99 protein-coding genes and 2 tRNA genes (1 of these 101 running past the window's edge) are annotated in these 115,343 nt (G+C 64.4%); 33 read left to right on the forward strand and 68 right to left on the reverse strand.

Translation table 11 applies throughout. The features are described 5' to 3' along the window. The first annotated feature begins 4 nt into the window (after positions 1–4). A complete protein-coding gene (locus O0880_RS23980; RefSeq protein WP_258001197.1) occupies positions 5–142 on the forward strand; it encodes a carbohydrate porin in 138 nt (45 codons plus the stop codon). Between the two features lie 80 nt (positions 143–222). Here the strand turns inward: O0880_RS23980 and O0880_RS23985 are convergent, their stop codons facing one another. From O0880_RS23985 to xsc (O0880_RS24035), 11 genes are all read right to left on the reverse strand, one after another. Beyond that, positions 223–2,571, reverse strand: a complete 2,349-nt coding sequence (locus tag O0880_RS23985; protein WP_289889140.1) for a glycosyl hydrolase family 18 protein — start codon at positions 2,569–2,571, stop codon at positions 223–225. A gap of 103 nt (positions 2,572–2,674) precedes the next feature. Beyond that, positions 2,675–4,120, reverse strand: coding sequence for a glycoside hydrolase family 19 protein (locus O0880_RS23990; protein ID WP_289889141.1), 1,446 nt, complete (start codon positions 4,118–4,120; stop codon positions 2,675–2,677). A 346-nt stretch (positions 4,121–4,466) separates the two neighbouring features. Next, on the reverse strand, positions 4,467–5,090 hold the full coding sequence (locus O0880_RS23995; RefSeq protein WP_289889142.1) for a c-type cytochrome: 624 nt from the start codon (positions 5,088–5,090) through the stop codon (positions 4,467–4,469). A 10-nt stretch (positions 5,091–5,100) separates the two neighbouring features. After that, on the reverse strand, positions 5,101–6,321 hold the full coding sequence (locus O0880_RS24000; RefSeq protein WP_289889143.1) for a molybdopterin-dependent oxidoreductase: 1,221 nt from the start codon (positions 6,319–6,321) through the stop codon (positions 5,101–5,103). Next, complete coding sequence (locus tag O0880_RS24005) at positions 6,314–7,747, reverse strand: amino acid permease (RefSeq protein WP_289889144.1); 1,434 nt, start codon at positions 7,745–7,747, stop codon at positions 6,314–6,316. Before O0880_RS24005 ends, O0880_RS24000 begins: the two co-directional genes overlap by 8 nt. A gap of 324 nt (positions 7,748–8,071) precedes the next feature. Continuing rightward, complete coding sequence (locus tag O0880_RS24010; RefSeq protein ID WP_051959683.1) at positions 8,072–8,866, reverse strand: ABC transporter permease subunit; 795 nt, start codon at positions 8,864–8,866, stop codon at positions 8,072–8,074. A 79-nt stretch (positions 8,867–8,945) separates the two neighbouring features. After that, positions 8,946–9,761, reverse strand: coding sequence for a taurine ABC transporter ATP-binding protein (locus O0880_RS24015; protein ID WP_071324509.1), 816 nt, complete (start codon positions 9,759–9,761; stop codon positions 8,946–8,948). Positions 9,762–9,845: 84 nt separating this feature from the next. After that, positions 9,846–10,895 carry a taurine ABC transporter substrate-binding protein gene (tauA, locus tag O0880_RS24020; RefSeq protein ID WP_071324510.1) on the reverse strand — a complete coding sequence of 350 codons (1,050 nt, stop codon included), beginning with the start codon at positions 10,893–10,895 and terminating at the stop codon, positions 9,846–9,848. Between the two features lie 115 nt (positions 10,896–11,010). Further along, on the reverse strand, positions 11,011–12,450 hold the full coding sequence (locus tag O0880_RS24025) for an FAD-binding oxidoreductase (protein ID WP_071324511.1): 1,440 nt from the start codon (positions 12,448–12,450) through the stop codon (positions 11,011–11,013). A 25-nt stretch (positions 12,451–12,475) separates the two neighbouring features. Further along, positions 12,476–12,892: a nuclear transport factor 2 family protein gene (locus O0880_RS24030; protein ID WP_232250933.1), complete on the reverse strand. Its 417-nt coding sequence runs from the start codon at positions 12,890–12,892 to the stop codon at positions 12,476–12,478. A 287-nt stretch (positions 12,893–13,179) separates the two neighbouring features. Continuing rightward, a complete protein-coding gene (xsc, locus tag O0880_RS24035; protein ID WP_289889354.1) occupies positions 13,180–14,988 on the reverse strand; it encodes a sulfoacetaldehyde acetyltransferase in 1,809 nt (602 codons plus the stop codon). A gap of 207 nt (positions 14,989–15,195) precedes the next feature. On the opposite strand from xsc (O0880_RS24035), the gene O0880_RS24040 reads away from it, so the two are divergent. The 3 genes from O0880_RS24040 (at position 15,196) to O0880_RS24050 (ending at position 18,790) form a co-directional block, all read left to right on the forward strand. Beyond that, the gene (locus O0880_RS24040) at positions 15,196–16,038 is read left to right on the forward strand and encodes an IclR family transcriptional regulator (protein ID WP_071324513.1); all 843 of its coding nucleotides are present in this window, start codon (positions 15,196–15,198) and stop codon (positions 16,036–16,038) included. 92 nt (positions 16,039–16,130) lie between these two features. After that, positions 16,131–17,060 carry an AAA family ATPase gene (locus O0880_RS24045; RefSeq protein ID WP_289889355.1) on the forward strand — a complete coding sequence of 310 codons (930 nt, stop codon included), beginning with the start codon at positions 16,131–16,133 and terminating at the stop codon, positions 17,058–17,060. After that, a complete protein-coding gene (locus O0880_RS24050) occupies positions 17,057–18,790 on the forward strand; it encodes a cobalt chelatase (RefSeq protein ID WP_289889145.1) in 1,734 nt (577 codons plus the stop codon). The genes O0880_RS24045 and O0880_RS24050 overlap by 4 nt, the downstream gene beginning before the upstream one ends. Here O0880_RS24050 and O0880_RS24055 read toward each other — a convergent pair whose 3' ends face one another. The 6 genes from O0880_RS24055 to O0880_RS24080 all read right to left on the reverse strand — a co-directional run bounded on the left by O0880_RS24055 (position 18,791) and on the right by O0880_RS24080 (position 29,640). Further along, complete coding sequence (locus tag O0880_RS24055) at positions 18,791–19,483, reverse strand: choice-of-anchor E domain-containing protein (protein ID WP_289889146.1); 693 nt, start codon at positions 19,481–19,483, stop codon at positions 18,791–18,793. A 233-nt stretch (positions 19,484–19,716) separates the two neighbouring features. Beyond that, positions 19,717–20,856, reverse strand: coding sequence for an AAA family ATPase (locus O0880_RS24060; protein WP_289889147.1), 1,140 nt, complete (start codon positions 20,854–20,856; stop codon positions 19,717–19,719). Next, a complete protein-coding gene (locus tag O0880_RS24065; RefSeq protein WP_289889148.1) occupies positions 20,853–21,740 on the reverse strand; it encodes an RNA ligase family protein in 888 nt (295 codons plus the stop codon). The genes O0880_RS24060 and O0880_RS24065 overlap by 4 nt, the downstream gene beginning before the upstream one ends. 318 nt (positions 21,741–22,058) lie before the next feature. Further along, positions 22,059–23,717, reverse strand: a complete 1,659-nt coding sequence (locus tag O0880_RS24070) for a ShlB/FhaC/HecB family hemolysin secretion/activation protein (RefSeq protein WP_289889149.1) — start codon at positions 23,715–23,717, stop codon at positions 22,059–22,061. Between the two features lie 38 nt (positions 23,718–23,755). After that, a complete protein-coding gene (locus O0880_RS24075) occupies positions 23,756–27,367 on the reverse strand; it encodes an MBG domain-containing protein (RefSeq protein WP_289889150.1) in 3,612 nt (1,203 codons plus the stop codon). A 272-nt stretch (positions 27,368–27,639) separates the two neighbouring features. Next, complete coding sequence (locus tag O0880_RS24080; protein WP_289889151.1) at positions 27,640–29,640, reverse strand: sensor histidine kinase; 2,001 nt, start codon at positions 29,638–29,640, stop codon at positions 27,640–27,642. Between the two features lie 81 nt (positions 29,641–29,721). On the opposite strand from O0880_RS24080, the gene O0880_RS24085 reads away from it, so the two are divergent. Beyond that, positions 29,722–30,405: a response regulator transcription factor gene (locus tag O0880_RS24085; RefSeq protein WP_289889152.1), complete on the forward strand. Its 684-nt coding sequence runs from the start codon at positions 29,722–29,724 to the stop codon at positions 30,403–30,405. A gap of 2 nt (positions 30,406–30,407) precedes the next feature. Here the strand turns inward: O0880_RS24085 and O0880_RS24090 are convergent, their stop codons facing one another. From O0880_RS24090 to O0880_RS24125, 8 genes are all read right to left on the reverse strand, one after another. Beyond that, positions 30,408–31,184 (reverse strand): sulfite exporter TauE/SafE family protein, encoded by a 777-nt coding sequence (locus tag O0880_RS24090; protein ID WP_071324523.1) that lies wholly within the window; start codon positions 31,182–31,184, stop codon positions 30,408–30,410. After that, entirely contained in the window at positions 31,174–32,175 is a 1,002-nt protein-coding gene (gene pta / locus O0880_RS24095) for a phosphate acetyltransferase (RefSeq protein WP_289889153.1), read from the reverse strand. The genes O0880_RS24090 and pta overlap by 11 nt, the downstream gene beginning before the upstream one ends. A 110-nt stretch (positions 32,176–32,285) precedes the next feature. After that, on the reverse strand, positions 32,286–34,100 hold the full coding sequence (gene xsc / locus O0880_RS24100; protein WP_289889154.1) for a sulfoacetaldehyde acetyltransferase: 1,815 nt from the start codon (positions 34,098–34,100) through the stop codon (positions 32,286–32,288). Positions 34,101–34,326: 226 nt separating this feature from the next. Continuing rightward, entirely contained in the window at positions 34,327–35,337 is a 1,011-nt protein-coding gene (locus tag O0880_RS24105; RefSeq protein WP_071324526.1) for a porin, read from the reverse strand. An 82-nt stretch (positions 35,338–35,419) separates the two neighbouring features. Then, entirely contained in the window at positions 35,420–36,235 is an 816-nt protein-coding gene (locus O0880_RS24110) for a thiazole synthase (RefSeq protein WP_289889155.1), read from the reverse strand. Continuing rightward, positions 36,232–37,536 carry a D-amino acid dehydrogenase gene (locus O0880_RS24115; protein WP_289889156.1) on the reverse strand — a complete coding sequence of 435 codons (1,305 nt, stop codon included), beginning with the start codon at positions 37,534–37,536 and terminating at the stop codon, positions 36,232–36,234. Before O0880_RS24115 ends, O0880_RS24110 begins: the two co-directional genes overlap by 4 nt. A 16-nt stretch (positions 37,537–37,552) precedes the next feature. Further along, positions 37,553–38,617 carry a YeiH family protein gene (locus tag O0880_RS24120; protein WP_289889157.1) on the reverse strand — a complete coding sequence of 355 codons (1,065 nt, stop codon included), beginning with the start codon at positions 38,615–38,617 and terminating at the stop codon, positions 37,553–37,555. A 205-nt stretch (positions 38,618–38,822) separates the two neighbouring features. Further along, complete coding sequence (locus O0880_RS24125) at positions 38,823–39,692, reverse strand: NAD(P)-dependent oxidoreductase (RefSeq protein WP_289889158.1); 870 nt, start codon at positions 39,690–39,692, stop codon at positions 38,823–38,825. Between the two features lie 263 nt (positions 39,693–39,955). On the opposite strand from O0880_RS24125, the gene O0880_RS24130 reads away from it, so the two are divergent. Continuing rightward, complete coding sequence (locus tag O0880_RS24130; RefSeq protein WP_289889159.1) at positions 39,956–40,609, forward strand: FxDxF family PEP-CTERM protein; 654 nt, start codon at positions 39,956–39,958, stop codon at positions 40,607–40,609. A gap of 45 nt (positions 40,610–40,654) precedes the next feature. Here O0880_RS24130 and hisC read toward each other — a convergent pair whose 3' ends face one another. From hisC to O0880_RS24160, 6 genes are all read right to left on the reverse strand, one after another. Next, entirely contained in the window at positions 40,655–41,713 is a 1,059-nt protein-coding gene (gene hisC, locus O0880_RS24135; RefSeq protein ID WP_289889160.1) for a histidinol-phosphate transaminase, read from the reverse strand. Between the two features lie 232 nt (positions 41,714–41,945). Then, positions 41,946–42,035: transfer RNA gene (locus tag O0880_RS24140), tRNA-Ser, on the reverse strand. A gap of 269 nt (positions 42,036–42,304) precedes the next feature. Then, positions 42,305–42,394, reverse strand: a tRNA-Ser gene (locus O0880_RS24145). A 111-nt stretch (positions 42,395–42,505) separates the two neighbouring features. Further along, complete coding sequence (gene serS / locus O0880_RS24150; protein WP_289889161.1) at positions 42,506–43,795, reverse strand: serine--tRNA ligase; 1,290 nt, start codon at positions 43,793–43,795, stop codon at positions 42,506–42,508. A gap of 147 nt (positions 43,796–43,942) precedes the next feature. Then, positions 43,943–44,146 (reverse strand): hypothetical protein, encoded by a 204-nt coding sequence (locus O0880_RS24155; protein WP_289889162.1) that lies wholly within the window; start codon positions 44,144–44,146, stop codon positions 43,943–43,945. Between the two features lie 149 nt (positions 44,147–44,295). After that, complete coding sequence (locus O0880_RS24160) at positions 44,296–45,717, reverse strand: PLP-dependent aminotransferase family protein (protein WP_071326593.1); 1,422 nt, start codon at positions 45,715–45,717, stop codon at positions 44,296–44,298. 180 nt (positions 45,718–45,897) lie between these two features. Between O0880_RS24160 and O0880_RS24165 the strand changes: the two genes are divergently transcribed. Both O0880_RS24165 and O0880_RS24170 read left to right on the forward strand, forming a co-directional pair. Beyond that, complete coding sequence (locus tag O0880_RS24165) at positions 45,898–46,188, forward strand: DUF2917 domain-containing protein (protein WP_289889163.1); 291 nt, start codon at positions 45,898–45,900, stop codon at positions 46,186–46,188. Then, a complete protein-coding gene (locus O0880_RS24170; RefSeq protein WP_289889164.1) occupies positions 46,185–46,925 on the forward strand; it encodes an NAD(P)-dependent oxidoreductase in 741 nt (246 codons plus the stop codon). The genes O0880_RS24165 and O0880_RS24170 overlap by 4 nt, the downstream gene beginning before the upstream one ends. 1 nt (position 46,926) lies before the next feature. Here the strand turns inward: O0880_RS24170 and O0880_RS24175 are convergent, their stop codons facing one another. From O0880_RS24175 to O0880_RS24185, 3 genes are all read right to left on the reverse strand, one after another. After that, the gene (locus tag O0880_RS24175; RefSeq protein ID WP_289889165.1) at positions 46,927–48,246 is read right to left on the reverse strand and encodes a replication-associated recombination protein A; all 1,320 of its coding nucleotides are present in this window, start codon (positions 48,244–48,246) and stop codon (positions 46,927–46,929) included. Between the two features lie 69 nt (positions 48,247–48,315). Beyond that, on the reverse strand, positions 48,316–48,972 hold the full coding sequence (gene lolA / locus O0880_RS24180; protein ID WP_289889166.1) for an outer membrane lipoprotein chaperone LolA: 657 nt from the start codon (positions 48,970–48,972) through the stop codon (positions 48,316–48,318). A gap of 24 nt (positions 48,973–48,996) precedes the next feature. Next, positions 48,997–51,351, reverse strand: coding sequence for a DNA translocase FtsK (locus O0880_RS24185; RefSeq protein WP_071324537.1), 2,355 nt, complete (start codon positions 51,349–51,351; stop codon positions 48,997–48,999). 214 nt (positions 51,352–51,565) lie between these two features. On the opposite strand from O0880_RS24185, the gene trxB reads away from it, so the two are divergent. The 3 genes from trxB to O0880_RS24200 all read left to right on the forward strand — a co-directional run bounded on the left by trxB (position 51,566) and on the right by O0880_RS24200 (position 53,954). Further along, on the forward strand, positions 51,566–52,519 hold the full coding sequence (gene trxB, locus O0880_RS24190; RefSeq protein WP_034786153.1) for a thioredoxin-disulfide reductase: 954 nt from the start codon (positions 51,566–51,568) through the stop codon (positions 52,517–52,519). 7 nt (positions 52,520–52,526) lie between these two features. Then, a complete protein-coding gene (locus tag O0880_RS24195; RefSeq protein ID WP_071324538.1) occupies positions 52,527–53,201 on the forward strand; it encodes a Smr/MutS family protein in 675 nt (224 codons plus the stop codon). Between the two features lie 123 nt (positions 53,202–53,324). Next, a complete protein-coding gene (locus O0880_RS24200; protein WP_071324539.1) occupies positions 53,325–53,954 on the forward strand; it encodes a trimeric intracellular cation channel family protein in 630 nt (209 codons plus the stop codon). Between the two features lie 169 nt (positions 53,955–54,123). On the opposite strand, the gene O0880_RS24205 is transcribed toward O0880_RS24200, so the two are convergent. Both O0880_RS24205 and O0880_RS24210 read right to left on the reverse strand, forming a co-directional pair. Beyond that, positions 54,124–54,462: a P-II family nitrogen regulator gene (locus tag O0880_RS24205; RefSeq protein ID WP_034758685.1), complete on the reverse strand. Its 339-nt coding sequence runs from the start codon at positions 54,460–54,462 to the stop codon at positions 54,124–54,126. Positions 54,463–54,635: 173 nt separating this feature from the next. Beyond that, the gene (locus O0880_RS24210) at positions 54,636–56,252 is read right to left on the reverse strand and encodes an NAD+ synthase (RefSeq protein ID WP_071324540.1); all 1,617 of its coding nucleotides are present in this window, start codon (positions 56,250–56,252) and stop codon (positions 54,636–54,638) included. Positions 56,253–56,338: 86 nt separating this feature from the next. On the opposite strand from O0880_RS24210, the gene O0880_RS24215 reads away from it, so the two are divergent. Further along, complete coding sequence (locus tag O0880_RS24215; protein WP_289889356.1) at positions 56,339–57,484, forward strand: GNAT family N-acetyltransferase; 1,146 nt, start codon at positions 56,339–56,341, stop codon at positions 57,482–57,484. 62 nt (positions 57,485–57,546) lie between these two features. Here the strand turns inward: O0880_RS24215 and O0880_RS24220 are convergent, their stop codons facing one another. Both O0880_RS24220 and ppa read right to left on the reverse strand, forming a co-directional pair. Next, positions 57,547–58,128 carry an HdeD family acid-resistance protein gene (locus tag O0880_RS24220; RefSeq protein ID WP_289889167.1) on the reverse strand — a complete coding sequence of 194 codons (582 nt, stop codon included), beginning with the start codon at positions 58,126–58,128 and terminating at the stop codon, positions 57,547–57,549. Between the two features lie 191 nt (positions 58,129–58,319). Then, complete coding sequence (gene ppa, locus O0880_RS24225; RefSeq protein WP_289889168.1) at positions 58,320–58,868, reverse strand: inorganic diphosphatase; 549 nt, start codon at positions 58,866–58,868, stop codon at positions 58,320–58,322. Between the two features lie 670 nt (positions 58,869–59,538). On the opposite strand from ppa, the gene O0880_RS24230 reads away from it, so the two are divergent. Continuing rightward, a complete protein-coding gene (locus tag O0880_RS24230) occupies positions 59,539–61,983 on the forward strand; it encodes a membrane-bound PQQ-dependent dehydrogenase, glucose/quinate/shikimate family (protein ID WP_289889169.1) in 2,445 nt (814 codons plus the stop codon). A gap of 86 nt (positions 61,984–62,069) precedes the next feature. Here the strand turns inward: O0880_RS24230 and O0880_RS24235 are convergent, their stop codons facing one another. Genes O0880_RS24235 through hemC form a run of 4 tightly spaced genes read right to left on the reverse strand, consistent with a single transcriptional unit; the run spans position 62,070 to position 66,171 of the window. Continuing rightward, a complete protein-coding gene (locus tag O0880_RS24235) occupies positions 62,070–63,266 on the reverse strand; it encodes a heme biosynthesis protein HemY (protein ID WP_083411930.1) in 1,197 nt (398 codons plus the stop codon). Positions 63,267–63,270: 4 nt separating this feature from the next. Continuing rightward, entirely contained in the window at positions 63,271–64,419 is a 1,149-nt protein-coding gene (locus O0880_RS24240; RefSeq protein WP_071324546.1) for a uroporphyrinogen-III C-methyltransferase, read from the reverse strand. Further along, positions 64,416–65,198 carry a uroporphyrinogen-III synthase gene (locus O0880_RS24245; protein ID WP_289889170.1) on the reverse strand — a complete coding sequence of 261 codons (783 nt, stop codon included), beginning with the start codon at positions 65,196–65,198 and terminating at the stop codon, positions 64,416–64,418. The genes O0880_RS24240 and O0880_RS24245 overlap by 4 nt, the downstream gene beginning before the upstream one ends. Further along, the gene (hemC, locus tag O0880_RS24250) at positions 65,191–66,171 is read right to left on the reverse strand and encodes a hydroxymethylbilane synthase (RefSeq protein WP_289889357.1); all 981 of its coding nucleotides are present in this window, start codon (positions 66,169–66,171) and stop codon (positions 65,191–65,193) included. The genes O0880_RS24245 and hemC overlap by 8 nt, the downstream gene beginning before the upstream one ends. A gap of 279 nt (positions 66,172–66,450) precedes the next feature. On the opposite strand from hemC, the gene ppc reads away from it, so the two are divergent. From ppc to O0880_RS24265, 3 genes are all read left to right on the forward strand, one after another. Then, a complete protein-coding gene (ppc, locus tag O0880_RS24255) occupies positions 66,451–69,291 on the forward strand; it encodes a phosphoenolpyruvate carboxylase (protein ID WP_289889171.1) in 2,841 nt (946 codons plus the stop codon). A 173-nt stretch (positions 69,292–69,464) separates the two neighbouring features. Next, positions 69,465–71,225 carry a PAS domain S-box protein gene (locus O0880_RS24260; protein ID WP_198043749.1) on the forward strand — a complete coding sequence of 587 codons (1,761 nt, stop codon included), beginning with the start codon at positions 69,465–69,467 and terminating at the stop codon, positions 71,223–71,225. A gap of 93 nt (positions 71,226–71,318) precedes the next feature. Further along, the gene (locus tag O0880_RS24265; protein ID WP_289889172.1) at positions 71,319–72,458 is read left to right on the forward strand and encodes an HAF repeat-containing protein; all 1,140 of its coding nucleotides are present in this window, start codon (positions 71,319–71,321) and stop codon (positions 72,456–72,458) included. A 55-nt stretch (positions 72,459–72,513) separates the two neighbouring features. On the opposite strand, the gene rpoD is transcribed toward O0880_RS24265, so the two are convergent. Further along, positions 72,514–75,072: an RNA polymerase sigma factor RpoD gene (gene rpoD / locus O0880_RS24270; protein ID WP_289889173.1), complete on the reverse strand. Its 2,559-nt coding sequence runs from the start codon at positions 75,070–75,072 to the stop codon at positions 72,514–72,516. Positions 75,073–75,647: 575 nt separating this feature from the next. Between rpoD and O0880_RS24275 the strand changes: the two genes are divergently transcribed. Genes O0880_RS24275 through O0880_RS24285 form a run of 3 tightly spaced genes read left to right on the forward strand, consistent with a single transcriptional unit; the run spans position 75,648 to position 77,269 of the window. Beyond that, positions 75,648–76,148, forward strand: a complete 501-nt coding sequence (locus tag O0880_RS24275) for a ProQ/FINO family protein (RefSeq protein WP_071326597.1) — start codon at positions 75,648–75,650, stop codon at positions 76,146–76,148. Between the two features lie 9 nt (positions 76,149–76,157). Further along, positions 76,158–76,805 carry a 3'-5' exonuclease gene (locus O0880_RS24280; protein WP_071324550.1) on the forward strand — a complete coding sequence of 216 codons (648 nt, stop codon included), beginning with the start codon at positions 76,158–76,160 and terminating at the stop codon, positions 76,803–76,805. Positions 76,806–76,840: 35 nt separating this feature from the next. Further along, the gene (locus tag O0880_RS24285; protein WP_289889174.1) at positions 76,841–77,269 is read left to right on the forward strand and encodes an SMI1/KNR4 family protein; all 429 of its coding nucleotides are present in this window, start codon (positions 76,841–76,843) and stop codon (positions 77,267–77,269) included. 22 nt (positions 77,270–77,291) lie between these two features. Here O0880_RS24285 and O0880_RS24290 read toward each other — a convergent pair whose 3' ends face one another. Beyond that, on the reverse strand, positions 77,292–77,639 hold the full coding sequence (locus O0880_RS24290) for a DUF4870 domain-containing protein (RefSeq protein WP_071324552.1): 348 nt from the start codon (positions 77,637–77,639) through the stop codon (positions 77,292–77,294). An 87-nt stretch (positions 77,640–77,726) separates the two neighbouring features. After that, positions 77,727–79,148, reverse strand: coding sequence for a PLP-dependent aminotransferase family protein (locus O0880_RS24295; RefSeq protein WP_071324553.1), 1,422 nt, complete (start codon positions 79,146–79,148; stop codon positions 77,727–77,729). A 153-nt stretch (positions 79,149–79,301) separates the two neighbouring features. On the opposite strand from O0880_RS24295, the gene O0880_RS24300 reads away from it, so the two are divergent. Together O0880_RS24300 and O0880_RS24305 are read left to right on the forward strand one after the other, a co-directional pair. Further along, the gene (locus O0880_RS24300) at positions 79,302–80,036 is read left to right on the forward strand and encodes a c-type cytochrome (RefSeq protein ID WP_289889175.1); all 735 of its coding nucleotides are present in this window, start codon (positions 79,302–79,304) and stop codon (positions 80,034–80,036) included. Next, positions 80,033–81,307, forward strand: coding sequence for a cytochrome c (locus tag O0880_RS24305; protein ID WP_289889176.1), 1,275 nt, complete (start codon positions 80,033–80,035; stop codon positions 81,305–81,307). Before O0880_RS24300 ends, O0880_RS24305 begins: the two co-directional genes overlap by 4 nt. Before the next feature lie 50 nt (positions 81,308–81,357). Here the strand turns inward: O0880_RS24305 and O0880_RS24310 are convergent, their stop codons facing one another. Further along, positions 81,358–81,993 (reverse strand): SAM-dependent methyltransferase, encoded by a 636-nt coding sequence (locus O0880_RS24310; protein WP_071324556.1) that lies wholly within the window; start codon positions 81,991–81,993, stop codon positions 81,358–81,360. 188 nt (positions 81,994–82,181) lie between these two features. Between O0880_RS24310 and O0880_RS24315 the strand changes: the two genes are divergently transcribed. Further along, positions 82,182–82,967, forward strand: a complete 786-nt coding sequence (locus tag O0880_RS24315) for a head GIN domain-containing protein (RefSeq protein ID WP_289889177.1) — start codon at positions 82,182–82,184, stop codon at positions 82,965–82,967. Positions 82,968–83,027: 60 nt separating this feature from the next. On the opposite strand, the gene O0880_RS24320 is transcribed toward O0880_RS24315, so the two are convergent. Next, positions 83,028–83,570 carry a YaeQ family protein gene (locus O0880_RS24320; RefSeq protein WP_071324558.1) on the reverse strand — a complete coding sequence of 181 codons (543 nt, stop codon included), beginning with the start codon at positions 83,568–83,570 and terminating at the stop codon, positions 83,028–83,030. Between the two features lie 50 nt (positions 83,571–83,620). Then, the gene (purU, locus tag O0880_RS24325) at positions 83,621–84,502 is read right to left on the reverse strand and encodes a formyltetrahydrofolate deformylase (protein WP_071324559.1); all 882 of its coding nucleotides are present in this window, start codon (positions 84,500–84,502) and stop codon (positions 83,621–83,623) included. 346 nt (positions 84,503–84,848) lie between these two features. On the opposite strand from purU, the gene O0880_RS24330 reads away from it, so the two are divergent. The 3 genes from O0880_RS24330 (at position 84,849) to O0880_RS24340 (ending at position 86,807) form a co-directional block, all read left to right on the forward strand. Then, the gene (locus tag O0880_RS24330) at positions 84,849–85,358 is read left to right on the forward strand and encodes a phasin family protein (protein WP_071324560.1); all 510 of its coding nucleotides are present in this window, start codon (positions 84,849–84,851) and stop codon (positions 85,356–85,358) included. 35 nt (positions 85,359–85,393) lie between these two features. Next, positions 85,394–85,789, forward strand: coding sequence for a KGG domain-containing protein (locus O0880_RS24335; RefSeq protein WP_289889178.1), 396 nt, complete (start codon positions 85,394–85,396; stop codon positions 85,787–85,789). A gap of 505 nt (positions 85,790–86,294) precedes the next feature. Further along, a complete protein-coding gene (locus O0880_RS24340; RefSeq protein WP_071324562.1) occupies positions 86,295–86,807 on the forward strand; it encodes a YgjP-like metallopeptidase domain-containing protein in 513 nt (170 codons plus the stop codon). Positions 86,808–86,898: 91 nt separating this feature from the next. Here O0880_RS24340 and O0880_RS24345 read toward each other — a convergent pair whose 3' ends face one another. From O0880_RS24345 to O0880_RS24400, 12 genes are all read right to left on the reverse strand, one after another. Then, entirely contained in the window at positions 86,899–87,495 is a 597-nt protein-coding gene (locus O0880_RS24345; protein WP_071324563.1) for a PEP-CTERM sorting domain-containing protein, read from the reverse strand. Positions 87,496–87,863: 368 nt separating this feature from the next. Then, positions 87,864–88,409 carry a TIGR00730 family Rossman fold protein gene (locus O0880_RS24350; RefSeq protein ID WP_289889358.1) on the reverse strand — a complete coding sequence of 182 codons (546 nt, stop codon included), beginning with the start codon at positions 88,407–88,409 and terminating at the stop codon, positions 87,864–87,866. A 12-nt stretch (positions 88,410–88,421) separates the two neighbouring features. Then, a complete protein-coding gene (locus O0880_RS24355; protein WP_071324564.1) occupies positions 88,422–89,195 on the reverse strand; it encodes a hypothetical protein in 774 nt (257 codons plus the stop codon). Positions 89,196–89,261: 66 nt separating this feature from the next. Then, positions 89,262–89,933, reverse strand: coding sequence for a TetR/AcrR family transcriptional regulator (locus tag O0880_RS24360; protein WP_071324565.1), 672 nt, complete (start codon positions 89,931–89,933; stop codon positions 89,262–89,264). 141 nt (positions 89,934–90,074) lie between these two features. Beyond that, positions 90,075–90,752, reverse strand: coding sequence for a phasin family protein (locus O0880_RS24365; protein ID WP_289889179.1), 678 nt, complete (start codon positions 90,750–90,752; stop codon positions 90,075–90,077). A gap of 133 nt (positions 90,753–90,885) precedes the next feature. Further along, positions 90,886–94,527, reverse strand: coding sequence for an EAL domain-containing protein (locus O0880_RS24370; RefSeq protein ID WP_289889180.1), 3,642 nt, complete (start codon positions 94,525–94,527; stop codon positions 90,886–90,888). 302 nt (positions 94,528–94,829) lie between these two features. After that, positions 94,830–95,789, reverse strand: a complete 960-nt coding sequence (locus O0880_RS24375; protein WP_289889181.1) for an alpha/beta fold hydrolase — start codon at positions 95,787–95,789, stop codon at positions 94,830–94,832. Next, entirely contained in the window at positions 95,786–97,426 is a 1,641-nt protein-coding gene (locus O0880_RS24380; protein WP_289889182.1) for a GMC family oxidoreductase, read from the reverse strand. The genes O0880_RS24375 and O0880_RS24380 overlap by 4 nt, the downstream gene beginning before the upstream one ends. 10 nt (positions 97,427–97,436) lie before the next feature. After that, positions 97,437–97,961, reverse strand: coding sequence for a hypothetical protein (locus tag O0880_RS24385; protein WP_289889183.1), 525 nt, complete (start codon positions 97,959–97,961; stop codon positions 97,437–97,439). 72 nt (positions 97,962–98,033) lie between these two features. Next, a complete protein-coding gene (locus O0880_RS24390) occupies positions 98,034–99,239 on the reverse strand; it encodes an MFS transporter (protein ID WP_289889184.1) in 1,206 nt (401 codons plus the stop codon). Positions 99,240–99,329: 90 nt separating this feature from the next. Beyond that, complete coding sequence (locus O0880_RS24395) at positions 99,330–100,232, reverse strand: LysR substrate-binding domain-containing protein (RefSeq protein ID WP_289889185.1); 903 nt, start codon at positions 100,230–100,232, stop codon at positions 99,330–99,332. Next, entirely contained in the window at positions 100,229–101,002 is a 774-nt protein-coding gene (locus tag O0880_RS24400) for an RNA methyltransferase (RefSeq protein WP_071324573.1), read from the reverse strand. Before O0880_RS24400 ends, O0880_RS24395 begins: the two co-directional genes overlap by 4 nt. Before the next feature lie 195 nt (positions 101,003–101,197). Between O0880_RS24400 and O0880_RS24405 the strand changes: the two genes are divergently transcribed. Then, on the forward strand, positions 101,198–101,980 hold the full coding sequence (locus tag O0880_RS24405; RefSeq protein ID WP_071324574.1) for an inositol monophosphatase family protein: 783 nt from the start codon (positions 101,198–101,200) through the stop codon (positions 101,978–101,980). A 177-nt stretch (positions 101,981–102,157) separates the two neighbouring features. Here O0880_RS24405 and O0880_RS24410 read toward each other — a convergent pair whose 3' ends face one another. The 4 genes from O0880_RS24410 to O0880_RS24425 form a co-directional block, all read right to left on the reverse strand. Continuing rightward, positions 102,158–102,316, reverse strand: coding sequence for a XapX domain-containing protein (locus O0880_RS24410; protein WP_289889186.1), 159 nt, complete (start codon positions 102,314–102,316; stop codon positions 102,158–102,160). Further along, a complete protein-coding gene (locus O0880_RS24415; RefSeq protein ID WP_289889187.1) occupies positions 102,313–102,519 on the reverse strand; it encodes a DUF1427 family protein in 207 nt (68 codons plus the stop codon). The genes O0880_RS24410 and O0880_RS24415 overlap by 4 nt, the downstream gene beginning before the upstream one ends. Before the next feature lie 9 nt (positions 102,520–102,528). Further along, positions 102,529–104,379 carry an amidohydrolase gene (locus tag O0880_RS24420; protein WP_289889188.1) on the reverse strand — a complete coding sequence of 617 codons (1,851 nt, stop codon included), beginning with the start codon at positions 104,377–104,379 and terminating at the stop codon, positions 102,529–102,531. Between the two features lie 71 nt (positions 104,380–104,450). Continuing rightward, a complete protein-coding gene (locus O0880_RS24425) occupies positions 104,451–105,104 on the reverse strand; it encodes a hydrolase (protein ID WP_289889189.1) in 654 nt (217 codons plus the stop codon). A 217-nt stretch (positions 105,105–105,321) separates the two neighbouring features. Here O0880_RS24425 and O0880_RS24430 point away from each other — a divergent pair, with 217 nt between their 5' ends. Continuing rightward, entirely contained in the window at positions 105,322–105,615 is a 294-nt protein-coding gene (locus O0880_RS24430; protein ID WP_289889190.1) for a hypothetical protein, read from the forward strand. Positions 105,616–105,617: 2 nt separating this feature from the next. Here the strand turns inward: O0880_RS24430 and O0880_RS24435 are convergent, their stop codons facing one another. The 3 genes from O0880_RS24435 to O0880_RS24445 all read right to left on the reverse strand — a co-directional run bounded on the left by O0880_RS24435 (position 105,618) and on the right by O0880_RS24445 (position 109,656). Continuing rightward, complete coding sequence (locus O0880_RS24435) at positions 105,618–107,765, reverse strand: TonB-dependent receptor (RefSeq protein ID WP_289889191.1); 2,148 nt, start codon at positions 107,763–107,765, stop codon at positions 105,618–105,620. An 82-nt stretch (positions 107,766–107,847) separates the two neighbouring features. Continuing rightward, positions 107,848–109,275, reverse strand: coding sequence for a M23/M56 family metallopeptidase (locus O0880_RS24440; protein ID WP_289889192.1), 1,428 nt, complete (start codon positions 109,273–109,275; stop codon positions 107,848–107,850). Positions 109,276–109,278: 3 nt separating this feature from the next. After that, positions 109,279–109,656 carry a BlaI/MecI/CopY family transcriptional regulator gene (locus O0880_RS24445; RefSeq protein ID WP_289889193.1) on the reverse strand — a complete coding sequence of 126 codons (378 nt, stop codon included), beginning with the start codon at positions 109,654–109,656 and terminating at the stop codon, positions 109,279–109,281. 272 nt (positions 109,657–109,928) lie between these two features. Between O0880_RS24445 and O0880_RS24450 the strand changes: the two genes are divergently transcribed. The 6 genes from O0880_RS24450 to O0880_RS24475 all read left to right on the forward strand — a co-directional run bounded on the left by O0880_RS24450 (position 109,929) and on the right by O0880_RS24475 (position 114,564). Next, complete coding sequence (locus O0880_RS24450; RefSeq protein WP_289889194.1) at positions 109,929–111,299, forward strand: DEAD/DEAH box helicase; 1,371 nt, start codon at positions 109,929–109,931, stop codon at positions 111,297–111,299. Positions 111,300–111,461: 162 nt separating this feature from the next. Then, positions 111,462–112,244 (forward strand): 2-oxo-tetronate isomerase, encoded by a 783-nt coding sequence (gene otnI / locus O0880_RS24455; RefSeq protein ID WP_289889195.1) that lies wholly within the window; start codon positions 111,462–111,464, stop codon positions 112,242–112,244. An 88-nt stretch (positions 112,245–112,332) separates the two neighbouring features. After that, entirely contained in the window at positions 112,333–113,136 is an 804-nt protein-coding gene (locus O0880_RS24460; RefSeq protein ID WP_289889196.1) for a hypothetical protein, read from the forward strand. Then, positions 113,121–113,582 carry a hypothetical protein gene (locus O0880_RS24465; protein WP_289889197.1) on the forward strand — a complete coding sequence of 154 codons (462 nt, stop codon included), beginning with the start codon at positions 113,121–113,123 and terminating at the stop codon, positions 113,580–113,582. Before O0880_RS24460 ends, O0880_RS24465 begins: the two co-directional genes overlap by 16 nt. Before the next feature lie 80 nt (positions 113,583–113,662). After that, on the forward strand, positions 113,663–114,082 hold the full coding sequence (locus O0880_RS24470; RefSeq protein WP_071324585.1) for a VOC family protein: 420 nt from the start codon (positions 113,663–113,665) through the stop codon (positions 114,080–114,082). A 68-nt stretch (positions 114,083–114,150) separates the two neighbouring features. After that, positions 114,151–114,564, forward strand: a complete 414-nt coding sequence (locus O0880_RS24475) for a TraR/DksA family transcriptional regulator (RefSeq protein WP_289889198.1) — start codon at positions 114,151–114,153, stop codon at positions 114,562–114,564. 273 nt (positions 114,565–114,837) lie between these two features. On the opposite strand, the gene phbB is transcribed toward O0880_RS24475, so the two are convergent. Beyond that, a protein-coding gene (gene phbB / locus O0880_RS24480; protein WP_289889199.1) for an acetoacetyl-CoA reductase crosses the window boundary here: on the reverse strand, positions 114,838–115,343 show its 3' portion. Its footprint extends 241 nt past the window's final position; the window shows 506 of its 747 coding nt (coding positions 242–747); its start codon lies beyond the right edge, outside the window; it ends in the stop codon at positions 114,838–114,840.

Genomic DNA, 115,343 nt, shown 5'->3' on the forward strand with positions numbered 1-115,343 from the left:
CGAGCTGCGCGCCTTCGTGACCTACGGCAAATGGAACGATGCGGCCACCGCTTCGGTCAATGCGTCGAACAACGGCGGCCCGATCTACAACAACAATACCAGCGGCACCTCGTACGGTTTCCAGGTCGAGACGTGGTTTTAAGCCAGCTTAACTAACGCCAGAAACCAAAAAGGGCGGAACCGCGGTTCCGCCCTTGTCTGTTTACACTACCGTATCGCCCCTTACGGCAGCGCCACCGGCAGTTCCGGATACTCCTGCGTCAGCGCATACTTGGTGCCGCCCACGGTGACCGTGTAATTGGCCGGTCCCGAGATCGGCAACCGGTAGTTCAGGGTCAGCGCCACGGAGCCGCCCGGCGCCAGCGATTGCCAGGCGGGAATCGCGAAGCGGGCCCGGTTGTAGTTCTTCGTGAAGCCGCCGATATTGTTCGGCCCCGTGTAGCCGGCATTGATCACCGTCAAGCCGAAGCCGGACTGGTCGCTCATGTCCGACGGCGCCGACACGGGATAGTCGAACTCCACCACGGTGCCGCCCGGCAGGGTCGTGGCCGTATTGTTCTTCACCGTCATGACCGGATTGATGGGGAAGTTGCTGTCGCCCAGCTTCCAGCTGCCCAGGGTGATGCTGACGTTGGCCGCCGTGCCCGGCATGGCGATCTCGGCGCGCTTGTTGCCATATACGCCAGCCGTGCGGAAGGCCTGGTACAGCACGTCCGTCAGCGTGGTGCCCATGAAGTACTCGCCCTTGCCGCCGTTGCGCGTGGCATCCCAGGCATAGTCGCCCGCCATTTCCCAGATCATCACGCCGCCGATATTGTTGTTGACGATGTACTGGGCCTTGGCCGCGATCGACTGCGTGGTTTCCGTGGAAATGAACACTTTCTTGGTCGCATTCCACAGCCACGGCGCCACCATGGTGCTGCTGTAGTACGGCACATAGCTGCCCACCAGCGCCTTGTCGGTGACCTTATAGGCATCGAGGTAGCTCGGGACTATGCCGTTCTGCAAGTTCAGCGCGTGCCAGATGGGGTTGCCGCCGCCGGGCGTTGGCTTGCCCTGCGAGTCGAGGTCGAACCAGACGTTGTCGATGCCGGTGGCGCCCGTGCCGCACGTCTTGGTGCCGGCGCAGGTGACGGTGGAACTGATCAGCGGCGTCGTGCCCCACAGGCCGTTGGTGCCGCCCGTGACATCCTTCCAGCCCCGCGTGTAGAACGGCACGCCGATATTGATGCGTCCGGCCTGCATGGCGCCCCGGTAGTAGCGGTAGGCCCAGTCCGTGTTCAGGTAGCCGATGTTCTGGAACTGGTAGGCGTTACCGGCACGCAATTCGCCATCGTTGCCGTCGTCAAACAGCGCCGCGTTCGGCCCCACGTACTGGTTCCACGCGCCGTGCAAGTCATACGACATCAGGCTCGCGTAATCAAGGTATTTCAACCCCGACATGTTTTCCTCGCCGCGCAAGACCCAGCCCGAGGCGGAACCGGCGATGGTGAGCAGGTAATACTTGTTGTCCTGCACGGCCGCTTCATCGAGTTTCTGGCGCAGCACTTTCAACAGCACGTTGTAGCTCGTCATCAGGCCGGCCAGGCGCGGCTTCGAGACGGCAAAGTCGTTCGGATTGCCCGCTTCATTGTTGGTGGTCGGATGTTCGTAATCGACATCGACGCCATCGAAGAAGTTGTACTGGCGCACGAACGCCACCATGGAATCGGCCAGGGTGTTGATGCCGGCCGTGTTCACGCTGCCGTCCGCATTCGTCGTCGCCGTGTAGAAGCCGCCGCTGCCGGCCCAGCCGCCCACGGAAATCATCAATTTCACGCCCGGATACTTCTTCTTGTATTGCGACAGCAAGTTGAAGTGGCCCTTGTACGGCAGCGAGGGGTCCATGGCCGCCGCCGGCACGTTCGGCCAGGACAGGCCCGTATCCGGGTTGGCCGCGCCGCTGCCGATGGCGATCTTCGACGTGGCCGGATCGACGGTGGCAAACGCATAGTTCAAGTGGGTGATCTTGTCCCACGGCAGGTTATTCACCAGGTACGTGGGGCTGCCATCGACGCCCGTGCGCCAGCTGGCGAAATAGCCGACGATGCGCCGGTTCAAGCCATTGCTCAGTACTTCGCGGCCATTCGCGTCGTACACCTTGCAATACGGCACATTCGGCACGGGCGAGATCAGGCCGTCCGGACGGCAAGCCGTGGGCGTTGGCGTTGGCGTTGGCGTCGGTGTCGGCGTTGGCGTCGGCGTCGGTGTCGGTGTCGGTGTCGGGGTCGGCGTTGGCGTCGGCGTCGGCGTCGGGGTCGGCGTCGGGGTCGGCGTATCGATCACTGCCCACGGGCCCCACTGGTCGGCGGCGCTGGGGACATTACCCTGCGTCCACCACTTGGCCTTGTAGTTGACACCCTGGTAAACCACGCACTGGCCGCCCGTGTAGACGGTGGCGGCATCCCAGACGGCGCACGCCTCGACGGCGGCCAGCAGGGTGTTCGGCGTGGCAGTCGTGCCTTCCTGGCCGCCGCCGCAAGCGACGAGCACGCCGCTGAGCAAGGCCATCAATAATGCATTCGATTTCATGTGGTATCGGTCTCCGTTATGGTTGTACATCGAGAGCTGTTGCAGGCCCCTCGAGGGGCTCTTGTCAACTGTTATCCCTGGCCGGCTTGTGCTGCACTTGCTGTTACTGCAACTTCACATTCCAGTTGGCTTCCACGCATTTCACGTAGTTCCCTGCCAGCAAGGCGCTGTACGGGGTTTGATAGCTGACCAGCTGGCATTGGTTGTCGCCACCGGCGCTCCAGTTCTTTTCCCAATAGATGTTGTAGGAAGCGGAACTGGCCGGGGTGAAGCGTTGCATGTTGGCGCACGACAGCTGCTCGCCGGAATAATCCCAACCCATGTCGGCGGCAAACTGCTTGTAGTAATCGATGCGGTTTTGCGCGGCCTGCTTTTCCGTGCCCTGCCCGCATTCGGCGTTGATGATCATGATGGTGGTGGCAAAATTGTTGCCCGCGCCGGCCGTCGTATCGGCCGCGTTCGGCACCCACGTGCCGTCGAGCACATGCAGCATCGACGGTTTCGGCGGTTGCGGATAGACAAAGAAGAACGTGGCCGACGCCAGGTTCAGCCAGGTCGAGGCGACGAGATCCGGGTTTTTCAGCAGGACGGATTGATCGCCGTCATGCATCGCTTGCGAAAACGGCCCATAGTTGTAGTTGTACGACAGCTGCTTGGCGCCGCGGCCGAAATACTTCTTGAAGCTGCCGTCGGCATTCTTGCCGCATGTCCAGACCTTGTTGAAGACGGGGTCGGCGCACTCGACGTTGTAGCCGCAGCCGGCGCCCGTCTCGTCGCAGCCCAGTTCGCGCAAATACTTCAAGCCCTGGCGCCATTGCGGCAGCGGACTGCTGGCGTTATGGTCGCCTGTTTCCTGCACGAAATGCGCGAACATGGTGGCCAGGCTGTGACGGCAGATGGCATCCGCATTGCGCCCGTCGCTGTAGTCATCGCACACGGCGGGGAACTTGGCCACGGCTTGCAGGAAACGCTGGTAGGTGTAGCTGACGTCGCGCGCGGCAAAATAGTAATCCCACTTCGCTGCCGGCAGCAGGCGTTCGACGCGCTTGACGTTGAGCGGATTGCTGGCCAGGCCAGGCTGCACGGCTTCGACGGCCGTATTGCCCAGGGTGCGGATCGACGCCTTGACCTTGCGGAAGAAATCGTTGTTCGTCAGCGCCGCCTCGTTGGCCTCGGCCTGGGCCTTGGTGGGGATGCCGGGCGTGGGCGTCGGGGTTGGCGTTGGCGTTGGCGTTGGCGTGGGCGTCGGTGTCGGGGTTGGGGTTGGCGTGGTAGTATCGAGGCTCCATGGTCCCCACTGGTCGTTATTCGGCGCCGTGCCCTGCACCCACCACTTGGCGCGGTAGACCTTGCCGTCGTAGACGGCGCACTGGCCCGCCGTGTAGACGGCAGCGGCGCTCCAGGCCGTGCAATTATCGCTGGCGGCCGTGGCGGCCAGCAGGGTCGATGGGGGTTCGGTGGTGGAATTGCCGCCGCATGCGAGCAGCGCGCTGCCCAGCAGGCCAGCCATCAAAGGCGAGGCCAGCCGGCTTATTTGCCGTGTCTTCACAATGTCTCCTGAACGTTATACGAAAACTATCGAAGTAGCTTTTTATGTTGTACGTAAAGAAAGCACAGCGAAGCGTCGGCTTTCTGCACAGAGAATGCGACGCCCGAAATTGGTAGTCAAGTGGTTTTGTACAACGGTGTTTTTTACAATACCAGTGGTATTGAGCACGGCGCCGGTGCGCGATGCGGCGGCGAATGGAAGATGTGAAAAAGAGGCTTGCGCAAGGTGATGGAAAGCAATACCGCCAGGCAGCGCCGGCGCAAGTGGTATTACGGGCTTGCCGCGCCAACGGCCAGGGTTGGCGCGGCAAGCCTGGCCGACGAGCGCCGCCTTGCCGCGGCTGGACTTACCTGGACAGCACGTATTTGGCCAGCACGGCCGCGTCCGCTTCGCTGAGCTGGCTGAACGGCGGCATGGGCACGGCGCCCCATTTGCCGGAACCGCCCTGGCGGATATGCGCCGCCACGGCAGCGCCGCCATCCTTGCCCTTGTACCTGGCCGCCACCTCGGCAAAACCGGGACCGATCACGCGCTGGGCAAGGGCGTGGCAAGCCATGCAGCCATTCTCCGCCAGCAAGGTCTTCGCATCCTTGCCGTTCGTGGACGGCGCGGCGACGGCGGCGGCAGGCTTGACCGCAGCCGCGACCGTGGCGGCGGCGCCCCGCTCCGCGCCATAGGTTTTCACCAGGTAATCGACCATGGCCGGCACGTCCGCGTCGGCAAACTGCGCGCCGAACGGCTTTTTCATCTTCTTGACGGTCGCCTCCCAGTAGGCGCGCGGCGAAGCAGACGGCTGGCTCGATGCATACTGGGCCGCATGGCAGGTCATGCAGTTGCGCTGCACCAGCTGGTAGCCGGGCAATTCGCTGGGTTTGTACGCGGCCGTTTCCGGCGGCAGCTGGATGTCCAGCGCACACGCGCTGCCCGCCGCCGCCAGTGCCAGCGCGGCAATCAATATGTTCATTCGCATGTGAATCTCCTCAGACTGCCTGGATACGCGTGGTTTCCACCACGTTGCGCATATAACCCATGGGATTCCACAGGGCTTTCATCGGCTGGCTCTGGCCGATGCGGTTGACGGCCCGCACCATCAGCACGTGCCTGCCCTTGCGCGGCGCCTTCACGAGCATCGTCCACTCGCGAAACGAGAAGCGCCCCAGGTCCTTGCCCAGTGCCGCTTCCTGCCAGGTCTGGCCGCCGTCGGACGACACGGTCACCTCGCTGATGCCGTGGCCGCTGTCGAAGGCGATGCCGCGCAAGGCCAGGTCGCGCCCCGCTTTCACTTGCGCGCCGTCCTGCACGCTGGTGATGAAGGAACGCACGTTGAGGCGGCTGATCGGCGTCGTCTTGCCCACGGGCGCGCCCGGCTCGATGAAGCCGGAACCATTGTCGGGAATGCGGTAGCCGGTGCTCATCCAGAAGCCGTCGAACGGCTTGTCGAGCACGGTGATGTCGCTCAGGTGCTTGACCCAGTAGGTGCCATAGAACCCTGGCACGATCAGGCGCAGCGGATAGCCGTTGAGGAAGGGGATATCTTCGCCATTCATGGCCCAGGCCAGCATGACGTCGCCAGCCATGATGTGCTCGACGGACAGCGCCTTTTGAAAGTCGGGGCCGTCGCCCACGGGCGGCGTTTCCAGGCCGTTGAAGGCCACCTGCACGGCACTGGACGCGATGCCCGCCTTTTCCAGCACGGTTTTCAAGGGGATGCCTGTCCAGCGGGCATTGCCCATGGCGCCATTGCCCAGCTGGCCGCCATTCGCGCGCGGGGCGAAGAAGCCGCGGCTATTGCCCGAACATTGGGTCACGGCCACCACGTCGACGGGTTCGGCCAGCTGCTTCAGGTCCGCCAGCGACAATTCCAAGGGCGTCGTCACCAGGCCGCCTATGCGCAGCCGGTAGCTGCCGCCATCGATGCTGGTGGGCAAGCCGCTCCAGTGGTAGCGCACGAAGAACGCGTCGTTGGGCGTGATCGCCCCTTCATTAAAGACGCTGAACGGCGTTTCCAGCTGCGGCGGGCGGCTGGTCAGCAGGATCAGCGGGCGCTTTTGCGGGAAGGCCACGAGTTCGCGCTCGCCGTTTTCAAACGGCAGGGTGACGGAAGCGGCCAGGGCCGGCCCCGCCACGGCGGCCGCGCCCAGGGCGGCCGTGGTGCGCAGGAAGCGGCGCCGGCCAGCGGGCAGCAAGGTGGCGTCAGACATGTTTGAGCTCCACTTTGGCATCGGCGGCATCGCCGCCCGCGCGGTCGTCGTTGACGAGTTTCTTGATGTAGTACATGACGCTCATGATGACCACGCTCAACAGGCCGAACCAGAACGACACGCGCTGCTCCGTATCGGACGACACGCTCATGGCGCCGAGGATCACCAGCATGGCGATGATGGTGAAATACGTCAGGTAGGGGAACAGCCACATGCGCACCTTGATGCGTTCCGGGCATTCGCGTTCGAGGCGGCGGCGCAAACGCAATTGAGATATCGCAATCAGCAGGTAGACGAACAGGATCAGAATGCCGTAGGAATTGACGATGAACGGGAAGACGAGGTCGGCCGACACATACGAGACGGCAATGGCAAAGTAGGCGAACAAGGTGCTGAACAGGATGGCGCGAATGGGCACGCCGTTCTTGCTCAGTTTCACCAGGCCGGTCGGCGCATCGCCGCGGCGCGTCAGCGCGAAGATCATGCGCGACGACGCGTACAGGCTGGAATTGAGGGCCGACAAGACGGCCGTCAGGATGATGGCGTTCATGATGTGGGCCGCGTACGGAATGTTCATCACCTTCAAGGCGCTGACGAAGGGCGTGGCGATGGCCGGCGAATCCCAGGGCACGATGCAGACGACGACAAACATGGAACCGACATAGAACATCAGCACGCGCGTGATGACGGAATTGGTGGCGCGGGCGATGGCCTTGGCCGGGTCCGACGTCTCGGCGGCGGCGATGGTGACGATCTCGGCGCCCGAATAAAAGGCCGTGGCGGCGACGGCCCCGCTCAGGACCGGGCCCCAGCCGTGCGGCATGAAGCCGCCGTTGCTGGTCAAGAAACCCAGGGTCGGGATGCTGTTGGGCAAGCTGCCCGTGATGAACAGGGCGCCGACAAACAGGAAGACGATGATGGCGACCACCTTGATCGAGGCGAACCAGAACTCGAATTCGCCGAACGCTTTCACCGAGAACAGGTTGAGCACGGTCATGGAAACGAGCAGCACCAGGCTGATCGACCACGAGGGCACGTCGGGCAGCCAGAAGTTGACGAGCTTGGCGCCGGCGATGGCTTCCAGCGCCACGACGACGACCCAGAAGTACCAGTACATCCAGCCGCTCATGAAGCCGAGGAATTTCGACACTTTCGGCTTGTCGTCGAAAGCCAGGCGCGCATATTCGTAAAAGGAGCCGACCACGGGCAGGGACGAGGCCAGCTCGCCCAGCATGCGCATGATCAAAACGACCAGGCCGCCCGTGAGCAAGAAGGAAAGGATGGCGGCCGGGCCGGCGGCCTTGGCGATGACGCCGCTGCCGACAAAGAGGCCGGCGCCGATCACGCCGCCGATGGCGATCATGCTCATGTGGCGTTGCTTCAGCGAGTGCTGCAAGCCCGTGTTGTTATGGTTGTCGCTAATCATGTGTGTCTCCTAGTAATATCTGAAGCTCAGTGCGCCCTCGCCTGCTGCGGCCGATTCCTGCCGCGCGGCTTTATTTTTTATGGGCAACACTGTCAAGCAGCATCGATACATCATCAAATCAGTCTGGTTGGCTGCATGCCATAAGTCAATCTGGAAATGCAGCGGCCCGGCGCGGTCGCCTAAGGGCGAAACACGTTGGGAGAAAAGTAAGGGGCGTTGCCGGGCGTTACGTTGAGCCGGCCTCGACATCGGCACGGCAAAGGTTAAAAAGATAGGGAGCGGCGCGCAACACTTGTGGCGTGCGCGCCACTCCCCGTGAACGTCTTACACCTTGCCCTTCCATGGCACGAGGGTACGTTCGAGGTAACGCATCATCAAATCAAACAGGAAAGCGAAGAAGCCGATCACGATGATGCCCATGATCACCACATCGCTGGCCAGGAACTCGGACGCGCTGAGCACCATGTAGCCGAGGCCGCGCGTGGCCGCCACCATCTCGCCAGCCACCAGGGTGGTCCAGCCCACGCCGATGCCGATGCGCATGCCGGTGAGGATTTCCGGTATCGCGGCGCGCAGGATCACGTGCACGATCACCTGGAAGCGCGTGGCGCCCATCGAGTAGGCCGCGTGGATTTGCTCCAGCGACACGGAGCTGACGCCGGCACGGGCCGCGATCGCCATCGGTGCAAAGATGGCCAGGAAGATCAGATAGACCTTCGAAAATTCGCCGATGCCGAACCAGATGATGACCAGTGGCAAGTATGCGAGCGGCGGCAGCGGACGGTAGAACTCGATCAAGGGATCGAAGATGCCGCGCGCCACGCGATTGACGCCCATCATCACGCCGATGGGAATGGCGAACAGGCACGCCAGGCCGAATGCGCCAAACACACGCACCAGGCTGGCCACCGTGTGCTCCCACAGGGTGGCGCCGCCGAAGCCCGTGGTGGCCGCCATGATGAATTTCTCGTACACGGCTTGCGGCGACGGCAGGAACAGCGGTTTGACCATGCCGCTGGCCGTCACGCCAAACCACAGCAGGAGCACGGCGATGACGGTGACGGTAGCGATGCGGCTGGAATTGCCCTGCCCCGGCGCGCCGAACGCTTCGCCGGGCATGGCGCACCGGGGCGCGAACAGGCGCGACAAAAAGCCGGCGCGCTTGGCGGTGGTGGGAGGAAATCCCACGACGGATGGGCTATGCATGGGACACCTCCAGCTCTTTATTGACGGCGCGCTCGTCGCCATAAATGATGTTGAGCACCGTTTCGCGCATCTTGATGAAGTCCGGGCTCGATTTCACGGCGCGCGCATCGCGGCATTCGAGGAAGCGCTTGTTGAAATCGAGTTCATACGTATGCGTGATGCGGCCCGGACGGGGCGACATGACGATCAGGCGGTTCGCCAGGAACAGCGCCTCGTCGACGCTGTGGGTAATGAAGAAGAACATGGTGCTGGACTTGGCCCAGATATCGAGCAGCAACTCCTGGATGGTTTCGCGCGTCAGCGCGTCGAGCGCCGCCATCGGTTCATCCATCAGCAGCATGGCCGGATTGCTGGTCAGGGCGCGGGCAATGCCGACCCTTTGCTGCATGCCGCCCGACAACTGATAGATCATATTGTCGTGAAAGTCCTTCAAGCCCACGAGCGCCAGGTTCTTGGCCGCCTGTTCGCGCCGCACGGCTTTCGGCACGCCTTGCAGTTTCAAGCCGAATTCCACGTTTTCCATCACGTTCAGCCATGGCAGCAAGGCATGTTTCTGGAACACGACGCCACGGTCGGCGCCCGGCCCTTCCACCTTGTTGCTTCCCAGCATGATTTCACCCTTGGACGGGGCGATAAAGCCCGCCATCAGGCTCAGCAAAGTGGTCTTGCCGCAGCCCGATGCGCCCAGGGCGACGACGAAGTCGCCGCTATTGATGGTCAGGTTGATATTATTTAAGGCATGCACGCGTTCACCGGCCGTCTTGCCCGGATAAATCACGCTGACATCCTTGACGTAGAGATTTTCCATCGTGTGCCCCGCATAGGTGTAGTCACTTCAGTTCAACGCATTCTGTTCAGTCAGCGCGCCCGCAGGCGCGCCATCGCACAACGTTTACTTCAGCAGGCCAGCGGCCTGTGCATACCTGGGTGTCACATATTTGGCGTAGTCAGGAGCCAGGGTGTCGATCTTGCCTTCGCCCTTCAGGAATTGCGCCGTGGCCAGCAAGGCTTGCGCCACGCCGCCCTTCGCGCCGCCGCCAAGCCAGGCGGGCGACGCCTGTTCCTGCAGCGAGGGATAGGCGTACAGGGCCACGGAAGCGGCCACGTCCTTGGCGGCCGCGCCCGAATGCTTGACGTTGGCCTTCACCTGCGGCGAATCGATCGTCCAGGCTTTCGGATTGGCGCGGTAGTCGGCGTCGGCGGCCGCCATCACCTTGACGAACTTGGCCATGAAGTCGGCATTCGCCTCGCCCCAGGCGCGTTCGACGGCCATGCCGTCAAACGTGGCCTTGCCCTTCTTGCTCAGTTCGCCGGAGGTCACCAGCACCTTGCCGTTTTGCTTGAGTTTGCTCAAGGCCGGGTCCCACACGAAGGCGGCGTCGATGTCGCCCCGTTCCCAGGCGGCGGCGATCTGGTTCGGCTGCATGTTCAGCAGTTTCACTTCCGTCGGCTTGATGCCCCACGTTTCCAGCGCGAACATGGTGTGGAAGTGCGTGGTGGACACGAACGGCACGGCGATCTTCTTGCCGCGCAAGTCGGCGGGCTTGGTGATGCCGGCGCCGTTGCGGGCCACCATCGCTTCGGCTTCGTTGATGTCGTCGATGATCCAGAACAGCTGCAAGTCGACGCCGCGGCTGACGGCGGCCGTCAGGGGGCTCGACCCGATGACGCCGATCTGCACGTCGCCCGACGCCATGCCGGTCGCCACCTTGGCGCCGGAATCGAACTTGCGCCAGTTGATTTTATAGCCCGTGGTTTTTTCCACTTCGCCGCTGGCAATCGCCACCAGGAAGGGACCGTTGATTTCCTGGTAGGCAATCGTCACTTCCTTGCCTTGCGCGAAGACAGCGCCGCTGGACGCGAGCGCCACGCCCAGCACCACGGTGCCGAGGACGGCGCGGCGCATCGATGAAAAACCTGTTTTGCTCGTATTCGTGTTCATGTCTCACTCCAAGTTTATTGTTATGTGAACGCTGCGGGCAATCTCATCCCTTGCGGGAGGCGCCGCTGGCTGATCTTTGTCAACGCATGCGGCGGCTTGAACTACAGTGCTGCTGTTAGAAAACTTCATCCTTCAAGTGATACCAGCGGTACAGGAAGCGCTGGCCCAGGCGGCGGAACGGGGCGAATGCCTGCGACTCGACCAGTTCCATCATGTTGGGATACGGCAATTTCGAGTTGAAGATGGGCAAGCCTGTGTCGCTGGCCTTGCCGGCGATGCGCTCGGCCATGCGCCGCCCTGCCTGCGCCGAATACATGACGCCGTTGCCGCCGTAGCCGAGCGAGTAAAAGATCGACTGCTTCGGATCGGGCTGCACGATGCGCGGCATCATGTCGTGGCTGACGTCGACCCAGCCCCACCATGAATAGTCGATGCCGATGCCGGCCAGCGCGGGGAACTTGCGGTGCAGATCGTTGACCAGGAACTGCTCGTACTTGCCGTCCGGTGCATCGGCGCCCGTGATGGCGCTGCGGCTGCCGATCTGCACGCGGTTGTCCGGCATCAAACGGTAGTAATGACGCAGGATGCGCGTATCCGTGATCACCTGGTGGGTACGGAAGTTGCACGCCTCGATTTCCGAATTGGTCAACGGCCGCGTGACGATGGAATTCGACAGGATAGGCAGCAAGCGGTTCTTCACTTGCGGATGCAGATGGGGCGAGGTGTAGCCGCCCGTGGCCACGGCCACGGCGCGGGCGCGCACCACGCCGCCCGGCGTTTGCAGGTAATGCACGCCGTTGCGCGTTTCCCAGCCCATCACGGGACTCGCCGGGTGCACCTTGGCGCCCAGCGCGCGCGCCTTGCGCAGGTAGCCGAAGGCCAGCTTGCCGGCGTGGATGCCGATGCCTTCCGGCTCGTGCAGCGCGCCGGCCGCTTCCTTGTCGTCCACGTACTCGCGCTTGACGGTGTCGGCGTCGAGGATGCGCGCGTCGTACTTGAAGATCTCGCGCATCACCTTGGCTTCTTTTTCCAGCGCCGGCATGGCTTTCGCCTTGTGGGCGATGTACAGGTGGCCGCCCGGCTGCGGGTCGCAATCGATGTCGGCCGTGATCTTCTTGAACGTTGCCATCGCGTCGCACACTTCCGTGTGCAATTTCAGGGCCGTGTCCATGCCGTAGCGGTCTATCCACTGCGAGCGCTTCAGGCGGCCCGTCGTGCATTGCGCCTGGCCGCCGTTGCGCGTGCTGCAGCCCCAACTGACGCGGTTCGCTTCCAGCACGGTGGCCTTGATGCCGTGTTCCTGGGCCAGGAAGATGGCGCAGGTCAGGCCCGTGAAACCGGAACCGATGATGGCCACGTCGACATCGATGTCATGCGTGATGGGGCCATCGTCGGCCGGCGGCTCGCCCGCCGTGCCGATCCAGTAGGTGGGCGCGTAGGCATTGCCGTGGCCGGGGCGCTGCGCCACCAGCGGATCGTAGCCGGGATCGTAAGGCGTGCGGGCCGCGGTGCTGCTACCCAGTACGCCAGGTGGAGTATCGACAGGTTTGTTCATGGTCATTCCTGGTGAACGTGCTGGCTCAGGCTTGGGTGGTGGCGCTGACGACCGGTGGACGGTCCTTGCGGAAAGCGTTCTTCACGGCGATCTTGCCATCGCGGAAAGTGAAGATATCGACCATGCGCGCTTCGATGCGCGTGCCGTCGGCCTTGGTGCCGGCAAAGGTCGATTCCGTCACGCCGCGCTCGCCGCTGACGAAATGCACGGGATTGAGCCAGGCCGCGTCGGGGAAGGTTTGCCAGGCCAGTTCGAAGCCGGCGCGCACGGCGTCGCGGCCGATGAAGCTCTTGCCCAGCAAGTCAGGACCGGCCACGGCGTGGAATTCGCAGTCGTCGGCCATGGCGGCCATCAGGGCCTCGATATCGTGGCGGTTCCAGGCATCGCCGAACGCTTGCAGGAAGTCGGTGGTGACGGCATCGGTCATTACGCGTGTGTTCATTTTTGTCTCCGTGAGTCGAATTTGGTACTTTTCGTTCCGTTTTTTAGTATTTTTATTGAATTTAAGCTGAATGCGGGTGCTTGTCAAATCAAATAATCCAAATACCGGGACGCTTTGTATTCTTTATTGAAATTACGATGCTGAAGTGACAATGTGTGAGAATTTCGTCACAACGCTGCGTCGGATTACGCCGGGCATACGCCCGGCTACTCCAACCTACGCCCGCGCCATACGCGGATACGCAGGTTGGATCAGCCCAGAGGGCGTCATCCAACAACCCGGGCGCATCAGACGTAGTCTTTGTACTTGTCCAGGTGACGGATCGGCTTGCTCAGCGCATCGCGGCGGAACGGGTCGCCCAGCTCGCGCGTGCACATGATTTCGATGATGGTCGTCTTGCCTTCATTCATTTGCATGTCGATCGCCTTCTTCAGCGCCGGCCCCACGTCTTCCAGCTTGTCGACCGTGATGCCTTCGGCGCCCATGGCGCGCGCAATCTCGGCAAAGCTCTGGTTGTCGAGCTCGCCGGCGACGAAGCGGCGGTTGTAGAAATCCACCTGGTTTTTCTTTTCCGCGCCCCACTGGCGGTTGTGGAACACCACGGCCGTCACGGGAATGTTGTGGCGCACGCAGGTCATCGTTTCCATCAGGCTCATGCCCCAGGCGCCGTCGCCCGCATACGATACGGCCGGACGGTGCGGCGCGGCCACTTTCGCGCCGATGATGGTCGGGAAGGCATAGCCGCAGTTGCCAAAGCTCATCGCCGCAAAGAAGCTGCGCGGCTTTTCGAAGCGCAGATAGCTGTTCGCCACCGAGTTGATGTTGCCGATGTCGGTCGACACCATCACGTCTTCGGGCATGGCTTTTTCCAGCTCGCGCAAGACCTGACGCGGGTGCAGATAGTTGCCCGGCTCTTTCTTCTGCTCTTCGATCATGTCCAGGCTGTACGCATCCTTTTCATGCGTCCAGTTCGTCAATTCCTCTTCCCACGCCGCCTTCTCGGCCTGCACGGTGGCATAGCGTTCTTCGCGCGTGGCGTCGCAGTCGAGCGTCTTGCCGTCCAGGCGGGCCAGGATGGCCTTGGCGGCCGCCTTGGCGTCGCCGCAGATGCCCACCGAAATTTTCTTGACCAGGCCCAGCATCTTGTTGTCCGCATCGATCTGGATGATCTTGGCGTTCTTCGGCCAGTAATCCATGCCGTGCTGCGGCAGGGTGCCGAACGGGCCCAGGCGCGAACCGAGGGCCACGACGACGTCGGCCTGGGCGATCAGTTTCATCGCCGCCTTGGAACCCTGGTAGCCGAGCGGGCCGCACCACAGCGGATGGCTGGCGGGGAACGAGTCGTTATGCAGGTAGCTGTTGACCACCGGCGCGCCGAGGCGCTCGGCCAGGGCCTTGCACTCCTCGATGGCGTCGCCCATGACGACGCCGCCGCCCGAGATGATCACGGGGAACTTGGCTTGCGCCAGCAGTTCGGCCGCATCGTTCAGGCTTTGCTCGCCGCCGGCGCCGCGATCGAGGCGGTTCGGTTTCGGGATCTCGGCCTTGATTTCGCCATAGAAATAGTCGCGCGGGATATTCAGTTGCGTCGGCCCCATTTCCGACATGGCGCGGTCGAAGCAGCGCCCCGTGAATTCGGCCATGCGGGCCGGATTGGTCACGTGGCCCTGGTATTTGGTGAATTCCTCGAACATCGGCAGCTGGTTCGCTTCCTGGAAGCCGCCCAGGCCCATGCTCATCGTGCCGGTCTCCGGCGTAATGATCACGACCGGCGTGTGCGCCCAGTAGGCGGCGGCGATGGCCGTGACGCAATTGCTGATGCCGGGGCCGTTCTGGCCGATGACCACGCCATGGCGGCCCGAGACGCGGGCATAGCCGTCGGCCATGTGGCCGGCGCCCTGCTCGTGCACGACGGGGATCAGGCGGATGCCGGCCGGGGCGAAGATATCCATCGGGTCCATGAAGGCCGAACCCATGATGCCGAACATGTCGGTCACGCCATTGGCGGCCAGGGTTTCCACGAACGCTTCGGACGGCGTCATCTTTTGCGGGCCGGTGGGGGTGGCCGCTGCGGCGGCGGCTTTTTGCTCGGTCATGTCATTCATGGGTGTCTCCTGGTCTGTGGTGATTGAGGCTGTTGAAGTGATCAACTTATTTATCAAAAATCGGTATATTTTGTTCCGAAATTTGATATACAATTCAATTTAAGCGTTCAGCAATCAAAAGTCAAACAGAATTTCGAGGAAACGGTACAATTTGAGTTCGAAAATGAAATAACACACAGATACCCAACCGAGGCCACCATGGACATGATTTCATCCCCAAAACTTGAGCCAGAAAAACTGGAAGGCGACACGCCCACGATGCGTTTGTTTGCCTTGCTGGAAGTGATTGCCGAGAAAGACCAGCTGCTGTCGCTGCAAGCGCTGGTGGAAGAAACGGGCCTGCCGAAGCCCACCTTGCACCGCATGCTGCAACAGCTGGAAAGCGTGGGCGTGCTGCAGCGCGAAAGCGATGGCCGCCACTACAGCACGGGCGTGCGCCTGCGCCGGCTGGCGTCGAACCTGCTGATTAACAATACTTTCCACGGCGCCCGCCGCATGGTCTTGCGCCAGCTGGTCGAGGAAGTGGGCGAAAGCTGCAACCTGACGGCCTTCAGCGGCAGCGAAGTGGTGTACCTGGACCGCGTGGAAACGGCGGCACCGCTGCGCTTCTATCTGCATCCCGGCTCGCGCGTGCCGGCCCACTGCTCGTCGAGCGGCAAGCTGTTCCTGGCGCAAATGACGCCCGTGCAACGGCGCCGCCTGCTGGGCCACATGGAATTGACGCGCTTTACGGACAAGACGGAGACGGACCCCGTCAAGCTCGAACGCGAACTGGAAGTGGTGCGTCGCAATGGCTATGCGCTGGACGACGAGGAATTCCTGCCCGGCCTGCTGTGCGTGGCCGTGCTGGTGCCGAACCCGAATGGCCGCTCGAACCTGGCCGTGGCGATCCAGGCGCCCATCATCCGTTTGACGCACGACAAGGCTTTACATTTCTTGCCAGCATTGCAGCGCGCCGCGCAGGCATTGGCCGCCATCGAATCGGAAACCATGCCGACGACCGGTGGCGACAGCGAAGCATTGCAAGCCGGTAATTCATAAACGCCGCGGCGCCCACGCTGCGGTTTGACCAGGAGAACAAGGTGCCAGATTCACGCCAACATCCCCCCGCAGCGGCGCAAGCCCCGCACAGCATGCAATCGGTGCGCAGCCTGTTTCATATCGACAGTGACCTGCTCGTGCCCGTCTTCACGGAGCGCGACCCGCACGTGCCCGACATCGACCCCGCCTACCGCTTCAACAAGGATGTGACCCTGGCGATACTGGCCGGTTTCACGCACAACCGCCGCGTGATGGTGCAAGGCTTGCACGGCACGGGCAAGTCCACGCATATCGAGCAGGTGGCGGCGCGCCTGAACTGGCCCTGCGTGCGGGTCAACCTCGATGGCCACATCAGCCGCCTGGACCTGGTCGGCAAGGACGCCATCGTGCTGCGCGAGCAGCAGCAGGTGACGGAATTCCAGGAAGGCATCGTGCCCTGGTCCTTGCAGCGCCCCGTGGCCCTGATCTTCGACGAGTACGACGCGGGCCGCCCCGACGTGATGTTCGTCATCCAGCGCATCCTCGAACGCGACGGCAAATTCACCCTGCTCGACCAGAACCGCGTCATCACGCCGCACCCGCACTTCCGCCTGTTCTCCACCTCGAATACGGTAGGCCTGGGCAATTTGAACGGCATGTACCACGGCACGCAGGTGCTCAACCACGCGCAGATCGACCGCTGGAATATCGTTGCCACCTTGAACTATCTGCCGCAGGCCGAGGAAACGGACATCGTGCTGGCCAGGGTTCCCGCCATGAATGACGAGGCGGGCCGCCAGCTGGCGGCCAGCATGGTGGCCGTGGCCGACCTCACGCGCAAGGGCTATGCGGCGGGCGACCTGTCCTGCCTGATGTCGCCGCGCACGGTGATTACGTGGGCCGAGAATTGCCAGATCTTCCGCGACCCGGCCCTGGCCTTCCGCCTGTCCTTCCTCAACAAATGCGACGAGGCCGAGCGGCCCATGGTGGCCGAGTACTACCAGCGCTGTTTCAATGAGGAATTGCTGGCGACGGCGCCATGAGCGTGCCCGAGTCCCAGCCGGCAGCCTACACGCGCGAGCAGCAGGCAACCGATGAACTGTGCGCGGGCGCCATCCGCGCCGTCAGCGGCATGTCCTCCATCCGCTACCGGGGCCGGCGCCTGCACGACGGCCACCGCCCCCTGCCCATCCACGCGGCCCATTTGCAGGCCGATGCCGCGCTGCAAGACTTGCCGTCCTTGCGCGGCGCGGCCGACAGCGTGGCCCTGCGCCTGCTGCATACGGATACGGCCCTGCACAAGTCGCTGTGTCCGCCAGCACCCGTGGCGCGCCTCGTCTTCGAGCTGCTGGAACAGTTACGGGTGGAAACGCTGGCGCCAGAGCAGCACGCGGGCGTGATCGAGAACCTGCGCCACCGCTTCACGGCCTGGTCGCACGCGTTTTACGATTCCGGCCTGGCCGAAGGTACCGCGGGCTTGCTCCTGTACACGGTGTTCCAGATGTGCTGGTCGCGCCTGACGGCGCGGGCCGTGCTGGAAAAGACGGAAGATTTCATCGAAGCGACGCGCTGGTCCATCTCGTCGCAGCTGAGCGGCGACCTGGCCGGCCTGCGCCGCCACCGCGCGCACCAGGCCACCTATGCGCGCCACGCGCTGGCCATCGCCCACGCCGTCGACGCCATGCTGCAGGATGCGCAGGCGGCGCGCGATGGCCAGCAGGACGAGGCGGGCGACGCCAGGGCGCAGGCGGCCTTCAAGCTGCTGCTCGATTTCGACAGCGACAACGATCATCTCCCTGACGCCGCCCCGCTGGGCGAGAGCCGCGCCTTCAGCGACGGCGATGGCGCTTACCGGGCTTACTCGACGGCGTACGACCTCGAGGAAAACGCGGGCGAACTGGTGCGCCGCGCCCTGCTGCTCGAATACCGCGAACGCATGGATGCGCGCATCGCCAGCCTGGGCATCAACACTGCCCGCCTGGCGCGGCGCTTTACCCAGCTGCTGGCCCTGCCGCAGCGCGCAGGCTGGTCCTTCGGCGAGGAAGAGGGTTATATCGATGGCCGCCGCCTGGCACAACTGATCAGCTCGCCGTCGGAGCGCCGCTTGTTCCGCAAGGAACAATTCCTGCCGCAAGCCGATTGCCTGGTGACCTTTCTCGTCGACTGCTCCGGCTCCATGAAGACGCATGCGGAATCCGTGGCCGTGCTGCTCGACATGCTGCTGCGCGCGCTGGACCAGGCCGGCGTCACGACGGAATTGCTGGGTTTTACGACGGGCGCGTGGAACGGCGGGCGGGTGAAACGCGACTGGATGCGCGCCCGCTCGCCCGCCAATCCGGGCCGCCTGAATGAACTCGTGCACATGGTCTTCAAGGGGGGCGACACCAGCTGGCGCCGCGCGCGGCCCGATATCGCGGCCCTGCTGAAAGCGGACTTGTACCGCGAAGGCGTCGATGGCGAAGCCGTGGAGTGGGCATGCACGCGCATGCTGGCGCGCCCGGAACGGCGGCGCATCCTGCTCGTCGTGTCCGACGGTTGTCCGATGGATACGGCCACGAATCTGGCCAACGACGAGTTTTACCTGGCCCAGCACTTGAAACAGGTGGTGGCGCGCCGCGAGGCGCAGGGCGCCATCGAGATTTGCGGGCTGGGCCTGGGACTGGACCTGGGCGCCTACTACAGCCGCAGCCTGGCCACCACCCTGCCCGCCTCGCTGAACAATGAACTGTTCAGCGAGATCGCCCAGCTGATCGCCGGGCGGGCACGGCGCTGATCACACTGTGGATTTGCGACGGCGCGCCATCACGCCGGCCAGCGCCAGCCCCGTCAGCAGCATCACGTAGGTTTCCGGTTCCGGCACGGCGCTGACGTATTCATACGTCACTGCCACGCGGCCCGAGGCGGCCGTCTGGAACTGCGTCAGCAAATTGCCGGAGCCGCTGCCCGTCGAGGAACCGATGGCGTTCAGGCCCAGCTGGATCAAGCCGCCGCCCGCCGAGGAAAACAGGGCGAAATCGCTGGCGCTGGCGCTCGTATAGCCGTTCGAACCCGTGCTGGACCGGGGGCCCGTATTGGCGCCCGACGTGCCGGCAAAGTCGATGCTGCCATCGAAGGCGCTCAGGGCGAACGTCTGCGTGAACAGCGGGTTGGCCACCAGCAAGGTGGAATTGTCGGGACGATACAAGGTCAGCAGCGACGCCAGGCTCAGCGTCACGTCGGAGGCGCTGGCGTCCAGGCTTTCCGCCTTGCCGCTGCCCTGCACGGCGCCTTCCAGGTGGAACTTGATCGAGGTCAAGGTCCCCAGATTGCTGTCGAACTTGCCCAAGCCCAAGGTGTCGGCCCAGTTGGTGGCACCCAGCGCGCGCTCGGCGGTAAAGGTGATGGTCTCGGTAGCCGCCTGGGCGGAAGACATGGCGCCCAGGCCAAGCATGGCCGCCGCGGCCAGTGCGATCAGGGATTTTTGCATTGAGGACTCCAATTCATTCAAAGAGGAAGAGTGGATCACCCGGTGATTCACTCAGGAAACGCGAGGGAAACCCCCGCGCCACAGCCCGGCCGTTCAGCGCTCCAGGCAATCCATTGTAATAAATGAAAGAATCGCAATATACTCAGTTTGTTGCATTTTTAAAAATTAATATTATTATTTTGATTGCTTATATCCTTATGAAAAACCGGGGAACACACCGTTTCCACCGCGCCTCAAGCGACGCAGTAACGCACGGCATGCGCCTCCATCGGCAAGGGGATTTCCCAGTTCCACAGCATCGACTGCAGCTTCTTGTTGCTGAGCGAGGTGTCGCGCTGGCCGTTGCGCCTGAGTAATTCCTTGCGCGGCTGCTCCAGGTATACGAGCTCCACCTGCGCATGGTATTTGTAGAGCAGGTTGAGCGTCTTTTCGCGCATCAAACGGGACAAATGCGTGGCGTTCCACACGAACGGCTCGCCACGGCGCAGCAGTTCGCGCGCCCGCTCTTCCGCATAGTCGCCCACCTGCCCCTCGTTCTTGCCGTGCTTCAAGCCCAAGGCCGTCCGCGCATCGTCGAAGGAGACGACGGGCAGGCGCGGATGGTGCTGCTCCACCCAGGTATTCTTGCCCGAGGCGGGCAAGCCCGACATGACGATCACGTGCGAACCCGGCTCCTGGAACAGCGGGTAATCGGGATGCGCCTCGGCGCCGCGAAAATACTTCACGCGCGTGTGATCATCGACGAAGGCGCGCCGCTGGCCATAGCAGCCTTCTTCGCGCGCCAGTTCGCGGAACAGCTCGATGGCGTCGAGTATGCGCTGCGGATCGGGGCAGATGCGCCCGCGGATATCGGCCTCGGCCAGCATGGCCAGCAACCGGATATCGACTTGCCACGACAGTTCGCGCACGGTGAACTCGGGCGTGACGCCACGCCGCGACGGCTCCAGCGCAAAAAAAGGAACCTGATGCACATTGATCAGGCGGCAGATTTCCTCGCGCACGGCAAACGGCACGTCGCCATCCCACAGGGCGATGCGCGCATCGAGGGCGCCCTTGCGCGAGTGGCCGGGCTGGCCGATGGCGCCCGTTGCCGGGTCGATCACGGTGGTGCTGCACTTGGCCACGTCGTGCAGCAGGGCGGCCAGGAAGACGATTTCCTGTTCCGCCCGCGTGGCGGCCTGGTAATCGGGCATGGCCAGCAGCGATTCCACCACCATCACCGTATGCGTCCACACATCGCCTTCCGCGTGGTAGACGGGATTTTGCGGCGTCGTCTTCGCCAGCTCCAGCTGCGGGAAGGCGGCCAGGCAGGCGGCAAAGTCGGGCGACTGGCCCGCCATGGGCACCAGCTGTTGTAACTGTTTCCAGTTCATTTTGTACTCCTTGAAAATACTGCCAGCTCATCGAGCGAACGGCAGGTGTGCAGGCCCAGGCCCTCCCAGGTGACGAGCGGCTGCGGCGCGTACAGGTCGACGCCGTCGGCCAGCTGGTTCGCGATCAGGGGCCGCGTGCTGTGGTGCGAGCCGCTGTCGAGGATGGTTTGCGTAAAGTCATGGCGCACCAGCTTGTAGCGGGCCAGCACTTGCGTGTCGTCTTCCACTTTCAGGTACAGGCCTTCCGCGTGGTCGGACTTGTCCGTCTGCTTCCAGCACAGGTCCGGCGGCAGGCGCTCGCGCGCCACCACGTGGTCAAACGCCTCGCGCCACAGCCGGGACTTGGCCAGCGAATGGCGCAGCAGCTGACACAGCTGTTTCGGCGCCGCGGGCATCGTTCCCGCATACAGCACGGGGACGGACAGCACGGGCGAGCCGGCCAGCATGGCGTGGCGGCGCGCCGTCGACAGGAAGGTCTGGGTGCGGCGGCAATACACGTCGAACTCGTTGAAGTAATGGGGCAGGCGGTCGTAAAACACGGAATGCTTGCTGTAAGCCCATTCGCCAAACAGCACATACTGATCTTCCAGCAGATGCAGCAAGGCGTGTTCGTGCGCATGCGCCCACGGTTTCAACAGGTTGAACTGGCGTTCGCTGCCGCCGCCCACCAGGTAGTGGCCGCGCGACTGCAGCAGCACGTCGCCCGCGTCGCTGAACGACACGGCCGCGTTGGCGCCATCGATTTTTTCCTCGATGACGACGTACTGGCCAGCCAGCTTTTTCAGGGGCATCTGGTCGGAAGCGTCATCGCCGTCCTGCAGGCGCGAGCCTTCCAGGTGCGGCGTGCGCGGGTATTTGAATAAGGGCAGAGATTGTAAAAACATAGCGTCCCACGCCGCGTTCACCGGGGCGTGTCCATACAGGGTCAGGGATGCTGACGACGTGTTCGGGCGTGGACGATCAGGACGGTGGTCCTGGATACGTGTGCGGATGGAGCAAAAACAGTGCCGCAGCAATCGGGGGCGTCAACGCGCCGAACGATGCTGCAGAGAGCATTTCGTCAGCGTTAGCAGGTGATGGCGAAGAAGCGAGGCACTTTTGGCTCCAATAAGGAAGGGGTTCGAGAAAGAACGGGGAATATAACGGCTGTTTGATTATTTTGCAAGGCGCACGTTTCAATCGTGCGCCTTGCAGTGCGCCGTCTAGAAGCGGTACTCGAGGTTCAGCCACACGCGCGGCCTGGGATCGCTGTTCGCCTCCGATTGCGGTCGCCCCCCCACCGTGTGCCAGGCCAGGGCCGCATCCGCGCTCCACGCCTGGTGCTGGTAGCGCAAGCCCAGGCCGCCGCCGCGCAGGCTGCGCCGGTTGTCGCCGGCCACCACGGGCTTGGCGTTGAGCGTGATGCGCCCCGCATCCATGAACGCATACGGCGTGAAGGCGCCGGCGCCGTAGCGCAGTTCCAGCTGCGCCAGGCCGCCCTCGTCGCCCGTGGCTTCGCCCGATGGATAGGCGCGCACGCCGCTGGCGCCGCCCAGGCTCAGCTTTTCCGACGAGTCCAGGTTACCGTCCGCTTGCTGCCAGCCCACGTGGGCCATCAGGCTGAAGCCGGCAGGCAAGGATTGCAGGCGCACGACATCGAGGTTGAACTTATGAAAGCTGCCCCTGGTGCCGTAGGCATCGACGGCGGCCAGGCCCGCATCGAGCTTCAGCTTGCCCGGCGTCCAGCTCACGCTGCCATACGTCACGCCGTCCCAGGCGTCGCGGTAATCGAACTGCAGGGCCACGGGCAGCGACTTGCTCGACTTGCTTTCATAGGTGGCCGTGCTGTCGCGGTTATCCTGCAAGTGCTTCGACTGGTAGGTGGCGATCAGGGTCAGGTTCGCCTGTTGCGAGCGCAGGATGGGATAGCTGAGGCCGGCGCTTGCCACCTTGGCCGTGCCATTCGCATGCAGGCTGGCAAATTCCTTCGCCAGCACATAGCTGGTGTGCGAATACGCCACATTGCCGCGCAAGCCCGAAACACCCAGGGGCAGGCTGTAGCCAAGCGAACCGAGCCATAACTCTTCCTCGCTGAGCAGGGCCCGCACGCTGATCTGGTCGCCCAGCAGGAAGGGACTGTTGATATCGACATTCGCCCGCAGCCGGTTTTTCCCCGTGTAGCGGCTGCCGGCGTTGTCCAGGCCAATGTCGCCGCTGACGCGCCGCTCGCGCGCCACCTGGACGATCAGGTCGCCCGTGCCCGCCTGCTCGCCCGGACGCATCGTGGCGCTGGCCACGATACCAGGCAAGTCATCGAGCAGCAAGGCGGCACGTTCGAGCGGGGCGCTGGCGATCACGCTGCCTGATTGCAAGTTGCCAAGGAAGGCTGTCGCCTGGCGCGCCAGCGCGGCATCTTCACCTTCCGCCCGAACCACGCCGTAGCGTCCCTCGATGATGTCGATGCGCAGCTCACCGTGCTCGAGGCCTTGCGGCGGCACGATGGCGCGGGCAAACGGGTAACCGCCGGCATGGTAAAACGCGCTGAGGCGCCCGGCCAGGCCGCGCAGGCCGGCCAGGTCAAACGTCGTGCCCGTCACCTCGCCCAGCGCCGCGCGCAGCACCTCCTGGCTGAACACGGAATTGCCCGCCAGTGTGACGGAACGCAGCGTCACGGCCGGCCCGCCGGGCGCCACCGGTGCCGCGTCGAGCGGCGCCTGTATCGTCAATGGCTGGCTGTCGCGCGGCGGCGCCAGCGGCGCCTGCAGCTGCCGCAGGGTTTGCCCCGCATCGGGGGGAACTTGCGCGTGCGCGGCAAACGGCAGGAAGGCCAGGCCCAGCGCCAGGGCAAGGCGCGTCGCCTGTGGATGTGGATGTTTTTTCATGGATGCTTTTATTTGTTTTATTTGTTGAGTCAGTGCCTTCATTGCGCGGCGCTTGCCGCCGCCGGGACTGCCGGAGCCTGGCGTATGCCGCCGTTGACGACGAGGATGCGCGTATAGCCCGCACTATCGGTGCCGCCCGCGGCGGCCAGCAGCGTGCCAGCGGCCGCCGGCGCAGGCTGCGCCGCGTCGGCCACGGGGACGAGCAGCAAGCCGCCGGTGCTGGTGGCGCCACCAGCGGGAGCCGCGCCGGCAGCACCCTGCCCTGCCACGCCAGGCACGGCCGGCCCCGCCGCGTAAGCCGTCGTTCCTGCCGCCACGTCGTTGGTGCCCGTGGTGACCTGGCGCTGCGCCAGGCGGATCGCATTGTCCAGCGATGGATCCTTCTCAATGCTCAGACTGCCATTGCGCGCCGTGATCACATAGTTGCCGTTGGCCAAGCCAGAAGCGTCGATGGCATAGCTGCCCACCTGTTCGCCAGCCACGCGGCGCAGCACGCCAGCCAGGCTGTCGCCGGCCAGCAGGCTGCCATCCGTCACCCGGTACGTCAGGCCGGGATCCGCCGCGCCATACACCTTGCGTTGCGTATCGGCCGTCACCGTGATGGCACGGGCGGCGATGTGCAGGCTGCCCTCATGCGCCGTGATCACGTAATTGCCGTTGGTCAGGCCGGAGGCATCGATGGTGTAGCTGCCCACGTTTTCGCCGGCGGCGCGGCGCAGCACGCCAGCCAGGCTGTCGCCTGCCACCAGGCTGCCGCCCGTGACCTGGTACGTCAGGCTGGGGTCGGCATTGCCATAGGCCTTGCTTTTCGCATCGGCCGTCACGGCGATGGGGCGCGCGGCGATGCTGGCGCTGGCACTGTCCGTGTTCAGCACATAGTTGTTGTTCGACAAACTCAAGGTGCTGGCGTCAAAACCGCTGTAGCGCCCGGCGTTGCTGCCGCTGACGCGGGCCGTGCCGCTGACGGCGGGCGCGCTGTCGCCATTGACCAGTCCCGACAGGACGAAGCCGGCATTGAAGGTGGCGCTGCCGTCATACGTCTTGCTGACGGCGACGTCCAGCGCGCGCGGCGTCACCGTCCAGTACACGGGGCCGCCCGGCGTCAGCGTATAACCCGTCTTGCCCAGGACCAGGCCCGTGTCATAGGTGATCGTGTAGACGCCGGCCGACGAGGTGGCGCTAGGCGCCCCCAGCCAGGAAATGCTGCCGCTGGCGCTGGCGTCGGTGACCAGCAGGCCGCCGCTCAGGGCGTCGTACAGCGCATAGTGAAAGACGGGCACGTCGCCATACACGCTGCTGCCCGGGGCCAGGCGGATGTAGACGGGTTTGGACGCATTGCCGGCCGCATTGTCGACCGAGGTAATGGCATCCTTCAGCTGGGCCACGGGCGCCGCCGCATAGTAGACGGACATGCCGCCGCTCTGCCCCGGGACCAGGTCGGCCGCGCGCAGGAACATGGCGTAGCTGCCGTCCGTCCGGCCCGAGGCCACGGCGGTGGTACGGGGATCCTGGTTGATGGCATTCGCGAAGACGCAGCACCGGCTGTGCACGGTATCGACGCCCGCCGTCGTGGAATAGAACAGGATGGCCGAGCCGCTCGTCGTGCTGTCCGTTTCCGTCACCATGATGGCATTCGACGCATTCTTGCCATCGCTCAATGGCGCAAATGCGCCCGAGACGATATTGCCCTTGGTCTTGTAATTGGCGTCGGAAGCGCCGATATAGTCATCGCCCGTGCCCAGCCACATGCGCACATTGGTCAAGGGCGTATCGCTCAGGTTGGTGAGCCGGCTATCCATGTTGACGAAGGAATCGCCCGCCTTCAAGGCATAGGTATGCGTGACGCGGGCCGACTGGTTCAGGGTGCGGAAAGTCAGCGTGCCCGACGTCACCACCGTGCCCTGCCCCTCCTGGTAGCCGGCGATATTCAGGGAACGGCTGCTCAGCGCCGCCCCATAGTCGCCGCCGCCCATGCCGGGCATGCCGCCCATGCCGCTGCCCATGCCATTGGCGATCAGCAGCTCGCCATTCGCATTCCACGACGTGCCGCCATTGCCGCCTGCCGCCACGGCAAACTCGAAAGGCCGGCGCAGGGTCAGCTGGAACCAGCCATTGCGGCCAGGACTGGTATTGTCAAAATAAAACGGGGTTTTCAGGAGGCCGTCGGCCGTAAAGGAATCCTGGCTGCCATCGCCGAAGCGCACCTTGCCATTGTCCAGCACCAGGTTGTTCACCTTGCCGGCGCTGCCTTTTTGCCAGGTGAAGGCGCCGGACGCCGGGATATTCACGGCCACGCCGGCCGCCACCTTGTAGCCGCTGCCCGCGCCATCGGCCGTGCCCTGGCCATACTGGTAAGCCAGCGAGCCGCTGCCCGTCGCGTTCAGGTTCGCATTGATGTTGATGTTGCGCTCGGCAATCAGGCTGAGCTTGTTGGCCGACCACGTGATGGCGTCGTTCACGTGGATATCGCCATTGCCGCCCGTCGTGCCCATGCTGCTGGTCATGATGGCGAAATTGTTACTGGCCAGGGCATTCGACACCTCGGCCCCCGTCATGTTGCCGCCGCTGGCGGCCACCGTGAAGTCGTTCGGATCGATCAGCCAGGTGCCGGTCGCTCCGCGCGGCGCGGCCGTGCTGACCCGCGCGGCGTCGATCGCGACCCGGTTTGCACTGGTTTCGATGAAACCGCCGTCGCCGCCCTGCGGCGCGCTGGCGTCGAGCACGCCTGCCACCCTGACGCTGCCCTTGTCCATGTCGCCCAGCAGCACGATCTGGCCCCGCTCGCCCGTGGCCAGCGTGCGCGCCTCGATCACGCCCGTATTGTTGATGACGCTTGACGCCAGCTCGCCTGCCGCCTTGGCCGTCAGGAACACCCGGCCGCCGTCGGCCTGGATCGCGCCGCCATTTTCGATCAGCGTGTCGAGCGCGCCCTGCGTCACTTGCAGCTTGACGGGGCCGCCCACGTCCAGCGTGACCTGGCTGCCGGCGCCCACCAGCACGCTGCCGGCGCGCGCGGCGAGCGTGCCGCTGTTGACGATGCGGGCGGCAATCAAGGCCACGTAGCCGCCGTCCGCCGCGCGTATCGTGCCTTCATTGACGATGCTGCCGCCGCCCTTGCCGTTGAAGACATGCTTGTTGCTGCGCAAACTCGCGCTGTCCACATCCAGGGTCGACGCCACCAGGCCGCCCACGTTGACCTGGGCCGTGCGGCCAAACAGGATGCCGTTCGGGTTGATCAGGTACACCTGGCCATTCGCGTTCAGGCGGCCGAGGATCTGCGAGCCATTGCTGTCGAGGATGCGGTTGACGGCCAGCGCGCTGGACGAAGGCTGGACGAAGTTCACGCTTTCCTTGCTGCCGACATTGAAGCTGGACCAGTTCAGCGTGGCCTGCTGGCTCGCCTGCTGCACCGTCGTGGTGGTGCCGGACTGGCTGATGGTGGCCGTGCCCGCCACCACCTGGCCGCCCGTGGGACCGGCACAGGCGGGTCCGCCCAGCGCCAGCGCGCCGATGGCGGCCACGGCGGCGGCCAGCTTGCGGCGCGCGCCCTTGCCGCGTCCGCGCGACGTCTCGGCGACGGCAACCCAGGCATTCAGGACGTGGCTCCAGACGAGCCGGTAAATATGATTCAGTGAAGCGTGACGGTGCATGCTGTGTATCCTTGTCATTGTGGATGGGGGCGCGGCCGCGCGCGCGCCCTCCCTCACCCGGGAGGGGCAGCGCCGGCGGGCGAGAAAGCGGCTGGACACGCGCGATGCGGCAGCCCTCTGTCCCCGGCGCCATTTCTGTTGCATTTCGCTACACAGTCGTAGCTAAAAGCTACAGAAATTTCTTGGGGGAAATATAACAAGAATTGCAGATTTATAAGTGAGCAAACCTGAGCAATTCCCGAGCGATTCAGTCGGGAATATGCGCGCCGAGGCTAGGCTGGCAGGCGCATGGAAAAGCTGACGATGCCGTCGCTGCCCGTGCGCTCCAGCGTCACCTGGCCGCCGTGCAGTTCGGCGATGCGTCGCACCAGGTACAGGCCCAGCCCGGCGCCCGGCTTGTGCTGGGCGATGCGGCCACGGAAGTATTTCTGGAACAGGCGTGGGATTTCATCGACGGGCAGCGCGTCGCCATCATTGCTGACGGTAAACTGGATGCCGCCATCGGCGGGCATGGCCGCGTCGAAGCGTATGGCTTGCGCCTGCGGCGCGTGCCGGTCAGCATTGCTGAGCAGGTTGCGCAGCGCCACGCGCAGCAGGCCGGGATCGCATTGCAGGCGCGCCGGCAAGTCCCGCATGCTGGCCTCCACCCTGCCGGCCGGCCATTCGGCCAGCACGGTCTCGAGCAGCACGCGTGGATCGCAGTGCTGGGGACGGAAAGTGGCCGCGCTCGTTTCCATGCGGTCGGCGCTCAGGTATTCATCGACGAGGGCGGCCATGCGGCCGCTGGCCTCGCGCAGGTTCTGGCAGCGCTGCAGGGTCTTGTCCCACACGGCGCCAGGATTGCGGGCAATTTGCTGGGCCGTCGTATTGATGATGGCCAAAGGCGTGTGGAATTCATGCGATACCATGGCCACGAAATCCTGCTGCTCTTCGCGGGTGCGCGTTTCCACCTCTAGCGCCGCGCGCAACTCGCCTTCGAGCGCGGCGCGCCGGCCGATTTCCTGCCGCAGGGCGGCCGTGCGCAGCGCCACCTGTTCTTCCAGCCGCTCGTTGAGCGCCCGCACGGCCCGCACGGCCTGTGCCTGCGCCAGGTCCTTGGCGCGGCGCAGTTCCGCGTAGCGCCGGTTCAAGCGCAAGCTCATCAGCATCATGTGCACGAACGCCCCCAGGGTAGCGGCGTGGTTGGTCCAGAAATTGGGCGGCAGCACGCCCATATTGCGCAGGAAGCTGACCAGCACGCCCGCGTAAAAAATGCCGAATATCAGCAGGAAGGCGCGCGCCGGGCGGTGGCCGCGCAAGGCCAGCCAGGTGGCCAGCGCGATGAAGACAGCGATCAGCGGCAGCGCCGCGCCCTGCACCACCAGCACGCCGGCGGCGTAGCGGCCGCACAGCACCAGCAGCGCTCCGGTCAGGGCGGCGGCGGCCGTGGCGCCCATCACGCCGCGGCTGAAGCGCGGATACAGGGCGGACAATTCCAGCTGCAAGATGGAGAAACGGGTACCGACGGCGATGGACGCCGCCATCGACACGCCCAGCATGGGATCGGAAAGCCAGTTCGGCATGCTGAAGATCTGCTGCGGAATGGCGATCGTCAGCGCTTCCGTGGTGGCATTGCTCAGCACATACAGCAAATACCAGCCACTGTGGGCTTCCCGCGTCATGCGCCAGAAGAAGATGTGAAACAGGATCAGCAACAGATAGCTGCCGAACTGCAAGCCGTAATACAGGTATTCGCGGCGCGACGATTCATCGAAGGCCGCGCGCGGCCACAGGGTCAGCTCCGTCGACATGGCTTTCTTGCTGTGCAGGCGCACCAGCCATTGTTCGTCCGCGCCCGCCTGCAGGCGCAAGGGAAACACGACCTGGCGCGCATCGACGGGCCAGGCGGCGCGCGGCACGTCCGCGCCCGCCGTTTGCAGCGTCCAGCGCCCCGCGCCGTCGAGCCGGTACAGGCGCACATCGTCGAGCACGGCGTTGCTAAAACGCAACACCCATTCATCGGGCGATGCCGCCGCGCGCACCACGTCCAGGCGCAGCCAGATGGCGTCGTCCGTGTAGCCGGCGCTGACGGCGGCAGGCAAGGCCCGCCAGCCAGCCGCATGCAGGGCCGCATCGGGATCCAGCTTGCCGCCGGGGTCAGCCAGCATGCGCAGGTGGCCGCTGGCCGTCACCTTTTGTGCACCGGCCGGCAGCATCAGAGGCGCAGGCGCGGCCCATCCGGCAAGGGGGTGGAGGGCGGCGAAAAACAGGAAGATGGCGAGCAGGATTTGCATGGCGGCGCAGCTTACCACAGGCAGATCAGGCGACCATCAAGCCGCCTTCACGCCGCCGGGGCGATCGGTTATCCTTGCGCCATGTTGAACCTTATTCTGCTTGAAGACGAAGCCGTGCTGCGCCAGGAACTGGCCGAGTTTCTCGGCGACTGCGGCTACCGCGTGAGCGCCGTCGCCGACCTGGCCGGCTTTCATGCCTGCTACCAGCCCGCGCGGCACCACATCGCCGTCATCGACCTGGGCCTGCCCGATGGCGATGGCATGGAACTGGTCGGAACCCTGCGCGCGCAAGACCCGCAGCTTGGCATCCTCGTGTTTACGGCGCGCGGCACCACGCCGGACAAGATCAAGGGATTGAGCGGCGGCGCCGATTACTACCTGCCCAAGAGCACGGACCTCGACGAACTGGCCGCCACCCTGCTCGCCTTGCAGCGGCGCCTGGGCGAGCCGTCGGCGCCGGCCACCTGGATACTCGAACTGGGGCCGCGCCGGCTGTTGCCGCCAGGTTGCAGCGCCATTGCGCTATCACAACAAGATGCCACCGTGCTGCGGGTGCTGATGGCCGAGCCGGAACGCATCGTCAGCCGCCAGCAAATCGTGCAGTCGCTGGGCGAGGATTACCTCGATTACGACCAGCGCCGCCTCGATACGCAAATCCGCCGCCTGCGCCGCAAGACGGAGCAAGCCACGGGACTGCCCTTGCCCATCAACACGGCGCGCAATGCGGGCTACCGCTTCTTCGCCGACGCGGCGGTCCGGCCCTGAGCCTAGGCCAGCAGCTGTGGCACGGCCGCCGCCATCAGTGAAATGCCGATCAAGGTCAGCACGGCAAACGCGATGCGGCGCATGCCGCGCTGGGCGATCGGCGGCGGGTAGCGCTTGCCGGCCATCGTGGCCAGCACGCCCACGGGCAGGGCCAGCATGCACAGCAGCAAGACCTTCGCGTCGAGCTGGCCCTGGCTGCCCGCCATCAGCGAGCGCCCGCCCGCGCTGATGGCGAACAGGAAGATCAGGCTGTAGCGGATGGTGGTCAGGCTCATTTCCTGGCGATAGAACTGATACACGAGCGGCGGCCCCGCCAGCGAAAACAGGCCCGAGAACAGGCCGCCGCACACGCCGCTGATGAAGAAACTGCGCCTGTCGGCCGCACCGGGTCCCGGCGGCGCCTGCAGCAAGATGCTGACGCCGCCATACACGATGGCCGCGCCCAGCAGCAGCTTCAGCAAGGGCGCATACGCCTGGTCCAGATAGCCCAGTAGCAGGACGCCGGCCGCCATGGCCGGCAGCAAGCCGATGCTGGCCGCGCGGATGGCGCGCCAGTCCAGGTGGTGCAAGGCGCCCGGCAAGGCCACCAGGCAATTGGCCAGCGACAGCAGGCTGACGAGGGCCGCCAGCGCGGGCACGGGCGCCAGGCCCAGTCCGCTGGCCACGCCCATGACGATCATGCCCAGTCCGAACCCCGTCACGGTCTGGAAATACGTGCCCGCCGCCACCACGCCCAGCAGCGCCAGCACGGGCAAGCTGAACAGAAAGTCAGCGTCCACCCTGGGCCTGCACGGCCGTCACCGCAATGACGTTGTAGACATCGTCGGCGCTGCAGCCGCGCGACAGGTCGTTGGCCGGCTTGTTCAAGCCTTGCAGCAGGGGCCCGATGGCGACGGCGCCGCCCATGCGCTCGGCCAGCTTGTAGCCGATATTGCCCGCGTCCAGGTTCGGGAACACCAGCACGTTGGCGCGGCCATTGACGACGGAATCCTTGACCTTGCGCTGCGAAATCTCGGCCACGATTGCCGCGTCGAGCTGCACGTCGCCATCGATGGCCAGCAGCGGACGCTGGGCCTTGACCCGGTCCGTGGCCGCATGCACCTTGTCGACGGCCGCATGGTGGGCGCTGCCGCTGGTGGAAAACGACAGCATGGCCACCCGCGGCTCTTCCATCAGCAACGCTTGCGCGCTGTCGGCGGCGGCCATGGCGATGTCGGCCAGCTCTTCCGCTTTCGGATCGACGACGAGGGCGCAGTCGGAAAAGATGAAGCCGCCCTTCAGGCTGTGGAACGGTTCGCACAGCATCATGAGGAAAAAGCTGGAGACCAGCTTGAAGGCCGGGTCGACGCCGATGATCTGGATGGCGCTGCGCACCACGTCGGCCGTCGTGTGCACGGCACCCGCCACGCAGCCGTCGGCGTCGCCCAGGCGCACCATCAGGTTGGCGTAGCACAAGGGGTCCTGCACGGCGATGCGCGCCTGCGCCACCGTCATGCCCTTGGCTTGACGCAGCACAAACAATTGCTGGGCATAGTGCTCCGCCTCGCTCGAGGCGGCCGGATCGACCAGGCGCACGGCGTCCAGGTCCAGTCCGTGTTCGCGCGCCAGCGCCAGGATGGTGGCCGGCTTGCCGACGATGGTGATGTGCGCCAGGCCTTCGGCAGCGGCGCGCGCGGCCGCCTGCAGCACGCGCACATCATCGCCCTCGCACAAGACGATGTTTTTCGGCACGGCGCGGGCCTGGGCGATGATGCGGTGCAGGGCTTTCATGGAAACTCCAATTCGGTAAAAAAATGCCGGAACCACGGAAGCAGGAAGATGGCTCCGGCATACAAAACCCGGCGCGATTGCCGGGGTCATACAAGGAAGGGGCCGACGGATTACACGTAGTCTTTGTACTTGTCCAGGTGACGGATCGGTTTGCTCAGCGCATCGCGGCGGAACGGGTCGCCCAGCTCGCGCGTGCACATGATTTCGATGATGGTCGTCTTGCCTTCATTCATCTGCATGTCGATCGCCTTCTTCAGCGCCGGACCCACGTCTTCCAGCTTGTCGACCGTGATGCCTTCGGCGCCCATGGCGCGCGCAATCTCGGCAAAGCTCTGGTTGTCGAGCTCGCCGGCGACGAAGCGGCGGTTGTAGAAATCCACCTGGTTTTTCTTTTCCGCGCCCCACTGGCGGTTGTGGAACACCACGGCCGTCACGGGAATGTTGTGGCGCACGCAGGTCATCGTTTCCATCAGGCTCATGCCCCAGGCGCCGTCGCCCGCATACGACACGGCCGGACGGTGCGGCGCGGCCACCTTGGCGCCGATGATGGTCGGGAAGGCATAGCCGCAGTTGCCAAAGCTCATCGCCGCAAAGAAGCTGCGCGGCTTTTCGAAGCGCAGATAGCTGTTCGCCACCGAGTTGATGTTGCCGATGTCGGTCGACACCATCACGTCTTCCGGCATGGCTTTTTCCAGCTCGCGCAAGACCTGACGCGGGTGCAGATAGTTGCCCGGCTCTTTCTTCTGCTCTTCGATCATGTCCAGGCTGTACGCATCCTTTTCATGCGTCCAGTTCGTCAATTCCTCTTCCCACGCCGCCTTCTCGGCCTGCACGGTGGCATAGCGCGCGTCGCGCGTGGCGTCGCAATCGAGGGTCTTGCCGTCCAGGCGGGCCAGGATGGCCTTGGCGGCCGCCTTGGCGTCGCCGCAGATGCCCACCGAAATCTTCTTGACCAGGCCCAGCATCTTGTTGTCGGCGTCGATCTGGATGATCTTGGCGTTCTTCGGCCAGTAATCCATGCCGTGCTGCGGCAGGGTGCCGAACGGGCCCAGGCGCGAACCCAAGGCCACGACGACGTCGGCCTGGGCGATCAGTTTCATCGCCGCCTTGGAACCCTGGTAGCCGAGCGGGCCGCACCACAGCGGATGGCTGGCAGGGAACGAGTCGTTATGCAGGTAACTGTTGACCACCGGCGCGCCGAGGCGCTCGGCCAGGGCCTTGCACTCCTCGATGGCGTCGCCCATGACGACGCCGCCGCCCGAGATGATCACCGGGAACTTGGCTTGCGCCAGCAGTTCGGCCGCATCGTTCAGGCTTTGCTCGCCGCCGGCGCCGCGGTCGAGGCGGTTCGGTTTCGGGATCTCGGCCTTGATTTCGCCATAGAAATAGTCGCGCGGGATGTTCAGTTGCGTCGGGCCCATTTCCGACATGGCGCGGTCGAAGCAGCGCCCCGTAAATTCCGCCATGCGGGCCGGATTGGTCACGTGGCCCTGGTATTTGGTGAATTCCTCGAACATGGGCAGCTGGTTCGCTTCCTGGAAGCCGCCCAGGCCCATGCTCATCGTGCCCGTTTCCGGCGTAATGATCACGACCGGCGTGTGCGCCCAGTAGGCGGCGGCGATGGCCGTGACGCAATTGCTGATGCCAGGGCCGTTCTGGCCGATGACCACGCCATGGCGGCCCGAGACGCGGGCATAGCCGTCGGCCATGTGACCGGCGCCCTGCTCGTGCACGACGGGGATCAGGCGGATGCCGGCCGGGGCGAAGATATCCATCGGGTCCATGAAGGCCGAGCCCATGATGCCGAACATGTCGGTCACGCCATTGGCGGCCAGGGTTTCCACGAACGCTTCGGACGGCGTCATCTTTTGCGGGCCCACTGGAATGGCAGCGGCGGCGGCTTTTTGGTCGGACAAATCGGTCATGGCTCAGTCTCCTTACAGTTTTATGAAAAATCGGTATATTTTGTTCCGATATTTGAAATGCGTGTTCAATTTAACGGTTGCGAAATGCGCTGTCAATGAAAATTCATGAAAAATCGGACTGTTTCATTCCTGAATCCGGAATCCGTAACAAAGTCCCATTCCTGAAACAACAATGGCGGCTTATCCGCAACAGATAAGCCGCCACCGGTGCCGCCAGCCGTGCGCCTTAGAACTTCAGGCGCATGCCGGCCGTGAAGGCGCTCGAGTTATGCCCAGGCAAGGGCACGCTGCCGCCGCTGGAAGCGTCGCCGACAAAGTTGGTGCCGGCGCCATCGTTGTTGATGCGGCCGTACGAGGTGTACAGATTCGTGCGCTTGGACAAGGCATAGGTGTAGCCGATGGCCAGCTGGCGCCCGCCGCGGCGCGCGTTCGTGCGGTCATCCTTGCGGATGTAGGACGCCATCACGCTGCCCGCCGCGCCCACGGGCGCCGACGCGCCCAGCATGTAGTTGCGGAAATCCGTGCCCGCATCGTCCTTGTCCGTCTCATACGCGGCGTGCAGCTTGGCGGCCCCGAAATCGTAGGTGCCGCCCAGCAAGGTGACTTTTGCCGTGTTCAGCGGCGTGTCCTTGCGGTTGTCGTGCGCCAGCGTCAGCACCAGCGGGCCGTTGGCATAATCGATGGAAAAGTCGATGGTGCGGCCCAGCGTATTGCTGTCCGGCTTTTCGCCGAGGCCGTACATGATGGCGGCCGACAGGCCGTTCACCTTCGGCGTCTCGTACATGATGGCGTTTTTCGTGCGCAGGGTGGCCACGCTCATCAGGTTGATCGAGGCGCCCGTCATGCCCGTCTCGAACGGGTCGATATTGTCCAGGGCGGTGAACAGCGGATTGTGCTGCAAGCCGATATTCACGGCGCCGAAATCGCCCGACAGGCCCACGTAGGCCTTGCGCCCGAACAAGGCGCCCTGGCGGTAGGCACCCGTGTCGAGATCGAGACCGTTTTCCAGCAAGAAGTTGGCTTTCAAATTGTTGCCCAGGTCTTCCGTGCCCTTGAAGCCGATGCGGCTGCCCGACTGCACGCCGGTGGCCAGCTTGGTGACGGAGCCTTCCGCGCCGCCATGCTCGGAGGTCAGGCCCGCGTCGAGCAAGCCGTACACGGTGACCGACGATTGCGCGCTGGCGCCGCCGGCGAAGAGTGTGGCCAGGACGGCCGCCGCTACGAATGTGTGTTTCATGTCATCTCCAGATATTGTGGTTTTTATGGGTGCTTCCAACAAGAATCAACAACGTGCTACAAATTGCGGCAAATGCGGCGGCTCAGGCGATCAGCCCGGCCATCGGCGACGAAGGCGAGGCGCTCATGGCGCCGGCCCTCCGCGGCATGCGCCCGGCCAGGTAGGCCTCGCGTCCGCCCTGCACTGCCAGTTTCATGGCGCGCGCCATGCGTATCGGTTCGCGCGCCGCCGCGATGGCGGTATTCATCAGGATGCCGTCGCAGCCGAGTTCCATGGCGATGGCCGCGTCCGACGCCGTGCCGACGCCGGCGTCGACCAGCACGGGCACCGTGGCTTGCTCGATGATCAGCGACAGATTCCACGGATTCAGAATGCCCATGCCCGAGCCGATCAATGACGCCAGCGGCATGACGGCGATGCAGCCGATCTCTTCCAGCATGCGCGCCTGGATGGGGTCGTCGCTGCAATACACCATCACCTGGAAGCCATCCTTGACCAGCTGCTCGGCCGCCTTCAAGGTTTCCGGCATGTTCGGGAACAGGGTCTTGTCGTCGCCGAGCACTTCCAGCTTGCACAGCGGGTGGCCGCCCAGCAGCTCGCGCGCCAGCTGCAGCGTGTACACGGCGTCGCGCGCGTTGTAGCAGCCGCCCGTGTTGGGCAAAATCGTGTATTTCGACGGCGGAATAAAATCAAGCAGGTTGGGCTCGCCCTTTTCCTGGCCGATATTCACGCGGCGTATCGTCACCGTGACGATCTCGGCGCCGCTCTCTTCGATGGCCAGGCGCGTTTCCTCGAAATCCCTGTACTTGCCCGTGCCGACCAGCAGGCGCGACTGGTAGGTGGTGCCGGCCAGGGTCAGGCCGCCCGGTGCTTGGCCGGGAATCGCGTCGTCTCTCATCGTGCTGCTCTCCTAAGTTGAATGAACGCGGCCCCCTGCGCGAGGGGTACGCCGCAAAACGCAAAATCGACGTCGGGCCGCCGTCCCGACACGAGGTCCGCCAGCGCCCTGCCCGCGCCGCAGCCCATGGTCCAGCCCAGGGTGCCGTGCCCCGTGTTGAGGAACAGCTGGCGGTAACGCGTGGCGCCGATGTACGGCACGTTCGAGGGCGTGAGCGGGCGCAGGCCGGCCCAATAGACGGGGTCGCTGTAATCGCAGGCATGGGGAAACAGGGCCTGCACGCGGCGCGTGATGGCGGCGCAGCGCACGGGATTGAGGTCGCGCGTGTAGCCGTTCAGCTCGCATGTGCCCGCCACGCGCAGGCGTGCGCCCAGGCGCGAAAACACCAGCTTGTGGCCATCGTCCGTCAGCGACACGGTGGGCGCCGCGGCGGGATCCAGTATCGGATACGTGGCCGAATAGCCCTTGCCCGGATACAGCATCAGGCGGATGCCCAGCGGCTGCAGCAGGGGCACGGAAAAACTGCCCATGGCCACCACCACGGCGTCCGCGTGTTCCAGGCCGTGGCGCCCGTGCGCATCGATGCATTCCACGCCCGCGATGCGCTCGCCATCCGCCAGCAGACGCGTCACCGTCGTGCCGTACCGGAAATCCACGCCGGCGGCCGCCGCGCGCGCGGCCAGCGCCGTGGTAAACAAATGCACGTCGCCGGACTCGTCGCTGGCCGTGAAGTCGCCGCCCACGATCTGGCCGCGCGCGTGGGCCAGGGCCGGCTCGATGCGGACCACGTCATCGGCGCTGAGCGTATTGCGCGGGCAGCCCAGTTCGCGCAGCAGCGCGGCGCCCGCTTGCGATTTGTCAAACTCCTGTTCATCCGTATAGAAATGCAGGATGCCGCGCTCGAGGTGGTCGTAGGCGATGCCCGTCTCGTGGCGCAAGGCTTGCAGGCTCTGGCGGCTGTACTCGGCCATGGCGACGATCTGGCGCATGTTGCGCGACACGCGCGATGGCAGGCATTCGCGCAGGTAGTGCAGCGCCCACTGCCATTGCAGTGCATCAAGACGTGGACGGAACAGCAGCGGCGCGTCGTCCTTGCCCAGCCAGCGCACGACCTTGCGCAGGGTGGCGGGATTGGCCCACGGTTCCGCATGCGAGACGGAAATCTGCCCGCCGTTGCCGAAGCTGGTTTCCTGCGCGGCGCCCGCCTGGCGCTCGAGCACGCACACATCGTGGCCCGCCTGGCGCAAGTACCAGGCCGTGGCCGTGCCGATCACGCCGGCGCCGAGGACTAGGATCTTCATGGCGGGCCCGGTTCGCTCAGCGCGTCAGCAGCACGGCGATGGCGACGAAGGCGGCGATCCACACCGTTTCCATCACCAGCATGATGACGGGGCGCCAGCCCAGCGAGGCCAGCGACTGGAACGAGGTTTTCACGCCCAGCGCGGCGATGGCGATGACGAGACAGGCGCGCGAGGCATTGTTGATCCAGCCATTCACTTCCTGCGGAATCAGGCCCAGGCTGTTGGTAATGACGAGCCAGACAAAGCCGATCAGGAAGAACGGCACCAGCGGCGGCGCGTCGACTTCGCTCTTGCCATCCTTGCGCTTGAACATGATCGACAGGCCCAGCACGACGGGCACGAGGCAGGCCACGCGCGTCAGCTTGACGAAGGTGGCGACGTCGCCCGTGTGGTTGCTGACCAGATAGCCGGCGCCCACCACTTGCGCCACGTCATGGATCGTGCCGCCGATAAACACGCCCGCCTCGGTCGGGTCAAAACCCAGCAGCTTGACCAGCAGCGGATAAACGATCATGGCCAGCGTCGACAGGGTCGTCACGCCGACCACCGTCAGCAGGGTGAACTTTTCGTTTTCCTTGGTTTGCGGCAGTACGGCCGAGATGGCCAGCGCAGCCGAGGCGCCGCAGATGGCGACGGAACCGCCCGACAGAATGCCTTCCGTGAGGGGGCGCTTCAGCCATTTGGCCAGCAGGTAGCCGAAACCCAGCGTCGCCACCAGGCCGCCGACGACGATCAGCAAGGGCGTCACGCCCACGGAAGCGATCTGGTTGAAGGTGATGCGCGCGCCCAGCAGGGCCACGCCCGTGCGCAGCAGCACCTTGCTGCAGAACTCGATGCCGGGCTTGCAGGTGGGGTCCGATGCCAGGAAGTGGAAGGCCAGGCCGAAGAACAGCGCATACAGCAGCTGCGGGCCGCCGTAATTACTGGAAATGAAGGTGGCCGACAGCGCGATCACGAGCGCGATCGCCACGCCGGGCCAGCTGCGCAGCACGGCGCGGGGACGCCAGATGGCGACGGCGGATGACAGGTAGGGAATGTTCTTGTCGACAACGCGTGTTATCGCTGAGGAGTTGGTTTTCATGCGGGTCCGCTCATAATGTTTTAAAAATTGGGACATTTCATCTCGTTTTTTAATAATACACGATGAGCTAGCGAAGTCCATGCTTTTCCATGAAAATCGAAACCAGATGTTCCGGAAACTGACGTTTTAATGATGCCGGTGCCGTAAACGACAAGCGGCGCGCCCCCCGTACAGGGACGCGCCGCCGTGGCTGGCGTGCGAAAGATTACTTTTTGTTCAGGCGGGTAATCAGGCTGGACGTGTCGTAGCGGTTACCGCCCGCCTGCTGTACTTCGCCATAGAACTGGTCCGTCAAGGTCGTCACGGGCAGGTCGCTGCCGTTGCGCCTAGCTTCGGCGAGGCAGATGCCCAGGTCCTTGCGCATCAGGTCGACGGCGAAACCGAAGTCGAACTTGCGCTCGATCATGGTCTTGCCGCGGTTTTCCAGCTGCCACGACTGCGCCGCGCCCTTGGAAATGACGTCGACGACGAGGGCCGCATCGAGGCCCGCGTTTTCCGCAAAGGCGATGCCTTCGCTCAAGGCTTGCACGAGGCCGGCGATGCAGATCTGATTCACCATCTTCGTCAGCTGGCCCGAGCCGGAGGCGCCCATGTAGGTGACGGCGCGCGCGAACAGGGAGATGACAGGCTCGGCCCTTGCGTACGCTTGCGCATCGCCGCCCACCATCACCGTCAGCTTGCCATTTTCCGCGCCGGCCTGGCCGCCGGACACGGGCGCGTCGAGGAAGAATACGCCCTTCTCTTTGGCTGCCGCATGGATGGTGCGCGCCGCCTCGGCCGAGGCCGTCGTATGGTCGATCAGGATGCTGCCCGGCGCCATGGCGGACAGCAAGCCGCCCTCTTCCAGGATGACCTGGTACAGGTCATTGTCGTTGCCGATGCAGGTGAAGACAAACTCGGCGCCCGCGGCGGCGGCGGCCGGCGTGGCGGCGCTGCTGCCCTTGTATTGCGCGAGCCAGGCGGCAGCGCGTGCCGGGTTGCGGTTGTACACGGTGACGTCGTGCCCGCCCGCCGCCAGGTGGCCTGCCATGGGGAAACCCATGACGCCCAAACCGATGAATGCCACTTTTGCCATATTGTCCGTCCTGTCGATGAATGAATCCGATTATTGTTGCACAAATGGCCTGTGCCGACAGCATGGCGCGGCCAGACGGCCGCCATGGCCGCACCGGCAGTGGCGCCGGGGAGACATCCGCATTTCAGCTATACAAGACGAAAATTATCATAAAGAAACTTTATGTTGCATTTTTTTCTAGCAAATACTATATTGAATTGGCATCAGGAAATCTCGGTTCACGGTGCCCCATCCTTTTCCCAACCCCTGTCAAGGAGTCGATCTTGCAAACTACATTTTCCCGCCTGAAAATCATGAGCGCCGCCGCCCTGCTGCTCGCCGCCAACGCCGCGCAGGCAGACATCACGGTCTTTACCAGCCAGTCTGCCTATCTGGCAGCGGTCGGCAATACCGGCGTCGATACCTTTGATGATTTGCCCATCGATGCGCTCGACGGCCCGCTGAGCCGCAGCGCGGGCAGCTACGCCTACACGGTGAGCAGCGTGGGCACCTCGCCCATCCTGTATGGCGCAGGCACGGGCAGCGACCACTGGCTGAGCACGAACGACCGCAACGACAGCGTGTTGTTCTCCAACTTTTCCGGTGCCGTACGCGGCGTGGGAGGATACTTCTTCGGCTCGAACTTTTCCGGCGAATATGCCGCCGGCCAGAACATCACCCTGACGGCCCGCAATGCGCTGGGCGAGCTGCTCAGCTACGAGCTGGCCTTGCCGACGCAAGCCTCGTTTATCGGCTTCGTGTCGTCGGGCGCCTTCTCCGACCTGGCCGTCAGCACGGCCGGACAGATCGGTATCTGGCCAACCATCAATAACCTGACGGTGTCGGCCGTACCGGAGCCTGCCACTTACGGCATGCTGCTGGGCGGCCTGGGCTTGCTGGGCTTCATGGCGCGCCGCCGCCGGACCAGCCAGCAATAAACTCGCGCCTGGTACGGCTGCCGGCAGCCGTGCCAGGCCTTGCCCTCACGCCAGCAATGCGCGCAAGGCCGCCATCAGGGCCGCGCATTCGCCCACGTTGCCGATGCTGATGCGCAAATACTGGCTGATGCGCGGCGCGTTGAAATGGCGCACGATCACGGAGCGGGCGCGCAAGCCGGCCGCCAGTTGCGCCGCGTCATGCCGCGGATGGCGGGCGAAGATAAAATTGGCCACGGAAGGCAGCACCTCGAAACCCAGCGCCGCCAGGTCCGCCGTCAGCTGTTCGCGGCTGGCGATCACGGCCTGGCGCGTCTGCTGGAAATACGCTTCATCGTGCAGCGAGGCGACGGCGCCGGCCAGCGCCAGCCGGTCCAGCGGATAGGAATTGAAACTGTTCTTCACGCGCTCGAGCGCCTCGATCAGGTCCGGGTGTCCCAGCGCGCAACCCACGCGCAAGCCGGCCAGCGAACGCGACTTCGAGAACGTCTGCACCACCAGCAGGTTCGGATAGCGCTCGACCAGGGCCACGGCGCTCTCGCCGCCGAAATCCACATACGCTTCATCGACCACCACCACGGCGTCGGGATGCGCGCGCAGCAGGGTTTCCACGCCGGCCAGCGGCAAGTCCACGCCTGTCGGTGCGTTGGGATTCGGGAAGATGATGGCGCCGCACGGCCCCTGATAGTCTTCCGGACGGATGCGCATGGCGTCGTCGAGCGGCACGGTGCGGTAATCGATGCCGTACAGCTTGCAATACACGGGATAGAAGCTGTAGCTGATGTCCGGGAACAGCAGCGGCGCATCGTGCTTGAGCAAGGCCATGAAGGCCAGCGCCAGCACCTCGTCGGAACCGTTGCCGACGAAGACTTGATCGCTGCGCAGGCCGTGGTAAGCGGCCAGGGTTTGCTTCAGTTCGCTGGCGGAAGGGTCCGGGTACAGGCGCAGGCTGTCGTTGCTGGCGTCGCGCAGCGCGGCCAGCACCTGCGGTGACGGGCCGTACGGGTTTTCATTGGTGTTGAGTTTGACCAGGTCGGGCAGTTTCGGCTGCTCGCCCGGAACGTAGGGGGTCAGCTCGCTGACGATGTTGCTCCAGAATCGGCTCATTGCATGTGGGGTCGGGGATGGGGATCGGGTAGATTACCATGGACTGATGGGGGTGTTCGGGCGGGTGTCGTTTGCGTCGGCGGAGGCGCTGGGCGTTAAAGCTTGAATGGAGGAAAAGACGCCTTGCGCTGCGCGCTTTGGGCGCTTTTTCTGCCTGGATTGGTGCGCTGGTGGCTCGCCTATATTGCGGGCATAAAAAAAGCTCCCTTGCGGGAGCTTCTCTTATGTATTCTGGCGGAGAGGGTGGGATTCGAACCCACGGTACGATTTAACGTACGCTTGATTTCGAGTCAAGTACATTCGACCACTCTGCCACCTCTCCGTTTACTGCGGTCTATTCATTCAAACTGGCGTGCCTGTTTGAACGAGGCGCTATTTTAGCATGGGCATTGTTCAGTTGGGTAGGGGTTTTATTGGTGATTTGCAACTGAAAGCGGGGAATTCACATCAACACCTGTCTGGACGATTCGGAGAGCCTCGCGCGAGTACGCGCTCGTCTTCGAATCCCACGCGTACGCCCCGCAGGGGCATACTCCTCTTCGCCGCCACAAATAAAAAAAGCTCCCTTGCGGGAGCTTTCTCTATTTGTTCTGGCGGAGAGGGTGGGATTCGAACCCACGGTACGATTTAACGTACGCTTGATTTCGAGTCAAGTACATTCGACCACTCTGCCACCTCTCCATTTGCTGCGGTCTTTTCCCGCATTGCTGCGAGAAGGCAAGATTATAGCAGCCGCTTGAAAAAATGGAAGGACTATTTTAAGCCTTCCATTCATGGGGCCGCCTGAAGCTTTTATGCCTTCAGATGCGTCAGGCCGCCCATGTACGGACGCAGCACTGACGGGATTTCGACGCTGCCGTCCGCTTGCTGGTAATTCTCCAGCACGGCGACCAAAGTACGGCCCACTGCCAGGCCGGAGCCGTTCAGGGTGTGCGCCAGTTCCGGCTTGCCGGCGGCGTTGCGGAAACGCGCCTGCATGCGGCGGGCCTGGAACGCTTCCGTGTTCGACAGCGAGGAAATTTCGCGATAGGTGTTTTGCGCCGGCAGCCACACTTCCAGGTCGAAGGTCTTGGTGGCGGTGAAGCCCATGTCGCCCGTGCACAGCGACATCACGCGGTATGGCAGGCCCAGGCGCTGCAAAATCGTTTCCGCATGGCCGACCATTTCTTCCAGCACCTGGTACGACGTGTCCGGATGCACCACCTGCACCATTTCCACCTTGTCGAACTGGTGCTGGCGGATCATGCCGCGCGTGTCGCGGCCATAGCTGCCCGCTTCCGAGCGGAAGCATGGCGTGTGGGCCGTCATTTTCAGCGGCAATTGGTCGAGCGCGAGGATTTCATCGCGGGCGATGTTGGTCAGCGACACTTCCGAGGTGGGGATCAGGTAGAAGGTCTCGCCCTCGCCTTCCACGCCGCCTTTTTTCACCGAGAACAAATCGGCTTCGAATTTCGGCAGCTGGCCCGTGCCGCGCAAGGAATCGGCGTTGACCATGTAGGGGGTATAGCATTCCGTGTAGCCGTGCTCGTCCACGTGCGTGTTGAGCATGAATTGCGCCAGCGCGCGGTGCAGGCGGGCGATGCCGCCCATCATGACGGAGAAGCGCGAGCCGGTCAGCTTGGTGGCCACTTCGAAATCGAGGCCCAGCGGGGCGCCCACGTCGACGTGATCCTTGACGTCGAAATCGAAGGTGCGTGGCGTGCCGACCTTGCGCACTTCCACGTTGCCCGACTCGTCCGTGCCCACCGGTGCCGATTCGTGCGGCAGGTTGGGTACGGCCATGATGAATTCGCTCAGCTTGGCTTGCACGAGGGTCAGGGCCGCTTCGTCGGCTTTCAATTCATCGCCCAGGCCGGCCACTTGCGCCATCACGGCCGAGGTGTCTTCCCCCTTGCCTTTCAACATGCCGATTTGCTTGGACAGCGCGTTGCGCTTGCCCTGCAGTTCCTCGGTGCGCGTCTGGATCGCCTTGCGTTCGGCTTCGAGGGCGTTGAAACCTGCCACGTCGAGCTGGAATTTGCGCGTTGCCAGGCGGGCGGCGACGGTGGCGATGTCTTTACGGAGAAGTTGGATATCTATCATGGGTGGATGGCGGTGCCGATGTATCGAAAGCATCCATTGTACCAAGACCCGTTCAGTTCTTTATGAGTTTTGCACACGGCTGGCCATCGTCATGGCAGCATGGCCGGGCACTCGCGCCCGCTTTACGGCTGGTGCTCAGGCTGGTACTTAAATAAAGGCGGCTTTTTCGGCGGCGGTCAGGCGGCGGGCGCTGACGGTGACGACGGGCATCTTGCTGTCGGCGGCCTTGGCGACCAGGGTCGAGGTGGCGCTCACTGCCACCGTATTCGCGCCGGCGGTGGCGAAGCTGCTGCCGATGGCCAGGACGGCGGCGGCGATAAAGGCGATTTCCATGTTTTTCAGTGCGTTCATGATGTGACTCCTGGTTGGTTTGTTCGTTTAACTGCGCTTGGTATGGTGGTACTTTAGCCAACGGGAACGAACAAGGCCACCGGCTTGCGACCGGCGGCGAAAAACAGGGAGCGAACGGTGAAAAACGGGGACTGAAGCGAAAAGCGGCGCTACAGGGATTGCTTGACCAGCCGGCCCAGTCGGCCGATCGCCTGCTCGATGCGCGGCGTCCACGCATTGCCGCAATTGAGGCGCAGATAATTGCCGAACTTGCCCGAGGCCGAGAACAGCTGGCCCGGCATGAAAGCCACGCCGTCGGCGATGGCCTGCCCGTGCAGGGCCAGCGCATCGACTTGCGGCGGCATCTGCACCCACAGCACGAAACCGCCCTGCGGCTCGGACAGCATGCAGTCGGCCGGAAAGTGCGCCGCGACGGCGTCGGACATGCGGGCGATGCGCTGCACCAGGGTACGCCGCATCTTGCGCAGCTGCTGGTCGTAGCTGCTACCCTCCAGAAAGTCGGCCAGCACGGCCTGGAAGAAATGGCTGGTGGCGCCGCTCGACACGGTTTTGAGCAGGGCCACTTCCTGCGCGAAGCGCCCGGCCAGCACATAGCCGACGCGCGAGGCGGGCGTGATGGCCTTGGAAAACGAGGAACACAATAAAACATTGCCGCTCGTATCATAGGCCTTCACGGGCCACGGCCGCTGCGGGGCAAAGCACAGGTCGCCATACACGTCGTCTTCCACCAGCGGAATATTGAATTCCGACAGCAGGCCCGCCAGCCGCTTCTTGTTTGCTTCCGGCATGACGCTGCCCAGGGGATTGTTCGCGTTCGGCACGAACAGGCACGCTTGCACGAGTCCCGCGCGCAGGGCCAGCTCGAGCGCGTCGAGCGACGGTCCCGTCTTCGGGTCGGTGGGAATTTCCAGCGCCTTCATGCCCAGGCTTTCTATCATCTGCAGCAGCACGAAATACGTGGCCGACTCGATGGCGATGGTGTCGCCCGGCCTGGCGACGGCGCGCAGGCACAGGCTGATCGCTTCCGTGCAGGAATTCGTCACGACGATCTCTTGCGGGTCGAGCTTGCCCCAGTCCAGCGCGCGGCGCGTGACCTGGCGCAGGAAGTTGCCTTCGCTGATGTCGTAGCAGCTGACCTTGCTCAACAAGGCGGGCTCGCGCCGGGCCACGGCGCTGATGGTGCGCTGCATGCGCTTGATGGGCAGGATTTCATCGGGTGGCCAGGCCGTGCCCAGCTGCACCACGTCGCGCGTCTCGTTGTCCTTCAAGACGCGCATCAACAGATTGTTGATGCCGACAAAGGCCGGCTCCTTCAGGTGCTGGGCATCGGCGCTGCAGGGCCGGCGCGGCGCGCGGTGGCGCACGAAATAGCCGGACTGGGGCCGCGCATCGACCTGGCCCCGGTCCTCCATCAGGCGCAAGGCTTGCATCACCGTGCTGATGGAAATGCGCTTTTGCTGCGCCAGGTGGCGGATCGACGGCAGGCGGTCGCCGGGCGCGAATACGCGCGAATCGATCAGCGCACCCAGCTCGTTGGCCAGGTGCTCGTACAGGTTCAGGTCGGCGCTCATGTTCATCCCTTCAGTATGCGGCTGCCGCGCGGGGCCGGCACAGATACAGTTGCCGAGTTTTTTGATAAGCACAGTGTACGGCAAAGGGCACTGTGATCATTACAATTTCGTTTTCCTGCATCTGTCATGGTTCGCCGCAAGGGCCTAAGCTGTTCCTGTCTGCACAACAGGAGCGATGCCATGCACACCGACTACGAACTCGCCAGCGCGCGGCCCCTGCGCCTGGAAAAAGCGCATGCCAAGGTGATCGAATGCGTGACGGGCACGGCGTGGATCACGGCCTATGCCCAGTTCGAGGATTGCGTGCTGCGCGGCGGCGAGCGCTACACGATACCGAATGACGGCCTGGTGCTGGTCGAAGCCGTGGGCAGCGGCCGCATCCGCGTGCATGGGACTGCCGCACCCCGCCCCGCCCTGCTGCGCTGGCTGAACCTGGCACTGCCACACACACTGACCACAAGGAATACATGACTCAAGCACCACCATTGCGCGTCCTCGTCACGGGCGCCGCCGGTGTCATCGGCACCGTTTTCTGGAAGAGCCGGCACGGGGAATTCTCCCTGCGCCTGGCCGACCTGCACACTGACGGGCTGGCGCCAGCACCCTGCCCGTCCATCCAGCTCGACGTGGGCGACTACGCCGCCTGCCTGGCCGCCTGCGCCAACACCGACGTGGTGCTGCACCTGGCCGGCGTGCCGCACGCCGGCGCCGATTTCGATGCGCAGCTGCTGCAGCCCAACATCATCGGCACGCACAACATCTTCCGCGCGGCGCAGGCACAGGGCGTGAAACGGATGGTGTTTGCCAGCAGCGCGCAAGCCATCGAAGGCTATCCGCTCGACGTGCAGGTGCACGAGCACATGCCGGCGCGGCCGGCCAATATGTATGGGGCCAGCAAGGCCTTTGGCGAAGGCGTGGCCTCCGCGTTCGCCCACCAGCATGGCATGACGGCGATTGCCGTGCGCATCGCCAACGTGGCGCAGTTTGCACCAGGTCAACAGCACAGCGCGCGCGACATTGCCGCCTTCATCAGCGAGCGCGACGTGGTGCAGCTGCTGGCGCGCTGCATCGCCGCCGACGTGCCGGCCGGCTACCACGTCGTGCATGGCGTGTCGGACAACCGCTATAAACGGCTCTCCATCGCCGCGACGCGCCAGCTCGTCGGCTACGCGCCGCAGGACGACGGCTTTACACTACTGGGACTGTAATTCAGCCCTTGCCGGCGGGTTTACCTGCTTTTCTGTCCAGCTCGCGCAGCCAGGCCAGCTTGTCGGCGATCTTGCTTTCCAGCCCGCGCGGCACGGGCTGGTACCAGCCCGGTTCCGCCATGCCGTCCGGAAAGTAGGTTTCACCGGCCGCATACGCATCGGGCTCGTCGTGCGCGTAGCGGTAGGCGTGGCCGTAACCGAGTTCCTTCATCAGTTTCGTCGGCGCATTGCGCAAGTGCACGGGTACTTCCTTGGATTTATCTTTCTTGACGAACGCCATGGCCGTGTTGAAGGCGTTGTAGCCGGCATTGCTTTTCGCGGCGATGGCCAGGTAAATCACGGCCTGGCCCAGGGCCAGCTCGCCTTCGGGCGAACCGAGGCGTTCATATGTTTCGGCTGCGTCATTGGCCATGGTCAGGGCGCGCGGGTCGGCCAGGCCGATATCTTCCCAGGCCATGCGCACGATGCGCCGCGACAGGTAGCGCGGGTCGGCGCCGCCGTCGATCATGCGGCAAAACCAGTACAGGGCCGCGTCGGGATTCGAGCCGCGCACGGACTTGTGCAGGGCGGAAATCTGGTCATAGAAATTGTCGCCGCCCTTGTCGAAGCGGCGCGAATTCAATGTGAGTGCATTGTCGACGAAGGCCGCGTCTATCTTTGTCGTGCCCGTCGAGCTGGCGGCCGTCTCGGCCTGCTCCAGCAAGTTCAAAAAGCGCCGCGCATCGCCATCCGCATAGCCGATCAGGGTGTCGGCGGCCGCCTCGTCAAAGCTCAGGTGCGTCAAGGCCGTGGACTGCGCCTTGGCCAGCAGCTGCTTCATCTCGTCTTCGTTGAGCGACTTCAACACATACACTTGCGCGCGCGACAGCAGCGCCGAATTGACTTCGAAACTCGGATTTTCCGTCGTCGCGCCGATGAAGGTCACGAGGCCCGATTCGACGAACGGCAGCAAGGCATCCTGTTGCGATTTGTTAAACCGGTGGATTTCGTCGACGAACAATAAGGTGTGCTTGCCGAACTGGTCCAGGCTATGGCGGGCCTGGTCCATGGCTGCGCGGATATCTTTCACGCCGGCAAACACGGCAGACAGGGCGATGAATTCGCTGTCGAAGGCGTTCGCCATCAGGCGCGCCAGGGTCGTCTTGCCGACGCCGGGCGGGCCCCACAAGATCATCGAATGGGCCTTGCCCGCCTCGAACGCGAGGCGCAGCGGCTTGCCGGCGCCCAGCAGATGCGTCTGGCCAATGACTTCGTTCAGGGTAGCCGGCCGCAGGGCTTCGGCCAGCGGCTGGCGCGGTGCGGTGGAAAAGAGATCCGCCATAATATTTACCGGGTAAGAATGCAAAGGCCCCGCACGATGCGAGGCCGGTCAAAAAACAGCATGAAAAACTTAGTTGTTGATCACATCCGCGCCCTTGGGCATCACGAATTTGAAATGGTTGGCGGACAGCGTCGGGTTTTTCTGGAAGTTCTTGAACGCCAACACCGACGTCTGGCCGAACGAGTCGCGCAATTCCATCGCTTCGGGCACGCCATTGCGCAAGCCGATGCTGATTTCATCAAAGGTCGTGTCCTTGGCCTTCGGCGTCGCTTTCAGCCATTCCAGGCCATCGCGCGTGCCCGCTTCGGCCAGGGTGAAGTTCTTTTCCAGGTCATTGCTGCCAAACAGGATGGCGGCCGGCGAGGAACCGAGGGCGTCGCCCAGTTTCTTCACCGTCACCTGGCTCAAGTCCTTGTCATAGATATAGAGCTGTTCGCCATCGGCTTGCAGCAGCTGCTCGTACGGCTTCAGATACGTCCAGATGAACTTGCCCGGGCGGGCGAATTCGAAGGTGCCGCTGGCGGGCGTCGAGACTTTCGCCTTGCCGCCGGCGTCCGCCTTCTTGACCTGGCGCTGCACGAACTCGCCCTTGGCCGACTTGGTGCCGGCGGCAAAGCTCTTGAATTGCTCGAGCGCGCTGGCCGAGGCGCTGGCCGCGAACAGCAGGCCGCAGGCAACACTGGCCGCGCCGATCATCATTTTTGCTGCGAAAGTCGTGCTCTTCATTCTTCGTATCCTTCGTATTGACTCTTATTCCGCACTTGCCGCCGGCACCAGGATTTCCCGGTTGCCATTGGATTGCATGGTTGACACTACCCCGCTCTGCTCCATCTGCTCGAGCAGACGGGCGGCGCGGTTGTAGCCGATGCGCAAATGGCGCTGCACCAGCGAAATCGAAGCGCGGCGGTTTTTCAGCACCACCGCCACGGCCTGGTCGTACAGGGCATCGGCCTCGCCGCCGCCCTCGCCCGCGGCACCGCCTTCGGCGCCGTCGCCTTCCAGGGTGCCGCCTTCGAGGATGCCCTCGATGTAATTCGGTTCGCCCTGCAGCTTCAAATGGCTGACGACGCGATGCACTTCCTCATCGGACACAAACGCGCCGTGCACGCGCATCGGCAAGCCCGTGCCGGGCGGCATGTACAGCATGTCGCCCATGCCCAGCAAGGTTTCCGCGCCCATCTGGTCCAGAATCGTGCGCGAATCGATCTTCGACGATACCTGGAAGGCGATACGCGTTGGAATGTTGGCCTTGATCAGCCCCGTGATCACGTCTACAGATGGGCGCTGCGTGGCCAGAATCAAGTGCAAACCGGCGGCGCGCGCCTTTTGCGCGATACGCGCGATCAACTCCTCGACTTTTTTGCCCACCACCATCATCAGGTCGGCCAGCTCGTCGATGATGATGACGATGGTCGGCAGTTTTTCCAGCGGTTCCGGCGAGTCCGGCGTCAGGCTGAACGGATTCGGGATGTGCTCTTCGCGCTTTTTCGCGTCGGCAATCTTCGCGTTGTAGCCGGCCAGGTTGCGCACGCCCATCTTGCTCATCAGCTTGTAGCGGCGCTCCATCTCGTTCACGGCCCAGTTCAGCGCGTGGCCCGCCTGGCGCATGTCGGTGACGACGGGCGCCAGCAAATGCGGAATGCCTTCGTAGACGGACATCTCCAGCATCTTCGGATCGATCAAAATCAGGCGCACGTCGAGCGGGTCGGATTTGTACAGCAGCGACAGTATCGTCGCATTGATGCCGACCGACTTGCCGGAACCGGTGGTGCCGGCCACCAGCAAGTGGGGCATCTTGGCCAGGTCGGCGACGACGGGCTTGCCGGCGATATCCTTGCCCAGCGCAATCGTCAGGCTGGACACGCCATCGTTGTAGACCTTGGAGCCGAGGATTTCCGTCAGGCGCACGATCTGGCGCTTGCTGTTCGGCAGCTCCAGCGCCATGTAATTCTTGCCGGGTATGGTTTCCACGACGCGGATCGACGTCAAGGACAGCGAACGGGCCAGGTCGCGCGCCAGGCCCACGATCTGGCTGCCCTTGACGCCCGTGGCCGGCTCGATTTCATAGCGCGTGACGACGGGCCCGGGGTAAGCGGCCACTACCTTGGCATCCACGCCAAAGTCGGACAATTTCTTTTCGATCAGGCGGCTCGTGAATTCCAGGGTTTCCACGGACACCGTTTCCACCACGGGCGGCGCTTCATCGAGCAAGGACAGCGGCGGCAGCTTGCCATCGCCGAGTCCCTCGAACAGATGCGCCTGGCGCTCCTTTTCCACGCGCTCCGACTTCACGACGGTAACCACCTGCGGCTCGATCTTCATCGGTGGCGCGGCCACGTGCTTTTCCACGTGCTTGGCCCGTTCGATGACCACCACCTCGTCGCGGCGCACGGCGGCCACTTCGCCCTGGCGGCGGTCTTCGCGGTCCTGGTAGCGCAGCACGAACCAGTTGAACGCATCTTCGATGGCGCCGCCGATGCGCTCGGCCACTTGCAGCCAGGACACATGGAAGAACAGGGAAAAGCCCAGGCCGAACAGCAGCAACAGCAGCAAGGTGGCGCCCGTGAAGCCGAAGGCCACATGGGCCGAGTGGCCGATCAGCTGGCCCAGCACGCCGCCCGGATCGCGCGGCAGCTGCACGTGCAGGCTCTTCGCCATGCGCAGGTATTCGAGGCCCATGCTGCCGATCAGCATGATGGAGAAGCCGACGATGCGGATCAGCATCTCGACATGGTGCTCGCGCTCCACCTCTTCCTCTTCCAGCAGGAAGCGCTTACTCAGGCGGCGGTAGCCATTCCACACGGTGCGCAGCAGCCACACGCACCACCACCAGGCGGAAAAACCGAAGATATACAGCAACAAATCGGAAAAGGTCGCCCCCAGCTTGCCGCCCAGGTTGGCCACCTTGTCGACGTTGGTGGCGTGCGACCAGCCCGGGTCGAGCTTGTTGAAGCTGGCCAGTATCAGCACGAAATACAGGGCAAACGCGGCCAGCGCGAACCAGCGCGCCTCGGACAGCAGCCGCACCAGCCGGTTCGGCAGGGGCCGGCGTTCGACCGGTTTACGGGTGTAACTATTCTGGGTGGCCTGGGCTGGTTTAGTCATTCTGGGAAGCGCTGCAAGGTGATAAATGTTTCTGAAAGGGAATTTCCCATAATAAGGATGTATTCTAAGCCATATATGCCGACCACGGCCCCACGATTCGTCGCCACAGGCGGCTTGGTCTATAATCCGGGATTGCTTGCGCAAGCGCAATACGCCCTTGTTCTTCGCGCGTATGCCCCCAATTCGGATAGACCACACTCATAGAGAAGCTCCCATGACTACTACCAAACACGCCCGCGTCTTGATTCTTGGTTCCGGCCCCGCCGGCTACAGCGCCGCCGTCTACGCCGCGCGCGCCAATCTGAACCCGATGCTGGTGACCGGCGTGGAACAAGGCGGCCAGCTGATGACCACCACCGACGTGGAAAACTGGCCAGGCGACCCGATGGGCGTGCAAGGCCCGGACCTGATGCAGCGCCTGTTGCAGCACGCCGAGCGCTTCAATACCGAGATCGTGTTTGACCATATCCACACCACCTTCCTGAATGAAAAACCGATCCGCCTGAAGGGCGACAGCCACGAATACACGTGCGATACCCTGATCATCGCCACGGGCGCGTCCGCGCAATACCTGGGCCTGCCGTCGGAAGCGGAATTCATGGGCAAGGGCGTGTCCGCCTGCGCCACCTGCGACGGTTTCTTCTACCGCAACCAGGAAGTGGCCGTCGTCGGCGGCGGCAACACGGCCGTCGAGGAAGCGCTGTACCTGTCGAATATCGCCAATAAGGTCACCCTGATCCACCGCCGCGACAAGTTCCGCGCCGAAGCGATCCTGATCGACCGCCTGAACGCCAAGGTTGCCGAAGGCAAGATCGTGTTGAAATATAACCACACTCTGGATGAAGTGACGGGCAACGAAGGCGGCGTGACGGGCCTGAACATCAAGTCGACCATCGACGGCAAGGTCGAGGCGCTGTCCGTGCACGGCGTCTTCATCGCCATCGGTCACAAGCCGAACACGGGCATCTTCGAAGGCCAGCTGGAGATGCACAACGGCTACATCAAGACGAAAACGGGCCTGGAAGGCATGGCCACGGCCACCAGCGCGCCGGGCGTGTTCGCCGCCGGCGACGTGCAAGACCATATCTACCGCCAGGCCATCACCAGCGCCGGCACGGGTTGCATGGCAGCACTGGACGCCCAGCGCTACCTGGAAGGCCAGGAGTAAGCGTCGCATGGCGTCGATGAAAGACTTTGCCGACCTGAAAGCGGTCAGCAAGCAGCTCAAGGAACAGGCGGACGCGCGCGCCCAGGCCGAAGCCGAGCGCATCAAGCAGGTCAAGGTGCAGGCCGTGGAGAGCAATCTGTTCAAGGCCAGCATCGGCGGCGTCAAGCGCCTGCCCGAATCGGACCGCTACGTGCCCAGCCTGCCCAAGGCGGGCGCGACAAGCGCCCAGCAGCCGGCGCGCAAGCTGACGCCGGAAGAGGATGATGCGGCCGTGCTGCGCGAGTCGCTGTCGGACTTGTTCGAAGTCGACCATTACCTGGAAAACGATCCGGCCCTGAACTACGCCCGCCCCGGCGTGGGGCCGGACGTGGTGAAGAAGATGCGCAAGGGCCACTGGCCCATCCAGGACGAGCTGGACTTGCACGGCTTGCGCCGCGACGAGGCGCGCGACGGCATCGGCGCCTTCCTGAACCAGGCAACGCGGCGCAAGCTGCGCTGCGTGCGCGTGATCCACGGCAAGGGTTTCGGCTCGAAAGGCCAGGAACCCGTGCTCAAGTCCATGGTGCACAGCTGGCTCGTGCAAAAGGATGAAGTCATCGCCTTTTGCCAGGCGCGCCGCTCCGAGGGGGGCGATGGGGCGCTCGTCGTGCTGCTCTCCGCAGCCTTGCAGCCCGTCCGCTAGGCTTGTCAGCAAGCAATTTCCATTCAGTCACCCGTTCCACACCGCACACGGCCCCGTTTGTCACCATTCGGGGCCGTGTCATGTTAACCTGTGACAATTATTTCCTGCCCTCGCGCTCCGCCCATGATGCCACCCCAATTGCCGCCTGGCTCGCTGATCAAGATCATCGAGGTCATCGCCATCCTGGTGGGCGCGTTTTCCGGTTTCATCGAAGCGCGCCGCAAGCGCATGGACCTGGTCGGCGTCTTCGTCGTGGCCTTCATCACGGCGTTCGGCGGCGGCACGCTGCGCGACATCCTGCTCGACAAGCGCCCCCTGTTCTGGGTCTCGCACCAGGAATACGCGATTCTGATCTTCGTGCTGGCCCTGACGGCCGCGCCCCTGATCCAGCACCTGCGCCAGATCGTCTCGGAACGCCTGATCGTCGTGGCCGACGCCATCGGCCTGGGCATGTTCGCCATCGCCGGGGTCGCTGAAGCGATGCGCGCCGGCATGCCGATCTTTATCGCCTCGATGATGGGTGTGATTACGGGAATCTTTGGCGGCGTGATGCGCGACATCGTGTGCAACGAAGTGCCGATGGTGTTCCGCGACGGCAAACCCTACGCCATCTGCGCGTTTTTCGGCTGCTGGGCCTATTTGCTGCAGATGCATTTCGGCGCCGAGCACGACTTCGCGCTGTGGACCAGCGCCAGCGGCATCACCATCTTGCGCCTGATCTGCTGGAAATTCGATATGCGGCTGGGGCGCTGAACGGCGCTGATGCGTAATCCAGCAATCTTACTGGCAACTCATGTCGGATTACGCGCACGCGCTAATCCGACCTACGGCCTGCAAGGATGCGCGATGAATCGCGTAGGTCGGATCAGGCTCAAAGAGCCGTCATCCGACAACATTGTTGGCGTTGCCCCAGCAAGAAAACTTAAACTGCGTCCGGCCCAGTTTCGCCCGTGCGGATACGGATGACCTGCTCCACGTCGCGCACGAAGATCTTGCCATCGCCAATCTTGCCCGTGCGGGCTGCCTTGATGATGGCGTCGACCACCAGTTCCGACACGCTGTCATCGACCACCACTTCCACTTTGACTTTCGGCAGGAAATCGACCACGTACTCGGCGCCACGGTACAGCTCGGTATGACCCTTCTGGCGGCCAAAGCCCTTCACTTCCGTCACGGTCAAGCCCGTCACGTTCACATCGGCCAGCGCTTCGCGTACTTCGTCGAGCTTGAATGGTTTGATGATGGCTGTAATCTGCTTCATGGCTTTCTCCTTATTGATAATCGTCAATTCTTAACTAGCTGGCTTAACGGGATCCCGCAAAACCGTAGCGAGCAAGTGCAATACCGGGTGGCGTAGCGGAGCCGCACTGGAGTACGGCGAGCAACGGCTACCCGGCAGTGAGTTGCGCAGCAGCTTGGGCGGGACTCCCCACGTTATTCGTAAAACTTCGACGTAATGGGGTAGCGCCAGTCGCGGCCAAAGCCACGGTGCGTGACGCGGATGCCCACCGGCGACTGACGCCGCTTGTATTCATTGATCTTGATCAAGCGCGTGACGCGGGCCACATCGGCCGGCGGGTAGCCAGCCTCGATAATTTCGGCGATCGGCCGATTTTCTTCCATATACAGCTGCATGATGCCGTCGAGTACGTCATATGGCGGCAGCGAATCCTGGTCCAGCTGGTCGGCGCGCAATTCGGCCGACGGTCCGCGCGTCAATATGCGCTCGGGTATCACGTCCGAGACGCTGTTACGGTAGGCGCACAGACGGTACACGAGGGTCTTGGCGATATCCTTGATGACGGCAAAGCCGCCCGCCATGTCGCCGTACAGGGTGCAATAACCGACGGCCATCTCGCTCTTGTTGCCGGTCGTCAGCACGATACTGCCATGCTTGTTCGACAGGGCCATCAGCAAGGTGCCGCGGATGCGCGCCTGGATGTTCTCTTCCGTCGCATCTTCCGCCAGTCCCGCGAACTCGCCGGCCAGGGTGGCGCGGAAGGCGTCGAAAGTTTGCTTGATCGGAATTTCATCGTAGCGCACATCGAGGCGTTTTACCATGTCGCGCGAATCGATCCACGAGATATCGGCCGTGAATTGCGACGGCATCATGACGGCGCGCACCTTGTCGGCGCCCAGCGCATCGACGGCGATGGCCAGGGTCAGCGCCGAATCGACACCGCCCGACATGCCGATCAGCACGCCTGGGAAGCCGTTCTTGCCTATATAGTCGCGCACGCCCAGCACCAGCGCCTGGTACACCTGCGCTTCCGTGCTCAACGGTGCAGCCAGTTGCTGCGGAACGGGCGTGGCGCCGTCGAATTCGACGAGCTGCAAGTCTTCCTCGAAATGGCGCAGCTGGGCGCAGATCGTGCCGGCCGCATCCATGACGAACGAGTCGCCATCGAAGATCAGTTCATCCTGGCCGCCGACCAGGTTGGCGTACACGAGGGCCATGCCTTGCGCGCTGACGTTCTTGCGCATGGTTTCATAGCGCAGATGCTGCTTGTTCATATGGTATGGCGAGCCGTTCGGCACCAGCAGCACTTGCGCGCCGGCCGCGCGGGCGCGCATGGGCGCGTGCTCGAACCACGTGTCTTCGCAGATATTGATACCGAAACGCACGCCTTTCACGCCAAACACGAAAGCCTGGTCGGACGAGGTGAAGTAGCGCTTTTCATCGAATACGGTGGTGTTCGGCAAGTCGTGCTTGCGGTAGGTGCCCAGCACTTCGCCGTTCAGCAGCACGGAGGCGGCGTTGTGGCGCACGCCCTTCTCGTCCTGCAGCGGCAAGCCCACCACCACGTGCAAATCCTTGAACTGGGCCAGGTCGGCAGCCAGCTCGGCAAACGCCTGCTGCGTTTTTGCGTAGAATGCATTGCGCAGCAACAGGTCCTCGGGCGGATAGCCGACCAGCGACAGTTCCGGCGTGAGCACGATATCGGCTCCCGCCTCGAACGCGCGGCGGGAAAGGTCGAAGATCTTGGCACGGTTGCCGGCCAGATCGCCGACCGTACTATTCATTTGAGCAATTGCGACTTTGACTGTCATGATGATGGATATTTCGCTTATTAAACAAGACGGTGGCGCACAGGCCGATGGTGGCGCCCCGAGAGTGATGAATGCACACTACAACAATGAATTATCGCACGGCTATCGTCTCTACCCTGGCTGAAATTGGCGAAGCGGCCTGGTCCGAACTGCTGGCGTGCCAGCTGGACGCCAATCCCTTCCTCTCCTACGCCTTTTTGCACGCGCTGCACGAGTCCGGCTGCGCCAGCGCCGACACGGGCTGGCAGCCGAATTACCTCGTGCTGTGGCAGGGCGAGACCCTGGCCGCCGCCCTGCCCCTGTACCTGAAGTCGCACTCGTATGGCGAATATGTGTTCGACTGGGCCTGGGCCGATGCGTATCAGCAACATGGCCTCGAATATTACCCGAAACTGCTGTCGGCGATTCCGTTTACGCCCGTCAGCGGCACGCGCCTGCTGGCCCGCGACGGCCAGGCGCGCGCCGCCCTGCTGGCCTTCCTGCAGGCGCAGCAGCAAGCCAGCGACGTCTCGTCCTGCCACATCCTGTTCCCGCCGGAAAGCGAGGCGCGCCAGCTGGCGCAGGCCGGTTACCTGATGCGTAGCGGCGTGCAGTTTCACTGGCTCAATCCCGGCTATACGGATTTCGAACAATTCCTCGCCACCCTGGAACACAGGAAACGCAAGAATATCCGCGCCGAGCGGCGCAAGGTGAGCGAGGCCGGCGTCACCCTGCGCCAGGTGCGGGGCGTGGACGCCACGGATGCCGACTGGAAACTGTTCCACTGCTGCTACAGCAATACCTATGCGGAACACCGCTCCTCGCCCTATTTGTCGCTCGATTTCTTCCTGCGCATAGGTTTCAGCATGCCGCAGAACATTTTACTGGTGATCGCCGAGCGCGAAGACCGGGCCATTGCCGCCTCGCTGCTGATCCACACGGCCGACACCCTGTACGGCCGCTACTGGGGCGCGCTCGAACACGTGCCCTGCCTGCATTTCGAGACGGCGTATTACCAGCCGCTGGAGTTTTGCATCGCCAACGGCATCGCCACCTTCGAAGGCGGCGCGCAGGGCGAGCACAAGATGGCGCGCGGTTTCCTGCCGCAAAAGACGTGGTCCGCCCACTGGCTGGCGCACCCCGCGTTTGCCGACGCCGTGCAGCGCTTCCTCGAGCGCGAACGGGGCGGCATCGATGCCTACCTCGATGAATTGAACGAGCACAGCCCGTTTCGCGCGGCAGCGGCACCCTGAAAGCAAAAGCGCTCCCGGCCGGCTGGCGGGGAGCGCTCGTCATCACGCGTACGCAGGCGGAATCAGGCGGCCGAGCGCCCCGAACTGCCGCCGAAGGCGCCATCCTTCTTCAGCTTGTAGGCGCGCCATGCCAAGGTCAGCAGCAAGATGCCCGTCAGCAAGGCATACACGCCGATCATCCACACGAGGGCGAAGGTGCCGGCGGCCGGAAACATGAGGATCAGGATGCCGAAGGCGATGGAAATGAGGGCATTGAGCACCAGCAGCCATTCGCCCTGGAGGACCTTGCGCAGGCGGATCGCCAGCACGATATCGAACACACCCGAGACCAGCGCATTGACGCCGATCATGACGATCAAGGCAAACGTCGTCAGCAGCGGGTTCATGATGGTCAAAATACCCACGGCCAGGCCGCAGATGCCCAGCAGCAGCAAGGCCCACCAGTCGCCGCCATGCTTGCGGTTGCTGAAGGCGCCGACGACGGAAACGCCGCCACCGAGCAGCGCATACACGGCAAACACGGTCAGCAACGACAATACCGTCACGCCGGGCCAGGCCAGGGTAATCGCGCCAAAGGCGATCGCCGCCGCGCCGCGCAGGGCCAACACCCACCATGAGCGCATCAATAAATGCTCAGAATACATACCACCTCCCGGTTATCACTACAAATTAACTTTTCGATAATATTTTAGGCGTGAAAAAGCCATCATCCCATCGGAAAGAGTTATGTTGTGGCAATAAAAAAGCGCACCCGGCCATCATAGCAGGGTGCGCTTTTTACTCGCACACGACAGAAAACCGGCGGCAAGCCGCGGTTGTCCGCGCAGCGTTTTAATTAGGAAGCAGCTTTTTCAGCATCGGCCTTGTAAGCGACAACGCCGCCGAGGATTTCTTCCTTGGCCACTTCAGGACCATACCAGCCGTCGATCTTGACCCATTTGCCTTTTTCCAGGTCTTTGTAGTGCTCGAAGAAGTGCTGGATCTGGCGCAGGCGCAGTTCGTTCAGATCTTCCGGCTTTTGCCAGTGGCTGTAGATCGACAGCACTTTATCGACTGGCACGGCCAGCACTTTCGCGTCTTCGCCCGACTCGTCGGTCATTTTCAGCACGCCGATAGGACGGCAGCGCACGACCACGCCCGGGATCAGCGGGAATGGGGTGATGACCAGCACGTCGACCGGGTCGCCGTCCGGCGACAGGGTGTTCGGCACGTAGCCGTAGTTGCACGGGTAGTGCATGGCGGTACCCATGAAGCGATCGACGAAGATCGCGCCGCTTTCCTTGTCGACTTCGTACTTGATCGGATCGGCGTTCATCGGGATTTCGATGACGACGTTGAAATCGTTCGGCAGGTCGCGGCCGGAAGAGACGTTATTCAAACTCATGGATTTTCCTTATAGCGGATTGTGTTTTAACCGCGTAATTATAGCGAAGTACAGGCAGCTTGTGCGATGCAGCAGCGGCCCATCAGCGTTTTGCGCCTCCCGCAAGCAACAGCCGCGGGAGGCGCCCGCCGGTGCGCGCGGCCTGTCCCGTTCTTGCCATTCCTGTCCGCCGCAGCTGTTCAGCCAGGGAATAAACGGACTGCGGGAAATAATAAGTAAAAACACTTAAGTAATACTACCGCCGCCGATAATTAATACCAGAACCACTTTTTAAATTTTCATTTCAATATCACCATGCCGAAACAATGGTTATTATCATCGGCATTGCATTTCTTGCAGCCACTTATAACAACAGTTTCACCATCATCAGTCCCGCAATGCCTCCGCATTATTACGCCGATGCTGCAATATCCCTTTAACTCCGCGGCCAGCCCGTCTTCCTGCCCAGCGCAGCCCCTCTTCCAGCATAATATTTGTTCTTATTTGAAGAGTTTATTTGATTCAAATGATGACCCCGTCAAAAAATAGCGCCAGCAAAAGAAAATCATCAGTTCTGATAAACTGTCACATTCTGGTGATTCCAAACTTTGTATATTCTGCAATCGACGCCTTCCCTGAATCCACTATGGCGCCATCAGCGCGCCACCGATAAATCCTTGCAAAAAGGAATATGATGATTCCCTCTTCCCGGCCCGGGCCTTTATTAAAGGTCACCGGCGTTATTTTCATTCTGTCTGGCCTCGCCCTGCTGGGCGGCGGCATCTGGCTGGCCAGTCTCGGCGGCTCCTGGTACTACCTGCTGGCCGGCATCGGCATGCTGGTCGCGGGCGTGCTCGTCTTCAAGGGCAAGCGCAGCGCGCAGCCCTTCCTCGCATTCTTGCTGACCGCCACCCTGATCTGGTCCCTGATTGAAGTGAAGTTCGACTGGTGGCAATTGCTGCCGCGCCTGGACATCTGGTTTGCCGCCGCCGTCTGGCTGCTGCTGCCCTTCGTCAGCCGCCGCCTGCATCCGCCCGCCGAGGGCGCGGCACAACAGGGCCATGCCGGCAAGACCGCGCTCAGCGCCGCCGTGGCGCTGACCGTCATCGCCGGCGTCATCGCCCTGTTCCAGGATTACCACGACCTGCATGGCGAAGTGCCGGCCGACAGCATGGCAGCCAGCGCCGCCGGCGATTTCGCCCCCGGCGTCGCGCACAATGACTGGTCCGCGTATGGCCGTTCCGGCTATGGCGACCGCTACGCGCCGGCGGCACAGATCACGCCCGCCAATATTTCTGGCCTGAAAGAAGCCTGGACCTATCACACGGGCGACTTCAAGGGGCCGAACGACCCGGGCGAGATCGCCAACGAAGTGACGCCGCTGAAGGTCAATGACATGCTGTACCTGTGCACGCCGCACAACATCGTCATCGCCCTGAACCCGGACACGGGCAAGGAGCTCTGGCGCCACGATCCGAAGATCAACCGCGATGCGGCCAGCTACCAGCACATGATCTGCCGCGGCGTCGCCTACTGGGACGTGAACGCAGGCCGCGCCAAAGACAATCCGGCGCCGCAGGCTTCCACCATGGAATGCCCGCGCCGCATCCTGGCGCCGACCATGGACGGCACCATGATCGCCGTGAATGCCGATACGGGCGAGTCGTGCAAGAGCTTTGGCGACAATGGCGTCGTCAACCTGTACAAGAACATGGCCATGATCAAGCGGGGCTTCCTGATGCCGACCTCGCCGCCGGCCGTGGCGCAGAACGTGGCCGTCATCGCCGCCAGCGTGACGGACAACCATTCGACGGAAGAACCGTCGGGCGTGGTCCGCGGCTACGATCCCGTCACCGGCAAGCTGCTGTGGAACTGGGACCCGGCCACGCCGGAAGATACGCAACCCTTCCCTGAAGGCAAGAACTACACCAACAACTCGCCCAATTCGTGGGGCGTGGCCAGCATCGATGAAAAGCTGGGCATGGTGTACATCCCCATGGGCAACGAAACCCCCGATACCTGGGGCGGCAACCGCAACAAGAACGGCGAGAAATACAACAGCGCCATCGTCGCGCTGGACCTGGCGACGGGCAAGGTGCGCTGGGCTTACCAGACCGTGCACCACGATATCTGGGACATGGATATCGGCGGCCAGCCGACCCTGGTCGACATCGACACGCCGAAAGGCAAAGTTCCTTCCGTCGTCGCCACGACGAAACGCGGCGACATCTATGTGATCGACCGCCGCGACGGCAGCCTGGTCGTGCCGGCGCCGGAAAAACCCGTGCCGACGAGCCGTCCGGCCGCCGGCGACACCCTGTCGCCCACGCAGCCATTCTCGGCCCTCACCTTCCTGCCTGAGCGCAACATCAGCGAAGCGGACATGTGGGGCACCACGCCGTTCGACCAGCTGGCGTGCCGCATCATCTTCAAGGAACGCCGCTATGAAGGCCCGTTCACGCCGCAAACGGCCGGCAAGGGCGCCGTCATTTCCCCCGGCCCCCTGGGCATCTTCGAATGGGGCGGCGCGGCCATCGACCCCGTGCGCCAGTTATTGATCGTCAATCCCGACTACATGGGCTTCCTGGAAAAACTCGTGCCGCGCGCGGAAACGACGGCCAAGGGCGGCACCGGCGGCGAAATGGGCTTGCAGCCGCAGACGGGCGTGCCGTTCGCCGTGGAAATCAAGGCCTTCCTCTCGCCGCTGGGCTTCCCATGCCAGGCGCCGCCATGGGGCTATGTGGCCGCCGTCGACCTGCGCACCATGAAAAAAGTGTGGATGCACAAGAACGGCACCACGCGCGACAGCGGTCCCGTGCCGATCCCGCTGCCGCTGGGCGTGCCCAGCCTGGGCGGCATGGTCACCACCGGCGGCGGCGTGACCTTCCTCAGCAGCACGCTCGACTACTACATCCGCGGCTATGACGTGCGCAACGGCAAGGTCATCTGGAAAGCGCGCCTGCCGGCAGGCGGCCAGGCCACGCCGATGAGCTATGTGTCGAACAAGTCGGGACGCCAGTTCGTCGTCGTCATGGCCGGCGGCCACGGTTCGCTGGGCACGAAGATGAGCGACACCCTGATCGCCTATGCCTTGCCGGAAGGTACGGCCGCACCGGCAACGGGGCAGAAGAAGTAAGGTAGCAGCGCACTCCGCCATGGAGTGCGCATAAAAAAAGCCGTTCAGTCTGCACTGAACGGCTTTTTGACGTCTGACACCTGCGCTTACAGGATGGTGGCCAGCGCGCACTGGCGGTAATGGGCGGCGGCTTGCTCCGTCTGCTGCAAGGCGTCGTGCATCTGCGCCAGCTTCAGGTGGGCGTCGCGCACCATCTGCGGCTCGTTCGCATCCGACAGCGCCTGCTCCAGGTGGCGCTGGGCCTTGCCCCAGAGTTTTTGCTTGAGGCACAGGGAGCCGAGGGTCAGCGCCAGTTCCGCGTCCAGCGGACGCTGTTTCAGCCACTGTTCGCAATGCTCGATCTGCAGCAGCAGGGCCGGCGTGCCGGCCGGCGCGGCCGCTTCGCGGTAGGCGCGCACGACGCGGTCGTCCCAGTCGGCGGCCAGCGATTCTTCGCACACGAGGCGCGCTTCGTCGTGCAGGCCGCGCGCATTCAGGGCCGTGGCGGCGCGGCAGGCGATGTAGGGCTTGACGCGGTCAGCGTTCGGCACCGTGGACCAGACGCGCAGCAGCGACTCGGCGTCATGCGACGGGTCGGACAGCAAATGGTCGTAGGCCAGCTCGCGCAGGCGCGAGGACAGGGCCGGATGCAGGGCGCGGTGCTTGTCGAGCGAACGCACGAGGCGCAGCACTTCGGGCCAGTTCTTCGCCTGCTGCTCGGCCTTGAGCGACCATTGCAGCGCATGGATATGGCGCGTGCCGCTGGCGTTCAGTTCGCGCACGGCGGCCAGCGCCGCTTCCGGCTGGTGGTCGTCGACCAGCAATTCCGTCACCGTCATCAGGCGCGCCGTCTTCAGGCTGGCATCGCCTTCGACGCGGGCCAGCCAGCTGTCGCGGCGTTCGGACTGGCGCATGCGGTGCGCGGCGCGCGCGCCGATCAGCGCGGCCAGGCCGGCGTTTTCATCGAGTTCGGCGGCGCGCAAGGCGGCTTTTTCCGCATGGCCGAAACGGCCTTCGAACAGGGCTTTCAAGGCTTCGCGCAAGCCCTTGTTGCCATCGCGTTCACGCTTGCGCTGGCGGTAGGCCGCCACTTGCGCCGGCATGCGCACGGTGGCGCGCACGGCGCGCACCAGCAGGTACAGCAGCACGAACAGCAGCACCTGCAGCAGCAGGAAGAAGTTCAGCGACAGGTCGATGCGGTACGGCGGATAGAACAGCACCACGTTGCCGGGGTTGAAACGGGCCGTCACGGCGATACCGATCGCTGCGGCCATCAGGGCGAGTAACCAGAGAAATAGACGCATGGGCTCAGGACTTCGCTTTGTAGTTGCGCACAGCCGTCAGGCTGTCGGACAAGGTCGGCATTTCGATGGCCAGGTTGCTGGCCTGCACCTGGCGCAGCAGGGCTTGCGCCGTCTGCGTGCTCTTGGCGCGCGTATCGAAATACTTGGCCAGCGCATCCTGGGCTGCGATCAAGTCGTTGCGGAAGGCCGTTTCATTGCGCGACAACAAGGCCATGCGCGCATTCAGCAGGCGCAGCTTGACGTTTTCGCGCAAGAAGTACGATTGCGTCGGCGACAGCATCAGCGCTTCCGGCGTATCGACTCTGCGGATGCGGATCAGCTGGCGCACGTCGTTCCACATGTCACCGCTCCACGTATTCCAGCCGTCGCGCACTTTTTGCAGCAGCGGTTCCGGCGCCGGCGGCCCCACCAGCTTGCCGGCGGCGTCGCGCACGGGCTTGGCCTTGCCCGGCTTTTCCGGCGCGGCCGGCAAGGCCGGCGTTTCGTCGGACAGCATCGGCAGGGAGTCGATCTGGGCGATCACGGCATCGAGGCGCAGGGCCACGCCCGTCGAATCGACGCTGGGCAGGGCCTTGAGTTTTTCCATGTCGCGGCCGATGGCGCGGCGGATGGTGATGAATTGCGGCTTGTCGGAACGCGACAGGCTGCGGTCCGCGTTCTGCAGGGCGATCAGCGCGCCCGGCACGTTGCCGGCCAGCTGCAGCTGCTGACTGGCCGTCGACAGCACTTGCTCGATTTCCGTCAGCGCCCACTCGTCGCGGTTCTTCGACAGGTCGTTATACAGTTGTTCCAGCGCCAGCTGCTGACTCTGGGTTTCGCTCTGGCGGTTTTCCAGCGCGCCCACCTTGATTTGCAGCTCTTTATTACCTTCTTGCACGTTGCGCGCCAGCACGCCCGTTTCGGCATTGCTGACATCGCCCTTTTGCAGGCGCTTGGCCACTTCTTCGCGCAGGTTGCGGATCTGCTTGCTGGTCGACCAGCTTTGCGCAGCCAGCAGCACCGCCAGTACGATGACGGCGATGCTCATGGGCTTTTGCAGCTGCTCGATCAAGCTCGGCGCGCGGCCGGCAGGTTGGTCGGCCGCCTGCGGCGCCGTCTTCACGGTGCTGCCAGGCGTGGCATTTGGTTCGGAGAGTGTAGGCATTTCGTTCATGGTCGTGATTGTAACGCGGCGAGCACTCCTGCGTCGCCTGATCCTGTCAAGGTGACCCGGGCAAAGCCCAGGGTGGCCGCCGTTTGGGCAATGCGGGCATGTGGCACGATCAGATGCTGCTGTTGCATTTTCACAACAGCCGTCTTTTCACCGCCCAATTCATCGAGCAGCGCCAGCAAGCCGCGCAGCGCTTCCGAGCTGGTGATGATCCAGTCGTTATTATGCTGCAACAAATTTTCCAGGGTCGCCCGCAAGGCCGGCGTCAGCCTTGGCACCTTGCGGCGATAGGCCGTGACGAACTCGACGGTGGCGCCGGCCGCGCGCAAGCCGTCGGCCAGGTAATCGCGTCCGCCGTCGCCGCGCACGATCAGCACGCGCTTGCCGCGCAGGGCCGGCAAGTCCAGCGCCAGCAGCAAGTGCTCGGAATCGCTGCGCGCCGCGTCGAGCGGGCTGGTGATCGTGGCGTTGGCGTCCGTGACGCCATGCGCGGCCAGCGCCAGGCGGCTGCCCTCGCCCACCACGGCCAGCGGCAAGCCGGCCGGCCAGGCGCGCAAGTGCGCGAAGACGCAGTCGATGGCGTTCGGCGAGACGAACGCCACCAGGTCATAGTCGGCCAGGCGGGCCAGCACGGCCAGCAGGTGCGCGCATTCCCGCTCGCCATCGAGCGCATGGATTTCCAGCAGCGGCAATCGCGTCACCGGCAAGCCCAGCGCCGCGACCTTGGCGGCCAGCGGCCCCGCCTGCGCCGCGGGCCGCGTGATCACCACGCTGTCAGGCATGCGGCGCCAGGCCTTCATGGTTGTCGGGAGTGACGGCGCACGAAGCGAGGATGCCGGCGGCGTCCTGCCCGCGCAGCAGCTCGGCCACCTGCTCGCCCAGCAGTTCCGGCGCGGCAGCGGCGCCAGTCACGTCGGCGCTGGCCATGCGCGCGCCATCGGGCGTGGCGACCATGGCGCGCAGGCGCATGCTGTCGCCGTCGACGGTGGCAAACGCGGCCAGCGGAATCTGGCAGCTGCCGCCGAAAATCTTCGACACCTTGCGCTCGGCCGTGACGGCTTGCGCCGTGGCCGCGTGGTTCAGCGGCGCCAGCAGGGCCGCCAGGTCGACGCCGTCGGCGCGCTGGCCGCGGATCTCGATCGCCATGGCGCCCTGGCCGGCGGCCGGCAGGCTGTCTTCCGGCGCCAGCACGGCGCGGATGCGCGACGCCAGGCCCAGGCGCTTCAGGCCGGCGGCGGCCAGGATGATGGCCGCATAATCGCCACGGTCGAGCTTGCCCAAACGCGTGTCAAGGTTGCCGCGCAGCGGCAGGATGGTCAGGTGCGGGTAGCGCGCGGCGATCAGCGACTGGCGGCGCAGGCTGCTCGTGCCCACGACGGCGCCGTGCGGCAGCTCGGCCAGGCTGGCGTAATCGTTGGAGACAAAGGCGTCGCGCGGGTCTTCGCGCTCGAGGATGGCGGCCAGCGCAAAGCCTTCGGGCAACTCCATCGGCACGTCTTTCAGCGAATGCACGGCCAGGTCGGCGCGCCCTTCCTCCATCGCCACTTCCAGTTCCTTGACGAACAGGCCCTTGCCGCCTACCTTGGACAAGGCGCGGTCGAGAATCTGGTCGCCGCGTGTGGTCATGCCGAGAATTTCGACGCTACACTGCGGATACAGTGCAGCCAGGCGCGCACGCACATGCTCGGCTTGCCACATGGCAAGACGGCTCTCGCGCGACGCGATCACCAGGCGGGCGGGAATAGTCGGCTTCAATTCGTTCGGGGTCAATTCGGATGCTTTCAAAACAAGTTCTTTCGCGGTCATTGTCATTGTCGTTGCGATTGTCGCTGCGATTGTCGTTGCCAGATATCAATTCGTATCGAAATGGGCTCTGGCGTCGCTATAATCGTTATCCCTTTGCCTAGAAGGCCAAGTCAGGCTAGCGTCCATGTTGAAGACCACAAATTTTATCATGCGCCCCCTCCCCCCTGCGGCTAAACGCCCGGTGCGATCCTCATTCCCTTGCTTTTACACCTACTTTGGTTCTTTATTATGCTCAATGACGCCGTAGCACCCGAAACCGCCGCCCCGGTCCCTGCCGACAAGGACGCGCCGCTGAAAGAAGATATCCGCCTGCTGGGCCGCCTGCTGGGCGACGTGCTGCGCGAACAGGAAGGCGACGCCGTCTTCAACGTGGTGGAAACCATCCGCCAGACCTCGGTGCGCTTCCGCCGCGAAGCGGACGCGGACGCGGCGCTGGAACTGGACGCCATGCTGAAGGAACTGAGCCGCGAACAGACGATTTCCGTCGTGCGCGCCTTTTCCTACTTTTCGCACCTGGCCAACATTGCGGAAGACCAGCACCACATCCGCCGCCGCCGCGCGCACCTGCTGGCCGGTTCGCCCGCGCAAAAGGGCAGCGTCAGCTTCGCGCTGAAAAAACTGCGCGCCGCCGGCGTGCCTCGCAAGACGGTCGACACCTTCTTCCAGGACGCGCTGATCGCGCCCGTGCTGACGGCCCACCCGACGGAAGTGCAGCGCAAGAGCATCCTCGACGCCGAGCACGACATCGCCCGCCTGCTGGCCGAACGCGACCTGCCGCTGACGCCGAAGGAGCGGCACGCCAACATGCAGCTGCTGCGCTCGCGCGTATCCACGCTGTGGCAGACGCGCATGCTGCGCTATTCGAAGCTGACGGTGGCCGACGAGATCGAAAACGCCCTGTCCTATTACCGCATCACCTTCCTGCGCGAGCTGCCGGGCCTGTACGACGACATCGAGGACGACATCGCCGCCGAATATCCGAACGGCGATGGCACGATCGAGCCCATCAATGCCGCCTACGTGCAGATGGGCAGCTGGATCGGCGGCGACCGCGACGGCAATCCGAACGTCAACGCGGGCACCATGCAGCATGCGCTGGCGCGCCACGCCACCACCATCCTCGACTTTTACCTCGACGAAGTGCACACGCTGGGCGCGGAACTGTCCGTCTCGACCCTGATGGTGGGCGTCAGCGGCGAACTGCAGGCGCTGGCCGACCAGTCGCCGGACGCCTCGCCGCACCGCAGCGACGAACCGTACCGCCGCGCCCTGATCGGCATCTATGCGCGCCTGGCCGCCACCGCGCGCGCCCTGGGCGCCACCAACATCCTGCGCAAGGAAGTGGGACCGGCCGCCGCCTACCCGGACGCGGCCGCGTTTGTCGCCGACCTGCGCACCATCGTCGCCTCGCTCGAAGCGCACCATGGCGCGGCCCTCGTGCGCCCGCGCCTGGCCACGCTGGCGCGCGCGGCCGACATCTTCGGCTTCCACCTGGCGTCGCTCGACATGCGCCAGACCTCCGACGTGCACGAGCGCGTGCTGGCCGACCTGTTCGCCAAGAGCGGCGTGGCGCCCGACTATGCGGCCCTGGCGGAAGACGCCAAGGAAGCGCTGCTGCTGAATGAACTGGCGCAGCCGCGCCTGCTGTATTCGCCCTACATCGCCTACGACGCGGAAACGGATTCCGAGCTGGCGATCCTGCGCGCGGCGCGCGACATCCGCCAGCGCTACGGCGCGCGGGCGATCCGCAACTACATCATCTCGCATACGGAAACCGTGTCCGACTTGCTGGAAGTGCTGCTGCTGCAAAAAGAAACGGGCTTGCTGCGCACCGACTGGCATGCTGGCGAGAGCACGTGCGAGCTGATGGTCATTCCCCTGTTCGAAACCATCCCCGACCTGCAGCGCGCGGCCGGCATCATGGGCCGCGTGATGGCCTTGCCGCTGGTCCGGCAACTGATCGCCAAACAGGGACAGTTGCAGGAAGTCATGCTCGGCTATTCCGATTCGAACAAGGATGGCGGCTTCCTCACGTCGAACTGGGAACTGTACAAGGCGGAACTGGCGCTGGTGGCCGACTTCCGGAAGGCTGGCGTCAAGCTGCGCCTGTTCCATGGCCGCGGCGGCACGGTGGGCCGTGGCGGCGGCCCCAGCTACGAAGCCATCCTGGCCCAGCCGCCGGGCACCGTCAACGGGCAGATCCGCCTGACGGAACAGGGCGAGATCATCGCCTCGAAGTTTTCCAACGCGGAAATCGGCCGGCGTAACCTGGAATTGCTGGTTGCCGCCACGCTGGAAGCGAGCCTGGCGCCGCAAGAGGTCAACCCGGCCCGCAACAGCCAGCTGGCGCGCTTCGAGGGCGTGATGGCGGAACTGTCGAACCTGGCCTACAAGGCCTATCGCGACCTCGTGTATGAAACGCCGGGGTTTACCGAGTATTTCTTCTCGGCCACGCCAATCGCCGAAATTGCCGAGCTGAACCTCGGTTCACGCCCCGCCTCGCGCAAGGCCAACCAGCGCATCGAAGACTTGCGCGCCATTCCCTGGGGCTTTTCCTGGGGGCAGTGCCGTTTGCTGCTGCCGGGCTGGTTCGGCTTTGGCAGCGCCATCCACGCCTGGATCAATGACGGCGAGACAGCGTCGAAGGACGACAAGATCGCCACCCTGCGCGCCATGTACGCGCAGTGGCCGTTCTTCGCCACCCTGCTGTCGAACATGGACATGGTGCTGGCCAAGACGGACCTGGCGATTGCCTCGCGCTACGCGGAACTGGTGGCCGACCAGGGCTTGCGCGAGCGCATCTACAAGCGCATCACGGACGAGCATGGCACTACCCTGCAATGCCTGGAGCTGATCACGGGCAACACGGAACGCCTGGCCGGCAACCCGCTGCTGGCCCGCTCCATCCAGAACCGCTTCGCCTACCTCGACCCGCTCAACCACTTGCAGGTGGAGTTAATCAAACGCAACCGCGCACTGTCGGCGGAAAGCAAGATCGATGAACGCGTGCACCGCGGCATCCAGCTGTCGATCAACGGCGTGGCGGCCGGCCTGCGCAACACGGGCTAGGACAGCCAGACGGGCAAGAAAATGGGGCCGGCGCAGCCAGGGCCGGCCCCTTGATTTCCTGTTGGAAAAATATTCTCAATAAAACAACAATTGGTATTACACTAGCGTCGAATACTTTTCCCACTCCGGCGCCACGCGCACCGCAGCGGCCAACCATGACGCCAGGAGCGCGGATGAGTAAATGGTCGATTGAAACGCTGAGTGCCGCATGTGCCGCGCTGATCCTCATCATGCTGGGCTGGCTTGCCGGCGCGGCCTGGCAAGCCCTCGACTTCTGGGAACACGTATGGCTGGCCTTGCTGCTGCTGGCCGCCGCCAGCATCGCCCTGTGGCTGCTGCGCCGGCTGCGCACCCATCTCGTCAGCACGCGCCAGCAGCTCGACGCCAGCGCCATGCGCTACCGCGACCTGGCCGAGACGGCCCAGGACGGCATGTGGCAAACGGATGCGCAAGGCCAGATCCTGCACGTCAACCAGCGCCTGGGCCACATGCTCGGCGTCCCCCTCGACCAACTGCTGGGCCACTCCATGGACGAGTTCTATGACGAGGCCACCTTGCAACGGCTGTGCCCGCTACGCCAGACGGCGGGACAGAGTTGCATGGGAGAACTCCACTACTGGCATACGGACGGCACGGAGCGCTGGGCCATACTCAGCGGGCGCCGCCTGTACGACCGGCACGGCACCCTGACGGGCGCCCTCGTGCTGGCCAGCGACATCACCGAACAAAAACGCGCCGAACACGCGCTGAGCATCGCCCATGCGGAACTGGAAAGCCGCGTGGCCCTGCGCACGGCGCAGCTGCAGGACGTGAATGCCCGCCTGTCCGCCGAGATCGCCATGCGCGCGCAGACGGAAGCGGCGCTGGCGCGCAGCGAGGAACGGCTGCAGGACATCATCTCGATGATGCCGCTGTCGCTGTTCCTCAAGGATGCCGAGTCGCGCATCGTGCTGATGAACCAGGCCTGCGAACAGCAATGGGGCGTGTGTTTCCAGGACATCGCCGAGGGGCGCGACATACAGCACTTTCCCAGCGACCAGAGTGCGGGCTTCCACACGGCGGACCGGGAAGCGTTTGCCAGCCGTAGCGTGGTGATCCGCGAAGAGCTGGTGTGGAACGCCCAGCTGCAGGAAAACCGCCTGGTGCAGACGCACAAGAAACCCGTGTTCGACGCCGAAGGCCGGCCGCAGATGATCATCGCCATGGCCATCGACATCACCGACAGCAAGCGCAACGAGGAAAACCTGCAGCGCTCGCTGGCCCAGCTGCGCGAACTGTCCGACCACCAGCAGACCATCAAGGAAGAGGAGCGCCGGCGCATCGCGCTCGACATCCACGACGACCTGGGGCAGAACCTGATGGTGCTGCGCATCGACGTGTCGCTGCTGCATGCGCGCACGGCGGGCACCCATCCGCGCCTGCACAGCCATGCGCAGCGCGTGCTCGACACCATCGACGCCACCATCCGCTCCGTGCGCACCATCATCAACGACTTGCATCCGAGTACCCTGGAGCTGGGCCTGGGCCCGGCCGCCGAATGGCTGATACGCCAGATGGAAGGCCGCGGCGCCATCCGCTACCGGCTGCACATCGCCAGCGACGCGCCCCACCTGGGCCTGGACCAGCGCCAGACGTCGGCCATCTTCCGCGTCCTGCAGGAATCGCTGTCGAACATCGTGCGCCACGCGCAAGCGAGCGAAGTGGAAGTGGCGCTGGCGCAGGAACACGACGCGATTCTGCTGCGCATCAGCGACAACGGCATCGGCATGCAGCCGGGCGACGACGGCAAGCGGGCCGCCTTCGGCTTGAAAAGCATACGCGAACGCGTGCACGCGCTGGGCGGCGAGCTACGCATCGACAGCCAGGCGGGCCAGGGCACGGCGCTGGCCATCCACCTGCCGCAAAGCAGGGAGCGCGTGGCGGACGTATCGTGATGAAACGCGAAATATTACTAAAAATAGTAGCAAATTAGGTATGCAATGGCGGCGCAAAAAAGTATAGTGAGTTTTTTCTTTGAGGAAACTATCATGCCGCCACGCCACTCCCGCGCTTGCGCCCCGCTCCTCGGCCTGTTCCTGCTGGCGGCCATTCCCGCCGCCAGCGCCGCCATCCATGCCGAACACGGCTTTGGCGAAAAAGACGGCAATGGCAGCATCGCGTCCGACTTGAACCCGGCGGGACTGGTGGCCGGCATCATCATGGAAGAAGCGGGACGGCGCCGCGCCGTCACCTACCAGCATGGCCGGATCCGCGAACTGGGCACCCTGGGCGGCGATGAAGGCTTTACCAAGGCCATCAATGCCCACGGCGTGGTGGTGGGGTCCTCGCAAACGGCCAGCGGCGCCTGGCACGCCTTCCGTTATGACGCGGCGGGTGGCATGCGCGACCTCGGCACCCTGGGCGGCAGCAGCAGTTACGCCACGGCCATCGCGCGCGACGGCACGGTGGCCGGCTATGCCGATACGAGCGGCGGCGATTTCCACGCCTATGTGACGAAAGCCGACCACAGCCTGCAAGACCTGGGCACCCTGGGCGGCGCCAGCAGCTATGCGAGCGGCCTGAACAATCATGGCGTGGTGGTGGGCACGGCCCAGCGCGGCGATGGCTACCGCCGCGCCTTCATCTACCGCCCCGGCACGGGCATGCAGGAAATCGGCACCCTGCCGGGCGGGCGCATCAGCTCGGCCACCGCCATCAATGACGCGGGCCTCGTCGTGGGCGCCGCGGAAACGGACAAGCGCCGCTGGCATGCGTTTGCCTGGGATGGCCGGCGCATGATCGACCTGGGCGCCATGATCGGCCAGGGCGACAGCTACGCCACGGCCGTGAATGCGGCGGGACACGTCGTTGGCAGCGTCAGCATCAATGGCTTCGAACCGATGACCTTTGTGTACAAGGACGGCGTGATGACGGTGCGCCGCCGCGACGACGGCCTGTACCTGACCAACAAGATCACGGACGCCGGCCTGGTGGTGGGCGCCGTCTACACGGGACACAAATTCCAGGCCTTCGCCGTGCCGTCGCAGGCGGCGCCGGCGCCGCCGCGCCGCAACCCGCTGGACTGGTTCTTCATGACCGTCATCGCCGCCGCCAGCGGCGCGGTCCTGTACCGCGCACGGCGCCACTTCCGCGTCGGCCTGCTGGGCCAGCGCCGGCATCTGCTGTAAGGCGCCACCGGTACGGACGAAAAAAAAGAGGCTTGCGCCTCTTTTTTTTGACTGCTTAGTTTTGCGTCAAGAAAGTCTTCAATTTATCCGAACGCGAAGGCTGGCGCAGCTTGCTCATGGCTTTCGCTTCGATCTGGCGGATACGCTCGCGCGTCACGTCGAACTGCTTGCCCACTTCTTCCAAGGTGTGGTCGTTCGACATTTCCACGCCATAACGCATGCGCAGCACTTTCGCTTCGCGCGGCGTCAGGGAGTCCAGCACTTCCTTGATCACGTTGCGCATCGACGCGTGCAGCGCGGCGTCCAGCGGCGCCAGGGTGGTGTTGTCTTCGATGAAGTCGCCCAGTTGCGAATCGCCATCTTCGCCCATCGGCGTTTCCATGGAAATCGGCTCTTTCGCGATCTTCATGATCTCGCGCACCTTGTTTTCCGGCATTTCCATCTTGACGGCCAGGGTCGCCAGGTCCGGCTCGCTACCCGTTTCCTGCATGATCTGGCGCGAGATGCGGTTCATCTTGTTGATCGTTTCGATCATGTGCACCGGCACGCGGATGGTGCGGGCCATGTCGGCGATCGAACGCGTGATGGCCTGGCGGATCCACCAGGTGGCGTAGGTCGAGAACTTGTAGCCGCGGCGGTATTCGAATTTATCGACCGCCTTCAGCAAGCCGATGTTGCCTTCCTGGATCAGGTCGAGGAATTGCAAGCCGCGGTTGATGTATTTCTTGGCGATCGAAATCACCAGGCGCAAGTTGGCCACCGTCATTTCGCGTTTTGCGTGACGGGCGCGCTTCTCGCCGGCCGCCATCTGCTTGTTGATCTTGCGCAAGTCAGCCAGCGGCAGGGCCACGCGCGCTTGCAGGTCGATCATCTTCTTTTGCAGTTCCTTGACGGCAGGCACGTTGCGGCTGAGGATGGCGCTGTACGGATACTTGCAGTCGACTTCGCGGTCGACCCATTCCAGGTCGCATTCATTGCCCGGGAAGACCTTGATGAAGTGGGCACGCGGCATGCCGCATTTGTTCACGCACAGTTCCAGCACGGCGCGCTCGATGTGGCGCACTTCTTCCATCTGGCCGCGCAGGGTGTCGCACAGCTTTTCCACCACCTTGGCCGTGAAGCGGATGCCCAGCAATTCCTGCGAAATGGCTTCCTGCGCCTTGATGTAGGCTTTCGAGTTGTAACCCTCGGGCGCCTTGCGCATCTTGTCGTACTGCGTCGAAATGACGTTGAATTTCTCCAACGCATTCTTTTTCAGCTGGGCCAGCTGTTCGCTGGAGAAACCGGCCGCGCCGCCATTGGCGTCGCCGTCCTCTTCCTCGGCTTCTTCTTCCTCTTCCTCGTCGTCACCGCTGGCGGCGGCGGGCGCGGCGGCAGCGGCCGGCGCCGGGGCATTGCTTTCGTTCAGGTCGACAAAGCCGTCGACCACTTCATCGACCTTGATTTCGTCGCGCGCGATTTTTTGCGACAGCGCAACGATCTCGCCGATCGTCGTCGGGCAGGCGGAAATGGCCTGGATCATGTCTTTCAAGCCGCCTTCGATGCGCTTGGCGATCTCGATCTCGCCTTCGCGCGTCAGCAGCGCCACGGCGCCCATTTCACGCATGTACATGCGCACGGGGTCGGTGGTGCGGCCAAAGTCGGAGTCGACCGTCGACAGCGCCGTGGCGGCAGCCGCTTCCACTTCATCGTCGCTGGTAACGGTGGCGACGTTGTCTGTCAGCAACAAGCTTTCCGCGTCAGGGGCGCGCTCGTAGACGGCGATGCCCATGTCGTTGAACGTGGCGATGATGCCTTCGATCGCTTCCGGATCGATGATGTTTTCCGGCAATTGGTCATTGATCTCGGCATAAGTGAGGAAACCGCGTTCCTTGCCCATGTTGATCAAGCCCGTGATCTGCTTGCGGCGGCGTTCCAGGTCCGCTGCCGAGGCTTCCGGATCGCCCAGCGCATCGGCCAGGCCACCCTTGGCCTTGCGGTCGCGCGCTTTCGACACGGCCTTCAGTTCGGCCCGTTCGACGGCGTTCAGTGCCGCCACTTCATCGTTTTCCGGCGTGAATTCGCTAGGCTTGCGGCCACGGCGGCCCGGCACCTTGACGGTCGGCAGGAAGTAATTCGACGTGTCGATGGCGGCCAGGGCGTCGGCGTCCGTGGTCTTGCTGACCACTTGCGCACCGGTGATGATGGTCACGGGTGCCGCTTCCGGCTTGGCGCGCACGACTTTCGAACGGGCGGCCGTCACGACCTTGTTCGTGGCGGCGCTTTCGCTGACCTTGCGCGGCGCGGGCGCGGGCGCGGGCGCGGCCTTGGCGCTCGGGGCGACCTTCACGCTAGGCGCCTTGGCGGGCGCCGCTTCTACGGCCTCGGCAGCGTCGGCCACGGGCGCGGCAGGCGATGCTTCCGCAGCCGCGTCGGCCGGCGGCACGGCAGCCAGGCGCGAGCGGCTTTTCTTCACCACGGTGACGACGGTCGGCGCCGTCGTGACGGTAGCTTCCGGATTCGCTTGCGCATTATCGATGAAGTAAGATAAAGTCGTTTTCGGTACGGCAAGTGGCGCCGCGGCTGGGCGAGGCGCCTTGGCGGACAACGTTAAAGTTTTTGGCGTATTCTTCATGAGATATCTCTTAATGCGAGACCAGATGGTGTCGGCGCGAAGTGAATGATTCCACCTAAGCCTGCGAAACCGGACTCGATGGAGCGTGTTGTTGCGGCTGCCGTCAAAGGCAGCGGCGCCTGTCTATCGGAGCGTTCAAAGCCCGCGCATCCCGTAACGGGAGCGGCGGGGCCGAAGCCGGGTCAGATAAATAAGCGATGTACATTGCGGAATGAAAAAAAGCCCGTACCAGAACGGGCTTGAATCTATTGTTGTTCAGTGAAGACACAGCGGAGAGCAAGATTATGCACGAAGGCCAGTTATCTGGATAATTGATAAGCGAAATATCCTATATCAAAAATATCAATAATGATGGCCCTGCACCGCACTGCTCCTATCCCCTGCACACCTGAGCCAGACCGTTAAAACAGGGTCCAGTCATCAGCGCAAGCCGACATTATACACATTTCCCGTCTTTCGCGCTGTGCGCGAGCAGGCGTGCCCATGCATATCGCGGGGCAAGTTGCCAAAAAAGACAATGCACTTGCCTGTGGCGCGTGCTATGCTCCCCTTTTATAGCCCAACCAATGATGTCGATGACCAGCTCCACGCCAGACCAGCAAGCCACCACTCCTGACACGCCAGTCGATGCAGCCCCAGCGGCGGCACCGGCCGCCACGGCCACTGCGGCGCCCGCCGGTTTGACCGCGCGCGCCCTGCTGAAGCAGTTCCAGGAGCAATTCCCGCCTTTCCGCGATTGCCTGCCCTTGTCGATCGGTATCGACAAGCAGATCCTGGCGCGCCTGCCGGAGCTGGACCGCAAGCTGATGCGCACGGCGCTGGGCATCCACACGGGTTCGCTGCGCTACCTGCGCGTGATGGAAAAAGCCAAGGTACGCTACGACCTCGACGGCACCGCCGGCGCGGAAGTGACGCAAACCCACCGCGACCACGCCACGCAAGTGTTGCAGCAGCGCTTCAAGAAGGAAGCCGAGCGCAAGAAAGCCGAGCGCGACGCGGCCGCCGCCGAAGAGGCGAACCGCCTGCGCCTGGAAAAACTGAATCAGCTGACCGCGAAATTCTCGCGCAAAGGCTGATCCGGTTTCATGGACACAGCTGCCGCGCCGCCACTGCCGCCCTACCAGGGAATCGAACTCGACCATGTCAAGCTGGTGCGCACCAGCGATGACGCACAGGCGGCCATGGCCGCCCTGCTGGCAGCCGATGCCATCGGCTTCGACACGGAATCGAAGCCGACCTTCGTCAAGGGCGAGTCGTCCACGGGGCCGCATCTGATCCAGCTGGCCACCGACGACATCGCCTACCTGTTCCAGGTGGGCAGCACGCCGGCACCAGCCCTGGCCGAACTGAAAGCCATCCTCGAATCGACCACGACCCTGAAGGTGGGCTTCGGCCTGTCCGACGACGTCAAGCGCCTGCGCACCAAGCTGGGCATTGCTCCGGCACAAGTGCTCGACCTGTCCGTCGCCCTGCGCGGCGGCCAGCGCAACGACCTGGGCGCGAAGACGGCCGTGGCCAAGTTCTTCGGCCTGCACCTGCAGAAATCGAAAAAAATCTCCACCACCAACTGGGCCACCTCGCGCCTGACGGAAAAGCAGATCCTGTACGCGGCCGACGATGCGCAAGTAGCCTTGCGCGTGTACCGCCGCTGGATCGCCGACGGCGGCAAGGTCGCGCCGCAAAAAGCGGCGCGCGCCAGCACGCCGCCATCCGCCCCGCCCGCACCGGCCTGAGCCAACCTCGCTGGCTGCTACAGCCGCACTGCATCATGCGCAAAAACACCTCCATCGGCACCACCCCGGCAGCGATCGCCGCCGCCGAACAGGCGCTGGGCCGGACGCTGCCCGCGTCCTACGTGCAATGGCTGCTGGCGAACAATGGCCGCGCGCTGGGCGCCTTGTGCGTGTTTCCCGTCTACGACGCGGCCAATGCGCGCAAGACGTGGGAATCGATCGAGCGCCATTACCGCGCGGACTGGCGGGAATGGCTGGAGAAGGTGGGCGGGAATGCCAACGATGCCGATAGCCTGCTGCCATTCGCCCAGTTCGGCACCGGCGATTACTATTGCTTTAATTATGCGCAAACGGGTTCGGCAGGCGAACCGGTGGTCGTGCTGTGGTCGCACGAAACAGGCGCCGCCACGACGGTGGCGCCCGACTTCGCAGCATTCCTCGCGCTGCCCGGCCGCCCCGGCTGAAGCGGGGCGGCGCGGCACGGTTTTACTTGACCGGGCGCCAGGTCAGCGGATAGCGGTAGACGACGCCGTTGCTAGCCTTGACGGCGGCAATGATGGAAAACACCAGATTGCCCAGCGCCACCAGCCAGAACAGGAAGATGCCGATGATGACGAAGGTCAGGATGAAGCACAGGATGTACCAGAGGATCAGGGTGATCTGGAAATTCAGCGCTTCCTTGGCATTCTCGGCCGAGAACTTGTCCGCATCGTCCTTCTTGATCAGGTAAATGATCAGCGGCGCCACCCAGCTGGTGAACAGGCCGCCAATATGGGACAGGATGGCGATCGTCGTATCCTGCGTACGACCCACTTCCGGCTGCGAGTTATCCATTATCTTTCCCATCATTAGTTATAGATACATCAATATAACAGTAATATTTCTTTTTGGAATGAAACACGTGCTGACGGAAGGGATTTTTTATTCCCCGCCAGGCTGCGTCCGCGCCAGCCGTCCCAGGGTGGCGATGGCCTCTTCCAGCCGTGGCGTCCATGGGTGGCCGTAATTGAGGCGGATGCAGTGGCGAAATGCGCGCGTGGCGGAAAAGATGGGACCGGGCGCGATGCTGATGCCGGCCGCCAGCGCGCTGCGGTGCATGGCCAGCGCGTCGACGCTGGCCGGCATCTCGACCCAGACGAAATAGCCGCCCTGCGGCCGCGTGACGCGGGTGCCCGGCGGAAAATGCACGGCGATGGCTTGCAGCATGGTGTTTTGCTGCGCCGCCAGGGTCAGGCGCAGCTGGCGCAAATGGCGGTCGTAGCCGCCCTGCGCCAGGTAATCGGCAAGCGCCATCTGCAGCGGGATCGGCGCCGACAGGCTGGTGGTCAGCTTCAATCGCTCGACCCGGCGCGCATGGCGTCCCGCCACGGCCCAGCCCAGGCGGAAACCGGGCGCCAGGGTCTTGGAAAACGAGCTGCAATGCATGACCATGCCCGCGCTGTCGTAGCTTTTCGTCAAGCCCGGACGCTGCTTGCCGAAATACAGCTCGCCATACACATCATCCTCGATCAGCGGCACGCCGTGGCGCGCCAGCAACGCCACCAGTGCGCGCTTCTTTTCCGGCGGCATCAAACTGCCGAGTGGATTCTGGAAATTCGTCATCAGCCAGCACGCCTTGGGCTGATGGCGCTGCAGCAACTCTTCCAGCGCCGCCAGGTCGACGCCGTCGCGCGGGCTGGTGGCGATCTCGACGGCCTTGAGTTCCAGCCGCTCCAGCGCCTGCAGGCAGGCATAGAAACTGGGCGATTCGATCAGCACCGTGTCGCCAGGCCGCGTGACGGCTTGCAGGCACAGGTTCAGCGCTTCCAGCGCGCCATTCGTGATGACGATATCGTCGCTGGAAACGAGCACGCCGTCGAGCTGGTAGCGCAGCGCGATCTGGCGCCGCAGCTCCGCATTGCCCAGCGATAAATCCGTGACCGTGCTCCACGGGTCGAGGCGGCGCATGCTGGCCGAGACGGCCCGCGCCAACTTCTCCATTGGAAACAAATCGGGGCTGGGAAACGCCGAGCCGAACGGCACGATGTCGCGCGCGCCGACGGCGCCCAGCACTTCAAACACGAGGTCGCTGACATCGACCGTGGTGCTGGCGTCGAGCGGACGGGAACTGTCCGGCTCGGGCGCCAGCGCGGCGCGCTGCGGCGCCACGTAATAGCCGGAGCGGGGTCGCGAGACGATCATGCCGCGCGCTTCAAGCAGGTAATACGCCTGGAACACGGTCGACGGACTGACGCCGCGCCGCGCATGTTGCTGGCGCACGGATGGCAACTTGTCACCAGGCAGCAACAGCTGCGTGCTGATCATGGCGGCGACTTCCTCCGCCAACTCTTCATAGCGTTTCAACCGTGCTCCCTCAAACTGATCCGTAGTTTTATTGCAAAACTGATCCTGTCCCAATCACAGCGCCCAGTATATGCTAGGGTAACAACATCCGGGCAGCAACACCGGCACGCGCCATCGACCGACGAGACAGCTTATCTTCCCATGCCACTTTCCATGCGACTTTCCCTGTCACGGCACACCCTCTGCATGCTGGCCCTGGCCATCGCGCTGCCCACCCTGGCGCTGGCCGCGCCCGCCACCATTTCCGCCAGCCACGACAGCCTGGAACAGCGCATCAAGGCATGCACGGCTTGCCATGCGCAACAGGAAAAGCACGACGCCTTCTTTCCCCGCATCGCCGGCAAGCCGGCCGGCTACCTGTACAACCAGCTGCTCAATTTCCGCGAAGGACGGCGCCAGTATCCGATGATGAACTATATGGTGGAGCACTTGCCGGACGCCTACTTGCGCGAAATCGCCGACTACTTTGCGGCACAACACCCTGCCCCGCCGCCGGCCCAGCCCAGCAATGCCGGTGCGGCCGCCCTGGCGCGGGGCCGCCAGCTGGTGCTGCAAGGCGACAGCGGCAAGAAGCTTCCCGCCTGCATCGCCTGCCATGGCGAAAAGCTGGCCGGCGTGGCGCCCGCCATCCCCGGCTTGCTGGGCTTGCCGCGCGACTATATCAACGCTCAGTTCGGCGCGTGGAAGAACGGCAAGCGCCGCGCCCACGCGCCCGACTGCATGGCGCAAGTCGCCGAACGCCTGTCGGACGCGGACGTGGGCGCCGTCTCGGCCTGGCTGGGCACGCAAGTGGCCAGCGCCGACGCCCGCCCCGCGGAAAACATCGCCGTGCCGCTGCCGCTGCACTGTGGCGGCGTGCCGGGCTCCGGCGCGCAGGTGGCACCATGAAGAAATGGCTGATCGCGATTGCCGGCGCCGCCATCGTCGCGGCCGGCGCCAGATTCCTGCTGTGGCCTGCGGACGACGTCGGACCGCCGGCCGCCGCCAGTACATTGGGAAAAGAGCAGCTGGTCGCGCGCGGCGCCTACCTGGCCAAGGCGGGCGACTGCATGGCTTGCCACACGACGCGCGGCGGCGTGCCGTACGCCGGCGGACGGGCCTTGCAAACGCCATTCGGCAAGGTCATATCGCCCAACATCACGGCCGACAGGGAAACGGGCATCGGCAGCTGGACGGCCGACGACTTCTGGCGCGCCATCCATAACGGCAAATCGAAGGATGGCCGCCTGCTGTATCCGGCCTTTCCGTACACCAACTACACGAAGGTGCAGCGCGAAGACAGCGACGCCCTGTACGCGTATTTCCTGAGCGTGCCGCCGCACCGGCAGGCCAGTCTGCCGCACGAACTGCGCTTTCCCTACAACCAGCAGATCGCGCTGGCCGCCTGGCGCGCGCTGTATTTCAAGCCGGGCGTGTACCAGCCGCTCACGACGCACAGCATGGAGTGGAACCGCGGCGCCTATCTGGTGCAGGGCCTGGGCCACTGCAGCGCCTGCCATAGCAGCCGCACCACCTTGGGCGGCAGCGACGACGGCCTGTCGGGCGGCCTGATCCCCATGCTGGGCTGGTATGCGCCTTCGCTGACGTCGGATGCGGAAGCGGGCCTGGGCGACTGGGACACGGCGCATATCGTGGAATTGCTGCAAACGGGCGTCTCGCCGCGCGCCACCGTCTTCGGCCCCATGGCCGAGGTGGTGCGGCAAAGCCTGCAGCACATGAGCGGCGCCGACGTGCAGGCGATGGCCGTGTACCTGAAAAGCCTGCCCGGCCCGGCCCGGCCGGCGCCGCGCACGCCGCGCGACACGTCGGCGCAGGCGCGGGAGCAGCTGGCGCTGGGCGCGAAACTGTATGAGGCGCAATGCGCGAGCTGCCACCAGGCCGACGGCAAGGGCGTGCCGCCCGGCTATCCGCCGCTGGCCGGCAACCGCGCGCTGACGACTATCTCGGCCGTGAACGCCATCCGCCTCGTGCTCAACGGCGGCTTCGCGCCTGGAACCAGCGGCAATCCGCGCCCCTACGGCATGCCGCCGTTCGGCCCCGTGATGGACGACCGCGAAGTGGCGGCCGTGGTGAGCTACCTGCGCGCCTCGTGGGGCAATGATGCGCCAGCGGTGTCGGCCCTGGAAGTCAATAAATACCGCAGCGTGCCGCTCGAGTAGCAGACGTCAAAAAAGCCGGCTCGCGCCGGCTTTTTTGTCTGCCACCATTCTCAGCGGAACTTGCTCTTGTGTCCCGTCTTCAGGTCCAGCGCATAGCGCACGCCATTGTCCGTCAGCATGACTTCATCGGGTGGTTCCTCGCCGGCCAGCGCGCCGTCGATCAGGGGCAAGCCTTCGCCCTTGCGCATCAGCTCGTCGCAACGCTCGTACACGTTCACGCAGCCCGTGGAAGCCATCAGCGATTGCACGATGGCCACTTTCCACGCATCGACGCCGCCGGCGTTGAATTCGCAGATCAGATAACCCTGCACGCCGCCAAACAGCTGCACCACCAGGCCCGGCAAGCCCTCGTCCTCGCCCTTGATCAGGGTCAACAACTGGTTCTCGCCCGCCTTCTTGATGGCTGGCAGCTTTTTCTCGATGGCGGCCTTGACCCGGCGCTTGATCAGCGCGTGGTCGACGGGCTCGTCTTCCTTGAAGCTCCAGATGCGCGCGCGGATCTGCGACTTCGAATTGTAGGCGGCGCGGGCGATGAACTGCTTTGACGAGCTCTGCACGATGGCCGTCGAGCCAGGCTTCATTTTTTCCTGCGGCTTGCCTTCGACTTTTTCAATCGCGGATGCGTAAATCCACGATTGGCCCAGCAAGCTCTTTTCCTTGCCCTGTTTGATGGTGATGATCAGCATGTAATTCCAGTAGTGTGAGCGGCGCGTGCCGGTCGTCGTATGTCCAATACCGGCATGATACCTCATGCCATCCTGTCGCATCCTCCTGCATTCTGTGCCGCCAGCATTGCCGTCTGTCGCAGCGCGGTACGCAAACGCGGCGCGCTGGCATACCATGCACGCATACAAATTCTAAACAGGGAGCAAGAATGACACACGCAATTTTCCATCCCCGCCATGCCCGCACCGCAACCGCCCTGCTGCTGGCCGCCTGCGCCCTGGCGCTTCCCGCCGCGCCGGCGCTGGCGTCGCCGTTGGACTGGATCTCCGGCAACAGCATCCAGGGCAGCGGCAAGCTGCAGAAACAGACGCGCGACGTGGGCAGTTTCCACGGCGTGGCGCTGAATGTGCCGGGTACGGTCGAACTGCGTATCGGCAACACGGACAGCGTCACCATCGAGGCCGACGACAATATCCTGCCGCTGATCGACACGGCCGTGGAAAACGGCACCCTGCGCATCCGTCCCGGCAAGCGCAACGCCAACTTCCGCCAGAGCAGCCTGACCATCGTCATCCAGGCGCGCCAGGTGGAGCGCATCAGCGTGGGCGGTTCGGGCAACATCACGGCAACGGGCTTGCGCGCCGAAAAGCTGCGCTTCGACGTGGGCGGCTCCGGCTCCATCAACGCGCGCGACCTCGACAGCCGCATGACCTCCATTTCCATCGGCGGCAGCGGCAGCTTCAAGGCCAGCGGCAAGACGGAGCAACTGACCGCATCGATCGGCGGCTCCGGCAATATCCAGGCGGGCCGCCTGGCCGCGAACGACGTGCAGGTGAGCATCGGCGGCTCGGGCGAGGCGGAAGTGTGGGCCAAGGATGACTTGACGATCAGCATCGGCGGTTCGGGCGAAGTCAGCTACTACGGCGACCCGCGCATCAGCCGCAGCATGCAGCGTTCGAGCAGCATCAAGCGCCTGGGCAGCAGCCCGAACTGAGCATGATCAACGACAAAAGCCCGGAACGCTCCGGGCTTTTTCATGGGCAACGGCCAAACATCAGCGCGCCGGCTTCACCGGTTCGCGGTCGATCTGCACCGTGTTGACGCTATCGGTCAGCCAGATCTGGCCATCCTGGATCGTGCATTGCAGCTGCATGGTGCGCTGCGCCAGCTTGCTCATGTCTTGCGCCGCCTCGGATGGCAGGTTGATCACGGTCAAGTTCTTCGCCCGTTCCAGTTTATTGGCGATCTGCTTCCACCAGATGTGGCTGGTGGAGCCATAGCTGTAGACGATCACTTGCTCGGAACGTCCGCACGCCTTCAGGATGCGCTTTTCGTCGGGCTGGCCCACTTCGATCCACAGCTGGATGGCGCCCGTCAAGTCCTTCTGCCACAGGTCCGGCTCTTCCGTGTCGAACAGGCCCTTGGTGAAGGTGAGCGCCTCGTTGGCGTGGATGGCGAACGCCAGCAGGCGCACCATCATGCGTTCGTCCGTCTCGGACGGGTGGCGCGCCAGGGTCAGCGCGTGATCCTGGTAGTAATTGCGGTCCATGTCGGCGATCTGCAGATCGGCTTTGAAGATTGTTGCTTTAAGGGCCATCGTGTTTCTGTCTCGGTAATCAATAAGGTAAGTAAATGCTGCCCGCCAATTTAGCGGAAGACGACCGTCTTGTCGCCATTTTTCAGGATGCGGTGCTCGACGAACCATTTCACGGCGCGCGCCAGCACCACGCATTCGACGTCGCGGCCGATGGCCGTCAGCGTGTCGGCATCCATCGCGTGGTCGACCCGTTCGACATCCTGCTCGATGATCGGGCCTTCGTCCAGGTCGCCCGTGACGAAGTGCGCCGTTGCGCCGATCAGCTTGACGCCGCGGTGATGTGCCTGCGCATACGGCTTGGCGCCCTTGAAGCTGGGCAGGAAGGAATGGTGGATATTGATGGCGCGCCCGTCGAGCGCCTGGCACAGGCCCGGCGACAGGATCTGCATGTAGCGCGCCAGCACCACCAGGTCGATGCGGTGCGTCTCCATCAGCTCGATGATCTTCGCTTCCTGCGCCAGCTTGGCCGCCTCCGGCGCGCCGGTCGCCAGCGGCAGGTGGTGGAACGGAATATTGTAGCTGGCCGCCAGCTGGTAGAACTCCATGTGGTTCGAGACGATGGCGGGGATTTCCACGTTCAGCAAGCCGCTCTTGTAGCGGAACAGCAAATCATTCAGGCAATGGCCGATCTTCGACACCATCAGCATGACGCGCGGCTTGACGCGCGCATCGTGCAACTGACCGTGGAATTGACCGTTGAGCTGCATGGTTTGCGACAGGGCGGCAAAGTCGGCGCGCAGCTGGGCGTCGCTGACGGCGCCGTCTTCCAGCGCGAAATGCACGCGCATGAAGAACAGCTGGGACTCCTGGTCGCCGAACTGGGCGGAATCGAGGATGTTGCAGCCGTGCTCGGCAAGGAAGCCGGACACGCGGTGCACGATGCCGCGCTGGTCCAGGCAGGACAGGGTCAGGATGTATTCGGGATGCGTCATGGTCGCGAAAGTAGGCAAAAAGTAGGGCAATGCTCGGCTCAGCCACGCGCGCCGGCCATCGGCTGCGCTGCCGCGAGCCGGCTATTGTCGCACGGCTGGGCTTATAAACCGGCATTTTCCGCGCAGCCGGCATGGGAGCGCCCGGCAGGCGTGCCATTTCACCGCCATTTGATCTAGCGCAAAGTCCCCGCATTTTTCTACCTGCCAGCGACCCATCCCCCCCATAAACCGGCATCTGGCGTGGAACCTGGCGCGCCGTCCGGCGTCTATCCCTTTGCTTGTTGCAGCATACGTCGCATCCGGTGCACCGGGTGTTTCTCGGACCAGATTTTCATTGAGGTAGAACATGTTCACAGACAGTATCACTCCCAGTCTCAGCCCCGCCCTGAAGTCCCACCTGGAAGCTCAGCTCAACTTCGCCACCGAACTGTCGCGCAAGCTGTTCGACACGACGCAGAAAATGAGCGAGCTCAATCTGCGGCTGGCACATGACCTGCTCCAGGAATGGAGCCATGCCAGCCAGCAGCTGCTGTGCGCACGCGACACTGGCGAGTTCATGTCGGTGGTTTCCCGGCTGCAACCGGGCAGCGACAAGCTGCGCCAGTACCAGCAGCAATTGGGCAATCTCGTCGCCAACGCCAATGTCGAGATGAACCGCACGGCGGAAACCCACATACCCGAGGCCAGCCGCACGGCCGTGGCCTTCGCCGATGAACTGGTGCGCAAGACGGCCGAAGAAACGGAAAAAGCCACGCAGCGCCAGCGCGAATTGATCGAAAAAATGCAGGTCAGCGGTCACCGCGACGGCGCTGGCCACAGCCGCGACACCAGCAGGCAATCCGACCAGGCACATTGACTACCTGATTTCCACTCGATAGCAAGGAGAGCAACATGGCTAGCAATCAAGGTAATGAACAAGGCAAGGGGGCTGGCAGCAGCCAGAAGGCGAGCGAATCCGGCAAAGGCACGAGCAAGCGCGGCTTTGCCGCCATGAATGAAGAGCAGCAGCGCGAAATCGCCAGCAAGGGCGGCCAGGCGGCGCACCAGAAAGGCACCGCTCATGAGTTCGATTCGGAAGAAGCGCGGCGGGCCGGGCAAAAAGGCGGCGAAGCCGTCAGCCGCAACCGCGAACACATGGCGGAAATCGGCCGCAAAGGCGGCGAGAGCCGGCAATCGGCCCAGCGCGCCAATGAAAGCCGCGGCGGCACGGCGGCACGCGGCGGTAGCGCCGAGCAGCCATCCCGGGCGGGCAGGCCCGGCAGCAAGGACGAGGACGACAAGGGCTGAGTTGCCTCGAGGCTTGAGGCGTCCTTGCCGCACGGCTGGGTAGTACGGGCCGTGCCGTACGCAGGTACGGGAGCGGGAATGGCGGCGGCGCGCAATGGTGTGTCAGCGTCGCCGCGCGCCGCCGTGCGCCCACGAAGGCCGGGATGCCCACGGGTAAGCCTTGACGGGATGCCGGGCACGTCTGGACGTTCCTTGACACGACGGAGTAGCGTGATTTCCTGGACATGACGGGGGAACATGAATGAGGAAGGAGCATGACGGTGGCATAGTGGCACGCCTGGCGGGGGTGACATTCTGCGGATAAGGTTGCATCCAGGTAGAGTTATATTTCAGCAAGGTTGCAGATAGCTGCGGCGAAGGAAGACTGATACGGATGAGCTCAGCCAGGAGCCCGACCCGATGGGAGCCGGATGGGCAGGAGCGTGCCTGGCAGTAGCCAGGCCCAGCGCCGGGCGCCACGCTGTGGTACATTCTCGCCTCGACCGACCGACCCGCCCTTCCCCGCATGCAGCCATCCCTGAAATACCTGAGCGCCTATTCCGAGCAGACGCTATCGCAAGTGCAACAGCTGATCGCACAGGACAAGCTGGGCGAAGTGCTGCTGAAACGCTATCCGAGCGCGCATGACGTGCGCAACGACAAGGCGCTGTACCAGTACGTGCAGGATTTGAAAAATGAATTCCTGCGCAACGCCGAACCCATCAACAAAGTGGCGTTCGACAGCAAGATCCATGTGATCCAGCATGCGCTGGGCTTGCATACGTCCATTTCACGCGTGCAAGGCGGCAAGCTCAAGGCCAAGCATGAAATCCGCGTGGCCACCATGTTCAAGGAAGTGCCGCTGGAATTCCTGCGCATGATCGCCGTGCACGAGCTGGCGCATGTGAAGGAAAAACAGCATGACAAGGCTTTCTACAAGCTGTGCACGTATATGGAGCCGCAATACCACCAGTACGAATTCGATGTGCGGCTGTATCTGACCCAGCTCGACCTGTCCGGCCAGCGCCTGTGGTCATGATGGCCGGCGCCTGTCCGCATAAAAAAAGCCGCCTGGTCAAACGGGCGGCTTTTTAATTGCTGTGCCGGCCTGGCCGGCACGGCGCTCAAGCTCAGGCAGCGTTCTTGCGGCGGCGCAGGAAAGCCAGCACGCCCAGGCCGCCCAGCAGCATGCCGTAGGTTGCCGGTTCCGGCACGGGGCTCACGGTAGCCGTGATATTGTCGACCTGGAAGGTGTGCAAGGCGCCTTCGCGCCACGTTGCCGACAGCAGATTGTTGAAACCGGTGAACGAATAGTCGCTGAAGCTGTGGCTGCCATCGAGGCTGAACGTCTGGGTCACCGTGCCGCCGCCCACTTGATGGCCGACAAAGGTCACGTCAAAGGAACCGGGCAAGCTGACGAAGTCGGCCAGGCTGATCGAGCTCAGCGAGAAGGCGGCGCCGTCGGCGCGGCTCAGCGTCGTCGTCGACAGGGCCGTCGCACCGAGGCCGGCCGAACCGGCATAGGCGAAGCTGCTCTGGTGTGCCGAGCTCAACAGACCCAGGAAGCTGCTGTCGAAATTGTAGCCGCCTTCGGAGTAGGAGTTGAAGACGGAACCGAAGATGCCAGGATGTTCCAGCGAATCGAAGCCGATGGTGGTCGTTTGTGCCTGGGCACCGCCAGCGGCGGCGAGAATGGCGGCGACAGCGGTCGCGCGCAAGAGGGTCATGGGTTTCAAAATAGCATCCTTTCGAGATGATGAAGTAGCGTGGCTGTGGCAACTTGAAACGGATCGGCACCTTTTTTTGGGAGTCTGTACAACGCTCGTCGGTGTCCGATATTCCTAACTTTTGAACAATACCAGTAGACCACACTCATGCTTAAAAAGCATCTTCATTTTCAAAAAAACATGCCTCTAGAGAAATATTATGGACATATTTTTATTAATTAATTCATTGAGCCCGATCAATTTTCCCGTGCGGAAATAAAAAAGCCATGCACTGCGCAGTGCATGGCCCTTGTCACATTGTAGGAAAAACAGCCAGCGACGGCGCGGCGCCGGGCACCCGACGGCACCCGCACGGCCAGCCCGCAAGCTTACGGCGCGCACTCCTTCAGCCGCTGCACCAGCGCGGCCGGATCGGCATCGCTGTTCAGGAAGGCCGCATGGTGCGGGCGGATGAAGCCCTGCTCCTTGCCGTTCTGCACGAAGGCGATCAAGCCATCGTAGAACCGGTCGACATTGAGCAGGCCGATCGGCTTGGCGTGCAGGCCCAGCTGGGCCCAGGTCAGCATCTCGAACAGCTCTTCCAGCGTACCGTAGCCGCCAGGCATGGCGATGAAGGCGTCGGCCAGGCTGGCCATCATGGCCTTGCGTTCATGCATGTCTTTCACGATGAACTGGCGCGTCAAGCCCGTGTGGCCCACTTCGCGCTCGACCAGCTGGGTCGGGATCACGCCCGTCACCTCGCCGCCCAGACGCAACACTTCATCGGCGATGACGCCCATCAGGCCGACATTGCCGCCGCCATACACGAGTGAAATATTTTCCGCCACCAGCACGCGTGCCAGTTCGCGCGCCGCTATCGCATAGTCCGGGGTCACGCCCGCATTGGCGCCACAGTAGACACATAAAGCCTTGATCACAGCATTCCCTTACTCTTTCAGTTCATCAATCGCAGCCTCGACTTCGAGGCGCTCCTTGGCATCGACCGCCACGCAGTCGGCCGCCAGTTCATACAGGGCCAGCGCTTCCGCCAGCTTTTTCTTTCCATCGAGCATATTCAAGGCGCGCGCATACTCGCTGTGGGCCAGCGCCGAATGGGGCGTCAGCGCCAGCGCCGTCTTGAAATGCTGGTAGCCGTCATCCTTGTTGGCGCCGTACGTCAGGCTGCCGATCATGGCGCCGACCTTGTCGATAATTTCCGTATGATAAATCCCAAAAGCGATATGCGCTTCGGCATGCATGGGCGCCAGGGTCATGGTGCGGTCCAGGCTGTTACGCACGCGCGCGCCCATGCCCTGCGCCAGGGCCTTGACGACGGAGGTGCCCAGCGCATAGCGGCCCAGGCTGTAGGCATGCCAGTAATAGCCGGCCGGATTGTCGGGCTGCTCGCTTTGCTGGCGCTCGCACCGTTCCGCCACCTCCTCGTACAAGTCCAGCTTGTGGCTGTCGCTCAACTCCAGATGCGTGGCGTAGATGCAGGTGGCCTTGTGCGCCACCGCATAGCCGGGCACGCCGATGGCCAGGCCCAGCTTCGCGGCCTTTTCGAAGTCGCCCGCATGGAAGGCCAGCCATGCCTGCAGCAAGCCGGCGTGCCGGGGAAACGGCTCGACATCGCCCGCATGCAGGCGCGGCCAGGCCGCTTCCAGGCTGTGTTCCGTGTACACATAGGCTGCGTCAGGATAAGGGAATTGTTTCCAGGCCATACCATGTCTCCCGTGAATAACGTCCGGACCCCGCTACCGGCAACGCTGGCGCGCCGGCAACGCCCGTCAGTCGTTTTTAAGTTTGGTCACATACTCTTCCGACAACTTGCGAAACAACAGATGCGTTTCATTGCGCAGGTACGGCCCGATCAGCGACAGCACCTGGTAGCAGCCGCGCGCCAGCGCATCTGACATCGATTGCTGCTCGCTGTACTTGCGCGGGTTGCGCACGTATTCGTACGATAGCCAGTAGGTGGCGACGACCACCATATTCGTCGCCATCGCGCCGATTTCCATGTCCGAGGCCTCGAGCGACTGTTCGCTGCGCAAGTCTTCGCACAGCTGCGTGGCCACCTTGATCTTGTGCGCCAGGATCAGCTTGAAATGCAGTTCCAGCTTGCGGTTGCGCGACAGCAAATCGTTGAGGTCGCGGTAGAAGAAGCGGTAGCGCCAGATCAGCTCGAACATCAGGTGCAGGTACAGCCAGACGTCCTCGATATTCGAGCGGCGCCCGTCGGGCACGGTCAGGATGCGTTCGATCTCCGCCTCGAACTGGACGAAGATCGAGTTGACGATATCGTCCTTGTTGCGAAAGTGGTAGTACAGGTTTCCCGGCGAAATATTCATCTCTTCCGCGATCACGGTGGTCGTGATATTCGGCTCACCAAACTCATTGAACAGGCGCAGCGACAACTCCAGGATGCGTTCGCGGGTACGACGTGGTGCTTTTTGTAGCATGGCGGGCAATCTCTCTGTGTTCTGCCTCAAGCATACCACCTAAGATAGCCAGAATGAAACACTCGGCCCGACGGCGCCGGTGTAAACGGAGCGGCAAAAAAAAAGCCTGCGCGAGCAGGCTGGACGGGATACGGCGCACGCTCAGGCCGGCGGCGCCTTTTTCTTCGCCGCCGGCCTGGCGGCGGCACCCGCCGCGGCCTTGACCGCAGGCTTGGCGGCGGGTTTCGCTGCCGCCCTGGCCGCCGGTTTCGCCGGCGCCTTGACGGCGGCCGCCGTCGCCACGGCCTTGGGCGCCGCCTTCACGGCCGGTTTGGCGATCGGCTTGGCGGCCGGCCTGGATACCACTTTCACGGCCGGCTTCGCCACGGCCTTCGCCTTCGGCGCGGCCTTGGACGCGGACCTGGCCGCCGCCTTCGCCGCTGGTGGCGCCTTGCCGGACAGCGCCAGCACCTGCTGGCTCAGGGCATCGATCTTCGCATGCAGCGCGGCGATGTCATGCTGCATGGGCACGCCGATGGTGCCCAGGGCGCGCGCGACGCGCTCCTCGAACACCTGCTCGAGCTTGTCCCAGGAACCGCTGGCCTGCTTGCCCACGCCATCGGCCAGCCTGCTCACGCTGTCGCTGACGCCGGAAACCTTGTCTTCGGCCCGTTTCTGGAATTGCGTGCCTTCCTGGACCAGCTTGGAAAAGACGCGGCCGCCCTCTTCCTGCGCCTTGGCGAAGGCGCCGAGGCCGGCTTGCCAGATCTGCTGCGCGGACGAGCGCACGGCGCTTGCCAGCTCCTTGTCTTCCGCCAGCTCCTTCAATTTCTTCACCATCGTCAGCTCCCGTCATAAAAGACCATGCCACTTCATCGATGCTTTTTATTCTAGTGAGCAAAACTAGAGACGGGAGTCTAATTCGATAGAGATGCGCTTCTAAACGTGCGCCAGCGCACGCCGGTGCCCTGCCTCAGGCGGCCGCTTTCACGGAGCCGTGCAGCAAGCCATGCAGGCGGAAGCCTTCGCGGATATTCTCGCGCAGGACGGCGCCCTTCCACGGCTTGGTGTAGAAGCGGTCGACGGCGCCGCGGTTGATGGCCGCCATGATGGGAGTGAGGTCGGCAAACGCCGACAGCATGATGCGGAAGGTGTCGGGGCACAGGTGCTTGACGCGCTCCATGAATTCGGTGCCGCTCATGAGCGGCATGCACTGGTCGCACAGGATCACCTGCACCTTGTGGCGCGCCAGGATGTCGAAGCCCTCGGCCGCCGTCTGCGCCGTCAGGATGCGGTAGCCGTCCTGCGCCAGGAAGTCGCTGAGCACATCGAGCATGAAGACATCGTCGTCGACGATCAGCAGGGTTTGCTGCTCTTCGCTGCCGGCGTCCTGCGGCGCCTGCAGCAGCTTGCCGCCCATCAGCATCTGTTCGAATTCTTCCTGCGGCACGGGGCGGCTGAAATAATAGCCCTGCATCTCGTCGCAGCCGTGGCGGCGCAGGTAGGCCAGCTGCGCATCGCTTTCCACGCCTTCGGCGATCACCTGCAGCTTCATGCTGTGCGCCATGCTGATGATGGCCAGCACGATGGCCGCGTCGTCCGGGTTGCTCGTCACTTCGCGCACGAAGGCGATGTCGATCTTCAGCTTGTCGATGGGGAAACGCTTCAGGTAGGCCAGGCTGGAATAGCCGGTGCCGAAATCGTCGATGGAAATCTGGATGCCCAGCGCCTTCAGGTTGCGCAGCACGGCGATGGTTTCCTCGGCATTCGACATCAGCGAGCTTTCCGTCAGCTCCAGTTCCAGCAGGTCGGGAGCGATGTCGTGCTTGCGGATCGCCTTGAGCACCTCTTCCTCCAGCCCGCCGACAAAGAACTGGATGCCCGACACGTTCACCGACAGGTGCACGGGACCGATGCTGCTGGCGCCCCACTCGCTGATCTTCTTGCATGCCTCGTCGAGCACCCAGTTGCCGACCCGCACGATGAGGCCCGTCTCTTCCAGCAGGGGGATGAACAGGGCCGGCGAGACCATGCCGTGGCCCGGCCGGCGCCAGCGTATCAGCGCCTCGGCGCCGCTGATGCGGCCCGAGATGATATGCACCTTGGGCTGGAAGAAGAGCACGAATTCCTCGTTGTCGATGGCGCGCCGCAGGGCGTTTTCCATGTCCAGGCGGGCCATCGACTGCGCATTCATTTCCGCCGTGAAGAAGCGGAAGGCATCGCGCCCCGCTTCCTTGGCGCGGTACATGGCCGTGTCGGCATACTGGATCAGGGTGTCGGCGTCGACGCCATCGTCGGGATACACGGAAATGCCGATGCTGACCGTGACCGTCACCTCGTGGCCCTGCAAGTCGAAGGGCTTGCGCATCGCTTCGCGGATCTTGTCGACCACGCCCACGGAGTGCTGGGCGCCTTCGGGCAGCACCAGGATGGCGGCGAATTCATCGCCGCCGAAGCGCCCGATGGTGTCGCGCACGCGCAGGCAATCGACCAGGCGGCTGGAAAACTGGCGCAGCAGGTCGTCGCCGATGGTGTGGCCGAGGGTGTCGTTCACATTCTTGAAGCGGTCCACGTCCATGAACAGCACGGCCACGGCCCACTGGTGTTCGGCCGCCTGCACCAGCGAATGCGTGAGCGAGGCGTAGAACTGGCTGCGGTTCGGCAAGCCCGTCAGGGTATCGAAATGGGCCAGCTTCATCAGGCGCTGTTCGGCGTCCTTGCGCTCGGTGATGTCGCGCGCCACGGCCACCAGGATCCAGCTCTGGCCCGAGCGCAGGGTGCGCCGCTGCACTTCCACCGACAGCGGCGAGCCATCCTTGCGCTGCAGCTGCAGCTCCGTCATCGGGCCGCCCTGGTCGCCCGCCAGCAGCTTGTTGTACAGCTCTTCCAGCTGCGCCTCTCCCTCGTGTGCGCGGCCAGGCCCGACGCGCAGGAAATCCTCGCGCTCGAAGCCGAGCATGCGGCACGCCGTCTGGTTGACATCGACAAAGCACATGCCGGCGCGGTCGACGAGGAAAATCGCGTCCGCCGTGGCATCCATCGCCAGGCGGAAGCGGCGCAAGTCTTCATCGAGGCGGATGCGCGCCGCCATGTCCAGGGTCAGCTGTTCATGGTGACGCTTGATTTCGTCATACAGCAGCAGGTTGTCGTAGGCGACGGCGATCTGCGCCGCCACCGTGGCGGCGACGCGCTCGTCGACTTCGGAAAATTCATTCGCCCCAAGCTTGTCGACCAGGTACAGCCAGCCGTGGCTGCGCTCGCGCGAGGCGATGGCCACGCCCAGGAACGAGTGCACGGGCGGGTGCGTGTCGGGCAGGCCCAGCGCCGTGGGATCGCCTTTCAAGCCATTCACCCGGTAGGGCTGGCGCTGCTCCAGCAAGCGGTTCAGGATGCCCGTGCGCGGCGCGCTGGCGATGCGCTCGAGGTTTTTCTCCGTGCCGCACGAGGAAAAATAGCTGAGTTTCTCGGCGCCCGGCTCCAGCACGCCGATGCACGCGTATTTCGAGACGCAGATATTCTGCGCCACCTTGCAGCCCGCTTCGATCAGCGCGCGCGGATCGCGCTCGGCGCCCAGTTCGATGCCCAGCTCGATCAGCGCCGTCAGGCGCAGGCTCACGGCCTGCAGGCTGGCCAGCGAGCGCGACAGGCGCTCCGTCATGATGGCCAGGTCTTCCGGCATGGCCGCCTGGCCTTCGCCCTGGCTGGCCAGCTGCGAAATCTGCTGGCTGCTCGATTCCAGCTCGTCGAGGTAGCCGCTGACCTGGTTGTCGATGCCGGCCAGCTTGCCCGCAGCGGCCGGCGCGCGGGCCAGCTGGCCGGCATCGGCGGCGGGCGGCGCGGTCGCGGCCGGCGCGACCAGCCCCAGCGCCTCGTTCACGGTGCGCACGATGACATCGGGATCGGACGGCTTGGGCAGCACCCAGCGCACGCCGCACGCCTGCGCCAGCAGTATCGCTTCCTGTTCGCGGTAGGTGGCCGTATAAAAGATGATGGGCACGTCGGCCAGCGCCGGATCTTCATGCACGCGCGTGACGAATTCGTAGCCGTCCATGTTCGGCATGAGGATGTCGGAAATGATCAGGTCCGGCCGCTCGGTACGCATGATTTCCAGGCCTTCCGTGCCATTCCCCGCTTCCAGCAGGCGGTGGCCGCCATAGCCCAGCAATGCGGTGAGGAACTCGCGGTTCAGCACATGATCGTCAACGATCAGGATAGTGGCAATGTCGTTTTTAACTGGCGTCGACGGCGCCCCGGGTAAAAAAGATTCGAGTTCCGCAACGAACAGGTCGGGCTCGATCGGTTTGCCGATATAGCCATTGAAACCGGCTTCGAGCAGGCGCTCGCGGTCGCCCACCATGGCCAGCGCCGTCACGGCCAGGGCCGGAATCTTGCGCAGCAGCGGGTCTTTCTTCAGCTCGGCCACCACGCCATAGCCGTCGAGCTTGGGCAAATGCACGTCGCAGATGATCAAATCCGGCAACTCGCTGCGCGCCATGCGCACGCCCTCTTCGCCGTCATAGGCGGCCAGCGGCGTGTACCCGAAGGCGCGCAGCAGGTACACCATCAATTCCATATTGGTGGCGTTATCTTCGATGATCAGGATACGTGCGGACAATTAGCACCCCCCATAAAAACTGCGTTGATCCATTTTTTGCTTGCGCCCATTTTCCGCTTGCGCGCGTAACATAACAATCCTACAACATCTTGCCATAGATTCCGGTAAAAATCTTGTCCGTGGATTTCAGCGGGACGGCGCAGGCAGACGCGACAATCAATTTCCCGGCGGCTACTTCCTGACGTTAGCTTAATACAGTACGTCTGTGGAAAACAGTAATTTCTGGCCCCGATATCGTTAAATACAGGCAACAGCAGAGTTAAAAGCGACAGTCTTGCCATGCAGACAAAACGCCACGTTGCTCAGCCAAAATGGGGGGTACAAGGGGCCTTGACGACTTCGCACTTGATAGTGATTTCAGCCAGCACCCGGCGCAGCACGCGCGCGTCGCTGGCCAACGCCACGTGGCCGATGCCGCCCAGGGCGATATTGCGCGCACCAGGCAGGTGCGCGGACGATTGCGGCGCGACGATATTGTCGTGGTGGGAGTAGATCGACGTGAACAGCGCGCGCACCGCGGGCGGCTCGCCGGCGGCCAGCTGCGCCAGCCAGCTGTCCGGCTCATCGTTGATACGGCGCATCTGGCGCGCATTGGCGCCCGCCGCCAGGTTGGCCAGCCGCGTGCCGTGGTGCGGCGTGCCGATGGTGATGACGCGGGCCACGCGGGCCGCGCCATGACGGCGCAGCCAGGCGCGCGCCACCAGGCCGCCCATGCTGTGCGCCACCACGACGACTTGCGCGCTGCCCGTGCGCGCGCACAGCGCCTCGACGGCCACCTCCACCTGGGGCACGAAGGCCTCGATATCGGCGCCGATCGGTTCCAGGTCGACGGCGTCGTGCGCGATGCCGGCGCGCGCCAGCATGCCGCTCAGCCGCGTCCAGTAGCCGCGGTTGCACACATAGCCGTGGATCAGCAGCACGGGCAAGCCCCCGGATGGCGCGGCGGCGTCCAACACAGCCAGGCGCGGACGCAGCATGCCCCAGGACGACGTCCACAGGGTGGCGCGCAGCTCGCCGAAAAACAGGCGCGCCGCGCCCAGGGCGCCCAGCTGGTACTCCGGCGGCACGGGACTGCCGAAGCGCCGGCTTTGCCGGAAATTGCGCAGCACGATCAGCGCCCGCACGGCCAGCAGCAGGGCCAGCGCCAGCAGCACGGCCACGGCGGGCGACGCGACGCCCCAGACCCGCATGGCCAGGCAGGCCACCCCCAGCACGGCCAGCACTTGCAGCAGCATCAGCCAGCGGAGGATGCGCGCGATCATGCGGCGGCGGATGCGGGCATGGGCACGGGCGCCGGCTTGCCCGTCAGTTCCTGCGCCAGACCGCTGGCCAGGCGCGCCGCCAGCGCATAGATGGTCAGCTGCGGATTGGCGCCGATCGAGGTGGGGAACAGCGAGCCGTCGTGCACGGACAGGTTGCGCACGCCGTGGTAGCGGCCATCGGCGCCCGTCACGCCCAGGCGCGCATCGTCGGACATGGCGCAGCCGCCCATCACGTGGGCCGACACGACGCGCGCCAGCAAGGCCTTGAGCGGCAAATCGCCGATGGCCTGCTTCGCCTGCGTCCAGCTGGTGTAGTGGCTGGACATTTCATGCACCGGATACACGCTCTGCGCGCCGGCGGCGAACTGGATTTCCGCCATCGACAGCAGCGCGCGCCGCACGCCATCCCAGAGGAAGGGCGTGAGCGGATAGTCGAGCACGGGCGCGCCGAAGCGGTCGACCGACACGCTGCCGCCGGCCGAGTCATGGTGAAAGCCGTCGCGCAGCAGCGCCAGCAAGGCATGCGCATGGGGGAATTCGCGCATGATGCGCGCGTGCTCGTCGCCGAAGCCGCCCATGGTGGTGGCCATCAGCAGCGGGTGCAGCGGCGGCGCCTCGAGCTTGTAGCCGATGGCGCCGTCGATGGGCGCCACATGCAGGAAATGGTCGGAATAAATCGTCTGCGGCGCACCCGCATAGGCGTCGACGCGCTGCGCGAACAGGCCCGCCGAAATCACCGTCGGATGCAGGAAGGTGCGCCGGCCCAGCAAACCGTGCGGGTCGGGCGCCTGCGAGCGCAGCAGCAGCGCCGGCGAATTGATGGCGCCGCCGGCCAGCACGAAGTGTTTGGCGCGCACCGTGATGCGCACGCCCGTCGGCGCCTGCCCGGCAACGTCGAGCGCCGTCACCTGCAGGCTGTCGATGCGCTCACCCTTGAAGAGGAAGCGCTCGGCGCGCGCATGCACGAGCAGGGACGCCCCCAGCGCCAGCGCCGCGGGGATCGTCGTCACCAGCATCGACTGCTTGGCGTTCGTCGGACAGCCCATGCCGCAGTAGCCGAGGTTCCAGCAGCCGTTCACATTGCGCCGGATGGCGGCCGTGGGGATGCCCAGCGCCGTCGCGCCACGGCGCAATAAATCGTTGTTTTCATTCGGCGGCACGGCCCAGTCGCTCACGTGCAGACGCCGCTCCATCATGGCGAACCATGGCGCCATCGCGTCCACCGAATAGCCGGCCAGGCCGAAATGGCGCTGCCAGTACTCGAGCGTGCCGGGCGGCGTGCGGAAGCTCGAAGTCCAGTTGACGGTGGTCGAGCCGCCGACGGTGCGCCCCTGCAGGATATTGATCGCCTTGTCGCGCGTCTTGCGCGCAGCCGATTCCTGGTACAGGGCGGGATAGGCATCGGCCTCGCGCATCTTGAAGTCTTGCGAGGACTTCAGGCCGCCCTCCTCCACGATCAGGACGCTCAAGCCGGCCAGCGCGAGGATTTCCGCCGTCACGCCGCCGCCGGCGCCGCTGCCGATGACGACCACGTCGGCTTCCAGCGTGCGGTCGGCGGCCACGGTGCTGGCGTCGATGACTTTCCAGCCGGCGGCAATGCCGGCGGCGACGGGATCGGGTATGGGGGATGTGCTCATGGTGGCCTTGTCAGCTCAGTTCGGGCAGCGGGCCCGGATAGCCGATGGCGGCCCAGTGGGCGGCATCGGCATACCAGGCGCCGAGGATCAGGTCATGCAGGGCCAGGTACGCCGTCTGCAGGGTGGCCAGGCGGTGCATGCGCCACGACTGCAGAAAGGCGCTGACCTGGGCCGGGTCGGCTTCGCGCCAGCCGCCTTTCACGCCGGCGACGAAGCGCCGCGCGGGCGCCAGCGCCAGCAAGCCGAACAGGTCCTGCACTTCCTGCTGCGCCGCCAGCGGCAAGCCGAGGATGGCCGTGCGCACGCCGACGATGGCGCCGTCGAGCGCCGCGGCCCGCGCGCCAGCGTCCTGCGGCAGCGCGCCGCCCAGCATGGCCGGCACGATGGCGGCCAGCGCCGCGCGCGCCTCGCCGTCGAGCACGAAGCGCCCGGGCGGCGCAGGCCCGCGCACCGCGCGGTACGCGGCGCCGCCGGCCGCCAGCGTACAGGCGCCGATGAGGCCCAGCTTCAGAAACGATCTGCGTCGCATGCCCATGTCTCCCCTTGTCTTATCCTGCCTTTTGCAAGCCAGTGTACGCCAAAGGAGGCGGCCTTCCGTGCGCAAAAACTAGAGCGGCGCGTCTAGTTTCCGGCACTGCAGCCACAGCACCAGCATGGCCAGCAGCGCCGCCAGCGCGCCGCCGATGGCGATGCTGGCCAGGCCGAAGGCGACGATCAGCATGCCGCCCATCGCCCCGCCGGCGGCCGTGCCCAGGTTGAAGGCGGCGATGTTCAAGCCGGCCGCCACGGCGTCGCTGCCCGGGCAATGCTGCTGCGCCAGGCGCAGCAAGCGCATGGTGGACAGGGTCACGAGGGCGAAGAACAGCATGCCCAGGCTACCGCACAGGACCAGCAAGGCGACGGGCTGGCCACGCAGCAGATAGAAGAGCAATAAATTGAGCGCCAGCGCGGCCAGGGCCAGCACGGCGGAACGCTGCGCGTCGGCGCGATCCGCGCACCAGCCGCCCAGCAGGTTGCCGCCGATGGCGCACACGCCAAAGCACAGCATGGCGGCGCCCAGCCAGCCCGCGCCGAGCCCGCCCAGCTGCAGCAGAAATGGCGAGACATACGTGAAAAAGCTGAAGGTGGCCACGCTGACCAGCGCCGCCACGCCGGCCGCCAGCAGCAGCGGCGGGCGCAGGATGGCGCGCAGACTGGCCAGGGCCGACACGGCCGGCGCCTGCCGGCGCGCGCGCGGCATGGCCCACAGCAGACCGGCGCCGCCGCACAGGGCCAGCGCGCCGATGGCGGCAAAGACCGAACGCCACGACGACACGGCGCCCAGCCAGGTTCCCAGCGGCACGCCACCGGCCAGCGCCAGGGTCAGGCCCAGCCAGACGATGGATAGCGCCCTTCCGGCGCGGCCCGGATCGACCAGGCTGGTGGCCGCGTGCGACGCGACGGCCATGAACACCCCGTGCGCGAGGCCGACGGCAAAGCGCACGCCCAGCAGCACGCCCAGGCCCGGCGCCATCGCCATGGCCACGCTGCCCAGCGCCAGCACGATCATCGTGGCCGCCAGCACCTGGCGGGTGGGCCGGCGCGCCAGCACGGCCGTCAGGATGGGCGCGCCGATGGCCGCCCCCAGCGCATACGCGGCGATCGCGCCGCCGGCCGCCGCCACGCTGGCGTGCAGGTCGCGCGCCAGGCCCGACAGCAGGCCGGCGGCGATGAATTCGGACAGGCCAAAGGCAAAGCTGCATAGCGACAGCAGATAAATGGAGGCTGGCAGCGCAACGGACGGCGGCGCTGTGCGCGAGGACATGATGGACATGGCAGTTCCTGACAATCAAAACGCCATGCTGGCCCCTGGGCCATCATCTGTAAAATATCTTATTTATCTTAAAATGAGACTTACTACGTCTCACAGCATAGCGGACAGCCGCAACTGCGCCAGCAGCCGCTCGCGCACGGGAGAAATGCGCTGCGGATCCCACGCCATGTACAGGTCGAGCTGGCGCAGCGCCTCGGGCGCATCGCTATCGAGCGGCAGCATGCCCACGCCTGCCGGCGCGCACGCGGCCAGACTGGCCGGCAGCAAGGCCACGCCGAAGCCGGCCGCCACCAGTCCCAGCACCGTTTGCAGGCGGCGCGCCTGCTGCACCACGCGGGGCACGAAACCCGCATGCAGGCACAGGCTGGCCAGCTGGTCGTGGAAACCCTGGCCCAGCTCGCGCGGCGAAGCGACGAAATCATCGCCGGCCAGGTCGGCCAGATCCACGCGCGCCTGCCCCGCGCAGCGGTGCGCAGATGGCAGCGCAATCACGATGTCTTCGCCGGACAGGCGCTCGAAACGCAAGCCCGGCGTGCTGCGACCAGGCGCGCGCAGCAGGGCGATATCCACGTCGCCCCGCTCCAGCCACTCGACCTGCTGCTGCGTCGACGCTTCGCGCAAGGTGAATTGCACGGCCGGCGAGGCGGCGCGGAAGGCGCGCAGGGCCTCGAGCACGCGGGCGTAGGGCGTGATGTGGATAAAACTCAGGCGCAAGTGCCCCTCGATGCCCTGCGCCACGCGGCGCGTGGCGGCCACGCCCTCTTCCAGCGTCAGCAGCACCTGGCGCGCCGTGGCCAGGAAGGCCGTGCCGGCCGGCGTCAAACTGACCTTGCGGTTCGTGCGCTCGAACACGGGATAGCCGAGCGCCTCTTCCAGGCGCAGGATGGCCTGCGACAGGGGCGGCTGCGCCATGTGCAGCCGTTCGGCCGCGCGGCGGAAGTTCAGTTCCTCGGCGACGGCGATGAACTGGCGCAGCAGCCGGGTTTCTATCATGGGCCTTTTTTCGCCATCGCCAGGATATGCCGCGCGATGCCGCGCAGGATATTGACTTCTTCCGTCTCCAGCCCCGTGCGCGAAAACAGGCGTTTCAACCTTGGCATGAGCTTTTTCGGATTCTCGGCGTCGAGGAAATCGATGGCGACCAGCGCCTCCTGCAAATGCGCGTACATGCCATCGACCTGGGCCAGGCTGGCCGCGTCGCCATGGAAACCGACCGCGCTGGCCGCTGGCGCCTCGCCCGATGCATCGAGCGCCGCCACGCGGCACTCATAGGCGACGACCTGCGCCGCCTGCGACAGGTTCAGCGAGGAATACTCGGGATTGGCGGGAATGTTGATCAGCACGTTGCACTGCTCGACGATCTCGTTGGGCAAGCCGAAGCGCTCGTTGCCGAAGATGACGGCTGCGTGCAAGTCCGTGCCGGCCGCCAGCTGGGCGGCGATGGCGCGCGGCGCCGTGACGGGCGGCGAGAATTCGCGCAGGCGGGCCGAGACGGCCGCCGCGTAATTGCAGCCCTCGAGCGCCTCGGCGATGGAGCCGACGATGCGCGCGCCGGCCAGGATGTCCTGCGCGCCGCTGGCGAAGGCCACCGCTTCCGCATCCGTCAAGGCATCGGGAAAGCGCGGGTTGACCAGCACCAGATCGGAAAAACCCATCGTTTTCATGGCGCGCGCGACGCCGCCAATGTTGCCAGGACGACTAGTTTCGACAAGAATAAATCGCAGGCGTTTGAAAAGAGACGTGTTGATTTCGGGCAGATTCATTTAAAATAGCGCTATTGCGCGGTATCGATACAGGAAATTTCGGGAAACGGAGTCACAAAACGCTGACTCCAGGCCGGGATTTTAACCACTTCGGCACCGCTCCGCTCTTTAATTCATTCTTGCACACCATCGTACCGGCGCCGAAAGGCGACGCTGGGCGGTCGCGTGCTTTTAACGGAAGCTCACATGCACCCAATGCTCAATACGGCGATCAAAGCCGCCCGCCGCGGCGCCGCCGTCATCAATCGCGCCTCTTTTGACCTCGACCGCGTCGTCGTCACGGAAAAACAACATAACGATTTCGTCACCGACGTCGACCAGGCGGCCGAACAAGCCATCATCGAGGTGCTGTCCAAAGCCTACCCGGATCACGCGATCCTGGGCGAGGAATCGGGCGCTTCCGCCAACACGCACGACGAGAATGAATATCAGTGGATCATCGATCCGCTGGACGGCACCACCAACTTTATCCACGGCTTCCCGCAATACTGCGTCTCGATCGCGCTCGCGCATCGCGGCGTCGTCACGCAAGCCGTCATCTACGACCCGGTACGCAACGACCTGTTCACGGCCACCAAGGGCGCCGGCGCCTACCTGAACGAAAAACGCATCCGCGTCACCAAGCTCGACCGCATCTCGAACGCCCTACTGGGCACCGGCTACGTGGCCGGCAGCGCCCGCGCGCTCGACGAATACCTGAAGATGTACCAGATCATGGGCGAACGCAGCCAGGGCGTGCGTCGCGCCGGCTCGGCCGCGCTGGACCTGGCCTACGTCGCCTGCGGCCGCCTGGACGGTTTCTACGAAAAAGGCTTGAAGCCTTGGGATATCGCCGCTGGCGCCCTGATGATCACGGAATCGGGCGGCATCGTCGGTGAATTCAACGGCGAATCGGAGTATCTGTACAAGGGCGACGTCATCGCCGCCAGCCCGAAGATCTTTGGCCAGATGATTACGCTGCTCACCCCTTTCGCCTGACAACACCCGACAAAGCTTGCTGCGCGGCGCGCCTTGCGGCCGGCGATGCTCACTGCACCAAAGTACAGTGGCGCTTCCCGGCCACAATGCATCGCCGCTCGCGACAGTTTTGCAGCTGTGTTGTAAAGCCTAGATAGGCAGTCAGAAAAAAACCGGCCCAGGCCGGTTTTTTTGCATTCACAGGCTGATGTGCCCCGCCACGACAAAGCCCAGGGTCATGGCCACCACCATCGCCGCGCCCGTCGGCGTGGGCGGCGTGGGCGACGGCAGGTCGAACCAACGGCACACGGCGCCCACCAGCAAGCCCAGTACCGATCCGGCCAGCATGACGTTCATGGCGCGCCCCGCCGCTCTCGCTGCGCTTCTTTTGCGCGGCGCTGCAGGTACAAACCCGTCAGCCAGTAGCCGCAGCTGGTCAGGAACACCAGCAGCGCGGCGCCCAGCACGGGCGGCGCCGGCACGGGGATATGCGCCAGCTGGCAGACGAAACCCACGACAAAGGCCAGCAGCAGGCCCAGCATCACTTTCCGGTAGCGCATGTCACTCTCCTAGAAGGCGAAGCAGCTGCAACCGAGCGTGCCCCAGAAACCGGAAAAATCGCTGATCGGCACGGCCGACTTGCGCGCCCGGTCGTGGGCATGCGCATGCACGCCGCAGGCGCCCGCGCACTGGTGCGGCATGGCGGCCTGCGCCTGTTTTGCCACGGGCCGGTAATGGCCGGGCACCGTGCGCACGGGCGACCACTCGGGCAGCACGGGAATCGGCGGCGGCGCCAGGGGCGTGAATTCCGCCTGGCCGTAGACGACCTTGCCGCCCACCATGGTCAGCACGGACTCGATGGACTTGATCGCTTCTTCCGGCACGGCGAAGTAATCGGCCGACAGCACGGACAGGTCGGCCAGCATGCCGACACGGATGCGCCCCTTCTTGCCTTGCTCGCTAGAGAACCAGGCGCTGCCCGCCGTCCACAGTTCCAGCGCCGTGTCGCGCGACAAGCGCCCCGCCGCATCCGTCAGGGCCAGGCCGCCCACGGTACGCCCGGACACCAGCCAGTACAGCGCCGTCCACGGGTTGTAGCTGGCGACCCGCGTGGCGTCCGTGCCGCCGCCGACGGGCACGCCGGCGTCGAGCATGCGCTGCACGGGCGGCGTCGCCTTCGCCGCGTCGGCGCCATAGCGCTCGACGAAATACTCGCCCTGGAAAGCCATGCGGTGCTGGATGGCGAGGCCGCCGCCCAGCGCCTTGACGCGGTCGATATTCTTCGGGCTGATGGTTTCCGCATGGTCGAACAGCCAGTGCAGGCCGCCGAACGGCGTATCGCGGTTGACCTTTTCAAAGACGTCGAGCATGCGGCTGATCGATTCGTCGTAGGTGGCGTGCAGGCGGAACGGCCAGCGCTGCTCGACCAGGTGGCGCACGACCTTTTCCAGCTCGTCTTCCATGCCGGCCGCCAGCTCGGGGCGCGGCTCGAGGAAATCCTCGAAATCGGCGGCGGAAAAGACCAGCATTTCGCCGGCGCCGTTGTGGCGGTAAAAATCCGTGCCGTCGCCGGGCTTGATCATGCCCGTCCACTTCTGGAAGTCCTGCAGTTCGGCGCCCTTGTTCTGCGTGAACAGGTTGTAGGCGATGCGGATGGTCAGCTGCTCCTTTTGCGCCAGCTCGTCGACGACGGCGTAATCCTCGGGATAGTTCTGGAAGCCGCCGCCCGCGTCGATGGCGCTGGTCAGCCCCAAGCGATTCAGTTCGCGCATGAACTGGCGCGTGGAATTGACTTGCAATTCGAGCGGCAGCTTCGGGCCTTTCGCCAGGGTCGCATACAGGATCATGGCGTTCGGGCGGGCGATCAGCAGGCCGGTCGGGTTGCCGGCCGCGTCACGCACGATTTCGCCGCCCGGCGGATTCGGCGTATTTTTGTCGTAGCCGACGGCGCGCAGGGCGGCGCGGTTCAGCAGGGCGCGGTCGTACAGGTGCAGGATGAAGACGGGCGTATCCGGCGCGGCCGCGTTGATTTCGTCCAGGGTCGGCATGCGCTTTTCCGCGAACTGGAATTCCGTCCAGCCGCCCACCACGCGCACCCATTGCGGGTTCGGCGTGCGCAAAGCCTGCTCCTTGAGCATGCGCAAGGCGTCGGCCAGCGAGGGCACGCCTTCCCAGCGCAGCTCCAGGTTGTAGTTCAAGCCGCCGCGTATCAGGTGCAGGTGCGAGTCGTTCAGGCCGGGAATCACCGTGCGGCCATCGAGGTCGATCACCTGCGTGGCGGGACCGCGATGGCGCATCACCTCCTCTGCATCGCCGACGGCGAGGAATTTGCCATCGGCGATGGCGACGGCGGAAGCCAGCGGCTGCGTCCTGTCGACCGTGTGGAAGCGGCCATTGAGTAAAATCGTGTTTGCGTGCATGGGAACTCCCGAATCAGGTGAAAGACACGGCCCCGCCCATAGGCGGCAGGCCGTTCGATATCAATGAAAGATCAATGGCCTTCGCTGGCGTTGAACATGGATTTGGCGTAGATCAGGCCCAGGCCATAGCCGCCGCCGTGCGCCACGGCCGTCGCCACCGTCTCGTTGTAGGTCTCGCCACGGGCCCAGTCGCGCTGCAGTTCCAGCAAGTATTGCACGGACGTCAGCGGCTGCGCGCCCGCCTGTATCATGCGCTGCATGGCCATCGCATGCGCTTCGTCCGAGACGTCGCCGCTGGCGTCGGCGATCACATAGACGTCGAAGCCCTGCTCCAGCGCCGACAGCGCGGGACCGACGATGCAGACGGAAGTCCACAGTCCGGCCAGCACGATCTTGCCCTTGCCGTAGCCGTTCACCTTGTCGGCGATGCGCGCATCTTCCCAGGTGTTCATGGTGGTGCGGTCGATCGGCGCCTGCGCGGGGAAGACGGACTGGATTTCATCGAAGATGGGGCCGGAGAACGATTTGGCCGCCACCGTCGTCAGGATCGTCGGCACCTTGAATTCGGCCGCCGCCTTGGCCACCAGCGCCGCATTGTTGCGCAGCAGGGCCAGGTCGATCGAGCGCGTGGCAAACGCCATCTGCGACTGGTGGTCGATCATGATCAGGGTGTGGTCGTCGGCGGTCAGCAGTTTTTGTGCGGCTTGGGCGGTAGCGATAGGCATGATGTTTTCCTCAGTGAAAATAATTGAATATGAAAAAGAGATGTCGTTGTACGGCGATCCTGCTCCTGCCCTTGCGTGACGCTGTGTGTGCCGGGCCAGTGCTATGCAGTATGCACGCAACGATTTGAAAACAAAAACGGAAAGAATGCCAAGCTATGTTCGATTTTTTCGATGACATAAAATAGCCGCAATACAGCCGCACGAGAAAGGGAAGAACATGGGATTTGAATTCAGGATCGCGGCCCGCCTGACACCGGGCCAGCGCCAGCACATCGCGCAGCTGCTCGATACGCTGCCGCAGGCGCGGCGCAGGCACGATGGCGGTCCGGCGTGGGAACTGCGCATGGCTGGCAATACGGGCGCCATGCCGAACGTCGATGTCGCGCTGGACGCCGGCGGCCTGTCCGTCTGCCAGTACGGCGCGGCGGACGCGTGGCATGGCCTGCCCGCCCTGCGCGGCTACCTCGATGCGCAGGGCGTGGCGTATGCCGTCGAAGAGGTGGACGACTAGGCCTACAACGCCCCTTCCAGCATCACGCGCAGGGTGCGGTAGCTGCCCGTGTCGACCGTGCGCAGCATGCTGCCCGCGCCATCGGCATACCAGCTGCGCGTGCGGTAGCGCTGCCCCAGCAAATTGGCGCCCGACAGGCGCAGGCGCAGCCTGTCGCTGAACCGCCACAGCGCGTACGCATCGAGTTCGCGCTTGGCGCCCTGGTAGGCCAGCAGCGCGCTGGACGTGCGCGAGCGCCCGCCCGCCTGGTAATGCAGGTTGCCGCCCACGGTCAGCGGCATGCCGGCCAGGCGGTAGTCCGCACCGAAGTTGGCGCTCCACGGCAGCTGGCTGTCGAGATGGTTGTCCGGGCCGGCGATGGCGTCCACCCGCGACCAGTTGCGCGCCACGTTGGCCCGAAGGTCGAGCGCGGGCGCGCCGGCAAGCAGCGCCGCCAGGGGCAGCTTCGCTTCGAGTTCGATGCCGCGCACCAGCGCCCTGCCATGGTTGACGGGCGTGACCACCCAGCGCCCGTCGTTCCGGTACAGGCGGTCCAGCATCACGCCGTCGATGCGCCGCACGCTGGCGCTGGCACCCAGCATGGCGCCCTCGCCCAGGTAGTATTCATAGGCGGCGTCCAGCCCCCATGCCAGCTCGGGCCGCAGGGCCGGATTGCCCTGGTTGTCGGGATTGGTGGCGCTGTTGCCATTGTCGACCGTGTAGCGGCGCGGCATCAGCTCGAAAATCTCGGGCGCCTTGTAGGTGCGCGTGACGGCCAGGCGCAGCTGGTCCTGGCCGCGCAGCTTCCACAGGCTTTGCAGCAAGGGGCTCCACACTTGCGAGCCCACGTCGACGGGCGCGCCGCCGCCCGTGGCGCTGGCCGTGCGCAAGGCTTCCCAGCGCAAGCCCAGATACAGCGACCAGCGCGGCGAGAATTCCCACTCGTCCTGCGCGAACAGGGCCAGGCGGCGCACGCTGGCCGTGTAATCCTCGTCCGAGAGCTCGGGCGGCGCGCCCGGCGCGAACTGCTGCTCGCGGCGAAAATCCTGGCGCCGGCGCCAGCCCGTGTCCCAGCCCGCCGCCAGCGTGTGCTGCGCGCCCAGCGGCCGGCGATAGCTGCCGCTCGCCTGCACGCCCACTTCGTCGACGCCCGAATCGACCAGGTGCGTCGAGCGCAGCGCGCCGTCAAGGCCACGTCCCAGGAAGACGAAATCGTTGGCGCGGTGGTGGTAGCTGGCGCCCAGCTTGACGTCGAGGCTGGCGCCGTGCGCGAGCTTGCGCAGCCATTGCACGTCGCTGCGCGCGGTGCCGCTGTCCTGTGCGAAATCGTTGTCATTGTCCGGATACGCGCTGGGGCTGCCCAGGTACGCCACCTCGACCGCATGGCGACGGCTGGACAGGCGCCTGATATTCAACAGGCTTTGCCAGGCCAGGCTGCCCTCGCCTTCCAGCGCCCACTGCAGGCGCGGCGCCAGTTCGATGCTGTCGACGCTGACGCGCTCCCGTTGCGGCGTGCGGCGCAGCACGCCGGGCGCGCCATCGGCGTCGAACTCGCCGCTCCACTCATCGATGGCCGCGCGGCGTCCCGTGTGGCTGACGGTGCCGGCCAGCACGTACGACAGCGCCTCCGCCTTGTCCGCCAGCTGCATGGTGGCGCTGCCGGCCGGCATGCCGTGGCTGGCCGATGCGCCCAGCTTGAACGTGCGTTCGCGCCGCGCGGCCGCCTTCTTCAGCACGATGTTGATGGCCCCGGCGATCGCCTGCGCGGAAAACTCGGCCGTGGCGGCGCGCATGATTTCCACGCGCTCGACCAGCTCCGGGTCCAGCGCATCGAGCGAAAAGCCGGCCGGCACGGGCACGCCGTTGAGCATGATCAAGGTATAGCCCTGGCCCAGCCCGCGCATCTGGATTTGGCCGCCAGTGGCGCCTGCGGCGCCGCCGATGGACAGGCCGGGCAGGCGCTTCAACGCATCGGCCAGGCTGCGCTCGCCCTGGCGTATCAATTCATCGTGGCCGACGACGATGCGCGCCACCGTGTCGTCGCGGCGCTGGCCCGCCGCGTCGGCCTTGACGCTGACGGACGGCACGACGGGAAGGGCAACGCCATCATCGGCACGCGCGTGCGCCGTCAACGGCAGCGCGAGGCTGCACAGCAATATACTGAATCGCATGGGGGGTTCCGGAAAGGTGATGGGGTGCCGGGCGGCGCGCATGGCGCCGGCCCGGCGGGAGCATGCGGCCTGGCCGCGCCGGCTAGCGTCCGAACTGCTCCTTGCGCATGCGCAAGGCGCGCGCCGAGGCATTCGCGTCGAGACCGTCCAGCCACTGCTGCGGATCCTGCAAGCGCCCGTTGCGGGTGACCTGGAAATGCAGATGCGGCCCCGTCGCCAGGCCTGTAGCGCCCACCGTGCCGATGGCCTGCCCTGCCGTGACGGCCATGCCGGTCGTGAGCGCGACCCGGTCAAGATGGGCATACAGGGACTCGACGCCACCGCCATGGTCGATGCGGACGGCCTTGCCAAGGCGCGCATCTTCGCTGACGCTGGCGATGCCGTCGCTTGCCGCGTGCACGGGCGTGCCGCGCCTGGCGCCCAGATCGATGCCGCTATGGCCGTGTGGCGTCAGCTGGCGAACCACGCCAAAGAAGCCGGTCACGCGCATGACGTCCAGGGGATTGCGCCACGCCGTGGACGCCGTGGCCGGCGCGGCAAGCATGGCTGCCGGCGTGGCGGCCACGGTCCACGCCAGCGCCGGTTGCAGCGCCAGGCTGGCCGCGCCGATAGCGCACAGCAGCAGCGCCGTCAGTGCCCGCAAGGCCGGAGGCAGGCGATCCTGCCCGTTACGCATCAGCACCAGGCGCTCGGCCATGCGGCCGCCGCCAAACGCCAGTCCCGGCAGCGGCTGCGTCTGCAGGCCCAGCTGCCTGACCAGCGCCGCCGCATATTGCTGGCGCTGGCGCGGGGGCCGGCCGGCCAGTACCTGGCGGTCGCAACCGAGCTCCTGTGCCCAGGCCAGCTTGCCTGCCAGCCAGCGCGCGGCCGGATTGAACCACAGCAACGCCTGCAGCATGGTGGCCAGCAGCAGGAGCAAGGGGTCGTGGCGGCGTGCATGGGTCAGCTCATGGGCGATCACCAGCTGCTGCTGTTCCGGCGTAAATTGCGCCAGGTGCGCCGGCAACAGCAGACGGGGACGCCATACGCCCACCAGCATCGGCGAGATCGGCGCATCCACTTCCAGCACGTCCATGCCATGCAGCCGGCGCCGCTGCGCCAGCTCGAGCAGCGTGCGCAACATGGCGCGGCCACGCTGCCAGCGCCAGGCCGTGCAGGCGACGCCCAGCAGATAGATCAGCCCCCAGGCGGCCGGCACCAGGGTCAGCCAGGCAGTGCCGGATGGCAGCCCGGCAGCTGGCGCATCCATGGCCAGCGCCACGCCGGGCGCCGCGCCAGCCAGGGAAACGGGCACACTCAGTTCGGGCACCACGCTCAGCTGCCGCGCGTCTGGCAGCAGCGGCAGCACAAAGGCGGCGGCCAGCACCAGCTGGGCGCCCAGCCACACGCTGCGCTGCGCCGCCAGCACGGGCCAGCGCCGTTGCGCCAGGTGCAGCAAGCCTTGCAGCAGCCAGCCGGCGAGCAGGCTGGCGACCGTTGCCTGCAACACAGTCAGGGTAAACAAGCTCATCGCTTACTCCTTGGGATCGGCCGGCCAGTCGTGCAGCATCTGTTCCAGCGCGGCCAGTTCCTGCTGGTCCACCAGTTTGCTGCCCGTAAACATACTCACCGGCAAAGGACTGTCGATCTCCATCACGCGGCGGCCAAAGTCGTGGGCAAAGGCGGCCAGCGTAGCCACCTTGTCCACGTTCGCTTCATACACGAGCACGCCATGCACGCTGCGCTGCACCAGCATGGCCTTTTCCAGCATGCGCTCGAGCGTCTTGCGCGTCGATGAAAACGACCAGCCCAGCTCTTCTTCCACCCGGGCATGCAGTTCGCGTGCCGACAAGGGCTGTTCCTTCCATAAAGCTTTTAATAACGACAGTTCGGTAACGGATGGCGTGGCCATGGAATTCCCCTCATGTGACGAATGAGACAATTATGCGACACGCGTCGCATGTATGCAAGCGAAACTTGCGACACGTGTCGCACAAGCGGCCCGCCGCCACGTCAGCGACTTGCAAACTTGAAACAGTTGGAACGCTTTTTTGCAAGGCTGTTATACTTCGCGTGTGCGGCACATATGACCAGTCCCCTTGCCGCTGTCTTTCGACCCCTAATCTGATTGCCTGCGACTGGCGCCCCACGATGGCGACAGGCCGATCTCACAATAAAGTTACCATGTCCTTTTCCTCCCTCGGATTGTCCGACGCTATCGTACGTGCCGTTACCGAACACGGCTACACCGTGCCGACCCCGATCCAGTCGCAGGCGATTCCCGCCGTGCTCGCTGGCGGCGACTTGCTGGCCGGCGCACAGACCGGTACCGGCAAGACGGCCGGCTTTACCCTGCCCGTGCTGCACCGCCTGTCGACCGACGCCAATGGCGCTGCCATCACCAGCAACACCTCGACGCGCCCGATCCGCGCCCTGATCCTGGCCCCGACGCGCGAACTCGCCGCGCAGGTCGAGGAAAGCGTGCGCGCCTACAGCAAGTACACCAAGCTGAACTCGGCCGTGATCTTCGGCGGCGTCGGCATCAACCCGCAGATCAAGCAGCTCAAGCATGGCGTCGACATCCTCGTCGCCACGCCGGGCCGCCTGCTCGACCACATGGGCCAGGGCACCGTCGACCTGTCGAAAGTGGAAATCCTGATCCTCGACGAAGCCGACCGCATGCTCGACATGGGCTTCATCCGCGACATCAAGAAAGTGCTGGCCGTGCTGCCGCCGAAACGCCAGAACCTGCTGTTCTCGGCCACCTTCTCGGAAGAGATCAAGGCCCTGGCCGACGGCTTGCTGAACAAGCCAGCCATGATCGAAGTGGCGCGCCGCAATTCGACCGTGGAAGTGATCAAGCAAAAGATCCATCCGGTCGACCGCGACAAGAAACACCCGATGCTGTCCTACCTGATCAAGTCGAACAACTGGACGCAGGTGCTGGTGTTTACGCGCACCAAGCACGGCGCCAACAAACTGGTCGAGCAGCTGGGCGCGGACGGCATCGGCGCCCTGGCCATCCACGGCAACAAGAGCCAGTCGGCGCGCACGCGCGCGCTGTCCGAGTTCAAGGATGGCACCTTGCAAGTGCTGGTCGCCACCGACATCGCCGCGCGCGGCATCGACATCGACCAGTTGCCGCACGTCGTCAACTACGACTTGCCGAACATTCCGGAAGACTATGTGCACCGCATCGGCCGCACGGGCCGTGCCGGCGCCAAGGGCGAAGCCGTGTCGCTGGTCTGCGTGGATGAGCACGAAATGTTGAAAGACATCGAAAAGCTGATCAAGCAAACCCTGCCGCGCGAAGTCATCGCCGGTTTTGAACCGGACCCGACGGCACGTGCCCAGCCTGTGCAATTGCGCAGCGGTACCGGCGGTCACCGCAACAGCAGCCGCGCCCCAGCGGGCGCCGTCGTGCGCGTGAAAACCGGTGGCGGCGGCGCCAAGCCACGCAGCGCCGGCCCATCGGGCGGCGGTGGCGGCGGCAACCGCAGCGGCAATGCGCCACGCTCGGCGGCCAATCACCGCTCCGGCGGCCGCGGCCGTTAAAACGCGGCCTGCAAGCCGCTACGCTTTCAGGCGGCGTCTGTCTTTCTCAAAAAGACGACAAAAACCGTTCCAGGACTTGCTTCTGGAACGGTTTTTTCATGCACGCCACCATTTGGCGATTTGGGCTAGGATAGTGTTCATCGTCCTCTTCGCGCCCAGACCATGCCGAACTTCGCCGCCAACCTCAGCCTGCTGTTTACCGAACTGCCCTTCCTCGAGCGCTTTGCCGCCGCGCGCAAGGCGGGCTTCGATGCCGTGGAATTCCTGTTTCCGTATGCTATCGAGGCGCGCCAGATCGCGGCGCGGCTGGAGCAGCACCGCCTGCAGCTGGCCCTGTTCAACCTGCCGCCCGGCGACTGGGAGCGGGGCGAACGGGGCGTCGCCTGCGATCCGCGCCGGGGCGAGGAATTCCGCGCCGGCGTGCAGCTGGCGCTCGAGTATGCGCTGGCGCTGGGGGCGAAGCAGCTGCACTGCATGTCCGGCATCGTGCCGGCCGGCATGAGCCTGGAACGGGCGCGGCAAAGCCTGATCGGCAACCTGCAATATGCGGCCGACGCCTGCCGCCCGCATGGCATCAATATTCTGATCGAGCCGATCAACCGCTACGACATGCCCGGCTACTTCCTCAACCATAGCCAGCAGGCGGCCGACATCATCGCCGACTGCCAGCGCGGCAACATCTTCCTGCAATATGACATTTATCACATGCAGCGCATGGAAGGCGAACTGAGCAACACCATCCGCGCCCTGCTGCCCCTGATCCGCCATATCCAGATCGCCGACACGCCGGGCCGACACGAGCCAGGCACGGGCGAGATCAACTACCGCCACCTGTTCCGGCTGCTGGACCAGGTCGGCTACGCGGGCTGGGTCGGCTGCGAATACCGTCCCGGCGGCGATACCGTGGCCGGCCTGGGCTGGCGCGAGCAGTTGACGGCCGGCTGATCGCCGCGAGCTTGCGCCCGCACAAGGCGCGCGGGGCCGGCCCGAACCACAATACCTTTCCATACAGTATTCCCTGTCGAGAGGTGCCGTGTCCGCCCTGCCCGTCCGCCTTGGCGCCATCGCCATCCTGCCACTGCTGCTGATGCTGCTGTCCGGCTGCGCCACGCACACGCCACTGGCGCAGGTGCGCGCCCTGGCCGCCGGCGACGCCGCTCTGACGACCTTCAATGAACTGTCGCAGCGCCACGTGGACAGCTACCAGCGCGCCCGTCCCTACCTGTCGCCCGCCGAGGATGCGCGCGAGCGCCTGCTCGACGCCCAGCGCCGCGCCGCGCAAGCCGATGTGGCGCGCCTGGCGCAGGCCGTGCGGCTGTACCTGCAGGCGCTGGGCCGCCTGGCCCATGCCGATGCGTACGACGTGCAGCCCGAGCTGGCTGGCGCCGGCGCCGCCATCCGCGCCTGGCCCGGCAGCGGCATCGACGACCGCCACGTCAGCGCCTACACCTTGCTGCTGCAGCAATTGTCCCGCCTGGGCGGCACGGCCAGCCAGCAGGCGCGTCTGGCGCAGGTGCTGCACGACGGCGACGCGCCGCTGCAAGCGCTGCTGGCCGCGCTCGACAGCCTGCTGGTGCTGTACGACAAGAGCGGCGACAACGAGCGCGACGTGGTGCTCGGCTTGCTGGACGTGGAAATCGCGTATGCGGACACGCCGCAGCAGCGCCTGCTCGCCGTGCTGGCGAAAAGCCTGCAACAAAGCAAGAGCGAAGAATACCGGCAGGCTGGCCTGCGCCATACCGTGGCGCGCCGCCAGCTGGCGGCACTGGCGCGCGAACATACGCGCCTTGCCATGATGGCCACGACAGCCACGGAGACGACATGGATGGATCGGTAGGCAACGAACGCCGCGAAGCGGCACTCAGCAGCGCCATGCGCGTCGAGCAGCTGGCCGACAGCCTGTCGCAGGCGGCCGTCACCCTGCATGGCGCCGTCATGCGCGCCATCCGCAAGCGCGCCAGCCAGGGAGACAAGGCCATCAGCCACAGCCAGGCGCAAGCCGTCTTCGCGCTGGAAGTGGCCTTGCGCCAGCAAGCCAACGAGCTGTATGCCGATGCCGCCGGACACACCGTCGCGGGCCTGGACACGGCGCAGCGCCAGCTCAGCGGCCTGCTCGATACGGTGCGCCTGAGCATTGCCCGCAACGACGACGTGCGGCACTGGATCAGCCTGGCCACGAGTTTGTTGCACATGGGCAGCGCCGTCCTGGCCGGCAATCCCGAGCGCATCCTCGGCGCCTTGGTCAAGGTGCGTGAGCGGCTGCAAGAGATGGCGCCGGACTGATTGAAATCGGCCGGACAGCGCCTATACTGTGACGTCCCCGCATGGCAATCCTGTCAACGGGGCGACCAGAGGAGACCAACATGCGTATCGAACCGTATTTGCAATTCAATGGCAATTGCGCGCAAGCGCTGGACTACTACCGCCAGCACCTGGGCGGCGACAACCTGTGCCTGATGCCGTATCGCGGCTCGCCGGCCCAGGACCAGGTCAAGGAAGACTGGTACGACAAGATCATGCACGGCTCCGTGCAGCTGGGTTCCACCATGCTGATGGGCTCGGATGGCGGCTGTACCGAGGATGGCGCCAAGGGCATGCACGGCTGCTCGATCTGCCTGAGCGTGGACACGCCGGCGGAAGCGGAACGCGTCTTCTCCGCGCTGGCGCGTGACGGCACCATCCAGATGGCGCTGGAGGAAACCTTCTGGGCACAGCGCTTCGGCATGCTGAAAGACCAGTTCGGCGTCGCCTGGATGATCAACTGCGAAAAAAAACCAGCATAGAATGCGCCGCCGCCACCTGCGCCGCCTCAAACGCGGCGCGGGTGCTGGCGCAAGCAGACCGGCCAATCTTGGACTACCATAACAGGAGAGACTCCTACCGGGTGACGGTCATGAATGGATTGCCGCAAGACCAGCTACAGCGCCTGCGCGGCGCGCTGGAGCAGCGCAAGCTGGCGCTGCTGGAACAAATCGAGAACGAAACGGCGGAAGCGGACGCGCGCGCCTCGCTGCTCAATGAAATCGAAGCGTCGCCTGCCGACAATGCCAGCGTGCGCACCCTGAACGCCCTCGTCAGCGAGGCGGCCGAACACAATCTGGCGCAGCTGGCCATCATCAAGCACGCGCTGGCCAAGTTTGCCGACGGCAGCTATGGCCTGTGCGACAACTGCGGCGAAGCCATCGGCCTGTCGCGCCTGAACGCCCGCCCGGAAGCCCGCCTGTGCATCGATTGCCAGACGCGGCTGGAAAAAGCGCAGCGCTGAACCGCGCCCGCAGCGCCCCTTCATGTCTCCTGGCGTCACCTTGCAACAACGCAACAGGGCAAGGCATCGCTGCCCTGCCCCGTTGTTTTCCTGCCGAGAACCTCTTCCTGTGGAGAGCGTTTCCTGCCGACTTTCCTGCTGACATCAGCCGCCGATGTACTCCTCTACGGGAACAGGCTCTTGCTGCCATCGGCCACCCGCCAGCGTCTGCGCGCCGGCCTGGGCGGCCGCGTCTCCTCCACTGCCATTACCCTGCTGCAAGCATGTTGCCGATCAGCTCATGTGCTGGCCGCCATTGATGGCGATATTCGCGCCCGTCACGAACGCCGCCTCGTCCGACGCCAGGTAGGCCACCAGCGCGGCCACCTCGTCCGGCTCGCCCAGGCGGCCCAGCGGGATCTGCGGCAGGATCTTCGTTTCCATGATGTCGGCGGGCACGGCCGTCACCATCTGCGTGCGCAGGTAGCCGGGCGAGACCGTATTGACGGTGATGCCGTGACGCGCCACTTCCAGCGCCAGCGCCTTGCTGAAACCATGCACGCCCGCCTTGGCGGCCGCATAATTGCACTGGCCAAACGCCCCCTTCTGGCCATTCACGGATGAAATGTTGATGATGCGGCCCCAGCGGTTGGCCAGCATCGGCTCGAGCACCTGCTTGCTCATGTTGAACAGGCTGTCGAGATTGGTGCGCATGACGTCGGCCCAGTGCGGCAATTCCATCTTGCGCATGCTCTGGTCGCGCGTGATGCCGGCATTGTTGACCAGCACATCCACGCGGC

The organism is Janthinobacterium sp. SUN118 (assembly GCF_030397695.1).
In the GTDB taxonomy this organism is placed as follows: Bacteria; Pseudomonadota; Gammaproteobacteria; order Burkholderiales; family Burkholderiaceae_D; genus Janthinobacterium.

What these genes read in the sequence shown, in the direction of transcription:
- O0880_RS23985 (WP_289889140.1), bottom strand. Translation starts at nt 2,571, where the DNA reads ATGAAATCGAATGCATTATTGATGGCCTTGCTCAGCGGCGTGCTCGTC.
- O0880_RS23995 (WP_289889142.1), bottom strand. Translation starts at nt 5,090, where the DNA reads ATGCGAATGAACATATTGATTGCCGCGCTGGCACTGGCGGCGGCGGGC.
- O0880_RS24000 (WP_289889143.1), bottom strand. Translation starts at nt 6,321, where the DNA reads ATGTCTGACGCCACCTTGCTGCCCGCTGGCCGGCGCCGCTTCCTGCGC.
- O0880_RS24005 (WP_289889144.1), bottom strand. Translation starts at nt 7,747, where the DNA reads ATGATTAGCGACAACCATAACAACACGGGCTTGCAGCACTCGCTGAAG.
- O0880_RS24010 (WP_051959683.1), bottom strand. Translation starts at nt 8,866, where the DNA reads ATGCCCGGCGAAGCGTTCGGCGCGCCGGGGCAGGGCAATTCCAGCCGC.
- O0880_RS24015 (WP_071324509.1), bottom strand. Translation starts at nt 9,761, where the DNA reads ATGGAAAATCTCTACGTCAAGGATGTCAGCGTGATTTATCCGGGCAAG.
- tauA (WP_071324510.1), bottom strand. Translation starts at nt 10,895, where the DNA reads ATGAACACGAATACGAGCAAAACAGGTTTTTCATCGATGCGCCGCGCC.
- O0880_RS24025 (WP_071324511.1), bottom strand. Translation starts at nt 12,450, where the DNA reads ATGAACAAACCTGTCGATACTCCACCTGGCGTACTGGGTAGCAGCACC.
- O0880_RS24030 (WP_232250933.1), bottom strand. Translation starts at nt 12,892, where the DNA reads ATGAACACACGCGTAATGACCGATGCCGTCACCACCGACTTCCTGCAA.
- xsc (WP_289889354.1), bottom strand. Translation starts at nt 14,988, where the DNA reads ATGACCGAGCAAAAAGCCGCCGCCGCAGCGGCCACCCCCACCGGCCCG.
- O0880_RS24040 (WP_071324513.1), top strand. Translation starts at nt 15,196, where the DNA reads ATGGACATGATTTCATCCCCAAAACTTGAGCCAGAAAAACTGGAAGGC.
- O0880_RS24045 (WP_289889355.1), top strand. Translation starts at nt 16,131, where the DNA reads ATGCAATCGGTGCGCAGCCTGTTTCATATCGACAGTGACCTGCTCGTG.
- O0880_RS24050 (WP_289889145.1), top strand. Translation starts at nt 17,057, where the DNA reads ATGAGCGTGCCCGAGTCCCAGCCGGCAGCCTACACGCGCGAGCAGCAG.
- O0880_RS24055 (WP_289889146.1), bottom strand. Translation starts at nt 19,483, where the DNA reads ATGCAAAAATCCCTGATCGCACTGGCCGCGGCGGCCATGCTTGGCCTG.
- O0880_RS24060 (WP_289889147.1), bottom strand. Translation starts at nt 20,856, where the DNA reads ATGAACTGGAAACAGTTACAACAGCTGGTGCCCATGGCGGGCCAGTCG.
- O0880_RS24065 (WP_289889148.1), bottom strand. Translation starts at nt 21,740, where the DNA reads ATGTTTTTACAATCTCTGCCCTTATTCAAATACCCGCGCACGCCGCAC.
- O0880_RS24070 (WP_289889149.1), bottom strand. Translation starts at nt 23,717, where the DNA reads ATGAAAAAACATCCACATCCACAGGCGACGCGCCTTGCCCTGGCGCTG.
- O0880_RS24075 (WP_289889150.1), bottom strand. Translation starts at nt 27,367, where the DNA reads ATGCACCGTCACGCTTCACTGAATCATATTTACCGGCTCGTCTGGAGC.
- O0880_RS24080 (WP_289889151.1), bottom strand. Translation starts at nt 29,640, where the DNA reads ATGCAAATCCTGCTCGCCATCTTCCTGTTTTTCGCCGCCCTCCACCCC.
- O0880_RS24085 (WP_289889152.1), top strand. Translation starts at nt 29,722, where the DNA reads ATGTTGAACCTTATTCTGCTTGAAGACGAAGCCGTGCTGCGCCAGGAA.
- pta (WP_289889153.1), bottom strand. Translation starts at nt 32,175, where the DNA reads ATGAAAGCCCTGCACCGCATCATCGCCCAGGCCCGCGCCGTGCCGAAA.
- xsc (WP_289889154.1), bottom strand. Translation starts at nt 34,100, where the DNA reads ATGACCGATTTGTCCGACCAAAAAGCCGCCGCCGCTGCCATTCCAGTG.
- O0880_RS24105 (WP_071324526.1), bottom strand. Translation starts at nt 35,337, where the DNA reads ATGAAACACACATTCGTAGCGGCGGCCGTCCTGGCCACACTCTTCGCC.
- O0880_RS24110 (WP_289889155.1), bottom strand. Translation starts at nt 36,235, where the DNA reads ATGAGAGACGACGCGATTCCCGGCCAAGCACCGGGCGGCCTGACCCTG.
- O0880_RS24115 (WP_289889156.1), bottom strand. Translation starts at nt 37,536, where the DNA reads ATGAAGATCCTAGTCCTCGGCGCCGGCGTGATCGGCACGGCCACGGCC.
- O0880_RS24120 (WP_289889157.1), bottom strand. Translation starts at nt 38,617, where the DNA reads ATGAAAACCAACTCCTCAGCGATAACACGCGTTGTCGACAAGAACATT.
- O0880_RS24125 (WP_289889158.1), bottom strand. Translation starts at nt 39,692, where the DNA reads ATGGCAAAAGTGGCATTCATCGGTTTGGGCGTCATGGGTTTCCCCATG.
- hisC (WP_289889160.1), bottom strand. Translation starts at nt 41,713, where the DNA reads ATGAGCCGATTCTGGAGCAACATCGTCAGCGAGCTGACCCCCTACGTT.
- serS (WP_289889161.1), bottom strand. Translation starts at nt 43,795, where the DNA reads ATGATAGATATCCAACTTCTCCGTAAAGACATCGCCACCGTCGCCGCC.
- O0880_RS24155 (WP_289889162.1), bottom strand. Translation starts at nt 44,146, where the DNA reads ATGAACGCACTGAAAAACATGGAAATCGCCTTTATCGCCGCCGCCGTC.
- O0880_RS24160 (WP_071326593.1), bottom strand. Translation starts at nt 45,717, where the DNA reads ATGAGCGCCGACCTGAACCTGTACGAGCACCTGGCCAACGAGCTGGGT.
- O0880_RS24165 (WP_289889163.1), top strand. Translation starts at nt 45,898, where the DNA reads ATGCACACCGACTACGAACTCGCCAGCGCGCGGCCCCTGCGCCTGGAA.
- O0880_RS24170 (WP_289889164.1), top strand. Translation starts at nt 46,185, where the DNA reads ATGACTCAAGCACCACCATTGCGCGTCCTCGTCACGGGCGCCGCCGGT.
- O0880_RS24175 (WP_289889165.1), bottom strand. Translation starts at nt 48,246, where the DNA reads ATGGCGGATCTCTTTTCCACCGCACCGCGCCAGCCGCTGGCCGAAGCC.
- lolA (WP_289889166.1), bottom strand. Translation starts at nt 48,972, where the DNA reads ATGAAGAGCACGACTTTCGCAGCAAAAATGATGATCGGCGCGGCCAGT.
- O0880_RS24185 (WP_071324537.1), bottom strand. Translation starts at nt 51,351, where the DNA reads ATGACTAAACCAGCCCAGGCCACCCAGAATAGTTACACCCGTAAACCG.
- trxB (WP_034786153.1), top strand. Translation starts at nt 51,566, where the DNA reads ATGACTACTACCAAACACGCCCGCGTCTTGATTCTTGGTTCCGGCCCC.
- O0880_RS24195 (WP_071324538.1), top strand. Translation starts at nt 52,527, where the DNA reads ATGGCGTCGATGAAAGACTTTGCCGACCTGAAAGCGGTCAGCAAGCAG.
- O0880_RS24200 (WP_071324539.1), top strand. Translation starts at nt 53,325, where the DNA reads ATGATGCCACCCCAATTGCCGCCTGGCTCGCTGATCAAGATCATCGAG.
- O0880_RS24205 (WP_034758685.1), bottom strand. Translation starts at nt 54,462, where the DNA reads ATGAAGCAGATTACAGCCATCATCAAACCATTCAAGCTCGACGAAGTA.
- O0880_RS24210 (WP_071324540.1), bottom strand. Translation starts at nt 56,252, where the DNA reads ATGACAGTCAAAGTCGCAATTGCTCAAATGAATAGTACGGTCGGCGAT.
- O0880_RS24215 (WP_289889356.1), top strand. Translation starts at nt 56,339, where the DNA reads ATGAATTATCGCACGGCTATCGTCTCTACCCTGGCTGAAATTGGCGAA.
- O0880_RS24220 (WP_289889167.1), bottom strand. Translation starts at nt 58,128, where the DNA reads ATGTATTCTGAGCATTTATTGATGCGCTCATGGTGGGTGTTGGCCCTG.
- ppa (WP_289889168.1), bottom strand. Translation starts at nt 58,868, where the DNA reads ATGAGTTTGAATAACGTCTCTTCCGGCCGCGACCTGCCGAACGATTTC.
- O0880_RS24230 (WP_289889169.1), top strand. Translation starts at nt 59,539, where the DNA reads ATGATGATTCCCTCTTCCCGGCCCGGGCCTTTATTAAAGGTCACCGGC.
- O0880_RS24235 (WP_083411930.1), bottom strand. Translation starts at nt 63,266, where the DNA reads ATGCGTCTATTTCTCTGGTTACTCGCCCTGATGGCCGCAGCGATCGGT.
- O0880_RS24240 (WP_071324546.1), bottom strand. Translation starts at nt 64,419, where the DNA reads ATGAACGAAATGCCTACACTCTCCGAACCAAATGCCACGCCTGGCAGC.
- O0880_RS24245 (WP_289889170.1), bottom strand. Translation starts at nt 65,198, where the DNA reads ATGCCTGACAGCGTGGTGATCACGCGGCCCGCGGCGCAGGCGGGGCCG.
- ppc (WP_289889171.1), top strand. Translation starts at nt 66,451, where the DNA reads ATGCTCAATGACGCCGTAGCACCCGAAACCGCCGCCCCGGTCCCTGCC.
- O0880_RS24260 (WP_198043749.1), top strand. Translation starts at nt 69,465, where the DNA reads ATGAGTAAATGGTCGATTGAAACGCTGAGTGCCGCATGTGCCGCGCTG.
- O0880_RS24265 (WP_289889172.1), top strand. Translation starts at nt 71,319, where the DNA reads ATGCCGCCACGCCACTCCCGCGCTTGCGCCCCGCTCCTCGGCCTGTTC.
- rpoD (WP_289889173.1), bottom strand. Translation starts at nt 75,072, where the DNA reads ATGAAGAATACGCCAAAAACTTTAACGTTGTCCGCCAAGGCGCCTCGC.
- O0880_RS24275 (WP_071326597.1), top strand. Translation starts at nt 75,648, where the DNA reads ATGACCAGCTCCACGCCAGACCAGCAAGCCACCACTCCTGACACGCCA.
- O0880_RS24280 (WP_071324550.1), top strand. Translation starts at nt 76,158, where the DNA reads ATGGACACAGCTGCCGCGCCGCCACTGCCGCCCTACCAGGGAATCGAA.
- O0880_RS24285 (WP_289889174.1), top strand. Translation starts at nt 76,841, where the DNA reads ATGCGCAAAAACACCTCCATCGGCACCACCCCGGCAGCGATCGCCGCC.
- O0880_RS24290 (WP_071324552.1), bottom strand. Translation starts at nt 77,639, where the DNA reads ATGGATAACTCGCAGCCGGAAGTGGGTCGTACGCAGGATACGACGATC.
- O0880_RS24300 (WP_289889175.1), top strand. Translation starts at nt 79,302, where the DNA reads ATGCGACTTTCCCTGTCACGGCACACCCTCTGCATGCTGGCCCTGGCC.
- O0880_RS24305 (WP_289889176.1), top strand. Translation starts at nt 80,033, where the DNA reads ATGAAGAAATGGCTGATCGCGATTGCCGGCGCCGCCATCGTCGCGGCC.
- O0880_RS24310 (WP_071324556.1), bottom strand. Translation starts at nt 81,993, where the DNA reads ATGCTGATCATCACCATCAAACAGGGCAAGGAAAAGAGCTTGCTGGGC.
- O0880_RS24315 (WP_289889177.1), top strand. Translation starts at nt 82,182, where the DNA reads ATGACACACGCAATTTTCCATCCCCGCCATGCCCGCACCGCAACCGCC.
- O0880_RS24320 (WP_071324558.1), bottom strand. Translation starts at nt 83,570, where the DNA reads ATGGCCCTTAAAGCAACAATCTTCAAAGCCGATCTGCAGATCGCCGAC.
- purU (WP_071324559.1), bottom strand. Translation starts at nt 84,502, where the DNA reads ATGACGCATCCCGAATACATCCTGACCCTGTCCTGCCTGGACCAGCGC.
- O0880_RS24330 (WP_071324560.1), top strand. Translation starts at nt 84,849, where the DNA reads ATGTTCACAGACAGTATCACTCCCAGTCTCAGCCCCGCCCTGAAGTCC.
- O0880_RS24335 (WP_289889178.1), top strand. Translation starts at nt 85,394, where the DNA reads ATGGCTAGCAATCAAGGTAATGAACAAGGCAAGGGGGCTGGCAGCAGC.
- O0880_RS24340 (WP_071324562.1), top strand. Translation starts at nt 86,295, where the DNA reads ATGCAGCCATCCCTGAAATACCTGAGCGCCTATTCCGAGCAGACGCTA.
- O0880_RS24345 (WP_071324563.1), bottom strand. Translation starts at nt 87,495, where the DNA reads ATGACCCTCTTGCGCGCGACCGCTGTCGCCGCCATTCTCGCCGCCGCT.
- O0880_RS24355 (WP_071324564.1), bottom strand. Translation starts at nt 89,195, where the DNA reads ATGGCCTGGAAACAATTCCCTTATCCTGACGCAGCCTATGTGTACACG.
- O0880_RS24360 (WP_071324565.1), bottom strand. Translation starts at nt 89,933, where the DNA reads ATGCTACAAAAAGCACCACGTCGTACCCGCGAACGCATCCTGGAGTTG.
- O0880_RS24365 (WP_289889179.1), bottom strand. Translation starts at nt 90,752, where the DNA reads ATGGTGAAGAAATTGAAGGAGCTGGCGGAAGACAAGGAGCTGGCAAGC.
- O0880_RS24375 (WP_289889181.1), bottom strand. Translation starts at nt 95,789, where the DNA reads ATGATCGCGCGCATCCTCCGCTGGCTGATGCTGCTGCAAGTGCTGGCC.
- O0880_RS24380 (WP_289889182.1), bottom strand. Translation starts at nt 97,426, where the DNA reads ATGAGCACATCCCCCATACCCGATCCCGTCGCCGCCGGCATTGCCGCC.
- O0880_RS24385 (WP_289889183.1), bottom strand. Translation starts at nt 97,961, where the DNA reads ATGGGCATGCGACGCAGATCGTTTCTGAAGCTGGGCCTCATCGGCGCC.
- O0880_RS24390 (WP_289889184.1), bottom strand. Translation starts at nt 99,239, where the DNA reads ATGTCCATCATGTCCTCGCGCACAGCGCCGCCGTCCGTTGCGCTGCCA.
- O0880_RS24395 (WP_289889185.1), bottom strand. Translation starts at nt 100,232, where the DNA reads ATGATAGAAACCCGGCTGCTGCGCCAGTTCATCGCCGTCGCCGAGGAA.
- O0880_RS24400 (WP_071324573.1), bottom strand. Translation starts at nt 101,002, where the DNA reads ATGAATCTGCCCGAAATCAACACGTCTCTTTTCAAACGCCTGCGATTT.
- O0880_RS24405 (WP_071324574.1), top strand. Translation starts at nt 101,198, where the DNA reads ATGCTCAATACGGCGATCAAAGCCGCCCGCCGCGGCGCCGCCGTCATC.
- O0880_RS24410 (WP_289889186.1), bottom strand. Translation starts at nt 102,316, where the DNA reads ATGAACGTCATGCTGGCCGGATCGGTACTGGGCTTGCTGGTGGGCGCC.
- O0880_RS24415 (WP_289889187.1), bottom strand. Translation starts at nt 102,519, where the DNA reads ATGCGCTACCGGAAAGTGATGCTGGGCCTGCTGCTGGCCTTTGTCGTG.
- O0880_RS24420 (WP_289889188.1), bottom strand. Translation starts at nt 104,379, where the DNA reads ATGCACGCAAACACGATTTTACTCAATGGCCGCTTCCACACGGTCGAC.
- O0880_RS24425 (WP_289889189.1), bottom strand. Translation starts at nt 105,104, where the DNA reads ATGCCTATCGCTACCGCCCAAGCCGCACAAAAACTGCTGACCGCCGAC.
- O0880_RS24430 (WP_289889190.1), top strand. Translation starts at nt 105,322, where the DNA reads ATGGGATTTGAATTCAGGATCGCGGCCCGCCTGACACCGGGCCAGCGC.
- O0880_RS24435 (WP_289889191.1), bottom strand. Translation starts at nt 107,765, where the DNA reads ATGCGATTCAGTATATTGCTGTGCAGCCTCGCGCTGCCGTTGACGGCG.
- O0880_RS24440 (WP_289889192.1), bottom strand. Translation starts at nt 109,275, where the DNA reads ATGAGCTTGTTTACCCTGACTGTGTTGCAGGCAACGGTCGCCAGCCTG.
- O0880_RS24445 (WP_289889193.1), bottom strand. Translation starts at nt 109,656, where the DNA reads ATGGCCACGCCATCCGTTACCGAACTGTCGTTATTAAAAGCTTTATGG.
- O0880_RS24450 (WP_289889194.1), top strand. Translation starts at nt 109,929, where the DNA reads ATGTCCTTTTCCTCCCTCGGATTGTCCGACGCTATCGTACGTGCCGTT.
- otnI (WP_289889195.1), top strand. Translation starts at nt 111,462, where the DNA reads ATGCCGAACTTCGCCGCCAACCTCAGCCTGCTGTTTACCGAACTGCCC.
- O0880_RS24465 (WP_289889197.1), top strand. Translation starts at nt 113,121, where the DNA reads ATGGATGGATCGGTAGGCAACGAACGCCGCGAAGCGGCACTCAGCAGC.
- O0880_RS24470 (WP_071324585.1), top strand. Translation starts at nt 113,663, where the DNA reads ATGCGTATCGAACCGTATTTGCAATTCAATGGCAATTGCGCGCAAGCG.